The sequence below is a fragment of the Bacillus sp. NPDC093026 genome (assembly GCF_044754665.1).
Classification (GTDB): domain Bacteria; phylum Bacillota; class Bacilli; order Bacillales; family Bacillaceae; genus Bacillus; species Bacillus maqinnsis.
Genome location: NZ_JBIVPN010000001.1, coordinates 172,168 through 287,510, shown reverse-complemented (window position 1 = coordinate 287,510; position 115,343 = coordinate 172,168). Strand labels below are relative to the sequence as shown.

Sequence of the window (115,343 nt, the reverse complement as noted above, 5' to 3'; positions counted from 1 at the left end):
TGAAGGTGAGCTTACAAGCTTTGATGGTGAGATGGCAACAGTGACAGTGAAGATCAAGACAAGAAAGAAAGAGATCAATATTCCATACGAAAAAATTGCTAACGCGAGATTAGCAGTTTCGTTCAATTAACCTTTTAATTAATATAAGGGGGAAACCATAAAAATGAGTAGTGAGTTGTTAGATGCCCTGACTGTTCTAGAGAAAGAGAAGGGTATTAGTAAAGAAATTATTATTGAAGCGATTGAAGCTGCACTCATTTCTGCATACAAACGTAACTTTAATCAAGCGCAAAACGTTCGCGTTGATTTGAACCGTGAAACTGGAACAATCCGCGTATTTGCAAGAAAAGATGTTGTAGATGAAGTGTATGATTCTCGCCTTGAAATCTCTGTAGATGATGCAGTCAGCATCAATCCGAATTACATGGTGGGGGACGTCGTTGAAATTGAAGTCACGCCAAAAGATTTTGGGCGCATTGCAGCTCAGACAGCGAAGCAAGTTGTCACGCAGCGAGTAAGAGAAGCGGAGCGCGGTGTGATTTACACAGAGTTCATTGATCGTGAGGAAGACATTATGACGGGAATCGTTCAGCGAATTGACAGTAAATTTATTTACGTGTCACTTGGCAAAATCGAAGCCCTTCTTCCTGTCAATGAACAAATGCCAAATGAAGACTACAAACCACATGACCGCATCAAAGTGTTCATCACAAAAGTAGAGAAAACGACAAAAGGACCACAAATTTATGTGTCTAGAACACATCCAGGTCTGTTAAAGCGCTTATTTGAAATTGAAGTGCCAGAAATTTATGATGGTACTGTAGAACTTAAATCGGTGGCTAGAGAAGCTGGAGATCGTTCTAAAATCTCTGTTCGTACAGATGATCCTGATATCGATCCAGTCGGTTCTTGTGTTGGACCAAAAGGTCAGCGTGTACAAGCAATTGTCAATGAACTAAAAGGCGAAAAAATCGACATTGTTCATTGGTCAAATGATCCAGTTGAATTTGTTGCCAATGCCCTAAGTCCATCAAAAGTGCTTGATGTCATTGTCAATGAAGAAGATAAGTCCACTACAGTGATTGTACCAGACTATCAGCTATCATTAGCGATTGGAAAAAGAGGTCAGAATGCGCGTCTGGCAGCGAAGCTGACTAGCTGGAAGATTGATATTAAAAGCGAAACAGATGCAAGAGAACTCGGTATTTTTCCAAGAACTGAGGACTCTGAATCTCTTTTCTTAGAAGCTGAACCACAAGCTGAGGAATCTGACGAATAAGAGGTGATATAAAAGGTGAAAAGCCGAAAAAAAATCCCGCTTAGAAAATGCGTCGTGACGGGAGAAATGAAACCTAAGAAAGAGCTAATCCGCATTGTCCGTTCTAAAGAAGGAGAAGTGTCTGTCGACGAAACCGGAAAAAAGAACGGTCGCGGAGCTTACCTATCTCTCGATAAAGAAATTATTCTTGCGGCAAAGAATAAACGCAGTTTACAGCAGCAGTTTCAGACACAGATTGACGAACAAATATTTGAAGAATTACTAGAACTAGCTGAAAAGGGAAAAAATCCAAATGACAGAATCTAAATGGTATCCTTTGCTTGGTCTAGCAAATCGAGCTCGTAAAGTCGTGTCAGGAGAAGATCTAGTGATCAAAGAAATTAGACATGCGCGTGCAAAGCTGGTTCTTCTTGCAGCAGATGCCTCTCGTAATACAGAGAAAAAGGTATTTGACAAATGCAAATTTTATAATGTTCCGGTTAGAAAAGTTGAAGACCGTTCCGTACTTGGACGTTCTATTGGGAAGGAAGCTCGCGTAGTTGTCGCTGTCACTGACCAAGGCTTCGCAAAGAAGCTCATAAGCTTGCTCGATTAATTTATTTGGGGGTGAACAAATGGCTAAAGTAAGAGTATACGAATATGCAAAAGCCATAAATGTTTCAAGTAAAGATATTATAGCAGCGCTTAAAGATATGAACGTGGAAGTGAACAATCATATGGCGACGCTAGAAGAAGACACTGTGAAAAAGCTAGACGCCATATATAAAAAAGCCAAAGCAAAAGAGGCAGCTAACGAGAAACCAGCAGAACAAAAAAAACAATCATCTAACAAAAACAATGATAGAAAGAAGAATGACGTGCAGAATAATCAATTTAATAAAAACAAAAAAAACAACAATCAAAACAAAAATAAAAATAAACGCGGCGGTAACCACAAAGCGCAGCATCAGCAAGCTAAATCAGTGAAGCCTAAAAAAGAGCTTCCTGAAAAAATTGAATTTACAAATTCAATGACAGTTGGCCAGCTTGCAGACGAACTTGGAAAAGAATCAGCTGAAATCATAAAAAAACTCATGATGCTTGGCGTTATGGCGACAATAAACCAAGAGCTGGATAAAGATACAGTTGAATTAATCGCTTCTGAATATGGTGTTCCAGTTGAGGAAGTGATCATTTTAGAAGAAACTGAACTAGAAAAGTATGAAGTTGAAGATAAAGAAGAAGATATGCAAGTACGCCCTCCAGTTGTCACAATCATGGGTCACGTTGACCATGGGAAAACAACCCTTCTTGACAGTATTCGTAAAACGAAGGTTGTTGAAGGTGAAGCTGGTGGAATCACACAGCATATCGGTGCATACCAAATTGAAGAAAATGGCAAGAAAATCACGTTCCTTGATACACCTGGACACGCAGCATTCACAACAATGCGTGCACGTGGTGCTGAAGTAACAGATACGACAATTCTTGTTGTTGCAGCAGATGACGGTGTAATGCCACAAACAATTGAAGCCATTAACCATGCGAAAGCGGCTGAAGTTCCAATTATCGTCGCTGTCAATAAAATTGACAAACCAACAGCAAACCCTGACCGTGTGATGCAGGAACTGACTGAACATGGACTTGTACCAGAAGCATGGGGCGGGGAAACCATTTTCGTGCCGCTATCTGCTAAAACAGGTGAAGGAATCGACGAATTGATCGAAATGATCCTTCTTGTCAGCGAAGTAGCAGAGCTGAAAGCCAATCCAAATCGTCCGGCAAAAGGTACTGTGATCGAGGCAGAGCTTGATAAAGGTAGAGGATCTGTCGCCACCCTTCTTGTTCAAACAGGTACACTTCATGTAGGTGACCCAATTGTTGTCGGTAATACATTCGGCCGTGTCCGTGCAATGGTGAACGACGTTGGACGCCGCGTGAAATCAGCAGGACCATCAACTCCTGTTGAGATTACTGGCTTAAACGATGTACCAAATGCAGGGGATCAGTTCCTTGTATTTAAAGACGAAAAAACAGCTCGTCAAGTGGGAGAAGCGCGTGCATCAAAACAACTCGATGAACAGCGTTCAGACAAAGCGAAATTGTCTCTAGATGACCTATTTGAGCAAATCAAACAAGGTGAAGTAAAAGATATCAACTTAATCGTGAAAGCAGACGTACAAGGTTCTGCTGAAGCATTGACTGCGGCCCTTCAAAAAATTGAAGTAGAAGGCGTGAAAGTGAAAATCATCCATACGGGTGTTGGTGCAATTACAGAATCAGATATCATCTTAGCAAGTGCATCGAATGCGATTGTCATCGGATTTAATGTCCGTCCTGACGGAAACGCAAAGAGCACAGCTGAAGCAGAAAATGTGGATATCCGCTTGCACCGCATTATCTATAATGTCATCGACGAAATTGAAGCGGCCATGAAAGGAATGCTTGATCCTGAATATGAAGAAAAAGTCATCGGTCAAGTTGAAGTTCGTCAAATATTCAAAGTATCTAAAATTGGTACAATTGCCGGAGGTTATGTAACCGAGGGAACGATTACAAGAGATAGTGGTATCCGTTTAATCCGTGACGGCGTCGTGATCTTTGAAGGTGAAGTAGACGTATTAAAACGATTCAAAGACGATGTGAAAGAAGTTTCACAAGGGTATGAATGTGGTATTACTATTAAGAAATACAATGATATCCGTGAAGGCGATATTATGGAATCATTCGTTATGCAAGAAATTGAAAGAAAATGATCGGTTATACCGAATGTGAGTGCATGATCTATGATGCATCCTCACTGAAGGAAAAGCGTGCGGTTCTTCAGCGTATTTTGACAAGAACGCGCCATAAATTCAATGTGACCATTGCTGAAATGGACTATCAGGATACATGGCAGCGTACATCAATTGGAATCGCCGTTATTTCCTCATCTCGGGTTCAAGTGGAAAAAGAACTTCAACGTGTATTGAGTTTTATTGATTCTTTTCCTGAAATTGAACGAACGATCACGAAAATTGAGTGGTTTTAATTAGAGGTGATAAGATCATGAGTATGAGAGCAACCCGTGTAGGTGAACAGATGAAGAAGGAATTAGGAGACATCATCGGCAGAAAGCTAAAAGATCCGAGAATCGGCTTTTTGACCGTAACAGATGTTGAAGTATCCGGTGATTTACAAATTGCTAAAGTCTATATTTCTGTTCTTGGCGATGAGAAGAAAAGAGAGGAGACCTTAAAGGGTCTCGCAAAGGCTAAAGGCTATATCCGCTCTGAAATTGGTAATCGCATTAGACTTAGAAAAACTCCAGAACTTCACTTTGAGTTCGATGAATCGGTTGATTACGGTAATCGAATTGAAAGCCTCATTGCAGAACTAAACGCAAAAGATCACGAATAAGACGTTGAAATAAGGATAGACGAAGACCGTCTGTCCTTTTTCATCGTTTACGAAAGGAGAGAACGCAGATGTTAAATGGTGTTCTTTTATTACATAAAGAAAAAGGGATGACCTCTCATGATTGTGTGTTTAAAGTGAGGAAAATGTTAAACACAAAAAAAGTAGGGCATACAGGAACCCTTGACCCCGAAGTATCCGGTGTTTTGCCAATGTGTATTGGCAGAGCGACTAAAATTGTCGAATACTTAACCGATAAAACAAAAACGTATGATGCGGAAATCACCATTGGCTTTTCTACGACCACGGAAGATCAGACAGGGGAAGTAGTAGATAAAAAAGAGGTGCAAAAACCAATCTCAGAAGATGAAATTGATGCAGCCTTAAAACAGTTTGAAGGAACTATTGAACAGATTCCTCCCATGTTTTCCGCTGTGAAAATTGGCGGGAAAAAGCTATATGAATATGCGAGAGAAGGCATAGAAATTGAGCGCCCAAGCCGCAAGATTACCATCTATCGTATAAAACGGACAACACCAGTTACATTTGAAGAGGGCAAAGTCACTTTTAGATTCACGGTTCTTTGCTCAAAAGGGACTTACGTAAGAACGTTAGCAGTTGATATAGGGAAAAAGCTTGGCTATCCAGCCCATATGTCACAACTTATTCGTACAGGGGCAGGTGACTTTACACTAAATGAGTGCATGACCCTCGAGGAGCTGAGTGCTGTCAAGGAGCAAGGAAATGTAGAGGAGTATCTTGTTCCAATTGAACGTGCGCTCAATCATTTGCCGAAATGGGAGATAAGTGATACATTAGCAAGTAAAGTGGAAAACGGTGCAGTCCTGCCAATGCCTGATGAGTTTGCTCATTTTGCAGAGGAGGATCGTGTCGCTGTATTTACTTCTTCTGGTCGTTGTATCGCGATTTATATGAAGCATCCGACCAAACTGGAGCTGATGAAGCCGGCGAAAATCTTATCTCAGGACAAGCAATCTTAAAGAAAAGGTGACAATCTCTTGAAGACTATACATATTTCACATCCGCATACATTGAATCAAAAGGATCAAGTCCCATCTGTGATGGCTTTAGGGTATTTTGACGGCGTGCATCTCGGACATCAGAAAGTGATTGATGAGGCAAAGAAAATTGCTCATAAAGAAGGAATGGCTCTCGCAGTGATGACCTTTCATCCACATCCATCACATGTTCTGCAAAAAGCACGAGAACCAAAAGACTTAATTACACCGCTCGAGGACAAGATTGATTTCATTGAAAAGCTGGGTGCTGACTACTTATATATTGTGCAATTCAGTGAAAGATTTGCAGCGTTATCCCCGCAAGAGTTTGTGGATCAATATTTGGATGAACTGAATGTGAAGCATGCGGTTGCTGGGTTTGATTTTACATTTGGCCGATTTGGTGCAGGAACTATGGAAACGTTCGATGAATATGGAAAGGGACGTATTGCATCAACCATTGTCCCTAAGCTGTCCAACCAAGATCGCAAAGTCAGCTCAACACTGATTCGATCTGCTCTAAAAAATGGAGACGTCGAATATGTCAGTGAGCTGCTTGGAAAGCCTTATCAGCTTCGTGGTATCGTGATACATGGAGACAAGCGCGGGCGGACGATCGGTTTTCCAACAGCCAATGTTGGTCTATCAGCAGAATATATCATTCCTCCAACAGGCGTGTATGCAGTAAGAGCAGAAGTAAAAGGCAAAACGTATGACGGCGTTTGTAATGTAGGCTACAAACCGACCTTTTATGAAAAGCGTCCTGATCAGCCTGCCATTGAAGTGAATCTCTTTGATTTTAACGAAGAAATTTATGGCGAACCAATTAAATTACAATGGTATAAGCGTATCCGTAGCGAACAAAAGTTTAGCGGAATCCAAGAATTAACGGCTCAAATAGCCAAGGATAAAGAAGAAGCGATTCAGTTTTTTCAAGAACACCCGGATCAAACAAAAAAATCTTAGAAAAGCGTCTCTACCATTTGCATATTTAGCATTTTTTTAGTATGATAATTCCTGTAGCTTTAAAACCACTTACTTGGCAGGCCGACTTCACCGACGGTTGCGAGGTAGATGGGGCTAACATGATTTGGAGGTGAAACAGGATGGCTATTACTCAAGAACGTAAAACTCAATTAATCAATGAGTTCAAAACACACGAATCTGATACTGGATCTCCAGAAGTTCAGATCGCTGTCCTAACAGAATCAATTAACAACTTGAACGAGCATTTACGTACTCATAAGAAAGATCACCACTCACGTCGCGGTCTTTTGAAAATGGTAGGTAGACGTCGTAATCTTCTTACGTATCTGCGTAATAAAGACGTAACTCGTTACCGTGAGTTAATTAACAAACTAGGCTTACGTCGATAATCGTAAAAAGCGGGAGGATTCCCGCTTTTTTATCGTATAATCACTAATATTTTATGGTTAAAATGTTGAAAGAATGGCAAAAACCCTTCTACATACAGCTTTCATATTGATATGTGAAAATCATTTTGTTCATAATAAAAGCAACCTAAAAAATTCACGATAAGAGAGGAGTTTATCTCAGAATGGGACAAGAGAAACATGTCTTTACCATAGACTGGGCTGGACGTCAACTGACAGTTGAAACTGGCCAGCTTGCAAAGCAAGCAAACGGAGCGGTTCTCGTACGCTATGGAGATACAGCTGTGCTTAGCTCGGCAACAGCTTCTAAAGAACCAAAACCACTTGATTTTTTTCCGCTCACAGTAAACTACGAAGAAAGATTATATGCAGTAGGTAAAATTCCTGGTGGATTCATTAAAAGAGAAGGACGCCCAAGTGAAAAGGCGATCCTTGCTAGTCGCTTGATCGATAGACCGATTCGGCCACTGTTTGCTGACGGATTTAGAAATGAAGTTCAAGTCATTAGTATTGTCATGAGTGTGGATCAGGATTGTTCATCTGAAATGGCAGCAATGTTTGGCTCATCTTTAGCATTATGTGTGTCTGACATTCCATTTGAGGGACCAATTGCTGGTGTAACAGTTGGACGTGTTGATGGAAAGTTAATCATTAACCCAAATGTTGAGCAGCTTGAACAAAGCGACATTAACCTTATTGTGGCTGGTACAAAAGATGCGATCAACATGGTAGAAGCTGGTGCAGATGAAGTACCAGAAGAAACAATGCTTGAAGCGATTATGTATGGTCATCAAGAGATCAAACGCTTAATCGAATTTCAAGAGAAAATCGTGAAAGCAGTTGGCAAGGAAAAGATCGACATTCCTTTATACGAAATAGATCAAACATTAGTAGCTGAAGTAAAAGAACTCGCTGAAACAGATCTACTAAAAGCGATTCAAGTACATGAAAAGCACGCTCGGGAAGATGCGATCAGCGCTGTGAAAAAAGCTGTGATTGAGAAATTTGAACAAGAAGAGCGCGACGAAGCTACTATCAAACAAGCGAAAGACGTATTGAACAGGCTTGTAAAAAATGAAGTTCGTAGGCTCATTACAGAAGAAAAAATACGTCCAGACGGACGCGGTGTAGATCAAATCCGTCCACTTTCTTCAGAAGTAGGACTTCTGCCAAGAACACATGGTTCAGGGCTGTTTACGAGAGGGCAAACACAGGCGCTTAGTATTTGTACATTAGGTGCATTAGGTGATGTGCAGATTCTCGACGGTTTAGGAGTTGAAGAATCAAAACGTTTTATGCACCACTACAATTTCCCGCAATTCAGTGTGGGTGAAACCGGTCCAATGCGTGGTCCAGGTCGTCGTGAGATCGGACATGGTGCTTTAGGTGAACGTGCATTAGAACCTGTGATCCCATCTGAAAAAGATTTTCCTTACACCATTCGCCTCGTTTCAGAGGTATTAGAATCAAATGGATCTACTTCACAGGCAAGTATTTGCGCAAGTACACTTGCAATGATGGATGCTGGTGTACCGATTAAAGCACCAGTTGCAGGGATTGCAATGGGACTTGTTAAGTCTGGTGATTACTACACAGTGCTTACTGACATTCAAGGAATGGAAGATGCACTTGGAGATATGGACTTTAAAGTAGCTGGCACATCAAAAGGTGTAACGGCACTACAAATGGACATTAAAATTGATGGTCTATCTAAAGAGATTTTAGAAGAGGCACTTCAACAAGCGAAAAAAGGGAGAATGGAAATTTTAGACAGTATGTTGTCGACAATCCCTGAATCGAGAAAAGAATTGTCACGTTATGCACCAAAAATTTTAACAATGGCAATTAATCCTGATAAAATTCGCGATGTCATTGGACCAAGCGGTAAACAAATTAATAAAATCATTGAAGATACCGGTGTGAAAATCGATATCGAACAAGACGGTACCATCTTTATCTCTTCTACAGAAGAAGACATGAACCAAAAAGCGAAGAAAATCATTGAAGATCTTGTCAGAGAAGTGGAAGTTGGGCAACTTTACTTAGGTAAAGTCAAACGCATTGAAAAATTCGGTGCATTCCTAGAAATCTTCAGCGGAAAAGATGGACTTGTTCATATTTCTGAGCTTGCGCTTGATCGTGTTGGTAAAGTAGAAGATGTTGTGAAGATCGGTGACGAATTACTCGTTAAAGTCACTGAAATCGATAAACAAGGTCGGGTCAACCTATCTCGCAAAGCCGTTTTACGTGAAGAAAAGGAAAAAGAAGAAAAACAGTCATAAGCAGGCCAAATAAGATGTTGAGAAGCCAGGTATCCGTGCCAGGCTTCTTTCTTTTCTTGCGGGCAACAATAGTTCTAGCTTGTTTCTCTCTATCATATTTTGTGATAAAGGGAGGGACAGCCATTGAAAAAAAAGTTGCCGATCATTGTGTTTGTGTTCTTACTGCTCGTGTCATATCAAACGATGAAACAGCCAGCTGCTGTCACATATATCGAATCAATGAAAGAGCAAGCCGAGGTGGTATCTGTTTCAAAAGATACTCTTTATCAAGAGATTGAATCAAAGTCTTCTAACTATGAAGTGAAGGCGCAAAATGCTAAGATTGATAAGGTGTGGAAAAAGATGCCCGGCTTAAACGGACAAACAGTAGATATCAAATCTTCTTATGAACAAATGAGAAAAATTGGGAAATTCGATGAAAAACGACTTGTCTTCAAAGAAACAAAACCTGCCATTCATTTACATGAGCTTGGTGCTGAGCCTATTTATAGGGGTCATCCGGATAAGAAAATGAATGCTTTTTTAATCAATGTTGCTTGGGGTGACGAGCATTTAATAAACATGTTAGATACCCTGCGAAAGCATCAAGTCAAGGCCACCTTTTTCTTAGAAGGAAAATGGGTGAAAAAGAGTACAGAGCTTGCCAAAAAAATTGTGGCAGATGGTCATGAAATTGGAAATCATTCATACAATCACCCAGATATGCGCACACTGACAAGAGAACGAGCATTAGAGCAGATTATCAAAACGAATCGTCAAATTGAAGAATCCCTTGGAATAAAACCGAAATGGTTTGCACCTCCAAGCGGGAGCTTTAAACAAGAAACAATTAAGCTGGCCGCACAAGAAGGAATGGAAACCATCATGTGGACGGTAGATACCATTGACTGGCAAAAACCGTCACCAGAGGTTTTGCAAAAACGGGTGCTTGGGAAAATTCACAATGGGGCGATGATATTAATGCATCCAACAGATTCAACGGCGAAAAGTCTTGACGCACTCATTACTCAGATGAAAGAAAGAGGGTATAAATTAGGAACTGTTTCTGAACTCCTAAGTGAAAAAAGACAGTCGTGACGTGATCTGTTTGTTGAATAGGAGGAGCAAAATTTGATCAAAACGTATACATGCCAAAATGGAGTAAGAATTGTACTTGAAAACATTCCTACTGTGAGATCTGTAGCTATTGGTGTCTGGATTGGAACTGGTTCTAGACATGAATCACCTGAGATTAATGGAATCTCACACTTTTTAGAGCATATGTTCTTTAAAGGTACAAAAACGAGATCAGCTCGTGATATTGCAGAATCTTTTGATCGTATTGGCGGTCAAGTGAATGCATTTACATCCAAGGAATATACTTGCTATTATGCAAAAGTGCTTGATACGCATGCGGATTATGCGCTTGATGTACTAAGCGACATGTTTTTTCACTCAGCTTTTGATGAAGAAGAGCTAAAGAAAGAAAAAAATGTAGTCTACGAAGAGATTAAAATGTATGAGGATACACCAGATGATATCGTACATGATCTTCTTAGCAAAGCGATTTACGGTGAGCATTCATTAGGATATCCGATTCTAGGAACAGAACAAACACTTTCTACCTTTAATGGTGACACACTTAGAACATATATGGATGAATTCTATACGCCAGATCGTGTAGTGATCTCAGTTGCAGGGAATGTAGAAGACACCTTTATTACTGAAATTGAAAAACTATTTGGATCTTATGAAGGAAAAGGGAAAAAGCAGCCTGTAGTAGCTCCGCAATTTCATTATGACAAGCTTACGCGTAAGAAAGAAACAGAGCAGGCGCACCTATGCTTAGGTTTTAACGGTCTTCCTGCTGGAGATGAACGCATTTATGATTTAATTGTCTTAAATAATGTACTTGGCGGAAGTATGAGTAGCCGTCTGTTCCAAGATGTAAGAGAAGATAAAGGACTTGCTTACTCTGTGTTTAGCTATCACAGTTCATATGCAGATAACGGTATGCTGACGATCTATGGCGGGACTGGAGCGAAGCAATTAAACCTACTCTCTGAAACCATTTTACAAACAATAGACGTCTTAAAACGTGAGGGAATCACGCAAAAAGAACTTGAAAATTCTAAGGAGCAAATGAAAGGCAACCTCATGCTCAGTCTTGAAAGCACAAACAGCAAGATGAGCCGAAATGGTAAAAATGAATTGCTCCTTGGCAAACATCGTACGCTTGATGAAATGATTGATGAAATCAATCACGTCACATTAGAAGACGTGAATCACTTATCTAAAAGAATCTTTACAAAAGATTATGCACTCTCGCTTATTAGTCCGACGGGTGATCAGCCATCATAATGTAAAACAACACGGTAGGCTTCTATTGAGGTCTGCCGTTTATTGTTGAACAAGAAAGGAGTTGTTTACATGAAAAAAGAAGAGCTGAAACAGCTATCCCCACTGCTTAGTAATGCCATCTTCTTTCAGCAAATGAGTTCTGGGTTCTCAGGGGATCGTACGTATGTAGTTACCATTTTGAACGGTGAAAAGCTGGTGCTCAAGCTAACAGGTTCTCATCAGTATAACACCTTAAAAAGAAAAGCGAACATTCTCCGTATGTTCAAGAAACAAGGGATTCTTTGTTCAGAAGTGATGGATATGGGGGTTGTTCATGAACACAATCTATCCTATAGCATTCTGCCTTTTATTGAAGGAGAAAATGCTAGAGAATTCATACATAAACGAACACGTGAAGAGCAATATAAAATCGGTAGACGGGCTGGTTTGGAACTAAGGTCGATGCACGAATATGTTGCGCCATCTTCTATAGAGTCATGGGATCAGCGAGTAATGGCTAAACATGAACGATATGTACATGTATATCAATCTTGTGGTGTGAAATTTGAACATGATGAGATAGTTATAGACTTTATCAATTCACATTCAGATGCGGTAAAAAATCGACCTAATCGATTCCAGCATGATGATTTTCATTTAGGTAACTTGATTATACGAGACGCAAAGTATGCTGGAGCTATCGATTTTGATCATTATGATTGGGGAGATCCGATCCATGATTTTTATAAATTATCCTTATTTAGCACGGAGAAAAGCATACCTTTTTCTGTTGGACAAATTGATGGTTACTTTTGCAATCAACCTTCAAAAGAATTTTGGCTTCTTTTCTCCATATACACGGCGATGAGTTTGTTTTCTTCTATTGTCTGGACGTTGAAATTTGACCCACATCACGTAGATCAGATGGTAAAACGGGTGAACAGAATCCTTTCTGACCATCAACATTTCACGCAATTAGAACCGGATTGGTACACCAATAGAGATGTATGAAGGTCCTTTAAGAAAACAAGTTAGTCTAAATTATGTGCTTACGGCATATATCATAAGGAAGGGAAGTGATGCGATTTTGAGGCTAAGTGAGCTGTCAGGAAAAGAGATAGTCGATATGAAAAGAGCGGAGCGGCTTGGCGTGCTGGGACAAACCGACCTTGAAATTAATGAACAGGACGGTCAGATCACAGCACTCATCATACCTTCCGTCAAGTGGTTTGGCTTTCGAAAACAAGGAAATGACATCCGCGTTCCGTGGAAACACATTCAAAAAATAGGATCAGATATGATCATTCTCGATGTGCCTGAAGAACTTCAGCCGCATGGGGGAAAAGAGCACCCATCATAAAAGGGTGCTCTTTTTTTTCTCTCTCTGATTTGTTCACAGGCTGAATCCTCTTCTCATATGCTGAAAGGGAGATTCAGAAAATATTACAGACTTTTTTAAATAAAGAAGGTGAACGATCAGTATGTTGAGCGGTTTAACGGTTGCGGTGATCGGGGGAGATGCTAGGCAGCTTGAGATCATTCGAAAGCTGTCACAGCAACATGCCAAAGTGTTTTTGGTCGGATTTGATCAGCTTGATCATGGGTTTATCGGCGCTGAAAAACTGAAAATGTCTGAACTTGTATTTGAACAAGTCGATGGCATTATTTTGCCAGTATCAGGTGTCACAGATGAAGGAATCGTTGCCACAGTTTTTTCAAATGAGAAAGTTGTGCTAGACCCAAAATATTTAGAAAGAACACCAGCACATTGTACCTTGTACTCAGGTATTTCCAATACGTATTTAGACAATCTGGCAAAGCAGGTGAATCGAAAGCTTGTGAAGCTGTTTGAGCGAGATGATATTGCTATATATAACTCAATTCCAACAGTTGAAGGGATCATCATGATGGCCATTCAGCAGACGGACTATACCATTCATGGATCACGTGTAGCGGTTCTTGGGCTTGGGAGAACTGGACTGACAATTGCTCGAACATTTCATGCACTAGGTGCGGCGGTAAAAGTAGGGACTGCTGATACCGCACATTTGGCACGAGCCTTTGAAATGGGGCTAAATCCGTTTTCAATGGATCGTTTAAAAGAGGAAGTAGCAGATGTTGATATCATCATCAATACCATTCCAAGCTTAGTATTAGATTCATCTGTGATCGTCTGCATGACACCTAAGACATTGATTTTAGATATCGCCTCCCGTCCAGGCGGAACGGACTTTGACTTTGCGCAAAAGCATGGTGTGAAGGCACTTTTGGCGCCAGGTCTCCCGGGTATTGTTGCACCGAAGACAGCAGGGCAAATCCTTGCAAAAGTGCTTTCAGGACTCTTATGTGAGCTTGCGGAGGAAAAAAGGGGGATGGATTCATGACAATATTCAAAGGAAAAAGAATCGGCTTCGGTTTAACAGGTTCTCATTGTACGTACGAAGCAGTATTTCCACAAATTGAGGAACTTGTTAAGAAAGGAGCGGAGGTTCGTCCAGTTGTGTCGTATACAGTGCAGTCCACCAATACGAGATTTGGAGAAGGGGCAGAATGGATTGAGCGAATTGAAAAGCTGACAGGTTATCAAGCGATTGACTCGATTGTGAAAGCGGAGCCGCTTGGTCCTAAGCTTCCGCTTGATTGTATGGTCATTGCGCCTCTAACAGGCAACACGATGGCAAAATTCGCAAATGCCATGACGGACAGCCCTGTTTTAATGGCTGCAAAGGCGACCATTCGAAATCATCGTCCCGTTGTATTAGGCATCTCAACAAACGATGCACTTGGATTAAACGGTACCAATCTCATGAGGCTGATGTCGACAAAGAACATTTTCTTCATTCCGTTTGGTCAAGATGACCCATTTAAAAAGCCGACATCTATGGTAGCGAACATGGACCTTTTATCCAAAACAGTAGAAGAAGCCCTTCAGCATAGACAGATTCAACCTATTTTAATAGGACCAAACGAAAAATAGATTCACTAGAAAATCGAGAAAGATTCAAAAAAGATATCTCAAGCATTGCTTTTCTATGGTAAAATAAAATGTAAAAAGTCATAAGATGGCCATTCGAAGGAAAAGAAATATGGATGGGTCGGAAGGAGTTTTACTGATGGGAAGAGGATTACATGTAGCTGTAGTTGGAGCGACTGGAGCTGTCGGTCAACAAATGTTAAAAACACTAGCTGACAGAGATTTTGAAATGGATACACTTACTCTACTATCCTCAAAACGTTCTGCTGGAACAAAAGTAACATTCAGAGATCAAGAGTATACTGTTCAAGAAGCAACACCTGAAAGCTTTGAAGGGGTAAGTATTGCATTATTCAGTGCTGGAGGAAATGTTTCAAAAGCCCTAGCTCCTGAAGCAGTCAAACGAGGTGCAATTGTCGTTGACAATACAAGTGCATTCCGTATGGACAAAAACACCCCTCTTGTCGTACCAGAGGTAAACGAAAAAGATTTGCATGATCATCAAGGGATTATTGCAAACCCTAACTGTTCAACTATTCAAATGGTTGTTGCGTTAGAGCCGCTTCGCAAGGCTTACGGTTTAAATAAAGTGATTGTGTCCACATACCAAGCTGTATCAGGTGCAGGATATGAGGCAATTGACGAGCTTTACAGCCAAACAGCAGCCATTTTAAATAAAGAAGATGTTACACCAGAAGTGATGCCTTATCAAATCGCATTCAATGCGATCCCGCAAATTGATACATTCCAAGACAATGGCTATACATTTGAAGAAATGAAAATGATCAATGAAACGAAAAAAATTATGCATATGCCAGAGCTGGAAGTAGCGGCAACATGTGTAAGACTTCCGATTGAAACAGGTCATTCAGAATCTGTTTACATTGAACTTGATTCAAACGAGGCAACGGTTGATGACATTAAGTCTATCTTAAAAGATGCACCAGGCATTACTTTACAAGATGATCCGTCTCAACAAATTTATCCAATGCCTTTAGACGCTGTTGGGAAGAGTGACGTATTTGTCGGCCGCATTCGGAAAGATTTGGATCGCCCGAATGGGTTCCATTTGTGGATTGTATCTGATAATCTGCTCAAAGGCGCTGCATGGAATTCAGTTCAAATTGCAGAAAGCTTAAAAGCATTGAAATTAGTATAACATTTAACGAATGATAAGGACGAACAGAAGAGAGTTAGGCATCTTTCGCCTGCTCTCTTCTGTTACGTCAGAATGAACTTGGAGTGAAAACAGTGAAAATAATTGTCCAAAAATTCGGCGGTACTTCTGTCAAAGATGATCAAGGTAGAAAAAGAGCACTCGCACATATCCTATCTGCAAAAGAAAAAGGTTATAAATCGGTTGTAGTCGTCTCAGCAATGGGACGAAAAGGAGATCCTTACGCTACAGATACGCTGCTTGGACTTCTTTATGGCAGCGCTCAGCACATGACGAATCGAGAAAAAGATTTGCTTGTATCTTGTGGAGAAAATATTTCAGCCGTTGTGTTCTCAAGTATGCTCACTGAAAACGGTCTAAAATCAGTTGCCATGACCGGTGCACAGGCAGGCTTTGTGACAGACCAAGAGCATACAAATGCGAAAATTATTGACATGAAATGTGCCCGTCTTGAGGCAGCACTTTCTGAGCATGATGTCGTTGTGGTTGCTGGATTCCAAGGAGCGGCGAAGAATGGAGATGTAACAACCATCGGAAGAGGTGGAAGTGATACATCAGCAGCCGCTTTAGGAGCCGCATTACAAGCAGACTTTATTGATATCTTTACAGATGTTGAAGGTGTCATGACAGCTGATCCACGTATCGTAAAAAATGCTAAACCACTTCGAGTCGTCACCTATACTGAAATATGTAACCTTGCTTACCAAGGTGCAAAAGTGATTCATCCTCGGGCTGTCGAAATTGCCATGCAAGCAAAAGTACCAATAAGGGTCCGCTCAACATATTCTGATGATGAGGGTACACTCGTGACCTCCCATTACTCAGATAAAATGAGTCATGATGTGTATGACCGTCTCATTACTGGTATTGCACATGTCAATGATGTTACGCAAATCAAAGTGCCGGCGAAAGAAGGTCAATACAGTGTTCAAACAGAGGTCTTTAAAGCAATGGCAAATGCGCAAATCAGTGTCGATTTCTTTAACATTACACCGAGTGAAATTGTGTATACGGTAACAGGTGCGATGACAGAAAAGGCAACCACGATCCTTAAAAAACTTGGTTACACGCCGTTTGTTACAACAAACTGTGCAAAAGTTTCAGCTGTAGGAGCCGGCATTATGGGCGTTCCAGGTGTGACCTCCAAAATCGTATCGGCCCTTTCAGAGCAAAACATCCCGATTTTGCAATCGGCTGACAGTCATACGACCATTTGGGTTTTAGTGCATGAAGAAAATATGAAAGCGGCTGTAAATGCTCTGCATGAAGTGTTTGAACTTTCAAGATAAATGTGATTGAATCATGATGAGGTGAAAAAAATGAATTTCGGAAATATCATAACAGCTATGATTACACCTTTTGATAAAAAGGGCAACATTGATTTCCAAAAGCTATCAATTCTCATTGATTACTTATTGAAAAATGGCAGTGATTCTTTAGTTGTTGCAGGCACAACAGGCGAATCGCCAACCTTATCGACAGAAGAAAAAGTCGCTCTTTTTCAGCAATCGGTAAAATTATCAAATGGTCGTTGTAAAATCATTGCAGGAACAGGCAGTAACAATACAAATGCGTCTATCAAACTAACGAAAAAAGCAGAAGAAGCAGGCGTCGATGCAGTGATGCTTGTCGTACCTTACTACAACAAGCCGTCACAGGAAGGCATGTATGAACACTTTAAAGCCATTGCCGAGTCTACATCTCTTCCTGTTATGCTGTACAATGTACCAGGAAGAACGGCTGCATCTTTAGCACCAGAAACAACCATTAAGCTTGCGCAAATACCCAACATTGTGGCAGTGAAAGAAGCGAGCGGTGATCTAGATGCGATGACAAAAATCATTGCAGAAACACCAGAAGATTTTGATGTATACTCAGGTGATGACAGCTTAACACTTCCTGCTGTAGCAGTTGGTGCTAAAGGGGTAGTTTCTGTGGCCTCGCACATCGTTGGACTTGATATGCAGCAGATGATAAAAAGCTATGCTTCTGGGCAAACAGCTAATGCAGCACTCATTCACCAAAAGCTACTCCCAATCATGAAGCAGCTTTTCTCAGCGCCAAATCCGACACCTGTCAAAACCGCACTTCAGCTTAAAGGATTAGATGTCGGATCCGTCCGTCTCCCGCTTTTGCCTTTGTCAGAAGAAAAGAGACTTGATTTAAGCAGTGTGTTAAACAGCTAATCAAAACAAAAGATGTCGGAAGCGGTCATTCTCAGATGTCCCTGAGTATGACCGCTTTTTATACATAAACACTTTCTTAAAATGTGACTTCATCTTGTTTTCTAAAATTAGATTCAGTTATAATAGCAATAAGCGATGATGGACGGGCTTGAGACTAGGAGGATAAGAATTTTGAAAAAGATAAATACAGAAAACATAAGGATTATTGCACTGGGAGGCGTAGGAGAAATCGGGAAAAATTTATATGTCATTGAGATTGACTCTGACATATTTGTTGTTGATGCAGGTTTAATGCATCCAGAAAACGAAATGCTAGGCATTGATGTTGTCATTCCGGATATCTCCTATTTAACTGAACGAGCTGATCGGGTAAAAGCAATTTTTCTTACCCACGGACATGATGAGGCAATTGGAGGCGTATTCCATTGCTTAAGTAAATTGTCTGTACCAGTTTATGGAACGAAGCTGACCCTTGCTTTACTTCGAGAAAAGCTAAAACAATATGGCTTTAATCAAAAAGCTGATTTGCGTGAAGTTCATGCTAAATCAGTCATTCCATTTGAAACAACAAAGGTGTCATTTTTCAGAACCAACCATAGTATCCCTGATTCAGTGGGAATCAGCTTCAAAACCTCTCTTGGTTCAATTGTATGCACAGGTGATTTTAAATTTGATCAAACCCCAGCGCTTAACCAAGCCTGTGACATTGGAGAGATTGCAAAAATTGGAAACAGTGGTGTTCTAGCACTTCTTTCAGACAGTGCAAATGCTGAAAAACCAGGCTACACACCTTCTGAGGCGCTCGTCCAAGACGAAATCTCAAATGCGATGTACAATGCAGATAATCGTGTCATTGTAGCTGTCGCTTCTTCTAATATTAACCGTGTACAGCAGATCATCAATGCAACGATTCAAAATGGCCGTAAGCTTGCGGTTGCAGGAAAGAATATGATGACAACACTTCAGCTTGCGATTAAACTTGGTTACGTCACAGCGGATGACGAATTGTTTGTACCAGCTCAAGAAGTGAAAAAAATGGCGAAAAATGATGTGGTCATCTTGACCGCTGGAAGCCACGGAGAGCCGCTAGCTGCCTTAACAAAAATGGCAAAACAAAATCACAAACAGCTTCATATTGAAAAAGATGATACGGTTGTGATTGCGTCAACACCGCTCCCTGGACAAGAGCTTATCTATTCTAAAACAGTCGATTTTCTCACAAGAAGCGGAGCGCAAGTTATTTTTGCTCAAAAGCGTGTGCATGTATCTGGGCACGGCTGTCAAGAAGAACTAAAGCTTATGCTGAATCTATTGAAGCCGAAGTATTTAATCCCAGTCAATGGTGAATATCGCATGCAAAAAGCACATTCACGTATTGCAGAAGAAATTGGAATGAAACGCAGTGACATTTTCTTGATTGATAAAGGGGATGTTGTTGAATTCAGAGGACAGAACGTGAAGATCGGTGAAAAGGTTCACCAAGGTAACATTTTGATTGATGGTCTTGGCGTTGGTGATATTGGTAACATTGTTTTACGCGACAGACGTCTATTGTCTCAAGACGGGATTTTAATTGTGGTGATTACGCTTGATAAACAAAAGAAACAATTAATTTCTGGACCTGAAATCATCACAAGAGGATTTGTTTATGTAAGAGAATCCGAAGAGCTCATTGTGAAAGCAACAGAGCTAGTAAAAGGGATTGTCAAGGAGCAGACAGAAAACTCAGTCGTTGATTGGTCAACACTTAAACAATCCATGCGCGATGTGTTAAATCAATTCCTTTATGAAAAAACCAAACGTAAGCCAATGATCATTCCAATTATTATGGAAGTGTGATGATAAGCCCAAGGAGCACAAGCTCTTTGGGCTTTGTTTGTGTTGGATTGAATAAAGCCTTCTTGTTCATAATAGGAAAAGAGTGCTTAGGAAAGGATGAAGACATATGGATGAAAAAAATGAACAGCAGCTAGAGCGAAAGCCAGAAGAAAAAGAAAGCATTATGAGCAAAATACAACAGCTTGGCGAAACTGCTGTTCCACAATTGTCACAAGATACAAATATACATTGCCTAACCATTATTGGACAAATTGAAGGTCACATGCAGCTCCCGCCACAAAACAAAACGACCAAATATGAGCACGTTATCCCACAAATCGTTGCAGTTGAACAAAATCCAAAAATTGAAGGCCTTTTAATTATTTTAAATACAGTTGGCGGTGATGTTGAAGCTGGATTAGCCATTGCGGAAATGCTGGCTTCCTTATCAAAACCAACCGTGTCCATTGTGCTTGGCGGCGGACACTCAATAGGTGTACCAATCGCTGTATCATGTGATTATTCATACATTGCAGAAACCGCTACAATGACCATTCATCCTGTGCGTTTAACCGGTCTTGTGATTGGTGTCCCGCAAACCTTTGAATACTTAGATAAAATGCAGGAAAGGGTCATTAACTTTGTCACAAGCCACTCAGGTATTACAGAAGAGAAGTTTAAAGAGTTAATGTTCTCAAAGGGTAATTTAACTAGAGACATTGGAACAAATGTCGTTGGTCATGAGGCAGCAGAATATGGACTCATGAATGAAGTTGGCGGTGTAGGACAAGCGATTAAAAAGTTAAATGAACTCATAGAAGAACGATCGTCTCAAAACGAGGGGATGATCCAATGATTTTATATACACCAGTGCCGTATGAGATAATATACCCTCAGGAAAATGAGCAGCAGCGCCGGCTTAAGCAGATTCAGATTCAAGGCGTGCCTGTCATGGTTGAAATGAAAGAAGATGAAGCAGAAATCGTTCAAGTTCTTAGCACAAATCCAATGGACTTTTTAAATCAAGAGCTTGCACCAGGCAAGCGATTGAAGTTAAATTTAGGTGCCAATCAAACTAACGCATATGAATGATTCTATGCTATAATAAAGGGAAAACTTACAACAAGATGCAGCCAAAACCAGGCTGCTTTCTCATCTTTCAGTAGGTTATATTTTCTTTTGTAGTAAGGTGATGAGTATGGCAAAAAAAAGAAAACGTAAAACAAGAAAAAAACAAAATAAACAGCTAAAACTGAAATATGAATTAAACGGGCTGGTTTGTATTGCCATAGCGATCATTGCCATTTTGCAGTTAGGTGTTGTCGGACAAACCTTTGTATATTTATTCCGATTTTTTGCAGGTGAATGGTTCATTCTCTGTCTCATCGGGTTATTTCTTTTTGGCGTAACGATCTTTTGGAAAAAACAAATACCTGATATTTTAACGAGAAGGAAAGTAGGACTTTACTGCATCATCGCTAGTATCTTGCTGCTGTCACATGTCAAACTATTTCAGCACTTATCATCTGCAGGGGTCATAGGCTCTCAAAGTGTGATAAGAAATACGTTTGAGCTTTTCTTAATGGACATAAAGGGTGAGACAGGCTCTCCTGATTTAGGAGGCGGAATAATCGGTGCGATTTTGTTTGCAGCTTCCTACTTTTTATTTGCTCAAGCGGGTTCTCAAATCATGGCCATTGTACTGATGCTGATTGGGATTATCCTAATGACAAATCGATCGCTACAAGAAATGGTTAAAAAAGTGACGCTGCCTGTTTCACAATTTTTTATCAAACAGTGGAAGGCGTTTGTTGAGGATATGAAAGGGATGAGGCGGGCTAAAAAAAGCACTACCTCTCAGAAAGAAAAGAAGAAACGTTCACGTGTTCAAGAAGATGACGATGATGATCACATCTTGATCGAGGCGGAAACACCACTTGCTGATAATAGTCAGCCGATTATCTCCAGTTTTGCAGACAGGGATGAAATAATCACTCCTCCGGTTCAAAAGGAGCAGGTATTGACAGACACCGGACCCCATGTAAAAGAGCAGTCTGCGCAAAATGCATTATCGCATGATCGGGCAGATCAACCAAAAGAAGCACTGCCAATGACGTTTACTGAACTCGAAAATAAAGATTACGAATTGCCGTCTCTCGATATTTTGGCTGATCCACAGCATTCGGGACAGCAAACGGATAAGAAAAATATATACGAAAATGCAAGAAAGCTCGAGAAAACGTTTCAAAGCTTTGGTGTGAAGGCAAAGGTGACGCAGGTTCATTTAGGACCGGCAGTGACGAAATATGAAGTATACCCTGATGTCGGAGTCAAAGTAAGTAAAATTGTCAATTTAAGTGATGACCTAGCACTGGCTCTAGCAGCAAAGGATATTCGAATTGAGGCACCGATTCCAGGTAAATCGGCGATTGGGATAGAAGTGCCTAACGCCGAAATTGCCATGGTCTCTTTAAAAGAGGTCTTAGAATCGAAGCAAAACGATCGTCCAAATGCTAAACTGTTAATCGGGCTTGGCCGAAATATTTCTGGTGAAGCGGTGCTGGCTGAATTGAATAAAATGCCTCATTTGCTTGTAGCAGGATCAACCGGTAGCGGAAAAAGTGTATGTATCAATGGGATTATTACAAGTATTCTCATGAGAGCAAAACCGCATGAAGTGAAGATGATGATGATTGATCCTAAAATGGTGGAACTAAATGTCTACAATGGTATCCCGCATCTTTTAGCACCAGTTGTAACAGACCCGAAGAAAGCATCTCAGGCACTAAAAAAAGTGGTTAGTGAAATGGAACGCCGCTACGAACTGTTTTCTCATACTGGCACAAGGAATATTGAAGGGTACAATGATTATATTAAACGTATGAATCAAACCGAGGAAGCAAAACAACCAGAGCTCCCTTATATTGTGGTAATAGTGGATGAGCTGGCAGATTTAATGATGGTCGCATCTTCTGATGTTGAAGATTCAATTACGAGACTTTCTCAAATGGCACGTGCTGCGGGCATTCATTTAATTATCGCAACACAAAGACCTTCTGTAGATGTAATTACAGGGGTTATTAAGGCAAACATTCCATCAAGAATTGCTTTTAGTGTATCTTCACAAACGGATTCAAGAACGATTCTTGACATGGGGGGCGCAGAGAAGCTGCTAGGCAGGGGAGACATGCTGTTTTTACCTGTTGGTGCGAACAAGCCTGTCCGTGTGCAAGGAGCATTTTTATCAGATGAAGAAGTAGAACATGTTGTAGATCATGTCATCACGCAGCAAAAGGCTCAATATCAAGAAGAAATGATTCCAAGTGAAGAAACGAAGGATGAGCTTACGGCTGTTGAAGACGATTTATATGATGAAGCTGTAGAATTAATCATCGGTATGCAAACGGCTTCTGTTTCTATGTTGCAAAGAAGATTCCGCATTGGCTATACACGAGCGGCACGTCTGATTGATGCAATGGAAGAGCGGGGTGTTGTGGGGCCATATGAAGGAAGTAAACCGAGAGAAGTTCTCTTATCGAAAGAACAATATGACGAGCTCTCTTCATAAATGGAAGAGAGCTTAGCGTGTAGACAAACCCCTCGCATTCGTTGTCAGTTCTCTGTGCTGGTGCTCACAAATGTTTCATTCGCTCCACGGGAGTACTGGTTTTTCTGAAAAGATGACAAAGGGCTAAAATAAATAAAATCATGTTAGTCCTTTAGGTTAATCATATAATAATTATGTCAACTGGATGTCGGGCTATTTATTTATTTTTCAAAACATGATATAGTTATTTTCATCTTATCTCGGAACAGAGATTTCTCATCTTATCATTTGCGTTGATTAGACGGAGGGAAAACATGTCTACCAAAACAGACAATCGACATTTATATTTGAAAGTGATTGACCGTATTAAAGAAGATATCCAAACAGGTGTATATGCCGAAAAAGAAAAACTGCCCTCAGAGTTTGAGCTCTCAAAACTTTTAGGAGTGAGCAGAGCGACACTGCGTGAAGCCCTTCGTATATTAGAAGAAGAAAAGTATTTGATTAGAAGGCATGGAGTAGGGACTTTTGTCAATTCAAGACCCCTCTTTTCAACAGGCATTGAACAGCTCACCAGTGTCACGAAAATGATTGAGCAGGTGAATATGACACCTGGAACAATCTTCTTATCCTCGCAAGAAGGGGAGCCAACAGAGAATGACGTCATCCGTTTTCAGTGTGATGAATCTGATGAGATCTTTTCAATGGAGCGCGTTCGGACGGCAGATGGACAACCAGTCGTGTATTGTTTGGATAAAATTCCTGTCAAACATTTACCCGCTTCTTTTACTCATGAGGACAAATCACTTTTTGAGCTGTTTGGCAGAGAACCACATAGCGGGATTAAATATGCAGTTGCCGACATTGAACCGATTGGCTATCATGATCAGGTTTCTCCTATACTAGAATGTGATCCTGAAACTGCTCTTTTGTTACTGAAACAAATGCACTATGATCAAGATGATCAGCCGGTTTTATACTCGCTGAACTACTTTCGAGCGGATAAATTCAGTTTTCATGTCATTCGTAAACGATTTTAACAAAGCAGGCGCTTTCATAAGCGGTTGCCTTTTGTTTTTTTGCCCGTACATAATAACCATAAAACTTGCCACACTAAAAGGTAACAGTATATAGAATTGGGTGAATGATGTTGGGCGAGAAAACAGTCAGTAAAAAAAATATTATTGCATTATCATCAGTGCCTTTAATCATGACACTTGGGAACTCGATGTTAATACCAGTATTGCCAGAGATAGAAAAGAAACTTTCAATTACTTCCTTTCAGGTCTCACTCATTATTACGGTATATTCCGTTGTTGCGATCTTATGCATTCCAATTGCAGGGTATTTATCTGATCGTATTGGGAGGAAAAAGGTGCTACTTCCATGCCTTTTAATTGCTGGTCTTGGAGGAGCTGTTGCAGCCGTTGCTTCAACCATTATGAAAGAACCATACATGTGGATTTTATTCGGCAGGGTACTTCAAGGTGTTGGATCAGCAGGAGCGGCTCCTGTTGTCATGCCGTTTATAGGAGACTTATTTCATGATGATAAAGAGGTGAGTGCAGGGCTTGGTGCGATTGAAACATCCAATACTGCTGGAAAAGTACTAAGTCCAATTATCGGAGCACTGCTTGCTTCTTGGTTTTGGTTTATGCCGTTTTGGTTCATTCCGTTTTTCTCAATTACAAGCTTTCTCATGGTCTTGTTTATGGTTGAATCCGCTAAAAAAGAAGAGAATGCGCCTTCATTTAAAGAATTTTTGAAATCAACAAAGACCATTTTTAAACATGATGGACGCTGGCTTTATGCCATTTTTGCAATTGGCGGTTTTATTATGTTTCTTCTATTTGGTGTGCTCTTTTATTTATCTGACAACTTAGAGGCTGCTTATCAAATTAAAGGGGTCAAAAAAGGGCTCCTTCTTAGTATCCCGCTCCTTTTTTTGTCTATTAGTTCCTTCGTTGCTGGAAAGACCATCGGAAAAGAGAAGGGAAAAATGAGATTGTTTTTAATCGTGGGAATGGCCTTATTATCTCTTTCTTATCTCTTTTTGTGGTGGAATCACAGTTTCTACTTATTATTTATATGTTTGAGCATTGGCGGGGTTGGGATAGGCATTGTACTACCTGCACTTGATGCACTGATTACAGAAGGAATTGAAAAAGAGCAGTGCGGGACCATTACGTCATTTTACAGTAGTATGCGGTTTATCGGCGTAGCTTTGGGACCGCCGATTTTTGCGTATCTCATGGATAAAGGAGACTCCATCGTCTTTATTCTCTCAACCATCTGTAGTCTGATTTCGTTATTTTTGGTTCTCTTTTTCATCCAGCCTGATAAAAAGGATGAAAGTGAACAATTGAATACGGTTTAAACTTAGAAAAAAGACGGTATTTTGCCATCTTTTTTCTTTTTTATAAATTGACATGTAAATTTTTGATAGTTAAACTAATGTATAGTAATATCTATTAAATTATCCCAAATAGGAGGTGTTTAGAAGAATTCTTCTCTGTCTGTATATTGGCAGAAGTAGAGTCGTGGATGGATAATAAAGGGCTGCTTCTTCAACACGACAGGACAATTGAATCGGTCATCCTGCCATTAGCAAGTTGTAAGTCGCAGTCAGCACTTCAGACATATTTATAAAAACAGCAAATTGATTGATGAATTAGAAGGAGCTTGAAGCAGCTATGTTGCAAATCATTAAAGCAAGATGGATGATATTAGTGGTGTGGATGATAACAGCCGTTATTTTGTTTATTACTGCACCCGATTTAGAGGAATTAACGAGGGAAAAAGGGCAATTAAATGTTCCAGATGGGACACCTACAGCAGAAGCACTTCAATTATTGGATAAGCTATCAGATCATAAAGGAAAAAAAGACACTGGTGTGATTGTATTCTCCGAACAACATCTGTTCCCTGCAAAAGAGCAGGAATTAAAAAAGGCTTTAGCTGCACTCATCACGCATGCCCCAGAACTCCACATTGACGGAATTACTTCATATTTTCATGTAGATCCGGACATTCAAAAACAACTTTTATCAAAAGATAAAAGTACACTTCTTGTTCCATTCAAATTCGACCATTATGAAACAAAAGCTGTGAAGATTAAAGAACAAATTGAGGAAGTTTTAAAGCCCTACAACGTTTCATTTGAAATGACGGGTCAAAAATTTGTGGATTCAGATGTCATTAAAAGCTCTCAACAAGGTCTGAAGAAAACTGAACTTATAACGATGATCTTTATTTTTTTTATTTTAATTATTGTGTTCAGATCAATATTAGCACCTGTTGTTCCACTGATTACGATTGGAATTTCTTACGCGGTAAGTCGGTGTGTTGTGGCTTTTCTCGTGGAATATACGCAATTTCCTCTATCTAATTTCACTCAGATTTTTATGGTAGCGATTATGTTCGGTATAGGAACAGATTATTGTATCTTGCTTTTAAGCCGTTTTAAAGAGGAGATAGGGCAAGGACGTGATGTGCAAGAATCGATCATCATCACTTATAAATGTGCAGGCAAAACGGTGTTTTTCAGCGGGTTAGCCGTATTAGTCGGTTTCTCAAGCATTGGTTTTGCCAAATTTCAACTGTATCAATCCGCTGTCAGTGTTGCGGTGGGAGTTGGCATTTTGCTGATCGCCCTTGTCACGATTGTTCCTTTTTTTATGTCGGTATTCGGAAAATCTCTTTTTTGGCCATCTAAAAGAGAAAATATCCGTCATCCGCAAAGTAAAATATGGGAGCTTACTGGTCGCTTTTCATTTAAGAGACCGCTCATTAGCTTAGGTTTAGTTGCCCTTATCACAGTTCCGCCAATTCTCATGTATGATGGAACACTTTCTTATAACAGTTTAAATGAAATTGGGACAAAGTATGAATCAGTCCGTGCGTTTAATACAATTTCAGAGCAATTTGGATACGGAGAAGCATTGCCGCTGAATGTTCTTGTTGAAAGTGAGGACGAGCTAGATAATCAGAAAAAGATCGTCATTATTGAAAAGCTCACTCGTAAGTTAAATGACATTGAAGAAGTAAAAACAGTTCGAAGTGTCACAAGACCGGTTGGAGATGGTTTAAGTCAACTGTACGTCACTTCACAAGCGAAAGACCTAGGTGGAGAGCTTGGAAAAGGAAATGAAGGAATAGGGAATATCTCTGATGGATTGACAGAAACAAACTTAGCTCTTATCAAACAAAAGCCAAAGATTGAAGACTCCACTAAAGGAATTGACAAGTTGATTCATGGAACAAAAGCCATCAAAAATGGAATTGGAGAAGTAAGAGAATCACTGATTGCTTTAGAAGATGGGGTTAAGCGCAGCAAAGACGGTGTCGGTACCATCAGACAAAAAATCAAAGAAGCGAAAAAAGAACTAGAACAAGAATATCATAGCAGTGAAGCAATGATTAAAGAGCTTCAAACAATGGTCAACACGTTTGAACGCCATGAGAAATCAAATCAGGAACTTATGACTACGATCAAAAAAGTGAAAAAGTCTTATGAGAATCTATCATTTGAAACGCTTGAAAAGCGTGTTCCAAAACTCAAAGACATGGATGAATATAAGGACATTAAGAAGGTATTCAGGGAAACAAAAGGAATGCTAAAACAAGCAGAAGACCAAATGAGCTTATATGAAGATGAAGCATCAGCTTTTGAACAAAAGGTCAAAAAAGCAAATCAGGTCATTCAAGCATTGAAAAGTAAACAGAAAGAAGTGAAACGACAAGTACACGATTTAATGACAGGGCTTGATCAAATTTATGATGGTCTTGATCAAACGAACAAAGGACAAAAACAATTAATTAAAGAAATGCCTAAAATAGAAAATGGAGCAGACCAGTTAGCAGATGGTCAAAAATCATTAAAAAAAGGATTTAGCCAATTTTCATCTAAGCTCAATTTATTAACAGATGGTTTAGATGAAAGTATTGAAGGGTTAGAGCAAGTTAAAAACGGCTTCACAGAGGCCGATAGCTATTTAAAGCAGCTCCAACAGGCACCCGATGAAGAAGTAACCGGTTGGTTTATTCCTAAAGAAGTGTTAAAACGACATGATTTTAAGCAAATTTTTCATACCTATATGTCTCCAGATCGCAAATTAACGACATTTGAAGTCATTTTGAATGTCAATCCATATAGCAATGAAGCGATGGAAGGTGTGGCAAAAATTGAGAATACACTTGATCAATTTTTGCCAGAGAGCGGATTGAAAAACGCGAACTATGGTGTATCAGGTATATCAAGCTTAAATGTTGATTTAAAAGAAACATCCGACGGTGATTTTATTCGAACCGTTATATATATGTTAATGGGAATCTTCTTTATTTTAATTTTATTGTTACGTTCTATTGTCATGCCTATATACTTAACACTATCACTGATCTTAACGTATTTTACATCCATCGGTTTAACAGAATGGATATTTAAAACCTTCTTTGGCTATGATGGTGTAAGTTGGGCTGTGCCGTTTTTCAGCTTTGTCATTCTCGTCACGCTTGGGATTGATTATTCCATCTTTCTCATGGATCGTTTTAATGAATGGAAGGGAGAACATGTTCAGGTATCGATGATATCAGCAATGAGAAATATGGGCTCAGTCATTATTTCAGCAGTTGCCATTTTAGGTGGCACCTTTGCAGCTATGCTGCCATCAGGTGTTTTATCTCTTGTTGAGATAGCAACAGTTGTGCTCATTGGTCTTTTGTTATATGCTTTTGTTGTTCTGCCGCTATTTGTTCCGGTCATGGTCCATATTTTCGGTAAATGGAATTGGTGGCCGTTCAGGATGAAATCGTAGCCCGCGTCTCTGCTTATGCAGAGGCGTTTTTATTTCCTATCCTTTCCTCTGATTGATATAATGACTATTAAATGGCTGAGTTGCGTATAGATCAGCTATGTTCTAATACATAATAAATAGGATGAACAAAGGAGGTTTCTCATGACATATTTACAAGAGAACACATTCAAGACATCTGGTCTGAATACACATATTGTCAAAACAGAAAAATTTAAAACAGTGACTATTCTTTTTAAAATGCTTGCGCCTCTATCCAAAGATGACGTGACCATGCGTTCCCTTTTTCCCCATGTGCTTTTAAGGGGAACAGAAAAATGGCCGAAAACAGGAGAATTGCGGGCTTATTTTGACGAGCTTTATGGTGCGACGGTTTCGGCAGACATGGCGAAAAAAGGTGAGAATCATGTCATTACATTCCGTCTTGAAATGGCAAATGAAAAATATTTAAAAGATCAGACCCCTTTACTAGAAAAAGGGATATCATTATTGGCTGACCTTCTATTCCACCCATATCTTGAAGAAGGGGTGTTTAGCAAATTATATGTAGATCAAGAGAAACGAACATTAAAGCAACGCATTCAGGCTGTTTATGATGATAAGATGCGTTATTCAAATTTACGACTAGTTCAAGAGATGTGTAAAGGTGAGCCGTATGCTCTGCACGTTCATGGTGAAATGGACGACCTAGATGCGATCACTGAGAGCACTCTTTATGAAGCTTATAAGCATGCTCTTCATTCAGATCAGCTTGATCTCTATGTTGTGGGAGACGTTGACGAACAAGATATCAAGCGGATGGTCACTGAATATTTCAAAACAAATGACAGAGAGCCGGTTAAAAAAGATGCGGATTCATCAAGGTCACATGTAGAACCAAAAGAAGTCATTGATGAAGAAGATGTCAAACAAGGCAAGCTGAATATCGGCTTTCGCACACATACAACGATCGCCGATCAAGATTATCCAGCGCTGCACTTATTTAATGGTCTATTTGGCGGCTTCTCACATTCAAAACTTTTTATCAATGTTCGTGAAAAAGCAAGTCTTGCGTACTATGCTGTGTCAAGGCTTGAGAGCTTTAAAGGTTTGATGATGGTCATGTCTGGAATTGAAGTAGCGAACTATCACCAGGCTGTCGACATCATTAAAGAGCAATTTGAAGCTATGCAAAAAGGTGATTTTACAGATGAGGCCATTGAACAAACAAAGGCCGTCGTCAAAAATCAACTGCTAGAAACCATTGATACGCCTTATGGTACAGCGGAATATCTATATCAGCATGCGGTCATTCCAACAGGAGAGACCCTTGATTCCTTTTTAGAAGCGTTAGAGCGCGTGACAAAAGAGGATATGATCAAAGTGGGTCAGAAAATCGAATGGGATACGACCTATTTTCTGAAAGGAACGGAGGGTGCTTCATGACGGTGAAAACAATTCAATTCGATCAGCTACAAGAAACGATTTATCACGAAAAAATGGACAATGGATTAGACGTTTACGTGCTGCCAAAGCATGGGTTTAACAAAACATATGCAAGCTTTACAACCAAATATGGCTCAGTCGATAACGAATTTGTGCCTCTTGGTCAGGAGAAGATGATACGTGTTCCAGATGGCATTGCCCATTTCTTAGAGCATAAGCTGTTTGAAAAAGAAGATGGCGATGTATTCCATACTTTTAGTAAACAAGGTGCGTCTGCAAATGCTTTTACAACGTTTACGAGAACGACCTACTTATTTTCAAGTACCACAAATGTCAAGCAAAACCTTGAGACGCTCATTGACTTTGTTCAAGACCCCTATTTTACCGAAAAAACGGTTGAAAAAGAAAAAGGAATCATTGGTCAGGAAATCAACATGTATGACGATAACCCAGACTGGCGCTTATTTTTTGGGCTCATTGAAAATTTATATCAAGAGCATCCAGTCAGAATCGACATTGCTGGAACAGTAGAAAGCATTGCACCCATCACAAAGGATCATTTGTATGAATGTTATGAAACGTTCTATCATCCGAGCAATATGCTACTTTTCGTTGTCGGTCCTGTTGATCCTAAGCAAATATTAGATCAAGTAAGAGCGAATCAAGCGAAAAAACCTTTTACAGACCAGCTTGATATTAAGCGGAAAGAAATCAATGAACCTGAGAATGTATATCGTCAAGAATATGAGCTCAAAATGAACGTTCAAGGTTCTAAGTGTATGTTTGGTTTAAAAACAAAGAATCCACATAAAAAAGGCAAACAGCTTTTAAAGCATGAGCTTGGAATGAATATCATCTTAGAGACGTTATTTGGCAAAAGTTCGCTGCAATATGAGCGGATGTATGAAAAAGGCTTGATTGATGAGACATTCAGTTACGACTATACGGAAGAAGGCGGATTTGGCTTTACCTCAGTTGGCGGAGATACAAACGATCCCGATCAGCTCGCAGCTGAATTGAAACAAACTCTTCTTCAAGCAAAAAGCCTCATCACAGAAGATAAGATTGAGCTCGCCCGCAAGAAAAAAATTGGCAGCTTTTTAAAAGCCATGAACTCTCCAGAATACATTGCAAATCAATTCACAAGATATGCGTTTCTAGAGATGAGTTTATTCGATGTCGTTCCAGTATTAGAGCAATTGAATTTACAAGATATTCAGCAGATATTAGATGAAGAAATTGATGAAAAACGAATGTCAGTATTCAAAGTCGTCCCCAAAACACGTTAATTCATGAAAAGACAAACTCGCGTAAATAGGGTTTGTCTTTTTTGTGTTCATTGTGACAAAAGGTTGCCTATAGACTAAAGCAGTTGAACTTTTTGAAGATGATGATTGACAACTGTTTTACTTATTAGTTAAACTCTTTAATAGTTAAACACTTAAACTAAAAGGGGCAGCATATGGAACAACAAAAAATTGCACAGCTTATTCAAAGATATGCAGATGTATATCTCATGATGGAGAGAAAAGTATCAAGCTTGATCACCGAAAAGCTTGATAAAGAACTTACACTCGATCAGTATTTCTCGCTTCGATACATCAACTTACATCCTGGGTGCACATCAACAGAATTGGCCGCTGAATGTAATGTCAATAAAAGTGCTGTGACATCCATGACAAATCGTCTTTTTAATAAAAACTATATCATTCGTCAGCACGATCAAGTCGATAGAAGAAATGTTCATTTATATGTGACCCCAGAGGGGAAAGATGTCGTGGGACGTATGGAGAAGCAGCTTCAAGATCTTGTTCGATCTTATTTTGAAAAGTTTGAAGAAAAGGAAATAGAATTGTTTATCCATACATATGAAAAGCTTTATCAGATTATCATCGAAGAGGAGGCACAAAGCACTAATGAGAGCAATCATAAAGGGTAGATGGCTTATCACAATCCTTTGGGGCGCACTAGCGGCAGTATTATTGATCACCGCTCCTCATATGGCGCAATTAACAAAAGAAAAAGGGCAAATTTCCGTACCTGATGGTTATCCGTCCTCATATGCGAATCAATTAATAAAGAAAATGTCTGAAAACGGAGATACCGAAAAGTCACTCGTGATTGTTTTTCAAGAGAAGAATCTTGTCACAGAAAGAGAGCCTTCTTTAAAAAAGGCAATGCAGATGTTAGAAAAAGATGCAGACCTCCACGTAGAAGACATCACTTCTTATTTTGAAGCAAACAAAGATATCAAAAAGCAGCTACTCTCAAAAGATCAATCGACCTTGCTTGTTCCTGTTACATATGATTCAAACAAGATAAAGGCATCTGATTTTAAAGAGAAAGTGAATAAAAAGCTAAAGAGCCTGAATTTGAAGTATGAAATGACAGGACAGCCGTTAATTGATGATGAAGTCATCACAAGCTCTCAAGAAGGTTTGAAAAAGACTGAATTCATTACAATTGGATTTATTTTAGTCGTACTTGTGCTCGTCTTCAGATCAGCAGTAGCGCCTCTTGTTCCTTTAGTGACAGTGGCACTTTCTTATTTGGTCAGTCAATCGATTGTCGCTTACTTAGTCAAATATGCAGACTTTCCGCTCTCTACTTTTACCCAAATCTTTATGGTTGCCATCATGTTTGGGATTGGAACTGACTACTGCATCTTACTCTTAAGCCGATTTAAAGAAGAGATAGCGCATGGGAAAGACAAAATTGAGGCCATCCTTATCACGTATCAAACAGCAGGGAAGACGGTCTTGTTTAGCGGAATTGCTGTTCTTATCGGTTTTACATGTATTGGTCTAGCACAATTTCAGCTTTATAAATCAGCTGTTGCGGTCGCAGTTGGTGTCGCTGTGCTAATTGTGGCACTGCTCACCGTCGTTCCATTCTTTATGGCCGTTTTAGGAAAAGTTTTATTTTGGCCGATTAAAGGTGATATTGCCCATCCACAATCAAAAATGTGGGAAACAGCAGGTCGTTTCTCCTTCAAGAAACCACTTTTCAGCTTATTAATTGTAGGGATGATGACACTTCCTCCTATTCTCATGTATAAAGGAACACTTTCCTATAACAGCTTGGATGAAATCGGTAACAAGTATGAATCTGTCAATGCATTCAATACGATTTCTGACAAATTTGGACCAGGTGAAGCGCTCCCAGCAACTGTTGTTGTGAAATCATCTAATCTCCTTGACAATAACGAAGGGCTGATCGCTGTTGAAAAATTAAGTCGTGCCATTGAACAAACAGATGGCGTGAGTAAAGTCAGAAGTGCGACACGTCCAGTCGGTAAAGGACTGAGTGATCTGTACGTGAAGTCACAAGCCAAACAATTGAATAACGGACTTGAGTCCAGCAATGAAGGATTGAAAAAAATCAAAGACGGCCTTGCGAAGGCGAGTAAATCCATTGAAGACCAAACACCACAAATCAAATCATCAGGAAAAGGCATTAATCAATTAATTTCTGGTACAAAATCCGTGCAAACTGGCATTCAACATGTCGAAAAAACGTTAAGAAAACTAAAAGACGGAATCGACCAAAACAAACAAGGTGTAGCAACGATTAAAGAGGAAATAAAGGACGCTAAAAAAGAATTAACCGCTCAAGTTGCTCAAGTGAATCAGCAAGTCACTCTTTATAGGAGCATTTCCAAGGAATTAAAGGCGGTATTATCGCAGGTAGACACCACATCATCTGTAGCAAATGATGTGAAAGCACTGATCAGTCAAGCAAATAAACAATTCCGTACACTCGAAGAGCAAATTCCACAGGTAAAAGAAAATCAATCGTATCAAACCATCAAAGCTTCATACAAGGAACTATCTACTATCTTACAAGAAGGGTCCAAACAGGCAGACAGTTACGCAAAACAAGCAAAAGAAGCGAAAAAACAGCTTGAAACTGCTGATGCCTTTATCGCAAAAGCATCAGAGCAGCAAAAAGTCTATACGAATAAAATTGATCAGCTCATTGCAGGTTTAGACAAAATTGAAAATGGGCTTGATCAAACCGCTAAAGGACAAGAGCAGTTGGCAAACAGTTTACCACAGCTTGAAAATGGTGCAGGTAAAATCGTAGAAGGTCAAAAACAAATGAAAGAAAAGATTGCAGGTTTTGGTGAAGATCTCATCAAACTGACTGATGGTCTCAATGCAAGTGTAGAAGGACTTGAGAAGGTTTCAAGCGGTTTAATGGGTGCTGGTGACTACTTAGATGAATTGAACAATGCACCAGATCAAGACATGGCCGGCTGGTTTATTCCGAAAAAAATACTGAAAAATAAAGCATTCAAGCAAGTGTTTGATTCATACATGTCTGATGATCGAAAGATGACAAAGATTGATGTCATTTTAGAAAAAAATCCATATGGCAATGACGCCATGACGACGATTAAACAAGTAGAAGCTTCAGTAGAGCGTGTGCTCCCTGAAACAAATTTAAAAGATGCATCTTTTGGTGTTGCGGGTGTTTCAAGTATGAATGCTGATTTAAAACAGTTGTCAAATCAAGACTTTAATAAAACGGTACTTTATATGATGATCGGCATATTTCTCATATTGGTGATGCTGTTCCGTTCTCTTGTGATGCCGCTTTATTTGGTCGCATCCCTTATTTTGACTTACTTTACAGCGATAGGTGTGACCGAGTTTATTTTCACTCACTTCTTTGGATATCCGGGCATCAACTGGGCTGTTCCATTCTTCGGCTTTGTCATTCTGATGGCTCTTGGTGTTGACTATTCGATCTTCTTAATGGAGCGGTTTAACGAATACAAAACAAAAGATACACAACTGGCGATGACCGAATCCATGAAGAATATGGGTTCTGTAATCATATCAGCTGCTGTCATTTTAGCAGGTACATTTGCGGCTATGTTGCCGTCAGGTGTGTTGTCTCTTTTACAGATTGCAACACTTGTGTTAACGGGACTTTTACTGTATGCACTCATTGTGCTACCATTGTTCGTACCTGTGATGGTGCGAATGTTCGGATCAGCAAACTGGTTCCCATTTAAACGAAAAGAGTAAGGCAATTCATAAAGAAAGTAGGAACGTTCTATGAGCAGTTGGGCGCTTATAACTGGTGCCAGTGGTGGAATTGGGCAAGCGACAGCAAAAAGGCTTGCTCAAGAAGGCCACCATCTCATGTTGCATTATTATCAAAATGATCAGGCGGCCATACGTCTCGCCGCTCATCTGAAAGAGATGTACAACATTCAAACACATGTGGTTCAAGCTGATTTATCAACAACAAGCGGGGCAGATGAACTTGTCAGCTGTCTGCCGCATTCTCCTGATATTCTAATTTTCAATAGCGGCAAAAGTCATATTGGCTTAGTGACGGACACTTCAAAAGAGACACTTGCCGAAATGGTGCAGCTCCATGTAACAAGTCCTTATGAACTCACACAATTACTACTGCCAGCAATGATTCAAAAAAAAGCAGGTGTCATCATTGCGGTGAGCTCCATCTGGGGGGAAACTGGTGCATCGTGTGAAGTGCTATACAGCATGGTGAAAGGGGCGCAAAATGCCTTTATAAAAGGTTTGGCTAAAGAGCTTGCGCCAAGTGGAATTAGAGCGAATGCAGTCTCACCTGGAGCCGTTCATACAGACATGTTAAGCACTTTTTCAACAGAAGACTTAACAGTGCTCGAAGAAGAGATCCCGCTAGGCAGACTTGCAGCTCCTGAAGAAATTGCAGATGCTATTTGTTTTCTCACCTCAGAAAAGTCAAGTTATATTACAGGACAAATTTTATCAGTCAACGGCGGCTGGTACTGTTAAAAAACGTGTATAATTCATCTCTCCATGACAAAAGCTATGGCTGTAATTCATCTTTTCGAATGGAGGAATCGACATGTCTGTACTTGAGAACTGGGACCATTGGAAAAACTTTTTAGGTGACCGTTTAAACCATGCGCAGGATAAAGGTTTGTCAGATGATACAATCAATAACCTTGCGTATGAAATTGGCGGTTATCTTGCCAATGAAGTTGAGGCAAAGAACGAGCAGGAAAGAGTGCTTGCTGACCTTTGGAGCGTTGCATCAGAAGATGAGCAGCGTGCCATTGCAAACATGATGGTCAAGCTTGTTGAAAATAATAGCACGCACTAAGTCAAAAGAGGGGACGTTCGTGCCTCTCTTTTTATTTTAACCGTTTAGCAACATTGTGCTTTCTAAAAATGTGAAAATGCTTTATGATAAAGGAAGGTAAAAATTTGCCACAATGAAGGGGGTAATATCATTTGGCAAAGCTCGAATGGTATTTTGAATATGAGATACAAGTAAACCGTCCCGGTCTTTTAGGAGACATTTCTTCTTTAATGGGGATGCTTTCAATCAATATTGTGACAATAAATGGTGTTGATGTATCAAGACGCGGAATGCTTTTACGCTGTGATCATACTGACCAAATTAAGCGCCTTGAATCAATTTTAAATACAATGGAAACGATAAAAGTAACAAAATTAAGACAGCCAAAACTTCGTGACCGTTTGGCTGTTCGTCATGGAAGATACATACAGCGTGATGCTGATGATAAAAAGACGTTCCGTTTTGAAAGGGACGAGCTCGGTCTTCTGGTTGACTTCATGGCTGAGTTATTTAAAAAAGAAGGGCATAAATTGATTGGAATTCGTGGGATGCCGCGTGTTGGAAAAACAGAGTCGATTGTGGCTTCAAGTGTATGTGCGAGTAAAAGATGGCTGTTTGTGTCGTCTACCCTTTTAAAACAGACCATTCGCAGTCAGCTCATTGCAGACGAATATAGCCCAGATAACGTATTCATTATTGATGGGATTGTTTCAACAAGAAGAGGTTCAGAAAAGCATTTGCAACTATTAAGAGAAATCATGAGATTGCCGGCAACTAAAGTAGTTGAACATCCAGATATCTTTATTCAAAATTCAGAATATACAATGGATGATTTTGATTACATCATTGAACTGCGAAATAATGCAGATGAAGAAATTACATACGAGCATGCTGAAGAGCCACAAGTATTTGACCATTCTGGTTTTTCGGGCTTCGATTTTTAATATGGTAATGGTAGGTGTTTGTTTTGACTGAATTGGGAAAACGGCTCATTGAGGCCAGAGAGGAAAAAGGGATGTCGCTGGAGGATCTTCAGACGGCTACCAAAATCCAAAAGCGCTATTTACAAGCAATTGAACAAGGGAACTATGATATTATTCCAGGTAAATTTTACGTCAGAGCGTTTATTAAACAATATGCCGAAGCCGTTGGACTGAATCATGAACAATTGTTCGAAGAATTCCGTAAAGATGTGCCAAGCACATATAATGATGAAGTATCTGATAAATTATCGAATATTAAACCGCAAAGAGAGTTGCCAAAGCCTGCTTCAAAGGTGTTAGAGCTGTTGCCGACCATTTTGATTGTTGGAGGCATTCTCGTTGTCATAGCGATCATTTATGTCATCATTCAAGCGGTCAATCATGATAGCGGGCAGAAGAATCATCAGACGGATTTGCAACAATCAGAATCAAAATATGAAGTATCAGAAGATTCATCACTGGCGAAGGATCAAAAGAAAAAAGAAAAAGCATCTTCAGAGAATAAAAAAGAAACGTCCAAAAAAGACGATTCATCAAAAGACGATGAAGCTGTTTCCATCAAGGCGACAAATACAGAAGGTGCGACGACGACCTACGAAGTGTCCGGTTCAGATGAAATGGAGTTAACCATTTCTGCAACACAAACTTCATGGCTACGTGTAAGAGACCAGTCTGGAAAAGTGTTGAAGATGGGTGAACTTAAGGATGGAGATTCGTTTAAAACAGATTTATCTGAGCTATCGAAAGTAGATATTCGTCTTGGAAATGCGACTGGAATTGACATCAAGGTCAATGACGAGGCGCTCAAGTATGAATTAGATCCTAAGAACACAATGACACAAAACATTGTGATTGTGAATAAAGGAAAGGAAAAGTCATCTTAAGAAAGTAGATGACTTTTCTTTTGTTCCTACTACGATATACATAAAATGCATGATTGGAGGATTGGTTTTTATGTTTAACTTACCGAATAAAATTACACTTTCTAGGATCGCTTTGATCCCAGTTTTTATGATGATTATGCTCGCTCCTTTAGACTGGGGTGTTGCACGCTTTGGTGACGTGAGTATTGAAGTGACTCACCTTGTCGGGGCCATCTTGTTTATTGTTGCATCAACAACCGATTGGATTGATGGTTACTACGCACGCAAGCTAAATTTAGTAACGAATTTCGGTAAATTTTTAGATCCGCTTGCAGATAAATTGCTTGTTTCAGCTGCTTTAATTATACTGGTTCAATATCACCTTACGCCTGCATGGATGGCGATTGTCATCATTAGCCGTGAATTTGCTGTGACAGGTCTAAGGCTCGTATTAGCCGGAGACGGTGAAGTGGTAGCGGCCAATATGCTTGGAAAAGTGAAAACATGGGCGCAAATTATTGCGATTTCGGCACTTCTATTGCATAACCTGCCGTTTGAACTTGTATCATTCCCGTTCGGTCATCTTGCCATGTGGGTAGCAGTGTTCTTCACGGTTGTCTCAGGCTGGGATTACTTTGCGAAAAACTGGGAAGCTTTAAAGAATTCTAATTAAAAAGGACGTGTACGCTTTGAATTCAGAGAGAAAAGCAGAAATCATTGCAGTCGGTTCCGAACTTTTGCTAGGGCAAATTACGAATACGAATGCACAATATATCAGCAAACAACTAGCTGAAATTGGTGTAAATGTTTATTACCACACAGCAGTCGGTGACAACCCAGAGCGTTTAAAACAGGCCATTCGTGTGGCACAAGAAAGATCTAATTTGATTATTTTCTCAGGTGGTCTTGGACCGACAAAAGACGATTTAACAAAAGAAACAATTGCAAATATGCTCGGTAAAGAGCTTGTTTTAAATGAAGAAGCTTTTGAATCTATTCAAGACTACTTTCAAAAGACAGGACGTAACATGTCACCGAACAATCGCAAGCAGGCACTGGTTCTAGAGGGTTCTGAGGTACTTGTCAACCGGTTTGGGATGGCACCAGGTATGTTTATCCAAGAGGGAGATACTTTTTATATCCTGCTACCTGGTCCGCCTAGTGAACTGCACCCGATGTTTGAAAACGAAGCAAAGCCGCTTATTTCAGAGAAGCTTGGCTTAAAGGAAAAAATCGTGTCTGTTGTTCTGCGTTTCTTCGGAATTGGTGAATCACAGCTTGAAACAGATCTCGAAGATTTAATTGACGCTCAGACCAATCCAACAATTGCACCGCTAGCAGCCGATGGTGAAGTGACGCTGAGACTGACGGCAAAACATGAAGATGAAAAAGAAACAGAACGACTCTTAAAGGAAACAGAATCACAAATATTAGAGCGCGTAGGGGAATATTTCTACGGATATGGTGATACATCTCTTGTCCGTGAGGTATCAAAGGCTTTACATACACATGAGAAAACAGTGGCTGCAGCTGAAAGCTTCACAGGCGGAATGTTCTCTGAATGGCTCACAGATATCGAAGGAGCTTCGTCTATTTTTAATGGAAGTGTTGTTTGTTACACAAACCAAGTGAAACAGCATGTGGTAGGCTGCCGGGAGGAAACACTTTCTATCCATGGTGCTGTAAGCAAAGAGTGTGCCTTTGAACTCGCTGAGGGCGTAAGAAAGCTAACCGGAAGTGATATCGGAATTAGCTTTACTGGTGTTGCAGGGCCTGATATTCAGGAAGAACAGCCTGTAGGAAAAGTGTTTATCGGCCTTTCAACAAAAGATCAGACAGACGTCTTTGAATGGGTGTTTTCGGGCAGTCGATCAGGCATTCGGAAGCGCGCTGTGAAATATGGCTTGCACCACCTACTCACATTATTAAAAGAAAGTTAATTTCGATTTTTGCTAGGTTTACTCCTTTATAAAAGAACGTTTCTTCTAATAGAAATCAATCTTTTCTCAAATAATGTGCTAAGAAAAAAATCGAATATGTGTTCGTTTTTTTCTTGGCAAACGATGTGAAACAAGGTATAGTATAAATAGTGGAATTGATAAAGGAGGAAACAATAGAATGAGTGATCGTCAAGCAGCCTTAGATATGGCTCTTAAACAAATAGAAAAACAGTTTGGTAAAGGCTCTATTATGAAACTAGGAGAGAAAACAGATACACAAATTTCAACAGTGCCTAGTGGTTCATTAGCACTTGATACTGCGCTGGGGATAGGTGGATATCCTCGCGGTCGTATTATTGAAGTTTACGGTCCAGAGAGTTCTGGTAAAACAACAGTGGCTCTTCATGCGATTGCAGAGGTTCAGCAACAGGGAGGACAAGCCGCATTTATTGATGCAGAGCATGCACTTGATCCTGTTTATGCTCAAAAGGTAGGTGTCAATATCGATGAGCTTTTACTATCTCAGCCGGATACAGGAGAACAAGCACTTGAAATTGCAGAGGCACTTGTCCGCAGTGGTGCAGTTGATATTGTTGTCATTGACTCAGTTGCTGCTCTTGTACCAAAAGCAGAGATTGAAGGAGATATGGGTGATTCACACGTTGGTCTTCAAGCACGTTTGATGTCTCAAGCACTTCGTAAATTATCAGGTGCAATCAACAAATCGAAAACAATTGCGATCTTTATCAACCAAATTCGTGAAAAAGTAGGCGTCATGTTTGGGAACCCTGAAACAACTCCTGGCGGACGAGCATTGAAGTTTTATTCTTCTGTTCGTTTAGAAGTGCGTCGTGCTGAACAGCTGAAACAAGGCAATGACATTATGGGGAATAAAACAAGAATTAAAGTAGTGAAAAACAAAGTTGCACCACCATTTCGTGTTGCTGAAGTAGATATCATGTATGGTGAAGGGATCTCCAAAGAGGGAGAAATCATCGATCTTGGAAGCGAACTAGATATCGTACAAAAGAGCGGTGCTTGGTATTCTTACCAAGAGGAACGCCTTGGACAAGGCCGCGAAAATGCGAAACAGTTCCTGAAAGAAAACAAAGATATCCTTCTAATGATTCAAGAACAAATCAGGGAACACTACGGTTTAAATACAAACGGAGTGAAACCAATTGAAGAAGAACAAGAAGAATTGGAATTTAATGAGTAAAAAGATGCTAGACGCTGAAAAGCGTCTTTTTTTACAATAGCATGATAGTCAGTAGCATAAAAGTTCTGTCTTTGCTTGAAATAACGACTTGCACCTCAGTCTGACTAGCTTGACAAGTATTTCCGACACAATTACAATGGAAATGTATCACTTGTTTTTCTTAACATGATTGATAACTAATTTAAACTTGACAAGGGCAGTGAGAATCTCATTCCCTGTGAAGGTCCTGTATGTTGAGACACAAGACAATGTACACGCCGACACTTTATTTGTAAAACCAAGTTCATAGCAAGAGGAGGTGAAAAAATGTCGCCTACGATGATGTTTACGATCATCTCCATTTTGCTGAGCCTAATCTGTTTAGTTGTTGGCTACTTTGTTCGTAAAACCATTGCAGAAGCAAAAATATCCGGCGCAAGAAACTTGGCCGAACAAATTGTTGAGGATGCAAAGCGTGATGCGGAAGCATTGAAGAAAGAAGCGCTCTTGGAAGCGAAAGATGAAATTCATTCGTTTCGTGTAGAAGCGGAGCAAGAAGTTCGTGAAAGGCGTAATGAGCTTCAAAGACAAGAAAACCGTTTACTTCAAAAAGAGGAAAATCTTGATCGCAAAGACGAATCTTTAGATAAACGGGAGTCCCTGTTGGAGAAGAAAGATCATTCTCTGCATGAACGACAACAACATATTGAAGAGATGGAAAGCAAAGTGGATGATATGATTCGTTTGCAGAAAGCTGAGTTAGAACGTATTTCTAGTCTAACTCGAGATGAAGCGAAACAAATCATTCTGGATCAAGTTGAAAATGAGCTTTCCCACGACATTGCAGTCATGACGAAAGAATCCGAAAACCGAGCGAAAGAAGAAGCTGATAAAAAAGCGAAAAACATTCTTTCACTTGCGTTACAGCGTTGTGCGGCTGATCATGTAGCTGAAACAACGGTATCTGTCGTCAATCTTCCAAATGATGAGATGAAAGGTCGTATTATCGGACGTGAAGGACGAAATATCCGTACGTTAGAAACGTTAACAGGTATTGATCTGATCATTGATGATACACCTGAAGCTGTTATTTTATCGGGCTTTGATCCGATTAGACGTGAAACAGCAAGGATAGCTCTCGATAAGCTAGTCCAGGATGGCCGCATTCATCCTGCACGAATTGAAGAAATGGTAGAAAAATCTCGCCGCGAAGTCGATGATTATATTCGGGAAATGGGTGAACAAACGACATTTGAAGTCGGTGTTCATGGTTTGCATCCGGATCTTATCAAAATTCTCGGTCGCTTGAAATTCCGTACAAGCTATGGACAAAATGTCCTGAAGCATTCAATTGAGGTTGCACATTTAGCAGGTCTCATGGCTTCAGAGCTTGGAGAAGATGCGAAGCTTGCGAAACGAGCAGGTCTTCTGCATGACATCGGGAAAGCCATTGATCATGAAGTAGAAGGAAGCCACGTAGAAATTGGCGTTGAGCTTGCGACGAAATATAAAGAGCATCCTGTTGTCATCAACAGTATTGCCTCTCACCATGGTGACCAAGAACCGACATCGATTATCGCTGTTCTTGTTGCTGCAGCGGATGCTTTATCTGCAGCACGCCCTGGTGCAAGAAGTGAGACGCTTGAAAATTACATTCGGAGACTTGAAAAGCTAGAAGATATCTCTGAATCTTATGAAGGTGTCGAAAAATCGTTTGCGATACAGGCTGGACGTGAAGTACGTATAATGGTGAAGCCAGATTCAATTAATGATCTTGAAGCTCACCGTCTAGCAAGGGATATTCGTAAGCGAATTGAGGACGAGCTTGATTACCCTGGCCATATTAAGGTTACGGTCATTCGAGAAACTCGCGCAGTAGAGTATGCAAAATAGAGCGGTGCGCTTAGCGCCGCTTTATTTTTTTATGTAGATATGCAACACTTATAGAACGTCACTTTATCAGAGAAAGGGTTCAAAACGCATGAATATTTTATTTGTTGGAGATATAGTCGGTTCACCTGGAAGAGACATGTTAAAAGAATACTTGCCAAAGCTTAAGAGAAAATACCAGCCTCACTTTACAATTGTAAACGGAGAGAATGCTGCTCATGGAAAGGGTCTGACAGAAAAGATATATCACGAACTATTACAAGCAGGGGCTGACGTGCTTACGATGGGAAACCACACATGGGATAAAAAAGACATTTTCGACTTTATCGATGATGCAGCGAATATTGTCCGTCCAGCTAATTTCCCGGAAGGTACACCTGGAAAAGGGTTAACGTTTATTCAAAAACAAGGCAAAGAACTTGCTGTGATGAACTTGCAAGGACGCACATTTTTACCGCCAATTGATTGCCCATTTCAAAAAGTAGATGAACTTCTTGCGGAAGCTTCAAAACGGACACCTTTTATTTTTATTGATTTTCATGGTGAAGCGACTAGTGAAAAGCTAGCAATGGGCTGGTACACGGATGGTCGTGCATCTTGTGTCGTTGGAACGCATACACACGTTCAAACAGCTGATAATCGGGTGCTTCCAAAAGGAACTGCTTATATTTCAGATGTTGGCATGACGGGTCCTTATGATGGCATTTTAGGTGTAGACCGGGAAACCATCATTAAACGATTCAAAACAAGCTTGCCTGTACGATTTGAAATGGCAGAAGGCCGGACAACGTTAAGTGCTGTTATCGTAGAAATTGACGAACAGTCGAAAAAAGCTGTCAAAATTGATCGAATTTTGATAAATGATGACCATATGTTCTTTGAATAAACGTTCACTTATTTATTTCAGAAAAATATTAATCAGAAAGAAGGAATATGCGCCCTCTATCGTGAATATAGTAAAAATGGTAAGTACCCTGCTATTTTTGAAAAACATTTTGGGGATGGATTTTCAAAAAAATAGCACCATCTAACAAAGATTGTTCTAATGAACACTCACTTATCCATTGTAAATTTAAGGGGGAGCAGAAATGGAAATTTTAAAAGTTTCAGCAAAGTCAAATCCGAATTCAGTAGCAGGAGCATTAGCCGGCGTTTTACGTGAACGCGGTGCAGCAGAAATACAAGCAATAGGCGCTGGAGCTCTGAATCAGGCAGTCAAGGCTGTCGCCATTGCAAGGGGATTTGTTGCACCAAGCGGAGTGGATTTGATATGCATTCCAGCCTTTACTGACATTCTTATCGATGGAGAAGAAAGAACAGCGATCAAATTGATTGTTGAGCCACGATAATTCTAATTTTATTATTTTCAACCTGCTTACATCATGTAAGCAGGTTGTTTTTGTTTACCGCTATACATTTCTCATATAACATATTTGTTTCACAAAATGGTTCAAAAGACTACATATGAGAGCTTGCATTTTTTCACCAAGATGATAAATTAATAATGAGTTAAAAATAATTCATTAAAAATAAATATTTAAGTAGGTGAAATAATGATTGAAGCTTTTTTAAAAAGAGGAAAGCTTGTTTTTATTTTATTTTTTATCGTTCTCATTGTAGGCGGTTACTTGTTCACACAGCTTCCTAAACGAGAACTCCCTGAATTCCAAGCGAATATGGTCACCATTTCAACCGTTTTTCCTGGTGCAGATGCGAAAAAGGTGGAAACAGATGTAACTAATAAGCTTGAATCAGCTATATCTGATATCAATGGTGTGGAGAAAACGAGTTCTGTATCTGCAATTGGCTTTTCCAATATTGTGGTGAAAATTGATGATCAAGCAGATTTTCAAAAGGTTGCAAATCAAATTAAAAATGAAATCACAAATGTTTCTTTTCCTGACGGCGTCATGGAACCAGATGTGAAGGATGAATTTGGTCAGGTTCCAGTTGGTTCATATATGATTGTGGCAAGCAAAACATCCGACTTAATGAAAAGTCAGGAAGCACTGCGATCACTAAAGGAAAAAGTAGAAGACATCAAAGGTGTTGACGGTGTTGTTATCAAAGGTTTCAATGAAAAGCAAGCTATATTGAATGTAGACTCCAATAAGTTAGCAAATGAAGGTTTAAATGTTAACGATGTCATCAATGCCATCAATCAGGAATTTGTAACATCTCCTTTAGGTGACATTCGCACATCTGGAGAAAAGGTGAAGCTATCAATTGATGCCTATGATCGTTTAGATCAAGTGAAAAAGGTGAAGCTTTTCTCAAAAACGAATCGAGAGCCTGTGCCTATTAGCCAGCTTGGCACTTTAAAAGAAGTGGAGAAAGAGAAAAATGATATTGTTACTTATAATGGTAAACCAGCATATTCGTTTACTGTCAATATAAAACCAGGACTTGATATCCCTAAGATGTATGACAAAGTAAGTAATGTCATTGAAAAAGAGAAGCAGCTACCAAATGGCGTTGAGTGGGTGAACTACTATTCGCAAAAAAGCGAAGTAAATAAGATCTTTAACGATTTAATCAAAGAAGCCATCATTGCCGTCATTGCTGTTATCGTTGTGACGACACTTGGGCTGACAATTGGCGGTGCGTTTATCGTTTCTCTAGCCATCCCATTATCAATTACCATCGGAACGATTCCACTTCCATTTTTACAAGTTGACCTCAATCAAATTTCCATCATTGGCTTCATTATTGCATTAGGAATACTCGTTGATGATGCCATTGTCGTCAACGATAATATTTTGAGGCAGATGAAAAAATACGAGAGTCCGCTAAAGGGCACCATTGCGGGAGTAAAAGAGGTTGCTGGGTCCATTTTAACATCGACACTTGCCGTCGTATTTGCCTTCTTACCGCTCGTTTTCCTATCAGGTGCGAACGGTTCATTTATTCGTGCATTACCTTCCGTTCTTGTGACGACTGTGCTCGCATCTATGGTCATCTCGCTGACGCTTGTTCCAGTCTATCAATATACAGTCAACAGGAGAAGAAAGGACAAGACGATTCAAAAGGAACCAGGATTTTTAGGAAAACCACTCAAAAAACTAGCAGATTTTTATGCGGATCGCATGCTGACAAAGATCGTCAAACGGCCGCTTCTTATCGGATTAACGGGTCTATTCGTTGCGACATTTGCATTTTTACTGATATTCGTCACTCCATTTGAATTTTTCCCTGCTGCTCATAAAAAAGAAGTAGTCGTTACGGTCACACTTCCAAGTGAAACGACTTTAGAGAAAACAAATGAAACACTTGAGAAAATTGAACAAGAAATCAAACAGCAAAAAGGAATCGAAGAGACCGCAATATTTGCAGGTGGCGGACTGCCGAACTTATTTAATGAAAGCATCTCAAATGCGAGTGACCATACAGGTCAAGTTGTGGTGAGAGTAGACAATGATCAGATGACAAGTACAGCGCTGATCGACCGTATGACAGAGCCTTTACGAGAGAAATTTAAAGATGCTGAAATCTTTATGAAAACCATTGTTCAAGGACCACCAACAGGGGCGCCAGTGACCGTATCTATAGCGGGTGAGCAATTTTCAAAACTGATTGATGTGAAAGAAAAGCTGACAAAAGAAATGAAGGAAAATGGTGCTAGTCTGATCACTGACAATGTCAATCAACCAGTAAAAACCATATCATTTGAATTAAACCGTGACCGAATGGCAGAAGACGGTTTAAGCGCTCAGTTTGTGAGCAGACAGTTAGGTCTTGTGACCGAAGGAATCCCAATAGGTACCTTTAAACAAGGAACAGATGACATAGATCTATTGGTTAAACAGGAGATGAGCACCTATCAAAATGGTATGAAACTGAATGAAATGAAAGTACCTGTCAATGCAAATGGTGGCGCTGTGCCGTCTCTTGAACCACTAAGTCGTTATGTGAAAGAAAAAGAAACGGAGCAATACGAGAGCATTCCTCATGAGAATGGTATCCCAACGATTACGATAAAAGCGTACCCCGGAACGTCAGATACGTTTAAAGACGATATGAAAAATGCCGTGAGTAAAGTTGAAAAAAGTGATGCCTCACAAGGTATAACCATTTCTCAAGGAGGAGAAAACGAAGACCAGACGCAATTCTTCATTGAAATTAGCCTTTTATTTGGAGTGGTGCTACTTCTTATTTATGTGACCATTGCATTTCAATTCAATTCGCTAATACTCCCTCTTTTAGTACTAGGCACTGTTTACTTGGCCATCTCAGGTGCTATTATTGGGCTGTTTGTCACACAAACCCCATTCAGCTTTATGGCAACTATGGGTATCGTGTCATTAGCAGGCATTGTGGTGCGAAATGCTGTTGTTCTGTTCGAATTTATTGAGCAACGGCGTAAGCTTGGGCTTGATCAACATACAGCTGTAATTGAAGCAGGTAGAGCAAGAATGAGACCAATTTTGCTCACCGCATTTACAGCACTTGTAGCATTAATGCCTATAGCTTTAAGTGATGATCCACTCTTTAAGCCGCTTGCAATCTGTATTGTATCAGGCGTCTTTTTCTCTACGGTTCTCACACTGCTCATTGTACCAGCACTTTATGTCACCGTTTCAAAAAGAAGATAACAATCAGGCAAATCTCCTATCATTTGGAGATTTGCTTTTTTTTAGAAAAAATTTCTGAAAAAATCTCCAGGCGTGATCATTTGTCTTTTTCAAGAGGACAGTGGTATTTACGACTAAAATTAGACGTGTTAAAATCTTATTGGGAGAAGTTTTTTGCAAAGGGGATGTGCGTCATGTGTGGAACGATGAAAGCAATTGTTAAAAAAGAAAGCGCTTACGGAGCAGTGTTGGCTGAAATGCCTATTCCTGAAATCAATGAACATGAAGTGTTGATTCAAGTAAAAGCCACATCTATTTGCGGAACAGATGTGCATATTTATAATTGGGACGATTGGGCAAAGAAGAGAGTCAAAACACCGTATATTTTTGGACATGAATTTACAGGGGAAATTGTGAAGGTAGGACAGCAGGTAACACGTGCAAAAGTGGGGGATTTTGTGTCGGCTGAGACTCATATTGTTTGTAATCAATGCTATATGTGTTTAACAGGGCAGCAGCATTTGTGTCATGAAACGAAAATTTTAGGAGTAGACATTGACGGCTGTTTTGCTGAATATGTCAAAGTGCCTGAACAAAATGTGTGGCATCATCCAGTAGATATGCCAGAGGAGATTGCTTCCATTCAAGAACCGCTTGGGAATGCGGTTCATACGGTCTTACACACGTCTGTCTCAGGAAAATCAGTTGCGATTTTTGGCTGCGGACCCATTGGCTTAATGGCAATAGCGGTGGCAAAAGCCTCTGGAGCTATTCGAGTGTTTGCCATTGATAAAAATGAATACAGGTTGAAGCTCGCTGACAAAATGGGTGCAGATCATATCATTGATATTGGAAAAGATGATCCTGTCACGTTCATCAAACAGCATACGCGGATGGAAGGGGCAGACGTGATTTGTGAAATGTCCGGTCACCCTAGAGCCATTAACCAAGCACTTGAAGCTTGTGCAAACGGGGGCAAAATCAATATTTTAAGTCTTCCAGAGCGGCCGGTGACAATTGACATTACGAATCACATTGTATTCAGGGGACTGACGGTTCAAGGGATTACTGGCAGAAAAATGTTTGAAACATGGTACCAAGTATCTGAACTTTTAAAAACGAATACGATTGATGTTAAACCGGTTGTCACACATACTTTGCCATTTGAAGATTTCGAAAAGGGGTTTGAATTGATGAGAAATGGTACTTGTGGAAAGGTCGTACTCATGATGCCATCACATGAAAGGGGGAAGAAATGATGAAAGAATTCACATATTTACAAGATGAGCTAGAATCTATGAAGCACAAGGGAACCCATCAAACGTTAAAAGAGATCGACTCAAAACAATCATCTACAGTGACATTAAATGAACAATCCGTTATACAACTCTCCTCCAATAACTATTTAGGCCTGACCTCACATCCAAGGCTGATGAAAGCGGCGAAAGAAGCGATTGATGAATTTGGTGCTGGTACAGGGTCAGTACGGACAATTGCTGGAACAATGACTATACATGAACGACTTGAAAAAAAGCTTGCTGCGTTTAAAAAGACAGAGGCAGCACTCGTTTTTCAGTCAGGTTTTACAACAAACCAAGGGGTCTTATCAAGTATCTTAACAAAAGATGATATTGTCATTTCAGATGAGCTGAATCATGCTTCTATTATAGATGGAATCCGATTAACAAAAGCAGATAAAAAAGTATATGCGCATTCAAATATGAAGGAACTTGAGAAAATTTTAAAGAAATCCATGAATTATCGTGTTCGACTGATCGTGACAGATGGCGTTTTTTCTATGGATGGAGACATTGCGCCACTCCCTGAAATTGTGCGGCTAGCAGAAGCCTATGACGCATTTGTAATGGTTGATGATGCACATGCTTCAGGCGTACTTGGCGAAAATGGCCGCGGGACTGTCAACCATTTCAAGCTAGATGGCAGAGTGCATATTCAAGTTGGAACATTGAGCAAAGCTGTTGGCGTACTTGGCGGCTACGTTGCTGGTTCTGCGGTCTTAATTGATTACTTAAAGCATAAAGCAAGACCATTTTTATTCAGTACCTCTCATCCTCCTGCTGTCACTAGGGCATGTGAAGAAGCCATTGATGTGCTATTAGATGAACCGGAGCGAATTGATAAGCTTTGGGAAAACGCCACATATTTCAAAGAGAAGATAGTAGGACTCGGGTTTCTTATTGCGCCTACCGAGACACCAATCATTCCGATCATGGTGGGAGATGAGGCGCTTACGTTCCAATTTTCAAAGGCATTAATGGAGCGAGGCGTTTTTGCCCAAGGTATCGCCTACCCGACTGTGGCGAAAGGAAAAGCAAGAATAAGAGCGATCATTACAGCAGAGCACACAAAAGAAGAACTAGACCGTGCACTGACGATTATCGAAGCAGAAGCTAAAAAACTAAAGATATTAAATTAAAAGGGAGCGGTGCTCTCTTTTTCTTTTGAGAGTCGATCGTTTTACGAGATTGACCGATTGAGCAGAAGATTTATAATGAAGTACAGCACATGAATTTATTTTCAATTCATCAGAAAATAGTCTATACTGTAGGGTGGAGCTTGGTTTGAAAGGAGTACAAATTTATGAATGAAAAGCAGAGAAAAGCGAGCGGACAAGTGAGTTCATCGGACAAAAAATCCGAGAAGGACTACAGCCAATATTTTGAAGCTGTTTACATTCCGCCATCGTTAAAAGATGCAAAAAAACGGGGTAAAGAAGAAGTCAAATACAATCAATTTCAAATTGACGAGCGGTTTAAAGGTATAGGGGAAGGTCGTAAATTTTATATCCGCACATATGGCTGTCAAATGAATGAACACGATACAGAAGTGATGGCTGGTATTTTTATGGCGCTAGGGTATGAGCCGACAAGCTCTACTCAAGATGCAAATGTCATCTTACTGAACACTTGCGCCATTCGTGAGAATGCTGAAAACAAAGTGTTTGGAGAGCTTGGACACTTAAAAGCGTTAAAACGTGAGAAGCCAGACTTAATTTTAGGTGTTTGTGGATGTATGTCACAAGAAGAATCAGTTGTAAACCGCATTTTGAAAAAGCACCCATTTGTAGACCTGATTTTTGGCACGCACAACATTCACCGCCTGCCAGAGCTTCTATCTGAATGTTATTTATCGAAAGAGATGGTGGTCGAGGTTTGGTCGAAAGAAGGAGACGTCATTGAAAACCTTCCGAGAGCACGCCACGGTAAAATTAAAGGCTGGGTGAACATTATGTACGGTTGTGATAAGTTCTGTACATATTGTATCGTCCCTTACACTCGTGGCAAGGAAAGAAGCCGCCGGCCAGAAGAAATTATTCAAGAAGTCAGACGGTTAGCTGCAGAGGGGTATAAGGAAATTACGCTTCTTGGACAGAACGTGAATGCATACGGAAAAGATTTTGAAGACATGGAATACAGTCTTGGTCATCTCATGGATGAACTGCGTAAAATCGACATTCCACGTATTCGATTTACAACCAGTCATCCGCGTGATTTTGACGACCACTTAATTGAGGTGCTTGCCAAAGGCGGCAACTTGCTGGATCATATCCACTTGCCAGTACAATCAGGAAGTTCTTCTGTGCTGAAACTGATGGCAAGAAAATATGACCGTGAGCGTTACCTTGATCTTGTTCGTAAAATCAAAGAAGCAATGCCAAATGCATCCCTCACAACAGATATTATTGTTGGGTTTCCGAATGAAACAGAGGAGCAGTTTGAAGAAACGCTATCCCTCTATCGTGAGGTTGAATTTGATGCGGCTTATACGTTCATTTATTCTCCGAGAGAAGGAACACCTGCAGCAAAAATGAAGGATAATGTTCCAATGCGCGTGAAGAAAGATCGACTGCAGCGCCTGAATGCACTCGTAAATGAAATTTCTGCTAAGAAAATGAAGGAATATGAAGGGCAGACTGTCGAAGTATTAGTAGAGGGTGAAAGTAAAAACAATCCTGATATCCTAGCCGGATATACAAGTAAGAACAAGCTTGTGAATTTTAAAGCACCAAAAGAAGCGATTGGCAACATCGTCAAAGTGAAAATTACTCAAGCGAAAACTTGGTCTCTTGACGGAGAAATGGTTGAAGAAGCTATCGAGGTGAATTAAAATGGCGCTTTATTCAAAGAAAGAGATTGTCGAGCGTGCAAGAGAGCTCGCTAAAATGATTGCTGAAACAAAAGAAGTTGATTTTTTCAAAAAAGCGGAAGCGCAAATCAATGAAAATACAAAAATTTCTACAATTATTAATCAAATTAAGGCGCTTCAAAAACAAGCTGTGAATTTAAAACATTACGGCAAACATGAAGCCTTAAAGCAGGTCGAAGAAAAAATTGACTCACTGCAAGAGGAGCTGGATGACATTCCAGTGATTCAAGAATTCAAAGAATCACAAATGGAAGTCAATTCATTGCTACAATTAGTAGCGCACACAATTTCAAATCAAGTAACTGATGAAATTATTCTTTCAACCGGCGGTGACCTCTTATTAGGTGAAACCGGTTCAAAGGTGAAAAACTCATCACCAAGTTGCTCTATTAAATGAGAAAACCCCGCATCTGCGGGGTTTTTGTTGATTGTTCACATCACCTATGACATTCAAGGATATTCTCATACATTTCCTCTTTTTAAAAAATCTCATACACGTTAAGAATGGCTTCCTTTATTTAAAACACCAAACATCCGAAACCGATTTACTTTCCTCCAATTCTCTCACTTTCCAACTTTTCCAATTTTCAAGGCAAGTTTATGGGCAACCATGCATACACTGAAACAGAAATGAATTTAATTGAACATGAAGCTCAAAATCATGACACACTAGACGAATGCCCAGCATAAGATAAAACGATCAAGAACAAGGAGGCATGCCGGAATGTCTGAATACAGAGAGATTATTACAAAAGCGGTGGTTGCAAAAGGGAGAAAATTCACCCAAAGCACACACACCATTTCTCCATCGCAAAAACCAACCAGCATACTAGGCGGTTGGATCATTAATCATAAGTATGATGCTGAAAAAGTCGGTAAAACAGTCGAAATTGAAGGAACATTTGATATTAACGTATGGTATTCTTACGCTGACAACACAAAAACAGAAGTTGTGACCGAACGTGTGAAGTATGTAGATATCATCAAGCTGAGATACAAAGACAAAAATTTCCTTGATGATGAGCACGAAGTCATTGCCAAAGTGCTTCAACAGCCCAATTGCTTAGAAGTCACCATTTCTCCAAATGGTAATAAAATTGTTGTTCAGGCAGAGCGTGAATTTATCGCTGAGGTTGTGGGAGAAACAAAGGTTGTGGTAGAGGTCAACTCAAATTGGAAAGAAAAAGACGATGAAGAGTGGGAAGAGGAAGTAGATGAAGAGTTAGAGGATATTCATCCAGAATTTTTGGCAGGTGATCCAGAAGAATAGTTGATGACTAGGGCGCATGTATCCCTAGTTTTTTTGTGTTTAGATCAAGCAGAAACAAGGCGTTTTTTTATGATATAATATAAGATGGTATGAATGAGAAAGTAATATAGTGAGGGATTAAAAATATGGCAAGTTATACGCCCATGATACAGCAATATTTAAAGATAAAGGCTGATTACCAAGATGCCTTTTTATTTTTTCGCTTAGGCGATTTTTATGAAATGTTTTTTGATGATGCAAAAGAAGCGGCACAAGAATTAGAAATTACATTAACAAGCAGAGATGGTGGGACGATCCCCATGTGCGGCGTTCCTTATCATTCTGCTTCCACATACATAGAACAACTGATTTCCAAAGGCTATAAAGTCGCCATTTGTGAGCAAGTGGAAGACCCTAAAACTGCCAAAGGTGTGGTGAAAAGAGAAGTCGTTCAGCTCATCACACCTGGTACGGTAATGGACAGTAAAGGTTTAAGTGAAAATGAGAATAACTTCATTGCGTCTGTTTCCTATTTTCAAAATGGTTATGGTCTGGCGCTCTCTGATTTATCAACAGGTGAAAACATGGTCGCTTTCATCGAACGATTAGATGAGGTCGTGTCTGAAATTTATTCTGTCAGTGCAAAAGAAATTGTTGTATCGAAAGAGCTGGATGAGGAAACGGTGAAGACACTGAAAGAGCGATGTCAGGCTACTATTTCATACGAAGACAACGAAGGTGTGATGAATGAAGCAGAATCGCTCGTTTCCCACCTTGACCAACACTTAAAGTCTACCTTTCTCAGATTATATACTTATTTAAGAAGAACGCAAAAACGAAGTCTTGACCACTTGCAGAAGGTACAAGTGTTTGAACTTGAACAAACCATGAAAATTGACTTATATTCTAAGCGAAACCTTGAATTAACAGAAACCATTCGTTCAAAAAGCAAGAAGGGTTCCTTATTATGGCTGCTAGATGAAACAAAAACAGCCATGGGCGGAAGACTGCTGAAGCAATGGATTGATCGGCCGTTAATTCGACTTTCGCAAATTAAGGAACGCCAGGAAATGGTACAGATTCTCATGGATCATTTCTTTGAACGAGAGGACTTGCGTGAACGGTTAAAGCAAGTGTATGACCTTGAGCGTTTAGCTGGACGCGTTGCATTTGGGAATGTGAATGCTCGTGATCTCATTCAACTGAAGGAGTCCTTAAAACAAGTACCAGCCATAAAAGAACTTGTCCTTTCATTACCAGAAGAAATGGCAAAATCAAGAGCAAATGACATTGATCCTTGCGGTGATCTCTTGAAATTATTAGATGATGCCCTTTATGAGAATCCGCCAATGACTTTAAAGGAAGGCAATTTAATTAAAGACGGCTACAATGAGAAGTTAGATGAATATCGTGATGCCAGCCGGAATGGGAAGGACTGGATTGCACGGCTTGAACAGCAAGAAAGAGAGTATACTGGCATTCGTTCATTAAAAGTCGGTTTTAATAAAGTATTCGGCTATTATATCGAAGTGACCAGGGCGAATACGCATTTGCTAGAGGAAGGTCGTTATGAACGAAAACAAACGCTCGCCAATGCAGAGCGCTACATTACACCTGAATTGAAAGAAAAAGAAGCACTCATTCTTGAGGCAGAATCAAATATTAGCGAATTGGAATATGAATTGTTTACAGCTCTTCGAGAAGAAGTCAAGGGATATATTCCTAGATTACAATTACTCGCCAAACAAATGAGTGAGCTTGATGCGCTTCAATGCTTTGCCACTGTGAGTGAAAAACGTCGTTATGTCCGTCCTGAATTTTCAGATGATGAGGTTGATGTTGTAGATGGACGTCATCCAGTTGTTGAAAAGGTGATGGATCACCAAGAGTATGTCCCGAATAACTGCCAGATGGGGAAAGGCAGACAAATTTTACTCATTACAGGACCAAACATGTCGGGGAAAAGCACGTATATGAGACAGATGGCGCTCATCTCTATTCTTGCTCAAATCGGTTGTTTTGTACCTGCATCAAAGGCGACTCTGCCTATTTTTGATCAAATCTTTACACGAATTGGTGCAGCAGATGATTTGATTTCAGGACAGAGTACCTTTATGGTGGAAATGCTTGAAGCAAAAAATGCGATGGTGCATGCAACGAAAAATAGCTTGATTTTATTTGATGAAATCGGACGAGGAACAAGCACCTATGATGGAATGGCACTTGCGCAGGCAATCATTGAATTTGTTCATGACCATATTGGGGCAAAAACCCTTTTTTCCACGCATTATCATGAATTAACTGTACTAGAATCTCAATTAAATGAGTTGAAAAATGTTCATGTGCGTGCTGAAGAACATGAAGGGACTGTGGTTTTCTTACATCAGATCAAAGAAGGTGCGGCTGATAAAAGTTATGGAATACATGTAGCTCAGCTTGCTGAATTGCCTGATGCGATCATTGATAGAGCCCAGACTATTTTAACAGAGCTTGAGGGTGGGACACATGAGGTCATTCCTAAGGTTTCTGCATCACCAAAAACGGAGAAACAAGAGAAAAAACAGCTTTCCTTTTTTGAAATAGAAGAAAAACCACAAACCAAACAAGTCCTCAAGAACAAGGATCGAGCAGTTTTAGAAGAACTAAAATCATTTAATTTAATGGATATGACACCACTTGAAGCCATGACAAAGTTATATGAATTGCAAAAGAAATTATAATGTAAGGTGAGGTGAGCGGTAATGGCAAAGATTATTCAGTTATCTGATGACCTATCAAACAAAATTGCTGCTGGTGAAGTCGTCGAGCGTCCTGCTTCTGTTGTGAAAGAGCTTGTGGAAAATTCGATCGATGCAAAGAGCACGGTGATCGAGATTGATGTAGAAGAAGCAGGTCTTTCTTCTATCAGGGTGATAGATAATGGTGTAGGAATAGATGCTGAAGACTGTAAGCTCGCCTTCCAAAGACATGCAACGAGTAAAATCAAAGATGAAAATGATCTTTTTCGCGTCAGAACACTCGGATTTAGAGGAGAGGCACTCCCAAGTATCGCCTCTGTCTCTTATCTAGAAATGAAGACAAGCACAGGTGAGGGAGCTGGAACGCATTTAGCCCTCCAAGGCGGAAAGATCATTTCAGAGAAAAAGACATCTGGGAGACGCGGGACAGAAATTCTCGTAACAAATTTATTTTTTAATACGCCTGCTCGGTTAAAGTACATGAAAACCGTTCACACAGAGCTTGGTAATATTTCAGATGTTGTCAACCGGATTGCGCTGGCTCATCCAGAAGTATCGATTCGCTTGCGACATCAAGGAAAAGTCCTGCTTCAGACGAACGGAAACGGGGATGTTCGGCATGTATTGGCTGCCATTTATGGAACGGCTGTGGCGAAAAAAATGCTGCCACTTCACGTACAATCACTTGATTTTGAAGTGAAAGGGTATATTTCCTTACCAGAAGTGACGAGAGCATCGCGGAATTATATGTCTTCAGTTGTAAACGGCAGATATGTCAAGCATTTTCCGCTGGTGAAAGCCATCCATGAAGGGTATCACACGTTGCTACCAATCGGTCGCCATCCGATTACATTTATTGAAATGAAGATGGATCCGATTTTAGTGGATGTGAATGTGCATCCATCAAAACTTGAAGTAAGGCTTAGTAAAGAGCAGGAACTTCATGAACTGATTAAACAGGGAATTAAGGAAGTGTTTCAAAAGCAGCAGCTCATTCCAAGTGCTTCGTTACCAAAGAAAGCACCAATGCCAACTGTGAAAAACGAGCAGCAGTTTTTAACCTTCGATTCAAAACAAGCGAATGTAGAAAGTACACAAAAACCAATAGCCTATCAATTGTCCTCGCTTGAATCGACTGTCTATGAGACCAATCAGAAAGACACGTGCGACATGTCTGAAACCGAAGATATGCAATCAGCATTATCATCACCTTTTGAAGAACAGTCAGACGTAAACTACGTGTCTGGTGTCGATTTATATGAAACTGCTGCTTCACAAGAGGAATCTGTGATGCAAGAAGAGGCGGCTGAATCAGTTGACGACACCGAACGAGTTCCTATTATGTATCCAATAGGTCAAATGCACGGAACATATATTTTGGCACAAAATGAACGAGGACTTTATATTATTGATCAGCATGCGGCCCAAGAACGAATCAAATATGAATATTATCGTGAGAAGGTAGGCGAAATTGAACAAGAGGTTCAAGAAATGCTCGTCCCACTAACATTTCACTACTCTAAAAACGATATGCTGATTATTGAAGAGCATAAGGACGCTTTAGCGAAAGTTGGAGTGTTTTTAGAGCCTTTCGGATCAGGGAGCTATATCGTTCGTTCACATCCGCAATGGTTTCCAAAGGGGGAAGAAGCTGAACTGATAGAAGAAATTATTCAACAGGTGCTCGACGAAAAGCGAATTGATATTAAAAAACTAAGAGAAGACGCCGCTATTATGATGAGCTGTAAAGGCTCTATTAAAGCAAATCGCCATTTGCGTCATGATGAAATAAAGGCTCTCTTAGACGAGCTCCGTCAAACGACTGACCCTTTTACATGTCCGCACGGCCGGCCGATTATCATTCATTACTCTACATATGAGATGGAGAAGATGTTTAAACGGGTGATGTAAAGGACTCTTACCATAATAAAAAAGCGCTCAAAGTTCAAAGGAGCGCTTTTTTAATTTCAATTAGCATCCGCAAGGGTTTGTTGGTGGTGTGACCACAACGGGTCGCTTATTAATATCAATCGTATCCTCTGCATAAAATGTGGAACCGATGCTGATCGTACGGTTTTCTGCGCGGAACGTATATGTACCTGCGGCAGGGAGTACTTTATGTGAAAGCTGTAAAGTATATTGTGAACTTCCAAATAAATCGAATCTAGCTGGGATGCGGACAGTTTTTCCGCTGTTTAAAATGTGGCTGTCTTTTAATGCTTTTCCGTTGATGATATCTTTCGTTGTTGCTTGAAAGCCTGTAGGCAATGTGAACTCAACCGCACCGATACTTAGGACAGAATTTGGTCGGTATGTCAGCTCAATATCAGAAAACGACCATTCCTGCTTACTTATTCCTGTAATTTTTGCATATAGTGCTGCTGGTCTTGCATTGGTCGAAGCTTTGCCTTCCTCCGTTTTGACTCCTTCAGCGGATGCAGCAAGCGGTACAGATAGAGCCATGATGAGTGTAAGCAGCCCCATCGTAAGAATCATTAGTGTTTTTTTCATTTCTTCCTTCCCCCTTGTTTGATGACAGGTAAATAATGAATGAATTCATCCATTATTTACCTAAATTCTACCATATCTACATATGGGATTAAATGGTATGTTTTGCCCTTATTTTGTCTATTTGTTTAGTAATATCGGGGTAAGAAAGCATTAGGATGATTCATTCCGTTCACATGACCTGTCATTTGATAGTTGGGTGCCATCATCATATGGCCGCCATCATGATAACCGTAGGGATGATATGGAGGCATGCCGTATCCAACATATGAGCCTTGAAGATGATGATCATCATTCATTGGAAAGGCTGAATATGGATTATATTGATGGGCAAATGGAGAGTAGGCTACATGATGACTTGAGTAATGACTTCCATCAGAATCTTTTTTTCCAGTATGATAATGGTTTGGAATATTCATTGGGCCATGCGTATTTGGCGCGATCATATGCTCATGGTTGGCTGTATACACATTTTCAAATGTGTGATATGGATTTCCTTGATGGTAATGAGTATTCTGGCTATTCATGTTGTTCATTTGTATCGCATCCTTTTTTTCAGTTTGCCATATACTATGTTGATCGCAATGTTCATGAGCCTATCCATACGAAAGAAAAAAACCGGCTTTTCAGCCGGAAAAGCATAAAGCAATGGAAGCGTCAAACACTAAAATGAAAATCCATATTTCTTTTTACGACGCTTCTGACATTTGCAACAGACACTTTTAGGATAGTAATGGGGATCGTAGCTTCTTGAAGTATCCCAAAAATCACCCTCAAACCAATCATCTTTTTTATGATATGACTTCTTTTCTTTACACTGGTCAACATGCTTATCATTGTCATGTTTTTTATAGCAGTCTGAGTGGGAATGTTTGCACTTGCAGTTGCACATTGTCATCCCTCCTAAATGTGACTCAATGTTAGTTTATGCAAAGAGTGTCAAAGAGGACTGGATGATGCGGTTCTTTTACAAAAAAGGCTTTTTCTTTAAAATCTCAAATAAAAAGAATTGACTGGTTCTAAAATAACATGATAAAATAAATATTTTTATCATTTGATGAAATGTGTTATAATCATCATGTGAATACTTTCGGAGGTGGCGGATTTGTTTCAAATAGGTGATAAAATTGTTTATCCAATGCATGGAGCTGGTGTGATTGAAGGAATGGAAGAAAAAGAAATTTTAGGTAAGACGGAGGAATATTTTCTGATTCAAATGCCTCATATGCAAATGATGATCCCTCGGGGCAGAATCAATCAAATGGGCATACGACCAATTGCAGATCAAGCAACATTAAAGGTTGTGATGAACAATTTTGATGAAGAAACAAACGACGACACGCTAACTTGGAAGCAGAGATATGATGAGAATATGAAAAAGCTAAAAACAGGCGCGATTGAAGATGGTGCAAACGTTGTGAAAGATTTAATGAGAAGAAACCAAAAGAAGGCACTAAATTCCAGTGAAAAAAAGATGCTTGATGACGCAAGAGGGATTCTTGTGAGTGAAATATCACTTGCACAAGGGTTATCGCAAGATGAAGTACTAACGGTTTTAGAGAATGGATTAAAAATCTAATATTTGATATGAACAGATTGCTGCAAACAGGCGTGTGATAAACACTTTGTTTGCAGTTTTTTTGTATGAAGAAAGAGGAATTCGCCCATTTTTGTAGTGTTTTTTACAGCAGAAATAAGGGAATTATACATAAAAGGGGAAATGAAAAAAAGTCTTAAGTACCTAGTCAAAATAAAAAAGCAGGAAAGTTTTCCTGATTCATTTAAATGGGCAGAACAATCTTTGAATACCTTCAGCATTTGATAGTAAAATGATGCGGAAAGATGCACCTAAGAATGTAAAGGAGCTGTGAGATGAAAAGGCTACTAATAAGTGGATTCATATTTCTAATCGTATGTGTTTTTTTGATAGTGAAATGTAGTCATTCTATTGAGGATAAAAAAGAACGAGAAAAAGGTGATCAATACGAGAGCTTTAAACAGCTAATACGACATGAAAAAGATGGTTATGAGATAGAATTTCACGAAAAGGGCGGAAGCGATTTACTCGTTTTTTCACCCCATGGCGGTGAAATCGAACCAGGAACAAGTGAAATTGTAGAAGCATTTAATCAAAGTTATTCTACCTACTTATTTGAAGGAACGAAAAAGGACAACAACCGCGACTTGCATATTACAAGTACAAATTTTGATGAACCGATTTTGGTGCAAATGATTAAAACATATCCATTTTCTATTTCCATACACGGTTATAAAAGTGATAGGAGACATACGCTTGTTGGGGGAACGAACCGAAAGATGGCCAAAGCTATGGTGCGTGAATTACAAGATAGAGGTTTTTCTGCAGAAGTGGTGCAAAAAGGTGAGCGGCTTTCTGGAACAGATCCGAAAAACATTAATAATCAAAATGCAAGTGGTGAAAGTGTTCAACTTGAAATTAGTACTGGGCAGAGAGAAGCCTTTTTTGACAATTTTGACACAAGGAAGGGAAAGAAAAAAGCATTTAGGCGCTATATTTATGCAATAAAAGAAGTAATCAGAGAATTTGATACGTCGTCATAGAAAAAAGAGCAAAATAACCCGATTTCAACTTAGTAAAAAGGATAGAAATATGCTAGCTGAAGATAAAATATGTAATTCATGTCAATTTGCCTTAAAATCATAAATTATGTAAAATAATAGATATCAGTTTGAGATGATAGAATGGGGCTGAAGTGGATGGCACACAAAATACCATCTTCCGAAGTAGGTGTAAAGATCAATCAATGGTACACTCATATTTGCAAATTTGAAGTAAAAGAAGCTAAAGAAATGAAGCGCCTTGTTGAGCAAGAGATCCGTGATATGGAAGAAGATCAAGATTTATTACTTTATTATTCATTAATGGATTTCCGCCATCAAATGATGCTTCAGCACTTATCTCCAATCCATGCTGGAAGTGAGCCGCTTCACGCTGTATCCTTTCCAAAAGAAATAGAAGATGCAGAAGATGAAATGACAGGCTTACTGGCCTATTACTTTCATTTTTTCCATGGGATGTATGCATTTATCCAGCGGCGATATATTGAGGCCATTTCATACTACAAGCATGCGGAACATCAGCTCATTTTGGTGACAGATGAGATTGAAAAAGCAGAATTTTACTATAAAATCGCTGAAGTATACTATCATATGAAACAAACCTATTTCTCTATGCATTATGCAAAAAAGGCGAGAGACATTTATAAAAAGCACCAGCTTTATGGGAAAAGAAGTATTCAATGTGATTTCGTTATGGCTGGCAATTTGATTGATGTAAGTCAGTACCAAAAAGCGCTTCCTTATTTAGAAAAGGCTTTAAAGGTCTGTGAAGCATTGGAAATACAAGAGTGCATGTCCTATTTTAAAGCAATGGCACTCAACAACTTAGGAACTTGTCATTATAGTATGGGAACTTACCATACCGCTTCCGTCTTTTTTGAACAAGCCATTTCACTTTATCAAAAAGATCAGGCCTCGACGATGATGAAATCACTGTTCTCACTTGCCCTCACTCGTTTTAAACTTGGAGATATAGAGCAGGCGATTCAAGCAGTAACCGAAGGGATGAAACAGGCGTCTTTATTAGAAGATGAGATTTATCAGTTGAAATTCCAATTTTTACAGGCGCTCTATATGGAGAAAAACAACTGTGAAAAACTGATATCAGCCCTATTTGGTTTAAAAAGGAAAAAAATGTTCGCTGATTTAGAGGAATTAGCGCTTGATGCGGCAAATTATTATAAGGAACGCGACATGTACAAGGAGTCTTCCACTTTTTTTGAAATTGTGATTGAAGCGCGTACGCACATTCAAAAAGGAGATGAGATGTATGAAAATGAAGCGTAACCTGTCAACTACTCAATTAGAAGAAAGACTTCACACATAAAACAAAGAGGAAAAATGACCCTTTACGAAAAAACGTAAAGGGCTTTTTTATTTATTCTTAGAACGCTTTTTTATGTCAGTATCACCTGACCCAGAAATCATCGGATCTCTTCTCTAGACTACTTGTTTTGTAATTCTCTATTAATCATGTCTTGACATCATTATGTTCAATCTAGTGAATGCTCCAACACGAGTGAACCAATACGAGTACAGTTGGTTTTGCCATAGAGATGCCGGACAAATTCGTATCATCATCTCTCACGAAGCTGGACTTATCCAATTTAGTAAGAAATGAACTCGATAATCTTAGAGCGCGATATTAACCCTTATGCAAGGAAGTCCGGTTTCGTTACACCATAAACGGTTGGACCTTAGGCTTCACAGTGCTGATTTCTTAACGGCCTGCTGGGCTTGCAATCGTTTGGCTATTAGGCCCGTAAGTTGGCGGCTGTCTCATTGTTTAAATAAAACGCTTACATATCGTGGAATAATTGAAAAAGGTGGAAAAAATGGAGAATTAGCCGATGATAGGTAGGAGAGTTCTTCTTAGAGAACTAAAAAATGGATGAAGAAAAAAGGGGGATCATGACAGGGTCAATGCTCATACAAACCTTATTCGACACAGGCAAAAAAAATTGAAAACATGATGAAAAATGCTGAATTAAAGAAAACAGACTGGATATGACTAGGTCATTTTAAACAAAACTTCATTTGTTTGTCATACTATTCTAACTCTGTTTTCAAACAGCGGAGGCGTTTCTGTGTATATAAATGCAATTATCTTATTTTTGAGGAATCTCACGATCTAGAGTGTTATGATCAAATTCGGAGAGAAAATGTGGAAAAAATGAAAAAACATGATGATTCAATAAATTATAGAAACGGCTTAGAAATCTGTTAAAGGAGAACGGAAATGAAGAAGTTTTTTGCTTTGCTTCTCCTGCTTGCGATTGTTTGGGGCGTCTATTATACCATGCAAGCAAAGGAACATGATGAGCCATTGTCATTAGGTGGAGAAGACGAAAGCGGATCAACTGATATTTATCGCAATTTTAAAGAACTTGAAGAAAACGAAACAAGTGACAGTTATCAAATTACATCCAACCCAGCCCCTAATAGCCGTCTTCTTGTGATGTCACCCCATGGCGGGAGAATTGAAGGCGGGGTCAGTGAGATCGTCCATTTTTTTGATAACGAATTCTCTACGTATTTATTTGAAGGATTAAGAGAAAATGCTTCAGAACTTCATATTACAAGTACAAACTTTGATGAACCGACTGGGGTTGCGCAGGCAAAAGCACATGATTATGTGTTAGCAGTGCATGGATATAAAGGTGAGGAAGGAATAGATCATACACTTGTCGGCGGGACTGATTACGACCGAGCTGAGAAAATTGTGAACTCATTAGAGCGAAACGGTTTTTCTGCTGAACTTGCTGTTGCACACACGACTCTAAGCGGAACGAGCAATCATAATATTAATAATCTTACGAAAACAGGGCAGAGTGTGCAACTTGAGATTAGTAGAAGTCAACGTGAAGCTTTATTTGACAGTTTCGATTATCGAAGGCGGTCAAATACAAAAAATGAAACATTTTACCGTTATGTCAAAGCAATTAGAACGGTGCTGGATGAAGAATATACATAAGGACTGTGCACATCATAAGACAAGCAAGATGTTTTCTTGTTACACTATAAAAAGTGATAACAAAAGGAGAGACGGATATGGCACGTCATCATTTTCATCTTCAGGCAAGCTGGCCTGGTATGCGTAACGATGTTGGCACAATTGCATGTGAACAATTAAAAACAAAAATCTCGATTCCAAAAGAGATGGACGGACCAGGTATTGGAACAAATCCAGATGAGATGCTTTTAGGTGCAGCGGCAGCATGTTATATCATTACACTTGCGGCCATGATGGAGAGAAGCCATTTAGATAAAGAGGATTTATCCATGAGCTCTGAGGCTATAGTGGATGTGACAAATGGTGTTTTTACATATGAAAAGATTATCCATAGACCTGTCATGATTCTCAAAAAAACGGCTTCAACTCATGATATTGAACTGGCTCGCAAGCTTGCGCATAAAGCCGAAAGCTCATGCATGATCTCAAGGGCTGTGAAAGGGAATGTGGACATACTCTTAGAAGAAACCATTCAAATAGGTCGCTAAAATCAAAAAGTCATTTTCTCCATAAAGAAGAGAAAATGACTTTTTTTATAAGGTTCAATCGGTTTGATCGCTTCATTCTTTTTTTCTAGCTAGTTTTTCTTTGCCCCGCTTCATACAATCACTCGGCATATGAAGAGTGTCCTTAAAAATCTGTTCTTTTTTGTTTTGGATATAAAAAAACACCTACTTTACTGAACAGTCGGTAAAGTAAATGTTCACCCATAAAAAATTTGTGACATTCGATTGATTTTATATTTTGATGTTGTCACTGAAAAGTCATATTTAATAATAAGGATATGGTGGGTATGGTGGTGGATATGGGTATCCATAGCCGAATCCTGGAGTAAGAAGTGACCCAGCAAGCAGGCCGCCAGTAAAACCACCTAAAAACGGAGAACCGAAAAATCCAGGGCGTCCAAATCCAAAACCAGGTCCCCCAAATCCAAAGCCGGGTCTTCCAAAACCAGGGCGTCCAAATCCAAAGCCAAAAGGTCTTCTAACATCTTCTTGGATCAAATGCGGATCAAAATGATTCATAAAAAAAGGCTCCTTTCACATAAAATCACTGTAACTGAGATCAGTGTATTCTTTTTGCCTAAATGTGTTTGGGTGAACGCCTATCATAAGGAGGAATGTGGAAAATGGGCCTGTATCCGTCTGATTGGGCAAAATGTCCGCCGCACGCTCATATATATATAGCACGTACGGACGTTACTGAAGAACATTATCATTTAATAAAAGGCTTTTCTCAGCCTGTTAATGGAAGCAGCACTGATCAGCATACCCATTTCTATAGAGGGGTCACCTCATTTGAAAGGGGTCATTTTCACAGATACTATGGCATTACAGGACCTGCTATACCAAGAGTCGATGGTACACATTATCACGAAATTGAGGAAGTCACATATTCTGCCTATACAGATCCTGTTCCCATTCCATACGGAGGTGTCGTCTATAGTTCAGAAGAACGGCCAACGCATAAACATCGTTTGAAAGGGAAGACATACGAAGTGGTGGGAAATGAACCACTCGGCTGGTGATCAATGGAGCATATAGGAGAAGTTATGCTATACTGTAGGCAGTTTGTAAAAGAGAGTGATGTCATGTGAAAAAAGCGAAACAACCAGTGATTGTGTTAGTAGGTCCGACGGCTGTTGGCAAAACAAAGCTGAGCATTGATATAGCAAAAGCATTTAATGGTGAAATCATTAGCGGAGATTCTATGCAGATTTATAAAGGAATGGATATTGGTACAGCAAAGATCACCCCAGAAGAAATGGAAGGAGTGCCGCACCATCTGATTGATATGAAACAGCCGGAGGAATCATTTTCAGTAGCTGAATTTCAGCAGCTAGTCCGGTTGAAAATCAAAGAGATTGCAGGTAGAGGCAAAATTCCAATGATTGTTGGCGGCACGGGACTGTATATACAATCGGTTTTATATGATTACACATTTACTGATGAAAAAAGTGACCCGGCTTTTAAAAAGGAAATGACCCTTTTTGAGAAGCAATATGGTCCTTTGCAACTGCATGAGAAATTAAAGGCAGTTGACCCTGATGCGGCACAAATGATTCACCCGAATAACGTGCGCCGCGTCATTCGTGCGCTAGAAGTCATACATACAACAGGCAAGAAAATGTCTGACATGCAAAACGGACATCAAGAAATCCCGCTTTATGAAACAGCAATTATAGGATTGACGATGGAGCGAACGCTTTTATACGAGCGCATTCATCAAAGAATTGATATGATGTTAGATAATGGTTTAATCGACGAAGTGAGAGCGCTATATCAATCAGGATTGAAGGATTGTCAGTCCGTTCAAGCGATTGGCTATAAAGAATTGTACGCCTATTTTAAAGGCGACTGCTCACTTGATGAAGCCATTGACCAATTAAAGCAAAATTCCCGAAGATATGCGAAGCGTCAGTTCACGTGGTTTCGTAATAAAATGGATGTCATTTGGTTTGATATGACACCCCCTTGCCACTTTTCTGACAAAAAAGATGAAATTTTCGCATATATAGCAGGAAAGCTTGGACTTAAAGCGAAACTGTAGTTATCAGAATCAAGGAGGACGAAACATGAAACCGATTAATATTCAGGACCAATTTTTGAATCAGATCCGCAAAGACAATACATTTGTCACTGTATTTTTATTAAATGGCTTTCAGCTTCGAGGCCAAGTGAAAGGATTTGACAATTTCACGGTGTTGCTTGAGACAGAAGGAAAGCAGCAGCTTATCTATAAACATGCCATTTCTACATTTGCACCTCAGAAAAATGTAAATCTAGAACTAGAATAAGGTTATTGAGTATTCAATAGCCCCGTGCATCTGCCAATAAACCGGCTGAGACTCGCTACGTTTTTTGTCAGATCAGTGGGGCTATTTTGCATGCCGCGAAACTTTTCTGTCCATTTTAACGGAAAATGCAGAGCTTGAATTAAGAAGGATTAGAGTGTTACTCCTTTTGATCGGCATCGTTGTATGATTTGGTTCGTGCGCCATCTCGAACATAGAATTGAGACAAGAAAATTGGCAAAACGATCTCACGATGACGACGATGATGTAATGGTGTATCGGTTTGATGAAAAAGAAGGCACACTTTCCCTTGTTACAACGAAATATATAGATGAGTTGGACGAAGAATATGATGATGGACTTGATGAGGAGTAGGCATGTAAATTTACAAACGAATGCGAAGTCGCTACACTATAAACATGTATAAGACATCTAGACAGAAAAGGATGAGTTGATGAAGCCCAACATTAAAATCAATCACTGGGAACAAACTTGTGAAGATGACTCCTGTTTTGAATATGGAACGAGTGTTTCTGTAAATGGGAAAGAATTAGTGAGAGAAGCATCTATCGTCACTGCGCTTGAAGCTGTACTAAAAGAATTAGGTGTTGAAGCTGAAATCACAGAAGTGTCAGAAGATTTACAGTGCAATGCCTACAAAAAATAAAATAAAAAGTCTAGTCTACTAAGCGAATTTTTTTCATGTTATGATAGATTTCGGTTTAAGTTGAATAAGGAGTAGGGCAGTTCTTTTTTGGATGCTGCTCTGCTCTATTTATTTGAACGTACGAGTTCGGCTATGAATGTTCGGCCGGGTTGGTTGATTTTTTTCGTTTAGCATAACTATATATTGTGTTTTGAAAAAACATAGTATACTATATATAGTGAATAGCGAAATGATCAACAATACTAAAAACTAGGTCGTGATGGAATTGATTCAAATCGTATTTGATTCAAAAACAGGAAATGTTCAACGCTTTTTGGACAAGACCCCTTTTACAGACAAACGAAAATTGACTGGAGAAGAGTTTTTGGATTCGCCGTTTATCCTCGTCACATTTACGACAGGATTTGGACAAGTCCCTAGTACCACTCAGTCTTTTTTAGAAAAAAATGCTCACCTTTTACTAGGTGTAGCAGTGAGTGGAAACAAAGTGTGGGGAGATAATTTTGCCAAAAGCGCCGATACGATTTCTAAACAATATCAAGTTCCTATTTTGCACACCTTTGAATTAAGCGGAACAAAAAGGGATGTTGAATTGTTTACACAGGAGGTAGAAAGAATTGTCACAAAATCAGGTTCCGAAGTGGATTCAATTAAATAATGAGATTATGATTCAAAAGGAAGGAAAGTTTCAGTTCGATAAGGACAAAGAAGCTGTACATAGTTATTTCGTAGATTATATTAATCAAAATACGGTCTTCTTTCACAATTTGGAAGAAAAGATTCATTACTTAATAGAAAACGACTACTATGAAGAAGAATTTTTAAGACAATACAGCATGGATGATATTAAAGAAGTATTTGATGCTGCCTATGCCAAGAAATTTAGATTCCCATCATTTATGAGTGCGTTTAAGTTTTACAATGATTATGCACTCAAAACAAACGATAAAAAGAAAATTCTTGAGCGCTATGAAGACCGCATTTCAATTGTGGCTCTTTTCTTCGCAGGCGGCGACAAAGAGAAAGCACTTGAGTTTGTGGAATTGATGATCAATCAAGAATACCAGCCGAGTACACCGACATTTTTAAATGCCGGTCGTAAAAGACGTGGTGAGCTGGTGAGCTGTTTCTTACTCGAAGTGAATGACTCATTAAATGATATTTCAAGAGCGATTGATATCTCCATGCAGCTTTCAAAACTAGGTGGCGGTGTGAGTCTCAACCTTTCAAAGCTTCGTGCTAAAGGTGAAGCGATCAAAGATGTAGAAAATGCGACAAAAGGTGTCGTAGGTGTGATGAAGCTTCTCGATAATGCATTCAGGTATGCTGATCAAATGGGACAAAGACAAGGATCAGGTAGTGCTTACCTCAATATTTTCCACAGAGATATCAACGATTTCTTAGACACAAAGAAAATCTCTGCTGATGAAGATGTTCGTGTTAAAACACTTTCAATCGGTGTTGTGATCCCAGATAAATTTATAGAGCTGGCAAGAGAAGATAAAACAGCTTACACATTCTATCCACATACAGTTTATAAAGCATACGGACAGCATCTGGATGAGATGGACATGGAAGAGATGTACGATGAACTTGTCGATAATCCGAAAGTCAAAAAGGAAAAAGTCAATCCGAGAAAGCTTCTTGAAAAATTAGCTGTACTACGCTCGGAATCAGGCTATCCATATATCATGTTCCAAGACAATGTCAATAGAGAACATGCACTGAACCATATCTCACGTGTGAAATTCTCAAACCTTTGTTCAGAAGTGCTTCAGGCTTCAGAGGTGTCTTCTTACACTGACTACGATCAAGAAGATGAAATCGGTCTTGATATTTCTTGCAACCTTGGCTCATTAAATATCATGAATGTCATGAAAAACAAGTCTATTGAAAAAACAGTCAAACTTGCAACCGACTCATTAACGCTTGTCTCTGAAACAACGGATATTCGCAATGCGCCGGCAGTCAGAAAAGCCAACAAAGCGATGAAATCAATCGGACTAGGTGCTATGAACCTGCATGGCTACTTAGCTCAAAACCAAATTGCATACGAAAGTGAAGAAGCAAGAGATTTTGCGAATACGTTCTTTATGATGGTAAACTATTATTCTATTAAGCGCTCAAGTGAGCTGGCAAAAGAAAAAGGGGAAACGTTCTACCGTTATGAAGGCTCTAGCTATGCGACTGGCGAGTACTTCAATAAATACGTACAAAATGATTTCACACCAAAAACAGAAAAAGCAGCAGCACTATTTGAAGGAATGCACATTCCGACAAAAGAAGATTGGGTTGCTTTGAAAGAGTTTGTAGCAGAGAATGGGATGTACCATAGCTATAGATTATGTATTGCGCCAACAGGTTCAATTTCATACGTTCAATCAGCAACAGCGTCTGTCATGCCAATTATGGAACGTATTGAAGAAAGAACATACGGAAACAGCAAAACATACTACCCAATGCCAGGACTTTCAGCGCAAAACTGGTTCTTCTATAAAGAAGCATATGATATGGACATGTTTAAAGTGGTGGATATGATCGCAACCATTCAGCAGCACGTCGATCAAGGAATTAGTTTCACTCTATTCTTAAAAGACACGATGACAACGCGAGATTTAAACCGCATTGATCTTTATGCGCACCATAAAGGCATTAAAACGCTTTATTATGCAAGAACGAAGGATACAGGGCAGGAAGGCTGTCTTTCTTGTGTTGTTTGATTAAAGGAGAGTTTAAAGTGACAAAAATTTATGATGCAGCCAACTGGTCAATACACGAAGATGATTTTACACAAATGTTTTACAATCAAAACGTAAAGCAGTTCTGGCTTCCAGAAGAGATCTCGTTAAACGGTGATCTCTTGACATGGAAATATTTAAGTGAAGAAGAGCGAGATACGTACATGAAGGTACTTGCTGGACTGACTTTACTTGATACAGAACAAGGAAATACAGGTATGCCGATTGTGGCAGAACATGTGAACGGCCATCAGCGTAAAGCGGTTTTGAACTTTATGGCGATGATGGAGAATGCGGTTCATGCGAAATCATACTCAAATATCTTTATGACGCTTGCTCCGACAGAAACGATTACTGAAGTATTTGAATGGGTCAAGACAAATAAATACTTGCAAAATAAAGCAGATAGAATTGTTGGGCTTTACCGTTCAATTCAAAAGGACGACCCTCTTTCTTTATTTAAAGCAATGGTTGCTTCTGTTTATTTAGAGAGCTTTCTGTTTTATAGTGGCTTCTATTACCCGCTTTATTTTTATGGACAAGGAAAGCTGATGCAAAGTGGTGAAATCATTAACTTGATTTTGCGTGATGAAGCGATTCACGGGGTGTACGTTGGATTATTAGCGCAAGAAATTTACAACAAACAAACACCGGACGTACAAAAAGAGCTTTATGATTTCTCCATTGAGTTGCTAAAAGAGCTTTATGAAAATGAACTTCATTACACAGAAGATATTTATGACCAAGTCAATTTATCTCATGACGTGAAAAAGTTCATTCGTTACAATGCCAATAAAGCATTAATGAATCTTGGATTTGCCCCTTACTTTGAAGAAGAAGAGATTAATCCAATCGTATTGAACGGACTCAATACAAAAACAAAATCACATGACTTCTTTTCTATGAAAGGGAACGGCTATAAAAAAGCAACAGTTGAGCCGTTAAAAGATGAGGATTTCTTCTTTGGAGATGAATCATAAGCTAAACGAAAAAGTCAAAACGCATGACTCGTTTTGGCTTTTTCCCATTTCTTACAACTTGTTACATACTGGAGGTTACCCAACATGGGAAAAATGGATGAAATCATTTTAGTTGCACCGCGCAAATGTGTATTTCAAAATGAAACACTGACATTTAATGGTGTAAATAGTGAAGAGCAAACGATCAAAACCATTATGAAAGAAATCGAAGAACACTTTGAACAGATGCGAAGAGGCGATGCGGAAGAAAATCCAGACTTCAAGCAGCCAATCCCTTATGTCGTGATTAAGCGTGAAGATGAAGTATATGTATATGAAAGACTTCAAGGCGGCGGAGAAACAAGATTACATCATAAGTTATCTCTTGGTTTTGGAGGTCATATGAACTTTATCGAAGGCAAAAACTTTGCTGAGATCCTAAAGAAAAATACGGATCGTGAACTCGATGAGGAACTTTCCATTCAAGAGGAAGACAAACTCGAGATGCGAACTCTTGGGTTAATCAATGATGACGACAACAGTGTTGGTCGTGTGCACATTGGGCTTTTATCCGCACTTGAATTAGCACCTGGTGCTCACGTTGAAGTAAGAGAAACAGATCAAATCTCAGGAAAATGGATGAAAGTATCTGAATTGAAAAAGCCAGAATACTTCGATCGTCTTGAAACTTGGTCTCAATTTGTCGTGAACATTTTAGCGTAAATCCACTAATTAACAAACCGGCTCTCCTTTCTGATAGAGCCGGTTTGTTTAATATAACAATTATTGGAAAACAAATGCGTCATGACCAGCTTGCTTGATTTTTGCAGCGAGTTCATCCGCGTTTTGTTTTGAACGGAAAGCGCCGGCTTGAACTCTGAATAAGCCGCCTTCTAACAACACAAATGCATCAAATCCTTTTGATGTAAGCGAGTTTGCTAGTTCATCTGCATTGGCTTTGACTTTGAAGGCACCAACTTGCACTTTATAAAGTTTAGTTGCTTTTTTTTTCAATTGAAACGCCTTTTCTAATCCGGAAGCATGTGCGCGAGCGATACTTTGAAGGAAGGAAGCGTTACGGAGCTTATTTGCATCAGACGTCGTATCAATAAAACCGTTCTCTGTTAAGATAGCGGACATAGAAGTTTCACGAAGGACGTGGAAATTCGCATTTTTCTTGCCTCGGTCGGTGAGATCAACCGAGCGGGCAATTTCATCATGAAGAGCATTGCGATACGTGGTTGTCGGCGCAGAAACGCCAGGGTACACGTAGCTTTCAAAACCTGTGCCGCCGCCAGCATTGATATGGATCGATACGAAATAATCAGCTTTCCAGCTATTTGCAGCATTCGTTCGCTCGGATAAAGTGACGGTTTGGTCAGTTGAACGACTTAAGCGGACGGAAATCCCATCATATTCACTAATCAGGATATCTCTCAGAAAAAGCGCAATTTGAAGTGTCAAATTTTTCTCAAAAAGTCCATTAGCAACAGCTCCAGAATCTGTTCCTCCGTGGCCCGGATCAATAAAAATTTTTACCATCTATTCATCACCTCGTCTTTATTTTATGAGAAAATAGAAAAATTGCTTGTACAAAATGCGGAATTCATTGACACTCTTTTCTGCACAATTTGTGATCAAAAAGCTACATTTTTTCTAAGAAAAAGTAAATTGTTGGTTTGTCCGCACAAAATGGATGAATACAATAAAGACATCAGATCATTTCCTGGGAAACCGCAGAATTCCCTACAAAATCCGTTGTCTCGGGTCAATTTGACAACAAAGTAAGATGCATGTCATAGGGAAAAAGCGGGCGATTGTCACGATTACAGCTCCACCAGAATAGAATAAAGAGAGAAGAGCGAGAGGTGAATACATTGGAGCGAGCTGTCACATATAAAAACAACGGCCAAATCAATATTATACTTAATGGACAGAAGCAAGTATTGATTGATGCAGATTCAGAGGCAGAATACCTGGAAGCCTTACAGAAAAATGAGGCCAAACACAGCATCTTAAGAGAGATAGAGCGTGAAATGAATAGTCTTGTGGGAATGGATGAAATGAAACGCAATATAAAAGAAATTTATGCTTGGATTTTTGTGAACCAAAAAAGGCAGGAACAAGGACTGAAAGTGGGGAAACAGACGCTTCATATGATGTTTAAAGGCAACCCAGGTACAGGGAAAACGACTGTAGCCCGACTCGTCGGAAAGCTTTTCTTTGAGATGAATGTTTTATCAAAAGGTCATTTAATAGAAGCAGAACGTGGTGATCTTGTCGGAGAGTACATTGGGCATACAGCGCAGAAAACAAGGGATTTAATTAAAAAGTCACTTGGCGGTATTTTATTCATTGACGAAGCTTACTCTCTTGCGCGCGGAGGAGAGAAGGATTTTGGAAAAGAAGCCATTGACACACTGGTCAAACATATGGAAGATAAACAACATGAATTCATTTTGATCTTGGCGGGCTATTCTAAAGAAATGGATCATTTCTTATCATTAAACCCAGGACTTCAATCTAGATTTCCGATCAACATCAATTTTCCTGATTATACAGTTGATCAATTAATGGATATTGCCAAACGAATGATGGCAGACCGTGAGTATCAGTTTACACAAGAAGCAGAATGGAAATTAAGAGATTATTTAATGCAAATCAAAAGTACAACGAGCCCTGCAAAATTCAGTAATGGTCGTTTTGTACGGAATACGATAGAAAAAGCGATTCGTGCACAAGCAATGAGGCTTTTACTTGTAGATCATTATGATAAAAAAGACTTACTCACCATTAAAAGCCAAGATCTTCAAATGAAAGAGGATACGCCTTAACAATATGGCGTATCCTTTTCTTAAGCAGACATTGTAAAATAAACCTTCCGAATAAGTGGTATGCGTGGTTGCGGTTTGGTATGATGGTACTACTGAAAACTTAAGTACAGAAAGGAAACAATTTACGTTGAATGAACAAGAAAACAAAGAAAAGGCGATACTTGTCGGCTGTCAATTGCCGCATGTAACAGATGAACGCTTTCAATACTCGATGGAAGAATTAGCTTCCTTAACAAAAACAGCGGGCGGAGAAGCCGTTAGCTTCATAACGCAGAAAAGAAATAGACAAGACAGTGCAACATACATTGGAAAAGGGAAAGTAGAAGAGCTTGAAGTTCTTTGCGCAGAATTAGCATGTGATGTCATTATATTTAATGATGAGCTTTCTCCAAGCCAGTTAAAAGCTTTGGCGACTGCTTTAGACGTAAAGATTATTGACCGGACACAATTGATTTTAGATATCTTCGCCAAAAGAGCCCGTACAAGAGAGGGGAAGCTACAAATTGAGCTTGCTCAGCTTCAATATGCCTTACCACGACTAAGCGGACAAGGAATCAGCCTTTCAAGACAAGGAGGCGGTATTGGTGCAAGAGGTCCTGGTGAGACAAAGCTTGAAACAGACAGACGCCATATTCGTAGCCGAATTCATGAAATTCACGCAGGGCTGTCTGCAGTAAAAGAACACCGAACAAGATATCGTGAAAGACGCAAGAAAAATGGTGTTTTTCAAATTGCCATTGTTGGTTATACGAATGCCGGTAAATCCACTTTGTTTAACCAGTTAACAGATGCAGATAGTCATGAAGAAGATTTGCTTTTTGCAACGCTTGATCCAATGACACGTAAAATGACACTAGAATCTGGGTACAGTGTTCTTATTTCAGATACAGTTGGTTTTATTCAAGACCTTCCAACGACACTTATTGCGGCATTTCGCTCCACACTTGAGGAAGTGAAGGAAGCAGACTATTTGCTTCATGTGATCGATTCTTCTAATGAGGATTACGAAGGACACGAACGGACGGTTCATGAGCTTTTAGAGGAATTAGAAGCAGACCGTATTCCTATGCTGACCGTCTATAATAAAGAAGATCAAATCAGTCCGGATTTCATCCCTTCTTCAAAGCAGCGGCATATTTTGATAAGCGCTAGAGATGATGAAGACATCAAGCGGTTAAAGGCTACAATTATGGCAGAGCTGAAAAAAGACTTTTTAATGCCTTACCATGTGAACATTCCGGCATATGAAGGAAAGCTGATATCAGCATTAAAATCAGCAACACTTGTGGAATCGCTAGAGTTTCAAAAAGAAGCCGAACTTTACGAGGTCACCGGGTTTATCGGTGAAGACCAGACGATATTAGGTCACATTAAGAAGTATATGTTGTAGGAAAGGAATAGAATAACAATGTTTCACACATTAAAACATGGCAAAATGTTAGAAAAAGTAGCAGCAGAAACAGAACAAGAGATTTTACGCATACATCAGCAAATTGATCAAATTAGTGAACAAAACGAGTGGCGTGTACTCGAAAGTTACCGAAAGCATAAAGTTAGTGATTCACACTTTCATCCGACGACTGGATATGGCTATGATGATATGGGAAGAAACACGTTAGAAAACATTTATGCCGATGTATTTGGGGGAGAAAGCGGTCTTGTGCGTCCGCAAATTATTTCAGGCACACACGCAATTTCCATAGCGTTGTTTGGTGTATTAAGACCCGGCGATGAATTGATTTATATCACAGGAAAGCCATACGATACCCTAGAAGAAATAGTGGGTATCCGCGGAAAAGAAGGGACAGGCTCATTAAAAGACTTTCATATTGATTACAAGGTCGTTAATTTACTTCAAGATGGGTCAGTCGATTTTGAAAAAGTCAAAGAGACCATCTCTTCTAAAACAAAAGTGATTGGTATCCAACGCTCCAAAGGCTATGCTTCAAGACCGTCCTTTACTATAGAAGAAATCGAGCAAATGATTACATTCGTGAAGTCAATTAATGAAGAGATCATTGTCTTTGTAGACAACTGTTACGGTGAATTCACTGAATTACAAGAGCCTTGTCATGTTGGTGCAGATTTAATGGCTGGTTCTCTTATTAAAAATCCAGGAGGCGGTCTTGCCAAAACAGGCGGCTACATTGTTGGGAAAGAAAGATGGGTAGAAGCGTGCTCATATCGCATGACATCACCAGGCATCGGCAGTGAAGCGGGTGCATCGCTGTATGCGCTTCAAGAAATGTACCAAGGATTCTTCTTAGCGCCTCATGTCGTTGCGCAAAGTTTAAAGGGTGCAGTTTTTACAGCTCGTTTTCTTGAAAAGCTTGGATTTCAAACAAATCCAGCGTGGAATGCCAAAAGAACCGACTTAATTCAATCCGTTGAATTTGGAGATCCTAAAAAAATGATTGCTTTTTGCCAAGCGATTCAATATGCTTCCCCTGTCAACAGTCATGTGACGCCGCACGCAAGCTATATGCCGGGCTATGAAGATGATGTCATTATGGCAGCTGGTACTTTTGTGCAAGGAGCGAGTATCGAATTATCAGCTGATGGACCGATCAGACCGCCTTATACGGCATATGTTCAAGGCGGACTCACATATGCCCATGTGAAAAATGCCATTTGCAGCGCAGTAGATTCTTTAATGAATCAAGGTTTGATTGAAGTGACATCTAAATAAACATTACATGTTAATATTCCTAACATATTGTTGACACATAATATAACATGACATATAATGAATTTAAGCAAAGAGGAGGAGACAGTTGAGATGAGTGATAACATTCGCCGCTCAATGCCTTTATTCCCAATTGGGATTGTCATGCAGCTAACAGAATTGTCTGCAAGACAAATTCGCTATTATGAGGAAAATGGTTTAGTATTTCCAGCAAGAAGTGACGGGAATCGCCGATTATTTTCTTTTCATGATGTTGATAAATTACTAGAGATTAAAAACCTCATCGAACAAGGTGTAAACATGGCAGGAATTAAGAAACTGTTTGCCAAAGCTGAGGCAGAAAATCCAACGTCTGAAATACAGACAAAGGAGAAAACCCCAGCAAAGCACAACTTGACAGATGATGAACTCAGGAAGCTACTGAAAAAGGAACTCATTCAGGCTGGACGTTTCCAACAAGGAACGACCTTTAGGCAAGGGGATATGTCAAGGTTCTTCCGTTAACTGATTAGCAAAAGCATTGCTATAAACATTTTACCTTTTGTAGGGGAGGAGTTTTACGAAATGGCAAAATACACAAGAGAAGATATCATAAAATTAGTAAATGAGGAAAACGTAAAGTACATCCGTCTGCAATTTACAGACATTCTCGGAACGATTAAAAATGTTGAGATTCCTGTGAGCCAGCTTGAGAAAGCTCTCGATAACAAATGTATGTTTGATGGTTCATCTATTGAAGGATTCGTACGTATTGAAGAATCAGATATGTACCTATATCCAGATCTTAATACATTTGTTATTTTCCCTTGGACAGCAGAAAAAGGTAAAGTTGCACGCTTTATTTGTGACATTTATAAACCAGATGGTACACCGTTTGATGGTGACCCGCGCAACAACTTAAAGCGTATCTTGAAAGAAATGGAAGAGCTAGGATTTAGCGATTTCAACCTTGGACCCGAGCCAGAATTCTTCTTATTTAAACTTGATGAAAAAGGTGAACCGACCCTTGAATTAAACGATAAAGGCGGATACTTTGACCTTGCACCAACAGATCTAGGCGAAAACTGTCGCCGTGATATCGTACTTGAACTTGAAGAGATGGGCTTTGAAATTGAAGCATCTCACCATGAAGTAGCACCTGGGCAACATGAAATTGATTTCAAATATGCAGGCGCTATCCGCTCTTGTGATGACATTCAAACCTTTAAACTCGTTGTCAAAACGATTGCAAGAAAGCACGGTCTACATGCGACATTTATGCCAAAACCATTGTTTGGTGTAAACGGTTCTGGTATGCACTGTAACCTATCATTATTCAAAGATGGGAAAAATGCATTCTATGATGAAAAAGCAGATTTACAATTAAGCGAGACCGCTAGACACTTTATCGCTGGTATCGTGAAGCATGCAACAAGCTTTACAGCGGTCACAAACCCTACAGTCAACTCTTATAAGCGTCTTGTTCCAGGCTATGAAGCGCCTTGCTATGTAGCATGGAGTGCACAAAACCGCAGCCCGCTTATCCGTATTCCTGCATCACGCGGCATCAGCACACGTGTGGAAGTGCGAAGCGTTGACCCATCTGCAAACCCTTACCTTGCACTAAGCGTATTACTTGCAGCAGGTCTAGACGGAATCAAAAACAAACTAGCTGCACCTGCTCCCATCGACAGAAACATCTATGTCATGGACAAAGAAGAGCGCCTTGAAAACGGCATCGCCGATCTCCCTGCAACACTTGCAGAAGCTCTTGAGCATTTAAAATCAAACGAAGTCATGGTGAATGCACTAGGCGAGCACTTATTCGAGCACTTCATCGAAGCAAAAGAAATCGAATGGGATATGTTCCGCACCCAAGTTCACCCATGGGAACGCGATCAGTATATGTCTCAGTATTAATAGAGAAACCCCTTGGAGCCATTGGCTTCAGGGGGATTTTATTTTTGTGGGTTTTTCTAATATTTCAAAATGAAGAAGCCGCCACCCACAATTCACCCACAAAAAAATGATAAAAAAATCACTCCATTATCTTGGAGATATACTCTTCATATTTATTCATTGAATCCAGGTCAATTTTTTTGCTGATATGAGAATAAATATCAGATGTTACTCTAATGCTTTTGTGGCCCTCTTGAACATATTTCATAGATGCCCCAGATTCTAAAAGTAAGACGGTGTAGGTGTGTCGAAGGGCATGGATAGGCATTTTGGGTAGGCCTGCTTGTTTAAGTATACGTTCAAATGCATTGAATAAAGATGATTTCGGTAGGGGAGAACCATCTTTACGTGAAAATACTAAATTCAAGTCATGTAGATAAAACATTGATTACGGAACCATGGAACTCGAACAAAAAGCTGGAGAATCTTCTGTAATGGCTTATGCATGGGATCTTGAAACCAACACCCGCCAGACCAAAATATTTACGGTAAAGCATGAACGAAAAGCAAAAGGCGCCATTACGAAGCATAATGATCCAAGAGATATCTATGAACTGGTTGCAAACCAAGGTGTACGTCGAGTTCGTGCATGCATCCTGGGAGTTATACTAGGAGACATTGTTGATGCCGCAGTTGATATGTGTCAAAGAACGCTGATTGATGGATATAAAGAGTCTTTAGAAAAAGTTGAGAAAGCTTCAGAGGTTATTTACAAAAAATTGACATATTTGATATGGACAGTAAAGCGTGGAATAAAGAGGTTAATGGGGTTCTTGAAGATTTATTGAAACACATACTAGGTGAAGTAAAAAGATATGTTCTTCTTACCTTCAAAAATGAAAAGAATGAAATCGTTGATTTTTCAGCTCTAATCTTAACACCTTCATTAGGGATTGCGTATGAAGAAAGTTGGAATGAATTTATTCCTGCAGATTATGATCTTACAAATAGAGAGACAGAAGTCGCTGTTGATACTGAGGAAGAAGATATATTTAACTCTCAGAGAAAATGTAGAAAAAGATACTGGTGAAAACGACATACAACTAAGAAAAACAGAAAACGAGAAGGATTCAGATACTTAAGATTTAGACTTCTCATTAGTGGAGTGTATATATGAATAACTTAAAACAATTCAATGGAAATAAGCTTAAATCAGCGAGAGTCTATAGAGGTCTTACTATCGCTGGACTAGCCGAGAAAGCTGGTGTTTCTAAACAGGCTATATCTCAATATGAGAATAATAAAAATATGCCTAGTTTAGAAACACTCATGCATATTATTCATTGTCTAGGATTTCTAAGGGACTATTTTTATGAGCAGGATGAAAATAATATATCTATTGGTAATATTTACTTTAGATCGATGACAACGACAAATAAAAAAGAACATGCTGCTCAAATAGAAAAAACAAAAATACTTTCTTATATCTTTCGATACTTCCAGAGCTTAATCTCCCAGTCACAACAAATAATTCTGAGATTGAAGGTCTTACTCTTGAACTTAGAGATTATTGGAGTCTTGGACTTGAGCCTATACCCAATATGGTTAGGTTGCTGGAGAAGAATGGCTTTGTTGTAACATCTTTTGCTACAAATGAAGAGAAAATTGACGCTTTTAGTCAAAGTCAAAGATCTGATGGGAAATTGTATTATTTTATTGTTTTGGGGAATGAAAAAAATCAGTTAGTAGAAGGCAATTTGATGCTGCCCATGAACTTGGCCACATACTACTCCATGATTGGCAATGTGATTTAGATTTAATGTCTAGAGAAGAGTTTAAACAAATTGAACAAGAAGCTAATCAATTTGCAGCTGAATTTTTGTTGCCTAAACAGTCTTTTCTTAATGATTTAATTTACCCTAATAAATTAGATTATTATGTAGAGCTGAAAAAAAGTGGAAAGTTTCAATAGTTAAATGCTCTTTCGTACAATCAATATCAATATCTGATGAGGCAGTAACTAAAAAGGTTGGAGAAGAATAGAACCATTAGATAACATTATAAAGGTACCAAATCCAATCCTGCTTCAGAAAGCTATTGATATGATTTTAGCAAATGGTGTATTAACTGAAGATGAAATAGTAAAAGGAATATCTGAAAATCATCTAACATTGGATAGGAAAGAAATAGAGATACTTTTAGGATTAAAAGAAGGTACACTCACTCCCAGTCAACAAAGTACTCTAATTATTAGCTTAAAGCCAAGCAAAGATAGTGACTAATTTCTTTTATTTAGGGAGCGTGACCTCTTAGATGAAGCAACTAAGTATGTTTTCAGAAATTGATAAAAAACAAGTCCGCATTGCTTTGATCCAAGAGTTGAAATTGTATAAAGCCTTGAAAGTAAAAGTAGAAAACCTAAAGGAGCAAGAGGCACACGGTGCAACAGGTCTTTTTGCTTCTCTTAGAAACCAAGAAATTTTTAATGTACTAAAGGTGCGTCAGATAGAAAGAGCACTAGAGTACAGCCTAGACGAAATTGAACAAGACATTATTCGCATGAAGTACCTTACTTCACGAATCGTCAAAGAGCGCCAGTCGGCCCTGTGGCTCCCGTAGCGCCAGTCACCCCAGTAGCCCCTGTAGGACCAGTCACCCCAGTAGGCCCGGTATCTCCAGTAATGCCAGTAGCCCCGGTGGGCCCGGTATCTCCAGTAGGACCAGTAGCCCCGGTGGGTCCGATATCTCCAGTAATGCCAGTAGCCCCGGTGGGCCCGGTATCTCCAGTAGGACCAGTAACACCAGTCGGTCCGGTTGCACCAGGATCTCCGATACGACCAGTTCGTCCCAGACGCCCACGTCTTCCAGGAACGATGATGGTTTTTATACAGTAACAATATTCAAAACATTTCCCGCAGCGACAACAGTAATATTTATTTTTCATCATAACGCTTCCTTTAAAAAATGTAGTTATACATATCATATTGAGCATTCAAATATATGTAAGGGCTAAAGTGGAAGTGAATAAAATATAGTTTTTACTATGCAGTTCATCTTAATTGAGAGGTTGAAAGAGATTGAATAAATGTCGGAAATGGAGAAACAAGATCGCTGATCATCGAGCACAATAGATACTGTTTTTGTATCTTTATTCCTATTTAATGGCAAACTTCGTATTGGTAAAATTGACCTTGTCAATGAATATGAGGGAGTGACTTCTTCTGGGGAAGATACTTGATGCAAAAGCACTTACAAGTGCAATGGACGAAAGGGCAAAACACTATCGGGAACTCCGCGAACAAATGGTTGATTTAAAAAAGGCTCTACAAGGCGTGGCAAACCTTGGTGATGATTTCACTGGAAAAGGAGCCGATAACATTAAAAGTTTCTACAAAGAGCTCTCCGGAAATGTGGACATGTTTATCAGTTTCATTGATAAGCAAATAGCCTTTCATGAGGGTGTATCCGGTACGCTTGATGATACGAGCTTTGGTGGAGACACCTTTGTAGAAGAACACTTTTTAGACAATGCAGTACATATGGGCATCAAAAACGCCAAAAGCATTGTGAAGGATCAAAAAAATGCGCTCAAAACCATTTTTGAAGATATTGATGACCTTATTTCTCTAGAGGTATTTGATAGCCAAACCTTTGATGAAAAAATAGAAGATGCGGAAGACTAGCGAAAGAAAACGGTTAAAGATTTAATAGAACTTGATCAAAATTTAAAAGATGAATATTCTTTGTCAGAGACTGAGGAGAAGGCTACAATGGCATTGTATGCAGAAATGATGAATGCCACGAATGACGGGAAATCCATTTCGCCTATGAATTTTGACAAAAAAGCATTTCAAGATAGTGAAATCTATAAGGCAAAAAGCGATATTGAGAAGCAAACTGCTGAATATCTCAAAATCAAAAAAGAACAAGAAGAAGCCCGCGAGATTGCAAAGGAACAAGAAGCGCTCGCCAACCGTCCTTGGTATGAAAAAGCCCTCGATTATGGGGGAAACATTGTCAATGAGTTGACCGGAGTGAACGATGCAAAACGTGCAGCTACAGGCGTCGATCCAATTACAGGCGAAGAGCTTACCGCAGGCCAACGAGTCGCGGCAGGTGGCATGGCAGCAGCCGGCTACATTCCTATTGTCGGTTGGGCAGGGCGCATTTTCAAAGGCGGAAAGGCTGTCTATAAAACCACCCAAGCCACATCAGCCGCAGTACGAGCAGTCGACATTTACAAGACATCGCAAAAATCCTTTGACGCCTTAAAAACATCTCAAAAAGGGTTATATGGTCTCATTGCCACAAACGGCTTCAGCGAAGCAATTACAGGTAGAGACATGTTTGGGAATAAGATCTCGAAGGAACAGCAGCAAGCGAGTATGAATGCGGCGCTAGGAATGCTTTTGCCGATTGGGGCGAAAGGGATTCACGGTAAAATAGGGGTTAAGGCTACAAATAAAAACAAGTCATACGAGCAATCTAGAAATGAAGCACTGGCTTGGTTGGAGGAAAGAGGCTTTAAATCTGAAAAACAAACCTTTGGAAAGTTTGGATACACTAGAAATAAACCTATAGGTAGACAAACTGAGGACGGTAAAATAGGTTTCCGAATCGAGCATGATAGTAGGAGTGGTGCTCATATTAACGTTTGGGCTGGGAAAGAAAAGGGACCGCATTTTGAATTTGATGCATCCGAAAAAACAGTGAAAAAAATACAAAAACATTTCAGATAAAGGGGTTAATTTTATTGAATACTTATGATGAAGATCTAATAAAGGATTTGGAATTAAAAGACCTTCTTAATTGTGTCAAAGTAAATAAAGATCCAGAAATTTATTTAGATTTATTAGAACAAAAATTTGAATTTGATGGTTCGAAAATAGATTGGTTACAAACTAAAAATCATTATAGTATGAACTCAAATAATGAATCGTTACTTCCTGATGCTCTTCTATTTATAACTGAATTAAAAGAAAAATATTTAGATAATAACTTACAAGTAATTTACATAGGGGATAATCTTACAGAGTTTGGGTACCAGTTTGAATTAAAGCATATAGAAGAGTTACTAGTCTATTTTTTAGATGTCCCACAGCACCACTACTTTATATCATTAGAAGGTGATTGGTGTATGTGCATTTCTTATGAAAACTATTTGGATTTCGGTTTTAGTTTAAACAAGAAATAATTTCAAGTGTCACGTATAGTAAAAATAAAAGATTTATAGTAGGAAGTAAAAAAAACTTGATTGGCTTTGTGCCTTTCAAGGTTTTTTGAGGAAAGGACAAGGTTGTGGTTGTTGCGATTCAGAATCACAATGATTACATTTGTGGGCCAAACCTTATTCCTCAACGAAAAGTAGAAGGGAAATGGGTCACAATCAAGACGAATTCACCTAACCCGCTTAACCCAGGCGAAAAACTGTTTGATGAATTCAGTATCAAGGAGTCGCTTGGTAACAAAAAAGATACGTATCGATTCAAGATTGATGTAGAGCGATATGACAAGAATGGAAACCATGTTGAAACTGTTGGTAAGTTTTACACATCTGAATTTTACGTTAAATAAGTAGCTGCTGCCGCCTCGGGCGGCTAATATTGTAATTTCCTCAACTATTATAATTTCGTTTTTCGTTCGACAAAATTTGCGAAGGATAAAATTATTCAAATGGCACGTCGATAGGAAACTTGGAGAAGCTAAATATGTTAAAAGTTATTTAGAACGCCGATATGGTAAAATTTACAACACTACTTTCGACGACGATGTTGAGTTACAAAAAACAATTATCTTAGAGCATGATAAAGATCAGTTAAACAGGTTGTTAAAAAGAATTGATGCTTCAATAAGTATAGAGAAAGATACTCAAACTTTATTCAGTCAACCTTTTTCAATAATACTTGTTATGATGTCAGCAGGAATGGCAATGGTATCAAGCTTAATGTCATTTATGAGTAGCATCTTTGGTAAATATTTGGACAGTAAAGATGTTAAAGAGATTAATTTTGACGAGTTGTTCAATTCTCTAGCTGATTTTACTCCTGTAATTCGATATGCGTTATCAATTTCTTTTGTGCTTTTTTTGTTTTTAATTATTTTTTGGTATTTTTCTTATAAAAGACATAAGAAATTCGTTGGCAAGTTATATGTGATCTTGGTTTTATTGGAAGAGTGCATAGAGTACTATGATGAGGTGAAACAGCAAGTTAATTCTGAATTAATGAAAGAATCAAAAAATAAAATAACCACATAAGCATGTTGAGAATGATGAGAGATACATAATTAAGTTAACTGGCGGACTGTGTGGATAAATGTTTAGGCTAATTTATAATGTTCTTAAGAACAGATTAGAGATTTATGGTGAAAGATAAACAAATAACATCCACTATCGACGCAGCAGCAGGTCAACACTAAAAAAGTTTTCTTTAAGGAATACGGTGATCCCCGAGTCATGAATGCCGCTACGGGAGAATACAGCGAAGACACCCCTTCGAAGAGCATCCTTTTTTTATGTATGCATTGGATCACAATCTTGATGAAAAACAAGTGAAGATGGTTTGTAAAGTATTAAATGTATTTTCGCATAGACTAACGGATGACACTGATCAAAATTCAAATGAATATTTTCAACATGTTAGTGATGAAGATAAACAATTATATGAGAACTTTTCAATCTCGCCGGCAGACTTAATAAAAGATGAAAAACCAAGTATAAAGGAATTTGAATTACTAAAAGAAAAAATCTTTTCTGACAGCATTAATTCTAAATACCTTTTACTAAGTTTGAAGAGACAACATATTCAACCTAAAGTATGCGAATTTCTTCTTGAAGAATTAGAAGCCTCTCTTGATTAAGAGAGGATTTTTTGCGGTTTCTTTTCGGTGTGGAATATTTAAATAGATGATAATATATGTAATTATAGGGAAAATAAAGGAATGGATAGGGGGAGGTTTGTTTGGGAGAAAAAGTAGCAAGCCCATTTGTTGCTATGATGATCGGTGATTGGTACGGATATATCAAGAAACAGGACATATTAAAGGCTGAAAATAAGAGAAAAGAGATCGTAAAAGCCTTTGAAAATATGGAAGAAGATCAAAATGTCTTATTATACTTTAACTTGATTGATTCCAGATACAAAATGATGGTGCAGGAGTTTGAGGGATCAAAAGCTTTATTGAAGCAAATAGACATTGAAGAGAAGCAGAAAACGGATGACATGATTCAGTATTATTATTTCTTCTTCAATGGCATGTATGAGTTCTATAAAAATCGATTTTCAGACGCTATCAACTATTATCATATCGCAGAGACCCGCCTTAGAAATGTTCCTGACGAATTAGAACGTGCTGAATTTAACTATCACCTTGCGATTGCGTACTACAAAATCGCACAAAATCATTTCTCCATTAACCATGCCAAAAAAGCTTTAGAAAGCTTTAAATCAGCAGATTTACAAGAGAGTCGGGTAGCGATTACTCTAATGGTAATCGCATCAAATAAGATGGATTTAAACCAATTTGAACAAGCTGAATCCACCTTTAAGGATGCTATCAATTTAGCAGCAGAATCTAACATTGATTTGCCACAAGCGCTAGGGTATTTCAATCTTGGGATATGTTATGAGCGCCAAGGAAAGCTTCAGCAAGCTTTAGAATGTTTACAGAATGTCTTGTCGGTTGAGTTGAAAAAGCCACACAAAACACTGTATATGCGAACAAATTACATGTTAGCACGTGCACTCTTCCAGTTAGATAAAAAAGCTGAAGGGCTGGAGTCATACAATGAGTCACTCATGTTAGCGAATGAATTATCTGACAATGCGTATATTGCTAAGTTAAACATCATACATTCAATTTATATAACAGGTGATGAAGCTCAACTAGATGCAGCTCTAAATGTACTGAAAAATCAAAAACTTTGGAAAGATGCCGCAGAATTGTCAATTATGGCAGCAAGATTTTATAAAAAGCAGGATAATCACAAGCTGGCATCAAAATACTTTGATGAAGGTTTGGAATCACAAGCCAAAAAATTGTCATGGATGGAGGAAATTGAATGAAGCAACTGAAAGTAATAATCTTGAGCCTTACCTTATTAATGGGTATCACAACTACTGTACAGATAAATTCCTCGAATGATTTTCAAACCGCAGAAGACGGATACTTCGGTTAAGCATTAGGAGAAGTAGACTATTAATAAAAGAAAAAGCCCTTTTTGGGGCTTCTTTTTTATTTGAACCGCTATTCCTTCTTCTCCTTATCCCAAGGAAGCTCTTTTCGAGACATTAGATTATTGACGGCTTTTCTTATAGATGCTCCATCCTTACCCGTCTTCCTTTTAAGGTCATCCATTGTTGGATTCTTACGGAAGCGGCTTATATTATAAATAATTCTATAGATCTTTCTTTCGAGATCAGACATACAATCACCACCAAAAACAGTTCGTTAGAATATATGTTCGTAAGTGATTTTTTTAAAATGACACTAGGAGGAAAAAACTTTGAAATCTTTTTGGGAAATAGACGAGGAAGGTTACTATACGTTAAAAAAGATCAACGAAGCAGTAATATCTAAGGCTGAAAAGAAACTTGGAGTCACTTTACCAGATACATATAAAAAGCTCATTTTGGAACAGAATGGTGGTTATACCGTTCATAATGCTTTTCCAACGACTCACTCTAATTCATGGGCTGAGGATCACATTCAATTTAATCACCTGCTGGGAATTGCTGAAGATGAAGGGATTATGGATAGTGCCTATTTGATAAAAGAGTGGGAGCTGCCAGAAGGGCTTGTTTTGATTAACGGGGGGGGGATGGCCATACTTGGGTAGCGATGGATTATCGAAAAACGAAAGAGAATCCTGCAATTCATTATTTTGATGTTGAGATGGAAGAAGACTTTAAGTTAGCAGATTCCTTTGATGAATTCATTGAGGGGCTTTATACAGCTGAGTACGCTGTTGATGAGGAAGCAGCAAAGGCTGAATATGAGCTTTCTGAAGATCATTTAAGTAAAGAAGAACTTGAAGCCATATTTGAATTGGACGTCCTTGATGAAGATAATCTGTATAAAATTCAATATTACCCGATGGTTGATTTGAACGAAATTGAATGGTTTTTTAAAAAGATGCAATATCACATTGAAAAAACAAAAGCTGAAAAGGTGCCGACAATATTAAAAGTTTTTATCAGGAACTAGCTGGAAATGTGGACATGCTTACTAGCTTTATAGATAAACAAAAAGCCTTCCACGAAGGTGTTGCGGGTACACTTGAAGATGCCAATCTTGGCGGTGATACTTTTATTGATGAACACTTTCTAGAAAATCAGGTAGAGATGGGGTTAAAAAACGCCAAAAGTATTGTATCTGATCAAAAGAAGGCACTGGCAACCATTTTTCAGGACATAGATGATCTCATCTCTCTTGATGTGTTTGATGATTAAATCTTTGATGAAAAGATAACGGATGCCGAAGACGAACGGAAAAAGACCGTAAAAGATTTAAACGAATTAGACCAACATCTAAAAGATGAATATGCTTTGTCAGAGACTGAAGAGCAGGCTACAATGGCATTGTACGCCGAAATGATGAATGCGACAAATGACGGAAAAACCATTTCACCGATGAATTTTGATAAGAAAGCGTATCAAAATAGTGAAATCTACAAGGCAAAAAGCGATATTGAGAAGCAAACTTCTGAATATCTCAAAATCAAAAAAGAACAAGAAGAAGCCCGCAAGATTGCGAAAGAACAAGAAGCATTGGCGAACCGTCCTTGGTATGAAAAAGCACTTGATGATGGTGGTATGCTTCTGAATGAACTGACCGGAGTGAACGACGCCAAACGAGCCGCAACAGGTTTTGATCCTGTGACAGGCAAGCAGCTCACCGCAGGACAGCGAGTCGCGGCAGGCGGAATGGCAGCAGCAGGCTACATCCCAATCGTCGGCTGGGCAGGGCGCATTTTCAAAGGCGGAAAAGCGATTACAAAACCAACCAAGCACCACAGCCGCAATCAGGGCAGTTGACATTTACAAAACGTCACAAAAATCTTTTGACGTCCTAAAAACCTCGCAAAAAGGCTTTGGTTGCTTGATTATTTTCGCCAAAACGTTGTACAATCTGCTTCATCCTAGAGCTACTGTGTCTCGATCATATTATATGAAAAAGTTTAGCTCATGAAACGATTAGGATAGACGTCCCATGTTCCTTCATATAGTGTGTATATGGGACTGAATGATATTTGTATATGACTTTGAAAAAGCTGATATGGCTATTTTCTTAGCCAATTAGAAATGCAGCATGTGACCATCTTAAATAGAAACAACTGAAATAAGAACATGATCGTTCACTACTTTATGGGTTAAACAATACAGCGCCTTTACACTAGCATCATTGACAAAGAGAAAGAAACGCATTTTCAAAGAAAAACTGTTATTGAAGAATTAAGGCATTCATATTAAAATGATGTCAAATGGACAAATTAGCAATTGCTAATAGAAGTTCCATATATAGTTAAATGATGGCAATGTTGATCTGAAGGTGATTGGGGGTGTAGAATGAACAAAGTTCCTGTTGTGGAATTAGCATCATTATTAAATGACTGGAACATGGAAATCAAAAAAGATCATGCAGACGAGGCTGAAAGGTTATTTGCAAAAGCAAAAAAAGCAGTAGAGGAAATCGATGATGCTGATATACTCATGTACTATTCCTTGCTTGAGAAGAGACACCACATTCTCATGTACAATTTGAGAGGGCAAAAGGGTGATGTTTCGCCAAAAAGTATAGAAGGGCATTATCAAAATAAGGATGATGATTTGTCCAATCGCTTAGCCTACTATTTCGACTTTTATGAGGGTGTATATGAGCAACATCAGGGGAACTATGAGGTTGCATTACAAATGTATCAAAGTGCAGAAAAGCTGCTAGATAAAATACCAAGTGAAATTGAACGTGCTGATTTTGATTTTAAGGTGGCATGGCTTTACTATCGCCTAAGTCATATTATGCTCTCATTAAGTTATATCCGCAGAGCCCTTCAAATCTATAAACGTCACAAGCATTATGAAAGAAGAACAGCACTCTCTTATTCTCTGATCGCAGCAAATTTAACAGAGATCGGAAGGTATGAAGAGGCGCTTGAGAATTATCGTCTTGCTGAAAATATTCTTATGAATGAGCAGGATGACTTTATGATGGCTCAGCATCATCATAATGTTGCCATCTTATATTCATTTTGGAACAGGCCGAAAGAGTCTATATGTCATCTTGAAAAAGCATTATCTCATCAAGAGTATTATGATTCAGATTTCTTTTTCCATTCTACGTATCTGATCAGCAGGCAACTCTGTGTCATTGGTGAAAAACAGCGTGCATACCAATATATAGAAGCCGCTTATGCTAGAATCAAAGATGCTTCTCATGAAGTGTTTCAACTAAAAATAGGCATTGTACATGATCTATATTTAACGAATGCTCCACAAAGATTTCAGCAAATTGATGACAAATTAAGAAAGTTAGAAGAGAAGAATGAATATCATGAAGTGAAAGAGCTCTCACAATTTGTTGCAAAATATTGCGAAAAGCAAAATCTTTATAAGCAATCTGTGTTTTACTTGAATAAAAGTTTAGAAGCGGATTTAAATATGAAAAGAATGGGGATGATTTAAGATGAAAACAGGATTAAAAGTATTACTAGTTGTGGGTTTAGCAATTGCTGCGTCAGTTCTAGCAGAGAATGCCGTATTTTCATTTGATGTAGCTGAAAAAATTATTGGCGGGTAATAAACTATCTGAATATCGCCCTTGTTGATGAATCGAATCGTCAGCAAGGGTTTTTTGTATTAGTAGGCTCTTCTTATTAAACGTTGCAAGAACGTTTAATAAGAAGAATTTGCAACAAAGGGGGTGTGCAAATTTGTTACCTGCTCCATTATTCTAAATAAAAATAGGGCGGTACCACAAGTTAAAAAGGTCACCTTTATTTGCTTAATTTAGTTTTTTGCAGGACTTTTCATTCAAATGATATGATGTTGGGACATTGTTCATGGAAGGTACAATGAAAAACAGGGAACACCGCTCCATTTGTGCCGCATATGATGAAATAGAGTTCGGTTAGAAGGTAGGTGATTGTGTGTATCAACGGGCATATGGAGGGTTTCACGGTGCCGGTTTTAGCGGAGGAGCACCGCATATCGGATCGACAGGCACCCATATTGGCTTTGGTGGCTATTATGTTAGTCCTGCTGGGTTCTCTAGTTTAGGTGGTTACCCTGGGTATGGCGGATTTGGTCCATTTTCGGGATATCCGTACGGTTCTACGTTCATCATGGACAGTCCTCCTGGATTTTATGTGAGACCCTTTCAATGATTAAAACCAATGATTGAAATAGCCTTTCAGTGATAGGCTATTTCAATTGACTAAAGCGTTTTAATGTGGCTGTTATAACAATCACACTGAGTATACCAATAGGCAGCCAAATAATCTCAAATGGATCATATGTATCAGTAAATGCAGCGAAGGCAGCCCCTAAGCAGTAAAAGACTATAGAACCAATTTGCATTAAACTCACATGTTCACCTAGTGCTCGCCTTTTTTCTCGATCTGACAATCGCTGTGCCAAATTTTCAAACAGGTTAGCGAGTGTACTGGTCAGAACAGTTGTTGAGATGCCGGCCACATTTAATTTGCGGGCGGCAGTGGTCTGCATGCCCATTGCCATACTAAGCAGGATGATCAGCATAAAGTAAGCTCCCTGTATATAAGGGAACATGGTCATGAATGCAAATAGAAATAAAATCAGTACTTCAATGATTAAGATGCGTGTGACAGCTTGCGGCCAAAATACCTTCTTATATTTTCCACCAATGAAAACGGATAGTACAACACCTAAAACAAATCCACTTAGAGCCGTAATTGAATGAAGAGCTGTTAACTGCAAGGAGCTTCCTGCTGCAATGCCAAGCAGCACAATATTACCGGTCATATTCGCTGTAAAAACATGTCCTAGGCTTAAGTAGCCAATCACATCCACAATTCCTGAAGAAAGGCATAGTAAGATGAGTGCTATGTTTCGAAATGAATGTGCGGTCAAAATGGTCACCCCTTTCTTTCAAGAAGTTTAACACTTAGTGACAACCAAGGTCCATCATGTGGGCGGTAAGATGTCTTGAAGCTGATGTAATACTTGTCTAAACGTATCGTCATTGACGCGGTGTCTCATATGTCGAAATGGATCACCTATTTGCTTCAATCGTTCTATGATAACAGGCATGGTGAACATAGACGGATGAAGATTTTCGTTTTTTAGTTCCTCCCATTCGAGAGGTGCCGCAACAAGCCCCTGCTCATTTCCTCTAGGGGAATATGGAGCAATCATTGTTTTCCCTTTATCGTGCTGAAGATAATCCAAATACAATCGATTCCCTCGCTTTTTCTTTAGGCGTTCCAGTGTAAAAAGCTCAGGTGCTTGTTCACAAAGGAATTGACATATAAAAGATGTAAATACTCTTGTTTCTTCATATGTAAACGCATCTTTTTTTAAAGGAATATAGAGTTGAAGTCCTTTCCCGCCACTTGTTTTGACAAAAGATGTGAGCGACAGGTCATCAAGAAGTGCTTTGATTCGTTGGGCTGCTTCTATTGCTAGGTGAAACTCTTTGACAGATGGTGGGTCTAAATCAAATACAATTTCTGTAGGACGATCTGTGTCCCTTGTTTCAAAAGGGATATGGAACTCCATCGCAAGCTGATTGCCGAGCCAAAGTAAAGTGTTTGGATCATTACAGATAGTATAAGAGATATCTTGAACCTGATCTGTTATAACAAAGTCGGGTGCATAGTCGGGTGTCGATTTTTGATAAAAAGATTCACCTCCCACACCATGAGGGAACCGAATTAAGGTAAGCCGTCTTTCACGTAAAAAAGGCAATAGGTAAGGAGCAACTTGTCTCAAATAAAGTAAGTAATCCGCTTTGTTGATATATAGTGCCGGAACAATTGGTTTCTCTGGATGAGTGACATCAATCTTGACTGGAAGTGGGTATAGTTGCTTTTGCATTTGCTCAAATGTACACTCTGATGGATCGGTATCTAGTAAGAACGAAGAAAAACGAGGTTCTCTTAACTTTGTTCCGTCAAAGGATATACAAGCAATACTCACACATATAGATGGCGGGATTTCGTATTGCGATGCACGTACAAGGCGACCCTTTGTTTGAAAAAGAGTACGTAGTGTTTGTTCTTCCTCCTTAGACAAGCCATGCTTAAATTGTACGACCTCTAAGAGATCAGTAACTTGATAAATAGACCCTTGAAAATAGCCATTATCTTGATTGAACTGTGTCACGATAACGGAAACGTATCGCCAATTTTTGATTTTGAGCCAATCTTTTGAGCGTGTATTTTCTTTCCATTTGCTATTCATTTTTTTTGCAACTATTCCTTCTGCTAAGTACGTAAGCATGAGCTCTTTCATATATACTGGATTGCGATCGGTTTGGACGATCTGAAGAAGTGAAGGGTGATCTAGTTGAACAGATGGAGGAAGATGAACGTCATGGAACAATTGTTGTAACATTTTTTTTCTTTGAATAAGTGGTAAATCAATAATGGATTTTCCTTGCCGCTTCAATACATCAAACACAATCAAATGACATGGAAAACGTTCTGATTGCATGTGAATGCCCTCTTTGTTTTTTAGCTTTCCTCTTTGCTGAACCTTTGTAAAATCGCTTTCGTATTCACTCAGCAAATAGACCAATTCTCCGTCTAGAGTAATCGGTAAAAAAGGAGTGATGATATCATTTAATTGCTTACACTGGTCAATGATCTCAGGGAATTGTTCATTTAATGGTTTCCCTTGTCTACTCTCAAGACGAACTTCGCCTTTCTCCCAAATGAGCATTGCCCGAAATCCATCATACTTGAATTCATACAACCAGTCTTTCCCTAAGGGAATGTCGTTTGTAGACGTTAATCGCATAGGTTTCATTTTGTCCATCACTTCCTCCGTCATATGTTCTTAGAGTGAGAAGTATTTTTCATAATCATACATAAGTCTTGCGAAAAGATTACATAGTAAGGATAAAAGAACGGAGGCGACAGTATGCATACAGTATGGAAAGGCGGTATTAGCTTTGGTTTGGTCAATATTCCGGTTAAGCTGTTTACCGCTACAGAGAACAAAGATATTAAATTAAGACAACTGCATAAAGAGTGCCATACGCCCATTAATTATAAAAAGGTTTGTGCCAATTGCGGGGAAGAGGTAGCTCCAGATCAAATTGTGAAAGCATACGAGTATGCCAAGAATAAATTTATTGAATTGGATGAGGAAGAATTAGAGAAGTTGAGGAAAGAAAACGAAGAAAAAGCCGTCAAAATTATTGATTTTGTCAAATTAGAAGAAATTGACCCTATATATTATGAAAGAAGTTATTTTTTATCGCCAGATACAGGCGGGGCGAAGGCCTATTCATTACTGAGAAAAGCACTGCAAGAGTCCGGGAAAATCGGTGTTGCCAAAATCGTGATTCGCTCTAAGGAACAATTAGCGGTCGTTAGGTGCTATGAGCACATTTTGCTAATGGAAACGATTCATTTCCCTGACGAGATTAGACAAGTGTCAGATGTACCAAACATCCCGCAAGAGGAAAATATCGTGGAGAAGGAGTTAGATACAGCGCTTCTTTTAATAGATCAACTGACCACAACATTTGATCCTGCCGCTTATCAAGATGAGTATAGGGAACAGCTGATGAACCTGATTGGTGACAAAATATCTGGTGAGCATACGGTTCAGCCAAAAACCACTAGTAAAAAAGATACGTCAAATGTGACCGACTTGATGGCGGCTCTTCAGGCGTCTATTGATCGATCAACACCGAAAAGAGCAGCACCTAAGAAAAGAAAAACACCAGCGAAAAAAGAAAAGAAGGCATAAGGGAAAAGACCGCTCAGAGGGTGGTCTTATTTTTTACTTTGATCCGTCTTGAGTCTTCAATCGTCCCATCTCCTCTATGTCCGACAACGGATGTCTTTTTTTGACGAAATGTTTTTGCTCTGTCATTCTAGCCTGTTTTGTCTCTTTGACCCTACTTGCTTGTTTCGTTTTCTCTGCCTGAACCGCCCAGCTATAATTGCGGCGCATGGGCCATGAGGTCTAGTAGAGCGTCTCTAGTATAATCTTTGGTACAAGGTATTTACATATCGCTCCTTTCTATATTTGAACACCTTCAAATGGATGGAATAAAATACATCGTTTTGTTGAGGTATTTTCTCTTGATCTCCTGCAATATAGAAGAGAGAAAAGGAGTGATCTTGATGATCAAAGGATTGTATGAAGCACATTTGCCGGTAAGTGATTTAAAGGCTTCAATTGCATTTTATGAAAAATTAGAACTGACGCTTGCTTATGAAAATGAACGAGTGGCGTTTTTATGGATTGAAAAGGGGAAAAGTTGGCTTGGTCTTTGGAAGGCAGATGTCACAGCTATTCCTTATCATCCATCGACTCGTCATGTTGCCTTTCAAATAGAAACTTCCAGCATCAAACAGATCAAAGCATGGCTCATGCAAAAAGGGATAAACATTCATCCGATGTTTGGCTATACGAAAGAACAGCAGCCTTTAGTACTTGATAATCCGCCTCAATTCCATGCAGCCATTTACTTTTGTGATCTTGATGGAAACCTTTTGGAGTGTATTGCGCCAATTGGACTTGATACTGCAGATGATGATCAGATGATGACGTATGAGGATTGGGAGAAAAAGAAGAATCCGTTTTTTGCTTGACAATCCGCTTCATTGTAACTACATTGATTACAACGGTGGTGATTTGGATGAAATAAATGCGGAGAAGGTATACCATTGCTGTTCATATTTGTTCCAAAAGAGTGTACGGGTGATTTTATTGAAGAGAGCATCAATTCAAATCCGGTCATTGTTCGTTAGATGATGGCTATGCTCAAACGGGCAGGACTTCTTGAGATTCGGGGCAGAGTAGGCGGCGCTTATTTCATGCGGCCGGCAGAAGATATAACGCTTTTAGATGTGTATCAAGCTGTGGATGTGATAGAGAATGACCAGTTATTGCACTTTCATAATCGAGTCATTGTTTGTTCCATTGGTCAAGTGATGAATACGAGAATTCGCCATGAACTTCAAGAAGCTTAACCTCTCGTTGTAATCAATATGGTCATAATTGGTAGGAGCCTAGCAGTCATATATTTGTTCTTCGTTGTTTCATCAAAAAATCATCGTTTATTGACAAAATGAGGAGGTCAAACAGATGAAATTATTAGTGACAGGTGCAACAGGACAACTTGGATCGCTCGTCGTCAAACATTTGCTGACAAAAGTACCAGCTGAACAAATTGCGGTCAGTGTTCGTGATCCGCAAAAAGCAGCACATCTAAAAAAAGCTGGTGTGGATGTTCGTAAGGGAGATTTTACTCAGCCAGAAACCCTTGAATCAGCGTTTCAAGGAATTGATCGTCTCTTGTTGATTTCAACTGCTGACGGAGACCGAGTGAAGCAGCATACAGCAGCCGTTAATGCGGCGAAAGCAGCCAATGTTAAGTTTATTGCTTATACAAGTGTTGTGAATGCAAGAGAAAGTAAGCTTGTCCTTGCACATGATCATGCAAAAACAGAAGAAGCTATTTTGGCCTCTGGCATTCCACATGTGTTTTTAAGAAACAACTGGTATTTAGAAAATGAGGCAGATACCATCCAAGCCTCTTTAAACGGTGCTCCTTTTTTATCACCTATTGGAGAAGGAAAGGTCGGCTGGGCCACAAGAAATGACTACGCAGAAGCGGCTGCAAATGCGTTAACACTTCCGGCACATGACAAGGAAATATATGAATTGTCAGGACCACTTCGTACACACACTGAACTTGCACATATCGTTAGTCAAGTAAGTGGTCAAAAGATAAAAGTTGAGCAGGTAGATGTAGAGACATTTGGAGAATTTTTAGCATCAAGTGGTGTTCCAAAAGAAGCGGTTCCATTTGTCAAAGAGATTCAAAACGGCATTCGCGGTGGTGCATTGGCTATTGAAAGCCATGATTTTAAAGAGTTACTCGGTCGTTCTTTAACACCTGTTGAGGAAGGTATACGTCAAATGATTTCAAATTAATGAACCGAAAGCGCCCTTCTAAACAGGGCGCATTTTTAATGAAGCAGCAAAACCATATTTCCTAGTTTTTACAAATAGTTTCATTGAAATATCTGAATATGAGGATTAAAATGAATATATTAGGTTAACCGTTCGAAGTCGTCAGATGACCTGTTTTTATTCAAGTGAAGCAAAAGAAGGGAAGTTTGCCGATGAAAGTCAGTTTATTTGTGACCTGTTTAATTGACACAATACAACCAAATGTTGGGAAGTCGACAGTTGAAGTGTTAGAGCGTCTAGGTGTTGAGGTGGATTTTCCAGAAGCACAAGTTTGTTGCGGGCAACCAGCGTTTAACAGCGGTTACGCAAAAGAAGCAATCAAAGCAGCGAAAAACATGATCAAAGCATTTGAATCAGCAGAATATGTTGTGACTCCATCAGGCTCGTGCAAGGCGATGTTTCTAGAGTATCCTCAGCTTCTAAAGGAAGATCCTATATGGTCGCGGCAGGCTGAGGCACTTGTTGCAAAAACTTATGAATTAACAGAATTCATTGTTAATATCTTAAACGTAACAGATGTAGGAGCCAGTCTAAAAGGGAAAGCAACCTATCATACATCCTGTCATATGACAAGGCTTCTTAGAGTTAAGGATGCACCTTTTACACTATTATCAAATGTCAAAGACTTGATCATGGAACCACTGCCCCGCGCAGAGAATTGTTGCGGATTTGGGGGGACATTTTCAGTGAAAATGAAGCCGATTTCTAAGCAAATGGTAGATGAAAAAGTACAAAGCATAGAGGAGACAGAAGCGGAGTATTTGATTGGCGCTGACTGTGGATGTCTGCTTAATATTGGCGGAAGAATGGCCCGCCTTAAGAAACAAATAAAGGTGATGCATATTGCAGAAGTATTAAACAGTCGCTGATAGCAAAGAGGGGGAACGGCACATGAGTATGAAGATAGGGGAGAAAGGCTTTAAAGAACGAATCGGAGAAGGAATAGATGATGTGGTTATGAGAGGAGCGGTTTCCTCGGCACAGGAGCGTCTTTATGCAAGGCGAATGACAGCCAGCGAAGAGCTTGGCAACTGGGAGATGTGGCGTGAACTTGGCGAGGAAATCAGGCAGCATACGCTAGCACATCTCGATCAATATTTATACCAATTAAGTGAAAAAGTGAGCGAGCGTGGAGGGCATGTTTTTTTTGCCAAAACGAAGGAAGAGGCATCTGCATACATTCAAGATGTTGCGCAAAAAAAAGCAGCAAAAAAGATCGTTAAATCAAAATCAATGGTTACAGAAGAAATCGAAATGAATCAAGCACTTGAAGCGCTTGGGTGTGAGGTCCTTGAAAGTGATCTTGGTGAATATATACTGCAAGTAGATGACCATGAGCCGCCCTCACATATCGTGGCCCCTGCATTACATATGACGAAAGAACAAATACGTGATGTATTTCATGAAAAGCTTGGATATGAAATGTCAGAAACCCCTGAAGACATGACCCGTTTTGTGAGAACCTTATTAAGAAAATCATTCCTTGAAGCAGATATTGGAGTCACCGGTTGCAACTTTGCTGTTGCCAACACGGGCTCGATTTGTCTTGTGACAAACGAAGGAAATGCAGACCTTGTCACCGCTATACCGAAGACACACATTGCTGTTATGGGAATGGAGCGGCTCGTTCCATCGATGGAGGAACTTGATGTGCTCGTTGGTCTTTTGTGTCGAAGTGCAGTTGGTCAAAAATTAACCAGCTATATTTCTGTTGTTGGACCAAGAGGAGAAGGAGAAATCGATGGACCTGAAGAATTCCATTTGGTTATTGTCGATAACGGGAGATCAGATATTTTAGGTACAGCTTTTCAGTCTGTTCTGCAATGTATTCGGTGTGCAGCATGCATTAATGTGTGCCCTGTTTACCGGCATGTTGGCGGACATTCATACGGGTCTATTTATCCTGGTCCGATTGGTGCTGTACTGTCACCACTTCTTGGCGGATATGATGATTATCAAGAACTTCCTTTTGCATCAAGCTTGTGTGCCGCTTGTACGGACGCTTGTCCAGTTAAAATTCCACTACACGAACTGCTCATCAAGCATAGACAAGTGATTGTTGAAAAAGAGGGCAGAGCCCCTAAGGCGGAAATGATGGCGATGAAAATGTTTGGACTGGGGGCATCGACTCCGCAGATGTATCATTTTGGAACAAAAGTAGCCCGGGTGGTAATGAATCGAATGGCATCAAATGGCCAATTTTCAAAAGGAAAGGGTCCTTTAAAGAATTGGACAGATATTCGCGAGTTCCCAGCTCCGAGTAAAGAAAGATTTAGAGATTGGTTTAAAAAGAAACAAAAGGGGGAGCGGTGATGAAAGGAATCATTTCTCGTCGGGATTCTTTTTTAGCTCACATTCAGCATCAACTAGGGAGAAATCAGTCTGAAGCGCTTGAACGTCCAAAATGGAAGCATCAGATCAATTGGTATACAAACCAACATGCATCCAAAGAAGAAATGGTCGATCAATTGAAAGCGCAATGTAAACACATTCACACAAGAGTCATTGATACAACAGTGGAGAAAGCCCCATATGTACTTCTATCCATTATGGAAGAGTATGGAAAGGGTGCTGTGATAACCTCGCAGGACAGGCGATTTGATCAATATGGATTAACCTCAGTATTCAAAGAATTGAAAGAAGAAGGAATCGAAGTTTCTAGATGGGGGGCAGATCTATCCCGAAATGAAAATATAGCACATGCTGAAAAAGCAAGGTATGGGGTAGTGTTTAGTGATTATACGCTTGCAGAATCAGGAACAGTCGTACTTCAATCGCATGAAGGTCAGGGTAGAGCGCTACACTTTTTACCTTTGATTTATATCGTGTGTATAGAGAAAAGTACAATTGTACCTAGAATGATTCAAGCAGTTTCGGCTTTTCATCATTCAGTAGAAAAGGGTGAAAAGACAAAAGGTGCGATTCATTTTATATCAGGTCCGAGTAATTCTGCTGATATTGAAATGAATTTAGTGGTGGGCGTACATGGTCCAGTTCGGGCAATCTATTTGTTAATAGATGATGAATAAATGATTTTCGTAATGAAAGCTCTTTTTGACTTGTAAGATTTGAAAAAAGCATCTTGCCGGCTTGCTCATCTACATAGTAAGATGACGACATACAAGATGGGGAACCTCATCAACTGCTGATGTAAAGGACGCTGCTGATGGAAATAAATACAACTGCTCCAAAGAAATCAATTGTCGTGCCGCTTGTCATCTCAATTATTGCTATCTCGTTTTCTGCTATTATTGTCAAATGGTCAAATGCACCTGCTTCTATTTTAAGTATGTATCGCATGGTATTTGCGGCTGCATTGATGTTTCCATTTATTCTCTTGAGAAAAAAAGAGTTTCAGTCGATGAAACGGAAAGACTGGTTCTTTTTATGTTTGTCTGGCTTTTTTTTAGGGCTTCATTTCGTGTTATGGTTTGGTTCGCTGAAGCTCACCACAGTAGCAAGCTCGACTATTATTATTGCCCTTCAGCCAATGGTTTCACTGTTAGGCGGATACCTCATTTTTCGTGAACGAACAACGATGTCAACTGTTTTCACTATGTGTGTAGCAATTCTTGGTGCACTGATGATTGGATGGGGCGATATCGGGCATAGCCGCGAGGCGATTTTAGGTGATCTTTTGTCTTTTTTAAGTGTCATTGCGGTCGTGTGTTACTTATTAATTGGTCAGCAGGCTGTGAGAAAAATATCTCATTGGATATATAGTTTTTGTGTATTTGGTTTTGCCGGTCTTTTTTTGCTTTTCTTTAACGTACTTCAACACACTCGTTTTACAGGATATTCAGGGAAAGAATGGGGGATCTTTTTATTACTCGCCATTATCCCAACCATGTCTCATGTCATTAACAATTGGCTGCTAACATATGTCAATGCCACCACCATTTCGATGAGTATTCTTGGGGAACCAGTTGGGGCAACGATTCTTGCTGTACTGCTTCTCGGCGAAAAAGTGACATTCATGCAAATGTTAGGCGGTCTTCTTGTTCTTTTAGGTGTCTTCTTCTTCTTGATGCAGCAGCGTCAAGGAAGAGTAATGAAAACCAAAAAATCCGGCTAAATACCGGATTGTTTACTCTTTTAAGTTATTTTTGTCAATCACTTGGTTTAATCTTGCCTCGATTTTTTTCAATTCATCTCGTGTTACTCTCATCCAGAGAATCACTGTGAAGTGTGATGATAAATGCGATCATTAATAAAGAAAATACTTGAAATATAGTTTCCCCAATTCTCAATTAACAGATTGAGATTTATTTTTATTCAATATGAACATAAAAGCAAGGCTTAGAGCCGTTTCATGATCTACTGATCAAGATCTGGCTGTTGACGTAGCCGCCGCAGTGTCAAGGGAGTGGAGATCACAAACAAGCATGATCATAAAGTCTTCCTCGTAAAAACATATGCAGGCTTTGCAAACATTGGAGCAGCAAGATTTTTTGCAGAACTTCTTTGACAAAAGCCAAGGATTAGTCTAATTATCGAGGTGAGAACACAATTTGAGCAAAGTAAAGCTACACTGAATAATCATTAAATAAATGCACAGTCTAAAAAGAGCGTTTTTTTTAAAAAGAAAAGGCTCTTTTTCATGGAATTGAAAGGTGGATACACAAATGCCTGATCATATAGAAGTGATTCTTCGGACGATTTTTGCTTTTGGTATTTTATTCGGCGGCGCACGTCTTCTTGGAAAACAGACCATTGCACAAATGAACATTTTTGATTTTATTGCGGCGATCAGCTTAGGCTCGATTGCGGCGAACCTTGCGTTTAATACAACCCTTCCGCTTCATCATACAAGTGTTTCTTTTGTGACTCTTGTACTCATTATTTATATGATTTCTATAATTGCTTTAAGAAGCCGGAAAATTAGAGGGTTTATGGCTGGAAAGCCAACACTTGTTATTCAAAATGGCAAAATTCTTGAAGATAATATGAAAAGTATGAGGTATACGCTTGATTATTTAAATCAGCAACTTAGAGAAAAAGACGTATTTGATATAAGTGAAGTTGAATTTGCGATGATCGAAACAGATGGACATATGTCAGTGAAAAAGTATCCTTCACATGAAAACGTTGTAAGAAAAGACCTCAACTTGTTTATGAAGGCAGAGCAATATATGCCTATTGAGATCATTATGGATGGCAAGCTCATTTTGAAAAACATCTATGAAAATCAATTAACAGAAAACTGGGTTTATGATGAACTGAAAAAAAGGCAATTAACCTTGAAAGAAATCGTATATGCTGTCCGTGCAAGTAATGGGAGCTTATACATTGATACGTACAATGACAACATTCATTCCCCAATAGATCAGGAGTGAAAAGTCATATAGGGCTCAGGACACCGCATGTAACCATCATGTCAAGATTTATAAGTCCTTTGGATGCATCATGACTAGGCATCATTTCTCAATTATTATTATTTTCAGAAAATGTAGTGACGAAAAAAAATAAGTATGTTTAAGTATAAATAGAAGAATTTAAAATATTAATATAATATGTAACATTCGGAATGAACGTTCATTCCTAGAGACAAGAGGAGGATGAAATGACTACAGTTACGGATAAACAAGAGCAAATTATGAAGGCATCTCTTGAATTATTTATTGAACGGGGCTTTGATGGAACAACTATGCCGATGATTTCAAAAAAAGCAAACGTCGGTGCAGGAACCATTTATCGTTATTTTGATAGTAAAGAAGCACTCGTCAATATTTTGTATCAACGAAGTCTCTCCGCATTTATTGAAAAAATGAAAACAAACAGTCCAGATCCACAATCAAATATAAGAGGTTACTTTAAACATGTATTTTATTGTTTGGTTCGGTTTACGAAGGAGAATCCAAGTGGCCTTTATTTCTTAGAAATTGATAAACGGTCACATTTCTTAGATGAGAAAAGTAAAGAGAAAATGCAGAATTTGTTAAATGAACTATTTCTCATCTTCGAGGAAGGACGAAAGAATGGTATACATCCGAATCTTTCCGGTAGAACGATTTTATCCATTGTATTTGGCGCTTTTGTGCAACTGCATAAACAAATACTAGCTGAGGAAATAGAACCAACCATTGAATTTATAGAGGAAGTTGAGCAATGTTTATGGCGCGCAATCAGCGTTGAATCTTAAATCATGAAAGGGAGTGGGAGCATGCATCAAACATCAATCATTCCAAAACCAAAAACATACGGACCTTTAAAAAATATTCCTCTATTAAAAAAAGGAGAGCTTTCTCAAACCTTTTGGCGTTTGGCAGATGAATTAGGGCCGATCTTCCAATTTGAATTTACCGGACAAACAAGTATTTTTGTTTCAAACCATGAACTTGTCAGCGAAGTGTGTGATGAGAGCCGCTTCGATAAATACATCGGGATCAGTCTCAACAAAGCGCGAGCATTTGCAGGAGATGGATTGTTTACTAGCTGGACAGATGAGCCAAACTGGAAAAAAGCCCATCAAATCTTGATGCCAGCCTTTAGCCAGCAGGCCATGAAGGGCTATCATCATATGATGCTGGATATTGCCACTCAACTTGTGCAAAAATGGCAAAGATCAGGTCGTGATGAGGAAATTGAAGTAACAGAGGATATGACAAAGCTCACTCTTGATACAATTGGACTATGCGGCTTTGATTTTCGATTTAACAGCTTTTACAAAGAAAAGCAGCATCCATTTATAGAAAGTATGTTAACAGGCTTAAACGAAGCGATGGATCAGTCTAGCCGATTGCCAATTGTAGATAAGATGATGATCAAAAGAAAAAAAGAATTTGAGCAAAATGTCGATTTTATGAAGCAGCTAGTAGATGACATTATTCATGAACGGAAAAAGCAAGATGAAACTGGAGATGATTTGCTATCTCTCATGCTGCATGCAAAAGATCCTGAAACAGGTGAAAGACTGTCAGATGAAAATATCCGTTACCAGATCATTACATTCTTAATCGCTGGTCATGAAACAACAAGCGGCTTGTTATCTTTTGCGATTTATTTCTTATTAAAGAATCCAGAAAAATTAAAAAAAGCAGTTCAAGAAGCTGATGAAGTGCTACAAGGTGAATTGCCAACCTTCAAGCAGGTGCAAAAACTAAGCTATATCCGCATGGTTTTAAATGAGGCACTTCGCCTTTGGCCAACCGCGCCCTCCTTCTCGCTTTATGCAAAAGAGGACACAGTCATCGGAGGGAAATATCCGATTGAAAAAAATCAAAGTGTCACAGTATTGATTCCAAAATTGCATCGTGATCAAACGGTGTGGGGAGAGGATGCCGAAGAATTTAAACCAGAACGTTTTATGCATCCTGAAGAGATTCCACAGCATGCATATAAACCATTTGGGAACGGTCAGCGTGCATGTATTGGTATGCAATTTGCGCTTCATGAGGCCACCATCGTATTGGCAATGGTTCTGCATCATCTTGAGTTAATTGATCACACGTCATATGAGCTTAAAATAAAAGAATCGCTTACAATTAAACCAAATGATTTTAAAATCAAAGTGCGGCCAAGAAAGCAGCAGTTCTTTTTGACGCTTCCAAAAGAGGCACCGAAAAAAAGCTCTGCATCAGCTAAAGCGACAGTACCTAGTCACGGAACGCCTCTTTTGGTTTTATACGGATCGAATCTTGGTACAGCCCAGCAAATAGCCAATGAATTTGCTGATGATGGTAAAGCAAAAGGGTTTGATGTGACGATTGCCCCACTTGATGATTATGTAGGGCAATTACCAGAGGAAGGAGCAGTTCTAATCGTTACTGCTTCTTATAACGGGTTGCCACCTGACCATGCAAAGCAATTTGTAGAATGGGTCACGCAGGATCAAGAGCGAGATCTGTCAAAAGTGACATTTGCAGTCTTTGGATGTGGAGATCGAAATTGGGCGAGCACGTATCAGCGCATTCCTCGTCTTATTGATGAAGCACTGAATAGAAAGGGAGCTAAGCGCCTTGTTGACGTAGGAGAGGGCGATGCAGGCGGCGATATGGATGAGGATAAAGAAAAATTTCAACAAGTCGTATTTGAAGAGCTTGCTAGAGAATTTGCATTGACTTTGCAAGAGAAAAGCCAAGAAAAGCCAAATCTTTCATTTGCATATACGAATGAACTATTGGAACGCCCTGTAGCCAAATCGTATGGTGCTTTTTCAGCTGTTGTGTTAAAAAATGAAGAGTTGCAATCTGAAAAAAGCCCGCGTCAAACACGGCATATTGAACTGAAATTACCTCGAGGTAAACAATATAAGGAAGGGGATCACATCGGTATATTGCCTAAAAATAGTGATGCGCTAGTGCATCGTGTGATCAAACGATTTAAGTTAGAACCGGCACAGCACATTAAGCTGTCATCTGAAAAAGAGATGAGTCATTTACCACTAGATCAGGCGATTCAAATCAGTGATTTACTAGCATCACATGTAGAGCTTCAAGAGCCGGCGACACGTACGCAACTAAGAGAACTCGCAAAACATACGGTATGTCCACCTCATCGTATTGAGCTAGAGCAGATGGCTGGAGAATTTTATCAAGAAGAAGTTTTAAAGAAACGAGTGACAATGCTTGATTTATTAGAACAATATGAAGCATGTGAACTGCCATTTGTGCATTTCTTGTCACTTTTACCAGGGTTGAAACCTCGTTATTATTCAATTTCTAGCTCACCAAAGGTAGACGAACAATTAGTCAGTATCACAGTAGCAGTTGTTAAAGGTGATGCTTGGAGTGGCCGAGGGGAATTTGCTGGAGTGGCATCAAACTATTTATGTGGAGTAAAAGAAGGGGAAGAAGTAGCTTGCTTCCTGCATGCGGCGCAGGCAGGCTTCCATTTACCGCCTGCACCAGAAATTCCTATGATCATGATCGGACCAGGAACAGGAGTTGCGCCATTTAGAGGGTTTATTCAGGCAAGAGAACAATTGCTAAATGAAGGAAAACAACTAGGTGAAGCACATCTATACTTTGGCTGCCGCCACCCAAATGAAGATGCTCTGTATGATGAAGAACTGCAGCTCGCAGAACAAAAAGGAGCTGTCAGCATCCACCGGGCTTACTCTCGTTACGAGGACCATAAAGTGTATGTTCAGGATTTGATCAAAGAAGATGGAGAAATGCTCATTCATTTACTTGATCAAGGTGGATATATGTACATTTGCGGGGATGGAAAAGTCATGGCTCCTGATGTAGAAAACACGATTATAGAGATTTACCAAACTGTGAAGCAGTGTTCAAAAGAAGAAGCTGAAAATTGGCTGACATCTCTTACGAATGAATATAGATATGTAAAAGATGTATGGAGCTAACAAGAAGGGGAAAAACCGTCAATTGAGAAGTGTGACGGTTTTTTTGATGGTTTCATAGTGAAATAATTGACTGGTGAAAAGATGCAAAACACCTAATTTAAAAATGACATATTTTGTAATTCTCTCATTTCATTTGCACACGTCACATCTACGTCTGATTATGACAGGGTGACATCTGACGGAAAGGTGATATCTTCTACTCGTTTACTTGAAAGAACATCAAACTGGCGAGACGTAATTATTTGCGGCACTCACAGCAGTTACCGCAACTCCATACAGTGTGCACAAAAAGTAGCATTTAGACATTGATTTATTAGATTGCTCATCAAATCTTCGCTCTCATATCATCACATCATTTAATTGGTATTGAACGACGATTTCATGAATTAAAAGCGTTCAAATAACTGTTCAGTTTGAACATCCTTTTTATGAATTTCGTACTTTATCGCTCACCAATATAAAAAAAACAGACCTCTTAGAAGGTCTGCTTTTTATATCACAGCATCAATCTTTGTTACTTTCCAGTGTTTTTGTACTTTTTCATAAGTAACAGTGCGTTTTACTTTGCGTCCATCAAGAGTCGGTACTGTGAATTCATATGTGCGAATTGTGTTTTTCTTAGATACAAGTTTAGGAGTTGCTTTATCCCAGTTTAGCAAGTTGTCACCATCACCGACTGGAACAGCCATTTTACCTTGATGAACAATGAACTGATAGTCACTTAAACCGTGAGTGATGGCTTTTTTGGTGAAAACTTGTGATAAGTAGCTGTTTAGTTTTTTCTTTGTATCAAATGTTTTAGAAAGGTAGTTGTAAGTCATGCCTTTATAAGTAAATGTTTTTAATGTATAGTCCGGATGTTCAGTGATTTTGTAACCTGACATAGCACTCCAAAAGTGTTCCCTTGCATTAAGTGCAATATGTAACGCTTCTTTATTCGTCAAATCGGCTGGTTTTTTGGAAGCGGCCAGTGTAGTTGTTTGTAAAGAGATCATCAGCATAACAGCAGTTAAAAAGACAAATAATTTTTTCAAGGCGGTTGCCTCCTTTTCGAATGAAAACTTCTTATGTTACAAATGTTACAATAATTACAGTGATATGACAAGTATTAAATCTAAATGTTTTTTTCATTTTTCTTTCTATCTATATAACGTATAAGAAAGAGAGAAAGTTTTCATTTTTTATTCTTACTTCGTATTTAACCGTTCTAAAGTAGAATAAAACATCTTTTGAAAAGATTTTTGTTTTGACCATTAGCACGCTTTTGGTTTATCACATATACTGTCGTGATGAATGTCTAAGAAAGTGGTGTTAAGAATGTATAATCCGTATCACAGTTTATGGAATGGATACGCATCTGACAGACAGGTTCTTGGGTTGCCTTCGTTACCCATACCTCAAGTAGGAGGGTTTCCTGTCTTACCAATTGGAGGAGGAGGTATTGGTGCAGGGCAAGGTCTGGGAGGACAGTCACCTCCGCCAGCTCCCTCACAGAATATTCTTGCGCAGTATCAACAAGCGGTCTCACAGCCTCAAAGTATGCAGCCACTCATTTCACAACAAAGTGTAAGCGGTGGGCAGCAAACGGTTCAATTTGCTGCTGGATGTAATAGACGATGGACCATTGTGTTCCTTCGAAATGGTCAGGTGTTTTTAATGTATGTTCTTTCTTCACAGCCATTTGGTCGTACAACTGGTTTTATATGGCCGAACTTTACATTTGGTTCTTTCCCTAGCTCAAGTATTCTCGCTTATTCTTGTTCATAAAAAAAGAAAAAGCCAGTTCTCATCAACAGTTAATTAGACTGACCTACATTTATGAATCTCTATAAAACACCTTTGGCGAAGTGAATAAACGTGTAGACACGTTTAATGAGATATCACAATGAAGAACGGATCCAAACAAATGAGGCTACCATACACCGATAGAATTCGATGTTTTGGTAGCCTAAAAAGGTGTTTTATTCTTGTCTCAGATGACTAAGTCAGTTCAATGAAATGCCGGCTTTTTTTAATGAATATTTCTAAATACTCCAATTACTTTTCCTAGTATTCTGACATTCTGTAATATAATTGGTTCCATAGACGGGTTCTCTGGTTGTAATCTAAAGTGCGTGTCTTCTTTGTAAAAGCGTTTGACAGTTGCTTCATCTTCTTCTGTCATGGCTACTACAATGTCTCCATTATTGGCTGTACTTTGCTGGCGCACAATGACATAGTCCTTGTCTAAAATCCCAGCATCAATCATACTTTCTCCCATAATTTCAAGCATAAATACTTGTTCATCTGGAGCTGCAAATGTCTCAGGAAGAGGAAAGTATTCTTCTACATTCTCAACAGCAGTGATGGGCAGGCCCGCTGTTACTTTTCCGATAATAGGAACATTCATTACAGCACTCTTTGGAATATTCATTTCCTCTTCATCTAGTACTTCAATTGCTCTAGGTTTAGTAGGATCTCTTCTAATGAAACCTTTTGTTTCTAATCTAGCTAAATGTCCATGGACCGTTGAACTAGATGCTAGACCGACAGCTTCACCTATCTCGCGAACAGATGGAGGATAACCCTTGCTTTTTACTTCTTCTTTGATGAATTTCAGGATATCGAGTTGTCTTTTTGATAGCTTCGTCATCTTTTGCACCTCAAAACGTCAATTTTAAAGAAATTATAGCATGTTTTTCCTAACAGTACAAACATAGGTTCGAAAAAACGATTGACAGAAACGTTTGTTCGCATCTATAATAAGTGACAATCAGAGCGAACGCACATTCTGTTAGGAGAGATGAAATGATGAGTTTAAAAGAATCTATTATTTTTGTTGGGCTATTCTCGTTTATCGTGGGCATATTTCTCTCACTTATTGCAGTCACAAGCCATAATGATACAAATCAATATGTTAAAATAGAAGTTCAATCAGGTGATACTCTTTGGGGCATTGCCGATCAAGTAAACGACAGCAAATCAATCGATAAAAATGCGTTTATTGACTGGGTAACTGAACACAACAATCTTGCTTCAACTGACATTCAGCCAGGAGAAATCCTTGTGATACCTGTCAAAAAAGAGCATCCTGCCGTATACGAACTTGCAACAGTACAATAGAAAGGTCGATTGAAGACATGAACGCACTGATTTATGCGAGAGTGAGTACCGTTAAAGAAGAACAAGAAACCTCACTCATGAGACAAGAAGAAGAACTTCTAGCGTTAGCTGCTATGCATCAAATGAATGTCGTCAAAGTCATTAAAGAGAAAGCAAGCGGATATGATCTAGACCGTGATGGTGTTTTTGATATGCTTGCAACGATTAAAGAGCAGTCAATAGATGCCGTTTTAATTCAAGATGAGACACGCCTAGGAAGAGGACAAGCAAAAATTGCGCTTCTTCATTGTCTATTTAAAGAGAAAGTAAAGGTATATAGCGCCTTGCATAGAGGAGAACTTGAGCTTTCAGAAGCGGATGAAATGGTCATTGAAATTGTAGGAATTGTTGAAGAATATCAACGAAAAATTCATAACCTGAAAATTAAGCGGGGAATGAAAAGAGCTGTTGAACGCGGATACCAACCCGCGCTTAATTTGAAACACCGCGAACAAGCGCCTGGGCGTGAACGTATTGAAGTTCCGATATCAGAAATTGTTCGATTAAGAAAAAATAAAATGACTTTCGCCGAAATTGCCGCCACTCTTCAAGGGCTCGGTTTTGATATTTCAAAGGCAACGGTGCATCGAAGGTATCAAGAATATGAAAAGGGTCTTTCAACTTAAAGTGTGTTTTGTTGTAAAAAAGAAAGATATTTAGTAGTATGTAGAGAAAATGTTTTAAAGGAGTTTAATATGATTTCTAAAGAACAGCTTGCAAGGATTAATGAGCTTTCAAAAAAGTCGAAAGAGACCGGTTTATCAGAAGATGAAAAAACAGAACAAAAGCAATTAAGAGAAGAATATTTAAAAGCTTTTCGTTCTTCTATGAAAAATACACTCAAAACCGTGAAAATCGTTGACCCAGAAGGAAACGATGTCACACCTGAAAAATTAAAAAAAGAAAGAAATCAGAATCTCCATTAATAGGCAATGATTTCTTGTTTTTTGATAAGATGAGAAAAACATTCTCATCTTTTTATATTTGTATAAGTTTTTAAGTGATCGATAAACTAATTGTGACAATTTCCTTCATTTTTCAACGTGAAATAGTTGTGAAAAAAGGGCAGTAGATTTATGATAATGGTGTACACAAGATACGGAAGGGGATTTATATGGAAACGATTGAAATGAAATCTATTGCAACAATACGCACTCTCTCCATAGACGCAATTGAAAAAGCGAATTCTGGTCACCCTGGAATGCCGATGGGTGCTGCTCCTATGGCTTATGCTTTATGGACAAACCACTTAAACGTAAGTCCGCAAAACCCGAATTGGTTTAATAGAGACCGTTTTGTATTATCTGCTGGCCATGGTTCTATGCTGCTATATAGCATGCTTCATTTAAGCGGATACAACCTTAGCATTGATGATCTAAAACAATTCCGTCAATGGGGAAGCAAAACACCTGGTCATCCTGAATATGGACATACTGAAGGTGTAGATGCAACAACAGGCCCATTAGGACAAGGGATTGCAATGGCTGTCGGAATGGCACTTGCAGAAAGACACCTTGCTGAAACCTATAACAAAGATCACTTTAACGTTGTGGACCACTATACATACAGCATTTGTGGAGACGGTGACTTAATGGAGGGGATTTCCTCTGAAGCTGCTTCTCTTGCTGGTCATTTAGGCTTGGGTCGTTTGATTGTACTATATGATTCAAACGATATTTCCTTAGATGGGAATTTAGATCGTTCATTCTCTGAAAATGTGAAGAACCGATTTGAAGCAATGAATTGGGAAGTCCTCTACGTGAAAGATGGAAACAACATTGAAGAGATTACAGCAGCCATTGAAAAAGCAAAACAAAGTACGGACAAACCTACATTGATTGAAGTGAAAACGACAATCGGTTTCGGATCTCCAAACCGCGCTGGAACGTCAGGAGTTCATGGTGCACCGCTTGGTAGTGAGGAAGCGAAGCTAACGAAGGAAGCTTATTCTTGGACATTTGAAGAAGATTTCCATGTACCTTCTGAAGTGTACGAACATTTCCAGACAGTAGTAAAAGAAGCTGGTCAGAAAAAAGAAGCAGCGTGGAACGAATTATTTGAGGCATATGAAAAAGAATATCCAGAGCTAGCTGCTCAGCTAAAGCTTGCGATTGAAGGGAAATTGCCTGAAAACTGGGATCAAGAAATTCCTGTTTATGAAGCAGGTTCAAGCCTTGCCTCTCGTGCATCTTCTGGTGAAGTATTAAATGGCATTGCGAAGCAAGTACCTTTCTTTATTGGCGGTTCTGCTGATCTAGCTGGATCAAATAAGACAACCATTAAAAATACTGACGACTTCAGCAAAGATAACTATGCTGGAAGAAATATTTGGTTTGGTGTCAGAGAATTTGCAATGGGTGCAGCCTTAAACGGTATGGCACTTCACGGCGGACTTCGTGTATTCGGCGGTACGTTCTTTGTCTTCTCTGATTACTTAAGACCAGCTATTCGTCTAGCAGCATTAATGGGACTTCCTGTCACATATGTATTTACTCACGATAGTATTGCAGTCGGAGAAGATGGTCCAACGCATGAGCCCGTTGAGCAGCTTGCTTCACTTCGTGCGATGCCAAACCTTTCTGTGATTCGTCCTGCAGATGGAAATGAAACAGCTGCAGCGTGGAAACTTGCTGTATCATCAACGGATAAACCGACAGCTCTAGTACTTACGCGTCAAAATCTTCCAACGATTGATCAAGCACCAGAAAAAGCATACGAGGGTGTCAAAAAAGGTGGATACGTGGTGGTTGAAGCAGCTGATGCACAACCAGAAGCGCTTCTACTTGCTTCAGGATCTGAAGTAGGTTTAGCGATTGAAGCGCAAAAGGCGCTTGAAAAAGAGGGCATCCGCGTTTCAGTTGTCAGCCTTCCTTCATGGGATCGTTTCGATCAACAATCTGATGCGTATAAAGAGTCTGTTCTTCCTACAGCCGTTAGAGCAAGAATTGCCATTGAAATGGGTGCTTCACTAGGCTGGGAACGTTATACTGGTCTTGACGGTGATGTTATTGCGATTGACAAATTTGGCGCTTCTGCTCCAGGTGAAACGATTATGGAGAAATACGGATTTACTGTGAGCAATGTCGTGAGCCGTGTAAAAGCAAAGCTCAATAAATAATAGATATTCAAGTATCATGCTTTTTTGCCCTATGTTTGCAGAGTAATTTACATAAGCTCTGCAAACTTTTTTCTTTTTTCTTGCTTTTTTGACAAAACTAGTTTCTTCTTGCTTCATATATAGACAATTCTTTCTTTCACATTTTTGTATAATACAAGCAATAAACGAGATTGACGAAATGTGAAAGGAAGGGATAGACATGGAACGTCATTATTATATTTATTGGATTGAGGAGGAATTCGCCAATCATTATTTTGGTAGAGAGTCCATCCTGTTTCATTTGTTTGAGTCGTTGCACTGGACAAATCGCAGTGAAGACGAATTAGTGTTGCTTGTGAAGCAAGTGGATTATGTGACGAAACGAATCCCTGCTTTTCATATGCACCAACGATTGATGAATAATTTAACCGACATTCACTATACCCAAATTGGTTCTATTTACAGTGCCTCATTACCAGATGGGAAAGGAACAGCTGCTTTCATTTTAAAAGATCGTTATATACAAATGTCCGCTACAGGTAGTTATGAGGCGGAAACTGTGTTTTTTGAGGTACTAAGAAAAATTAGTCCATGCTTCCTAGCAATGGATTTTGGATCAAAGAAGCATGGGTGGCTGAATCCTGTAAAAGTGAGGAATTTTGTTTAAAAAAATAAATTTGAACGTGAAATGTTGTATAATAGCCTTTTGTTTAGTACACTTTATACGAGACAACATGAAGGAGGAAGAATTATGGATTTATGGGTTGTCATCCTTGTAGGCGTTGTTGCACTGCTTGCAGGAGTTGCACTCGGATTCTTTATTGCTCGTAAGTATATGATGAGCTACTTAAAAAAGAATCCACCAATTAATGAACAAATGCTTCGAATGATGATGATGCAAATGGGCATGAAACCGTCCCAAAAGAAAATCAATCAAATGATGAAAGCCATGAACAACCAAGCGAAATAATATGTACGATATTATGATCATAGATGGAACATGGTAATATTGGATGGACAAGCTTTGTCTGGACTTTATTTAAGTCACCTTCATCAGCAGCTTAAAACCACTGAACTTGCATGAATGAAAGCAGGGAAGGTGGTTTTTATTATGGAGATATATCTAGGCTCAAGATGAATAGAAGCGGTAAAACAAAAAACCCCGATTTAGGGGCTTTTGTTTCGTTTATTGTCATACATATCAATTTTTCTAAAAATCCATGCAAGGTTTATATCATAAGATATAATTAATTGGTTGAGTTTGAATGTAAGTGTCGTTGATATTGTAAAAGGAGATGATCTAGCTGCTGGCTATGTTCAATGGTCACTGTAGAGGTCATCCCATTATGCAAGACAACTTTTAACAGCTCTTCTCTTTTTTCTTCGATTTGAGTCAATAATGATGTTTTTACCAAAGTCATGTTCCTTTCATGCAAATCTTGATAAAAAGAATCGGTTCTATTATATCCATTATAAGGTTTATTTTCAAATTTAAAGGATTCATAATCTCGATGACAAATTAAATTATATAAGGTTTTAATAGAATAAACCATCTATATTGAGATGATGTAAAAAAAATGAAATGATTTTGTCATCTCTTATTGTATAGTGTAAGAAGGAGGGGGTTCTTTTGTCAGATCTTAATTATTTTTTAGCTTTTGGAGCAGGCTTTCTTTCTTTTATTTCACCGTGCTGCCTGCCGCTCTATCCAGCCTTTTTATCATATATCACTGGTGTGAGTATAGATGAATTGAAGTCAGAAAGGGTCATGTTGAGAAGAAGGAGTTTGCTTCATACACTTTTCTTTTTGATTGGTTTCTCTATTATTTTTATTGCAATTGGCTTTGGGACTTCGTTCGTCGGTTCGTTTTTTATTGAATATCATCAGGCGATTCGTCAAATTGGCGCCATTTTGATTATTTTCTTTGGTTTTATGATTCTTGGTGTGTTCCAGCCTTCTTTTCTTATGGGGGAGAAAAGGTTGCATTTCCAAAATCGTCCTGCCGGGTTTTTTGGTTCGATTCTCATAGGGATGGGATTTGCTGCTGGATGGACACCTTGCACAGGTCCCATTTTATCTGCGGTCATTACCCTTGCCAGTAACCATCCACAGTCTGCTGTTACGTATATGATCGCTTATGTATTAGGCTTTGCCATTCCGTTTTTTGTTCTATCATTTTTCATCACGAAGCTGGCTTGGATGAGAAAGCGTCAGCAGCTTATCATGAGAATTGGCGGTATGATGATGATTGTGGTGGGAATTTTACTGTTTTTTGACCTTCTTACATGGATCATCATTATGTTCTCGACTTTGTTTGGTGGATTTACAGGCTTTTGAGATCGTTTTCTGCAATGGCTGCGAATGGTTTTTTTTCATCAATTGGAGTATATTATACATAGGCTGACCTTAAAGAATAAAGGAATGATTAGATATGATGATCGTGATCTCTTCTATCATTGCGGTATGTATGGCTGTGGTTGTGATGTTTATTCGCATTAAATCATCTGCAAAACCTGCAACTGCGAAAAAAATTATATTACCTCCTATTTTTATGAGCACTGGCGCACTTATGTTTTTTGTTCCTATGTTTCGCGTGACTGGGGCTGAATTTCTTGAGGCGAT

General features: G+C 39.2%; 109 protein-coding genes and 6 pseudogenes (2 of these 115 only partly in view). 104 read left to right on the top strand and 11 right to left on the bottom strand.

Annotated features, from left to right (window positions below):
* The 49 genes from rimP to mutL form a co-directional block, all read left to right on the top strand.
* Positions 1–130 carry the end of a ribosome maturation factor RimP gene (gene rimP, locus ACIQCE_RS01450; RefSeq protein ID WP_353855721.1) on the top strand. The gene continues 344 nt to the left of window position 1, outside the view, so the window shows 130 of its 474 coding nt (coding positions 345–474); its start codon lies beyond the left edge, outside the window; its stop codon occupies positions 128–130.
* A 33-nt stretch (positions 131–163) separates the two neighbouring features.
* On the top strand, positions 164–1,279 hold the full coding sequence (gene nusA / locus ACIQCE_RS01445; protein WP_353855720.1) for a transcription termination factor NusA: 1,116 nt from the start codon (positions 164–166) through the stop codon (positions 1,277–1,279).
* 15 nt (positions 1,280–1,294) lie between these two features.
* Positions 1,295–1,585: an RNase P modulator RnpM gene (rnpM, locus tag ACIQCE_RS01440; protein WP_353855719.1), complete on the top strand. Its 291-nt coding sequence runs from the start codon at positions 1,295–1,297 to the stop codon at positions 1,583–1,585.
* Positions 1,572–1,874: a YlxQ family RNA-binding protein gene (locus ACIQCE_RS01435; protein ID WP_400493296.1), complete on the top strand. Its 303-nt coding sequence runs from the start codon at positions 1,572–1,574 to the stop codon at positions 1,872–1,874. Before rnpM ends, ACIQCE_RS01435 begins: the two co-directional genes overlap by 14 nt.
* A gap of 19 nt (positions 1,875–1,893) precedes the next feature.
* Positions 1,894–4,014: a translation initiation factor IF-2 gene (infB, locus tag ACIQCE_RS01430; protein ID WP_400493295.1), complete on the top strand. Its 2,121-nt coding sequence runs from the start codon at positions 1,894–1,896 to the stop codon at positions 4,012–4,014.
* Positions 4,011–4,289 carry a DUF503 domain-containing protein gene (locus tag ACIQCE_RS01425; RefSeq protein ID WP_008354445.1) on the top strand — a complete coding sequence of 93 codons (279 nt, stop codon included), beginning with the start codon at positions 4,011–4,013 and terminating at the stop codon, positions 4,287–4,289. Before infB ends, ACIQCE_RS01425 begins: the two co-directional genes overlap by 4 nt.
* 17 nt (positions 4,290–4,306) lie before the next feature.
* On the top strand, positions 4,307–4,657 hold the full coding sequence (gene rbfA, locus ACIQCE_RS01420) for a 30S ribosome-binding factor RbfA (protein WP_353855716.1): 351 nt from the start codon (positions 4,307–4,309) through the stop codon (positions 4,655–4,657).
* A gap of 68 nt (positions 4,658–4,725) precedes the next feature.
* On the top strand, positions 4,726–5,655 hold the full coding sequence (gene truB, locus ACIQCE_RS01415) for a tRNA pseudouridine(55) synthase TruB (protein WP_400493294.1): 930 nt from the start codon (positions 4,726–4,728) through the stop codon (positions 5,653–5,655).
* 18 nt (positions 5,656–5,673) lie between these two features.
* Positions 5,674–6,639 carry a bifunctional riboflavin kinase/FAD synthetase gene (ribF, locus tag ACIQCE_RS01410; protein ID WP_400493293.1) on the top strand — a complete coding sequence of 322 codons (966 nt, stop codon included), beginning with the start codon at positions 5,674–5,676 and terminating at the stop codon, positions 6,637–6,639.
* A 140-nt stretch (positions 6,640–6,779) separates the two neighbouring features.
* Positions 6,780–7,049 carry a 30S ribosomal protein S15 gene (gene rpsO / locus ACIQCE_RS01405; RefSeq protein ID WP_008354438.1) on the top strand — a complete coding sequence of 90 codons (270 nt, stop codon included), beginning with the start codon at positions 6,780–6,782 and terminating at the stop codon, positions 7,047–7,049.
* A 182-nt stretch (positions 7,050–7,231) separates the two neighbouring features.
* Positions 7,232–9,349 carry a polyribonucleotide nucleotidyltransferase gene (gene pnp, locus ACIQCE_RS01400; RefSeq protein WP_353855713.1) on the top strand — a complete coding sequence of 706 codons (2,118 nt, stop codon included), beginning with the start codon at positions 7,232–7,234 and terminating at the stop codon, positions 9,347–9,349.
* A gap of 183 nt (positions 9,350–9,532) precedes the next feature.
* Entirely contained in the window at positions 9,533–10,426 is an 894-nt protein-coding gene (locus ACIQCE_RS01395; protein WP_400493817.1) for a polysaccharide deacetylase family protein, read from the top strand.
* 33 nt (positions 10,427–10,459) lie between these two features.
* Positions 10,460–11,689, top strand: a complete 1,230-nt coding sequence (locus tag ACIQCE_RS01390; RefSeq protein WP_400493292.1) for a M16 family metallopeptidase — start codon at positions 10,460–10,462, stop codon at positions 11,687–11,689.
* Between the two features lie 69 nt (positions 11,690–11,758).
* Positions 11,759–12,679, top strand: coding sequence for an aminoglycoside phosphotransferase family protein (locus ACIQCE_RS01385; RefSeq protein WP_400493291.1), 921 nt, complete (start codon positions 11,759–11,761; stop codon positions 12,677–12,679).
* Between the two features lie 76 nt (positions 12,680–12,755).
* Positions 12,756–13,028 carry a YlmC/YmxH family sporulation protein gene (locus ACIQCE_RS01380; RefSeq protein WP_353855710.1) on the top strand — a complete coding sequence of 91 codons (273 nt, stop codon included), beginning with the start codon at positions 12,756–12,758 and terminating at the stop codon, positions 13,026–13,028.
* Positions 13,029–13,149: 121 nt separating this feature from the next.
* Positions 13,150–14,052 carry a dipicolinic acid synthetase subunit A gene (dpaA, locus tag ACIQCE_RS01375; protein WP_353855709.1) on the top strand — a complete coding sequence of 301 codons (903 nt, stop codon included), beginning with the start codon at positions 13,150–13,152 and terminating at the stop codon, positions 14,050–14,052.
* Positions 14,049–14,645 (top strand): dipicolinate synthase subunit B, encoded by a 597-nt coding sequence (gene dpaB / locus ACIQCE_RS01370; RefSeq protein ID WP_400493290.1) that lies wholly within the window; start codon positions 14,049–14,051, stop codon positions 14,643–14,645. Before dpaA ends, dpaB begins: the two co-directional genes overlap by 4 nt.
* A 136-nt stretch (positions 14,646–14,781) precedes the next feature.
* Positions 14,782–15,801 carry an aspartate-semialdehyde dehydrogenase gene (gene asd, locus ACIQCE_RS01365; RefSeq protein ID WP_400493289.1) on the top strand — a complete coding sequence of 340 codons (1,020 nt, stop codon included), beginning with the start codon at positions 14,782–14,784 and terminating at the stop codon, positions 15,799–15,801.
* A 92-nt stretch (positions 15,802–15,893) separates the two neighbouring features.
* Positions 15,894–17,108, top strand: a complete 1,215-nt coding sequence (gene dapG / locus ACIQCE_RS01360; protein ID WP_400493288.1) for an aspartate kinase — start codon at positions 15,894–15,896, stop codon at positions 17,106–17,108.
* 30 nt (positions 17,109–17,138) lie between these two features.
* Positions 17,139–18,005, top strand: a complete 867-nt coding sequence (gene dapA, locus ACIQCE_RS01355; protein ID WP_400493287.1) for a 4-hydroxy-tetrahydrodipicolinate synthase — start codon at positions 17,139–17,141, stop codon at positions 18,003–18,005.
* Between the two features lie 171 nt (positions 18,006–18,176).
* The gene (gene rnjB / locus ACIQCE_RS01350) at positions 18,177–19,844 is read left to right on the top strand and encodes a ribonuclease J2 (protein WP_400493286.1); all 1,668 of its coding nucleotides are present in this window, start codon (positions 18,177–18,179) and stop codon (positions 19,842–19,844) included.
* A gap of 106 nt (positions 19,845–19,950) precedes the next feature.
* The gene (locus ACIQCE_RS01345; protein WP_353855703.1) at positions 19,951–20,679 is read left to right on the top strand and encodes a ClpP family protease; all 729 of its coding nucleotides are present in this window, start codon (positions 19,951–19,953) and stop codon (positions 20,677–20,679) included.
* Positions 20,676–20,915 (top strand): YlzJ-like family protein, encoded by a 240-nt coding sequence (locus ACIQCE_RS01340; RefSeq protein WP_400493285.1) that lies wholly within the window; start codon positions 20,676–20,678, stop codon positions 20,913–20,915. Before ACIQCE_RS01345 ends, ACIQCE_RS01340 begins: the two co-directional genes overlap by 4 nt.
* A gap of 106 nt (positions 20,916–21,021) precedes the next feature.
* Complete coding sequence (locus tag ACIQCE_RS01335; protein ID WP_400493284.1) at positions 21,022–23,391, top strand: FtsK/SpoIIIE family DNA translocase; 2,370 nt, start codon at positions 21,022–21,024, stop codon at positions 23,389–23,391.
* A gap of 293 nt (positions 23,392–23,684) precedes the next feature.
* Positions 23,685–24,410 (top strand): GntR family transcriptional regulator, encoded by a 726-nt coding sequence (locus tag ACIQCE_RS01330; protein ID WP_353855700.1) that lies wholly within the window; start codon positions 23,685–23,687, stop codon positions 24,408–24,410.
* 107 nt (positions 24,411–24,517) lie between these two features.
* Positions 24,518–25,747, top strand: a complete 1,230-nt coding sequence (gene bcbE / locus ACIQCE_RS01325; RefSeq protein WP_400493816.1) for a bacillibactin exporter BcbE — start codon at positions 24,518–24,520, stop codon at positions 25,745–25,747.
* 316 nt (positions 25,748–26,063) lie between these two features.
* Entirely contained in the window at positions 26,064–29,183 is a 3,120-nt protein-coding gene (locus tag ACIQCE_RS01320) for an MMPL family transporter (protein WP_400493283.1), read from the top strand.
* Positions 29,184–29,324: 141 nt separating this feature from the next.
* On the top strand, positions 29,325–30,605 hold the full coding sequence (gene yfmF / locus ACIQCE_RS01315; protein WP_400493282.1) for an EF-P 5-aminopentanol modification-associated protein YfmF: 1,281 nt from the start codon (positions 29,325–29,327) through the stop codon (positions 30,603–30,605).
* Entirely contained in the window at positions 30,602–31,894 is a 1,293-nt protein-coding gene (yfmH, locus tag ACIQCE_RS01310; protein ID WP_400493281.1) for an EF-P 5-aminopentanol modification-associated protein YfmH, read from the top strand. The genes yfmF and yfmH overlap by 4 nt, the downstream gene beginning before the upstream one ends.
* Before the next feature lie 173 nt (positions 31,895–32,067).
* The gene (locus ACIQCE_RS01305) at positions 32,068–32,544 is read left to right on the top strand and encodes a MarR family winged helix-turn-helix transcriptional regulator (RefSeq protein WP_400493280.1); all 477 of its coding nucleotides are present in this window, start codon (positions 32,068–32,070) and stop codon (positions 32,542–32,544) included.
* Positions 32,522–35,641 carry an MMPL family transporter gene (locus ACIQCE_RS01300; protein ID WP_400493279.1) on the top strand — a complete coding sequence of 1,040 codons (3,120 nt, stop codon included), beginning with the start codon at positions 32,522–32,524 and terminating at the stop codon, positions 35,639–35,641. Before ACIQCE_RS01305 ends, ACIQCE_RS01300 begins: the two co-directional genes overlap by 23 nt.
* Before the next feature lie 30 nt (positions 35,642–35,671).
* Positions 35,672–36,400: an elongation factor P 5-aminopentanone reductase gene (gene ymfI / locus ACIQCE_RS01295; protein WP_400493278.1), complete on the top strand. Its 729-nt coding sequence runs from the start codon at positions 35,672–35,674 to the stop codon at positions 36,398–36,400.
* 73 nt (positions 36,401–36,473) lie between these two features.
* A complete protein-coding gene (locus tag ACIQCE_RS01290) occupies positions 36,474–36,731 on the top strand; it encodes a DUF3243 domain-containing protein (protein WP_353855692.1) in 258 nt (85 codons plus the stop codon).
* Positions 36,732–36,862: 131 nt separating this feature from the next.
* The gene (locus ACIQCE_RS01285) at positions 36,863–37,654 is read left to right on the top strand and encodes a DUF3388 domain-containing protein (RefSeq protein ID WP_353855691.1); all 792 of its coding nucleotides are present in this window, start codon (positions 36,863–36,865) and stop codon (positions 37,652–37,654) included.
* Between the two features lie 23 nt (positions 37,655–37,677).
* Positions 37,678–38,577: a helix-turn-helix domain-containing protein gene (locus ACIQCE_RS01280; RefSeq protein ID WP_400493277.1), complete on the top strand. Its 900-nt coding sequence runs from the start codon at positions 37,678–37,680 to the stop codon at positions 38,575–38,577.
* 70 nt (positions 38,578–38,647) lie between these two features.
* The gene (gene pgsA / locus ACIQCE_RS01275) at positions 38,648–39,229 is read left to right on the top strand and encodes a CDP-diacylglycerol--glycerol-3-phosphate 3-phosphatidyltransferase (protein WP_353855689.1); all 582 of its coding nucleotides are present in this window, start codon (positions 38,648–38,650) and stop codon (positions 39,227–39,229) included.
* A gap of 16 nt (positions 39,230–39,245) precedes the next feature.
* On the top strand, positions 39,246–40,496 hold the full coding sequence (locus ACIQCE_RS01270; protein WP_400493276.1) for a competence/damage-inducible protein A: 1,251 nt from the start codon (positions 39,246–39,248) through the stop codon (positions 40,494–40,496).
* 178 nt (positions 40,497–40,674) lie between these two features.
* Entirely contained in the window at positions 40,675–41,715 is a 1,041-nt protein-coding gene (gene recA / locus ACIQCE_RS01265; protein ID WP_353855687.1) for a recombinase RecA, read from the top strand.
* Between the two features lie 306 nt (positions 41,716–42,021).
* A complete protein-coding gene (gene rny, locus ACIQCE_RS01260) occupies positions 42,022–43,587 on the top strand; it encodes a ribonuclease Y (RefSeq protein WP_353855686.1) in 1,566 nt (521 codons plus the stop codon).
* 88 nt (positions 43,588–43,675) lie between these two features.
* Positions 43,676–44,470: a TIGR00282 family metallophosphoesterase gene (locus ACIQCE_RS01255; protein WP_400493275.1), complete on the top strand. Its 795-nt coding sequence runs from the start codon at positions 43,676–43,678 to the stop codon at positions 44,468–44,470.
* A gap of 202 nt (positions 44,471–44,672) precedes the next feature.
* Positions 44,673–44,933: a stage V sporulation protein SpoVS gene (gene spoVS / locus ACIQCE_RS01250; protein WP_003211281.1), complete on the top strand. Its 261-nt coding sequence runs from the start codon at positions 44,673–44,675 to the stop codon at positions 44,931–44,933.
* A gap of 204 nt (positions 44,934–45,137) precedes the next feature.
* Positions 45,138–48,176: an efflux RND transporter permease subunit gene (locus tag ACIQCE_RS01245; RefSeq protein ID WP_400493274.1), complete on the top strand. Its 3,039-nt coding sequence runs from the start codon at positions 45,138–45,140 to the stop codon at positions 48,174–48,176.
* Positions 48,177–48,349: 173 nt separating this feature from the next.
* The gene (tdh, locus tag ACIQCE_RS01240) at positions 48,350–49,414 is read left to right on the top strand and encodes an L-threonine 3-dehydrogenase (RefSeq protein WP_400493273.1); all 1,065 of its coding nucleotides are present in this window, start codon (positions 48,350–48,352) and stop codon (positions 49,412–49,414) included.
* Complete coding sequence (locus tag ACIQCE_RS01235) at positions 49,411–50,592, top strand: glycine C-acetyltransferase (protein WP_400493272.1); 1,182 nt, start codon at positions 49,411–49,413, stop codon at positions 50,590–50,592. Before tdh ends, ACIQCE_RS01235 begins: the two co-directional genes overlap by 4 nt.
* 164 nt (positions 50,593–50,756) lie before the next feature.
* On the top strand, positions 50,757–52,283 hold the full coding sequence (gene miaB / locus ACIQCE_RS01230) for a tRNA (N6-isopentenyl adenosine(37)-C2)-methylthiotransferase MiaB (protein ID WP_400493271.1): 1,527 nt from the start codon (positions 50,757–50,759) through the stop codon (positions 52,281–52,283).
* 1 nt (position 52,284) lies between these two features.
* Positions 52,285–52,719, top strand: coding sequence for a regulatory iron-sulfur-containing complex subunit RicA (gene ricA, locus ACIQCE_RS01225; RefSeq protein WP_400493270.1), 435 nt, complete (start codon positions 52,285–52,287; stop codon positions 52,717–52,719).
* A gap of 327 nt (positions 52,720–53,046) precedes the next feature.
* Positions 53,047–53,592, top strand: coding sequence for an outer spore coat protein CotE (gene cotE / locus ACIQCE_RS01220; RefSeq protein WP_353855680.1), 546 nt, complete (start codon positions 53,047–53,049; stop codon positions 53,590–53,592).
* Between the two features lie 125 nt (positions 53,593–53,717).
* Positions 53,718–56,291 (top strand): DNA mismatch repair protein MutS, encoded by a 2,574-nt coding sequence (mutS, locus tag ACIQCE_RS01215; protein ID WP_400493269.1) that lies wholly within the window; start codon positions 53,718–53,720, stop codon positions 56,289–56,291.
* 21 nt (positions 56,292–56,312) lie between these two features.
* The gene (gene mutL / locus ACIQCE_RS01210; RefSeq protein WP_400493268.1) at positions 56,313–58,220 is read left to right on the top strand and encodes a DNA mismatch repair endonuclease MutL; all 1,908 of its coding nucleotides are present in this window, start codon (positions 56,313–56,315) and stop codon (positions 58,218–58,220) included.
* A gap of 60 nt (positions 58,221–58,280) precedes the next feature.
* Here mutL and bslA read toward each other — a convergent pair whose 3' ends face one another.
* Entirely contained in the window at positions 58,281–58,820 is a 540-nt protein-coding gene (gene bslA, locus ACIQCE_RS01205; protein ID WP_400493267.1) for a biofilm surface layer hydrophobin BslA, read from the bottom strand.
* A gap of 125 nt (positions 58,821–58,945) precedes the next feature.
* Positions 58,946–59,353: a hypothetical protein gene (locus ACIQCE_RS01200; protein ID WP_400493266.1), complete on the bottom strand. Its 408-nt coding sequence runs from the start codon at positions 59,351–59,353 to the stop codon at positions 58,946–58,948.
* Between the two features lie 569 nt (positions 59,354–59,922).
* Between ACIQCE_RS01200 and ACIQCE_RS01195 the strand changes: the two genes are divergently transcribed.
* The 5 genes from ACIQCE_RS01195 to ACIQCE_RS01175 all read left to right on the top strand — a co-directional run bounded on the left by ACIQCE_RS01195 (position 59,923) and on the right by ACIQCE_RS01175 (position 64,916).
* The gene (locus tag ACIQCE_RS01195; protein ID WP_353855675.1) at positions 59,923–60,396 is read left to right on the top strand and encodes a CarD family transcriptional regulator; all 474 of its coding nucleotides are present in this window, start codon (positions 59,923–59,925) and stop codon (positions 60,394–60,396) included.
* 293 nt (positions 60,397–60,689) lie between these two features.
* Positions 60,690–61,397: a poly-gamma-glutamate hydrolase family protein gene (locus ACIQCE_RS01190; RefSeq protein WP_400493265.1), complete on the top strand. Its 708-nt coding sequence runs from the start codon at positions 60,690–60,692 to the stop codon at positions 61,395–61,397.
* Between the two features lie 156 nt (positions 61,398–61,553).
* Entirely contained in the window at positions 61,554–62,702 is a 1,149-nt protein-coding gene (locus ACIQCE_RS01185; protein WP_400493264.1) for a response regulator aspartate phosphatase, read from the top strand.
* A gap of 952 nt (positions 62,703–63,654) precedes the next feature.
* Positions 63,655–64,389, top strand: coding sequence for a poly-gamma-glutamate hydrolase family protein (locus ACIQCE_RS01180; protein ID WP_400493263.1), 735 nt, complete (start codon positions 63,655–63,657; stop codon positions 64,387–64,389).
* 77 nt (positions 64,390–64,466) lie between these two features.
* Positions 64,467–64,916: an OsmC family protein gene (locus tag ACIQCE_RS01175; protein ID WP_353855671.1), complete on the top strand. Its 450-nt coding sequence runs from the start codon at positions 64,467–64,469 to the stop codon at positions 64,914–64,916.
* A gap of 282 nt (positions 64,917–65,198) precedes the next feature.
* Here ACIQCE_RS01175 and ACIQCE_RS01170 read toward each other — a convergent pair whose 3' ends face one another.
* Entirely contained in the window at positions 65,199–65,453 is a 255-nt protein-coding gene (locus tag ACIQCE_RS01170) for a spore coat protein (protein WP_400493262.1), read from the bottom strand.
* A gap of 104 nt (positions 65,454–65,557) precedes the next feature.
* On the opposite strand from ACIQCE_RS01170, the gene ACIQCE_RS01165 reads away from it, so the two are divergent.
* The 9 genes from ACIQCE_RS01165 to ACIQCE_RS01125 all read left to right on the top strand — a co-directional run bounded on the left by ACIQCE_RS01165 (position 65,558) and on the right by ACIQCE_RS01125 (position 72,309).
* Positions 65,558–65,956 (top strand): YmaF family protein, encoded by a 399-nt coding sequence (locus ACIQCE_RS01165; RefSeq protein WP_400493261.1) that lies wholly within the window; start codon positions 65,558–65,560, stop codon positions 65,954–65,956.
* A gap of 65 nt (positions 65,957–66,021) precedes the next feature.
* A complete protein-coding gene (gene miaA / locus ACIQCE_RS01160) occupies positions 66,022–66,978 on the top strand; it encodes a tRNA (adenosine(37)-N6)-dimethylallyltransferase MiaA (protein ID WP_400493260.1) in 957 nt (318 codons plus the stop codon).
* A gap of 25 nt (positions 66,979–67,003) precedes the next feature.
* Positions 67,004–67,225, top strand: a complete 222-nt coding sequence (gene hfq / locus ACIQCE_RS01155) for an RNA chaperone Hfq (RefSeq protein ID WP_003211269.1) — start codon at positions 67,004–67,006, stop codon at positions 67,223–67,225.
* Positions 67,226–67,456: 231 nt separating this feature from the next.
* A complete protein-coding gene (locus ACIQCE_RS01150; protein WP_400493259.1) occupies positions 67,457–67,597 on the top strand; it encodes a hypothetical protein in 141 nt (46 codons plus the stop codon).
* A gap of 79 nt (positions 67,598–67,676) precedes the next feature.
* Positions 67,677–67,889: a hypothetical protein gene (locus ACIQCE_RS01145; RefSeq protein WP_353855666.1), complete on the top strand. Its 213-nt coding sequence runs from the start codon at positions 67,677–67,679 to the stop codon at positions 67,887–67,889.
* A gap of 265 nt (positions 67,890–68,154) precedes the next feature.
* Positions 68,155–68,547 carry a class Ib ribonucleoside-diphosphate reductase assembly flavoprotein NrdI gene (gene nrdI, locus ACIQCE_RS01140; RefSeq protein ID WP_353856548.1) on the top strand — a complete coding sequence of 131 codons (393 nt, stop codon included), beginning with the start codon at positions 68,155–68,157 and terminating at the stop codon, positions 68,545–68,547.
* A complete protein-coding gene (gene nrdE / locus ACIQCE_RS01135) occupies positions 68,507–70,609 on the top strand; it encodes a class 1b ribonucleoside-diphosphate reductase subunit alpha (RefSeq protein ID WP_400493258.1) in 2,103 nt (700 codons plus the stop codon). Before nrdI ends, nrdE begins: the two co-directional genes overlap by 41 nt.
* Positions 70,610–70,626: 17 nt before the next feature.
* Positions 70,627–71,607 (top strand): class 1b ribonucleoside-diphosphate reductase subunit beta, encoded by a 981-nt coding sequence (nrdF, locus tag ACIQCE_RS01130; RefSeq protein ID WP_400493257.1) that lies wholly within the window; start codon positions 70,627–70,629, stop codon positions 71,605–71,607.
* Positions 71,608–71,691: 84 nt separating this feature from the next.
* Positions 71,692–72,309: a hypothetical protein gene (locus ACIQCE_RS01125; protein ID WP_400493256.1), complete on the top strand. Its 618-nt coding sequence runs from the start codon at positions 71,692–71,694 to the stop codon at positions 72,307–72,309.
* 60 nt (positions 72,310–72,369) lie between these two features.
* On the opposite strand, the gene ACIQCE_RS01120 is transcribed toward ACIQCE_RS01125, so the two are convergent.
* Positions 72,370–73,128: an N-acetylmuramoyl-L-alanine amidase gene (locus tag ACIQCE_RS01120; RefSeq protein ID WP_400493255.1), complete on the bottom strand. Its 759-nt coding sequence runs from the start codon at positions 73,126–73,128 to the stop codon at positions 72,370–72,372.
* 335 nt (positions 73,129–73,463) lie between these two features.
* Between ACIQCE_RS01120 and spoVK the strand changes: the two genes are divergently transcribed.
* The 5 genes from spoVK (at position 73,464) to glnA (ending at position 79,005) form a co-directional block, all read left to right on the top strand.
* Positions 73,464–74,420, top strand: coding sequence for a stage V sporulation protein K (gene spoVK, locus ACIQCE_RS01115; RefSeq protein WP_353856547.1), 957 nt, complete (start codon positions 73,464–73,466; stop codon positions 74,418–74,420).
* A gap of 127 nt (positions 74,421–74,547) precedes the next feature.
* Positions 74,548–75,810 (top strand): GTPase HflX, encoded by a 1,263-nt coding sequence (gene hflX / locus ACIQCE_RS01110; protein ID WP_400493254.1) that lies wholly within the window; start codon positions 74,548–74,550, stop codon positions 75,808–75,810.
* 18 nt (positions 75,811–75,828) lie between these two features.
* On the top strand, positions 75,829–77,109 hold the full coding sequence (locus tag ACIQCE_RS01105; RefSeq protein ID WP_400493253.1) for a methionine gamma-lyase family protein: 1,281 nt from the start codon (positions 75,829–75,831) through the stop codon (positions 77,107–77,109).
* Positions 77,110–77,199: 90 nt separating this feature from the next.
* Positions 77,200–77,610 (top strand): MerR family transcriptional regulator, encoded by a 411-nt coding sequence (locus tag ACIQCE_RS01100; protein WP_400493252.1) that lies wholly within the window; start codon positions 77,200–77,202, stop codon positions 77,608–77,610.
* 60 nt (positions 77,611–77,670) lie between these two features.
* A complete protein-coding gene (gene glnA, locus ACIQCE_RS01095) occupies positions 77,671–79,005 on the top strand; it encodes a type I glutamate--ammonia ligase (protein ID WP_400493251.1) in 1,335 nt (444 codons plus the stop codon).
* Between the two features lie 118 nt (positions 79,006–79,123).
* Here the strand turns inward: glnA and ACIQCE_RS01090 are convergent.
* A pseudogene (locus tag ACIQCE_RS01090) lies at positions 79,124–79,423 on the bottom strand (tyrosine-type recombinase/integrase); the annotation flags it as partial.
* Between the two features lies 1 nt (position 79,424).
* Here ACIQCE_RS01090 and ACIQCE_RS01085 point away from each other — a divergent pair.
* The 12 genes and pseudogenes from ACIQCE_RS01085 to ACIQCE_RS01030 all read left to right on the top strand — a co-directional run.
* Positions 79,425–79,763 (top strand): annotated as a pseudogene (locus ACIQCE_RS01085) (hypothetical protein); the annotation flags it as partial.
* A 65-nt stretch (positions 79,764–79,828) separates the two neighbouring features.
* Positions 79,829–80,074: a DUF5986 family protein gene (locus ACIQCE_RS01080; protein ID WP_400493250.1), complete on the top strand. Its 246-nt coding sequence runs from the start codon at positions 79,829–79,831 to the stop codon at positions 80,072–80,074.
* Between the two features lie 83 nt (positions 80,075–80,157).
* A complete protein-coding gene (locus tag ACIQCE_RS01075) occupies positions 80,158–80,622 on the top strand; it encodes a helix-turn-helix domain-containing protein (RefSeq protein WP_400493249.1) in 465 nt (154 codons plus the stop codon).
* A 145-nt stretch (positions 80,623–80,767) separates the two neighbouring features.
* Positions 80,768–80,956: an ImmA/IrrE family metallo-endopeptidase gene (locus ACIQCE_RS01070; RefSeq protein ID WP_400493815.1), complete on the top strand. Its 189-nt coding sequence runs from the start codon at positions 80,768–80,770 to the stop codon at positions 80,954–80,956.
* Positions 80,957–81,086: 130 nt separating this feature from the next.
* A complete protein-coding gene (locus ACIQCE_RS01065) occupies positions 81,087–81,266 on the top strand; it encodes a hypothetical protein (protein WP_400493248.1) in 180 nt (59 codons plus the stop codon).
* A 31-nt stretch (positions 81,267–81,297) separates the two neighbouring features.
* Positions 81,298–81,603, top strand: a complete 306-nt coding sequence (locus tag ACIQCE_RS01060; RefSeq protein WP_400493247.1) for an ArpU family phage packaging/lysis transcriptional regulator — start codon at positions 81,298–81,300, stop codon at positions 81,601–81,603.
* 641 nt (positions 81,604–82,244) lie between these two features.
* A pseudogene (locus ACIQCE_RS01055) lies at positions 82,245–83,453 on the top strand (ribonuclease YeeF family protein); the annotation flags it as partial.
* Positions 83,454–83,737: 284 nt separating this feature from the next.
* Positions 83,738–84,178 carry a rhs-associated protein gene (locus ACIQCE_RS01050; protein ID WP_400493246.1) on the top strand — a complete coding sequence of 147 codons (441 nt, stop codon included), beginning with the start codon at positions 83,738–83,740 and terminating at the stop codon, positions 84,176–84,178.
* 104 nt (positions 84,179–84,282) lie between these two features.
* A complete protein-coding gene (locus ACIQCE_RS01045; protein ID WP_400493245.1) occupies positions 84,283–84,558 on the top strand; it encodes a structural protein in 276 nt (91 codons plus the stop codon).
* 250 nt (positions 84,559–84,808) lie between these two features.
* Positions 84,809–85,240 (top strand): hypothetical protein, encoded by a 432-nt coding sequence (locus ACIQCE_RS01040; protein ID WP_400493244.1) that lies wholly within the window; start codon positions 84,809–84,811, stop codon positions 85,238–85,240.
* Positions 85,241–85,497: 257 nt separating this feature from the next.
* Positions 85,498–85,842: a DUF1878 domain-containing protein gene (locus ACIQCE_RS01035; RefSeq protein ID WP_400493243.1), complete on the top strand. Its 345-nt coding sequence runs from the start codon at positions 85,498–85,500 to the stop codon at positions 85,840–85,842.
* Positions 85,843–85,943: 101 nt separating this feature from the next.
* A complete protein-coding gene (locus tag ACIQCE_RS01030; RefSeq protein WP_400493242.1) occupies positions 85,944–87,047 on the top strand; it encodes a response regulator aspartate phosphatase in 1,104 nt (367 codons plus the stop codon).
* 181 nt (positions 87,048–87,228) lie between these two features.
* Here ACIQCE_RS01030 and ACIQCE_RS01025 read toward each other — a convergent pair whose 3' ends face one another.
* On the bottom strand, positions 87,229–87,408 hold the full coding sequence (locus tag ACIQCE_RS01025) for a hypothetical protein (protein ID WP_400493241.1): 180 nt from the start codon (positions 87,406–87,408) through the stop codon (positions 87,229–87,231).
* A 79-nt stretch (positions 87,409–87,487) separates the two neighbouring features.
* Between ACIQCE_RS01025 and ACIQCE_RS01020 the strand changes: the two are divergent.
* The 4 genes and pseudogenes from ACIQCE_RS01020 to ACIQCE_RS01005 form a co-directional block, all read left to right on the top strand.
* Positions 87,488–88,155, top strand: a pseudogene (locus ACIQCE_RS01020) (SMI1/KNR4 family protein); the annotation flags it as partial.
* A pseudogene (locus ACIQCE_RS01015) lies at positions 88,149–89,073 on the top strand (T7SS effector LXG polymorphic toxin); the annotation flags it as partial. The pseudogenes ACIQCE_RS01020 and ACIQCE_RS01015, both read left to right, overlap by 7 nt.
* Positions 89,074–89,549: 476 nt before the next feature.
* A complete protein-coding gene (locus tag ACIQCE_RS01010) occupies positions 89,550–90,662 on the top strand; it encodes a tetratricopeptide repeat protein (protein ID WP_400493240.1) in 1,113 nt (370 codons plus the stop codon).
* Positions 90,663–91,126: 464 nt separating this feature from the next.
* Positions 91,127–91,363 carry a hypothetical protein gene (locus ACIQCE_RS01005; protein WP_400493239.1) on the top strand — a complete coding sequence of 79 codons (237 nt, stop codon included), beginning with the start codon at positions 91,127–91,129 and terminating at the stop codon, positions 91,361–91,363.
* 37 nt (positions 91,364–91,400) lie between these two features.
* Here ACIQCE_RS01005 and ACIQCE_RS01000 read toward each other — a convergent pair whose 3' ends face one another.
* Entirely contained in the window at positions 91,401–92,096 is a 696-nt protein-coding gene (locus ACIQCE_RS01000) for a YoaK family protein (RefSeq protein WP_400493238.1), read from the bottom strand.
* Between the two features lie 25 nt (positions 92,097–92,121).
* Positions 92,122–93,986 (bottom strand): annotated as a pseudogene (locus ACIQCE_RS00995) (DNA ligase D).
* 114 nt (positions 93,987–94,100) lie between these two features.
* Here ACIQCE_RS00995 and ku point away from each other — a divergent pair.
* From ku to ACIQCE_RS00940, 11 genes are all read left to right on the top strand, one after another.
* Complete coding sequence (ku, locus tag ACIQCE_RS00990; protein WP_400493237.1) at positions 94,101–94,937, top strand: non-homologous end joining protein Ku; 837 nt, start codon at positions 94,101–94,103, stop codon at positions 94,935–94,937.
* A 380-nt stretch (positions 94,938–95,317) separates the two neighbouring features.
* Positions 95,318–95,788 (top strand): VOC family protein, encoded by a 471-nt coding sequence (locus ACIQCE_RS00985; protein WP_400493236.1) that lies wholly within the window; start codon positions 95,318–95,320, stop codon positions 95,786–95,788.
* A gap of 168 nt (positions 95,789–95,956) precedes the next feature.
* A complete protein-coding gene (locus ACIQCE_RS00980; protein WP_400493235.1) occupies positions 95,957–96,169 on the top strand; it encodes an Rrf2 family transcriptional regulator in 213 nt (70 codons plus the stop codon).
* A gap of 115 nt (positions 96,170–96,284) precedes the next feature.
* A complete protein-coding gene (locus tag ACIQCE_RS00975) occupies positions 96,285–97,136 on the top strand; it encodes an SDR family oxidoreductase (protein WP_400493234.1) in 852 nt (283 codons plus the stop codon).
* 191 nt (positions 97,137–97,327) lie between these two features.
* Entirely contained in the window at positions 97,328–98,044 is a 717-nt protein-coding gene (locus ACIQCE_RS00970; RefSeq protein ID WP_400493233.1) for a (Fe-S)-binding protein, read from the top strand.
* 22 nt (positions 98,045–98,066) lie between these two features.
* Positions 98,067–99,488, top strand: coding sequence for a LutB/LldF family L-lactate oxidation iron-sulfur protein (locus ACIQCE_RS00965; RefSeq protein ID WP_400493232.1), 1,422 nt, complete (start codon positions 98,067–98,069; stop codon positions 99,486–99,488).
* The gene (locus tag ACIQCE_RS00960; protein WP_400493231.1) at positions 99,488–100,204 is read left to right on the top strand and encodes a LutC/YkgG family protein; all 717 of its coding nucleotides are present in this window, start codon (positions 99,488–99,490) and stop codon (positions 100,202–100,204) included. The genes ACIQCE_RS00965 and ACIQCE_RS00960 overlap by 1 nt, the downstream gene beginning before the upstream one ends.
* A gap of 137 nt (positions 100,205–100,341) precedes the next feature.
* On the top strand, positions 100,342–101,250 hold the full coding sequence (locus ACIQCE_RS00955) for a DMT family transporter (protein WP_400493230.1): 909 nt from the start codon (positions 100,342–100,344) through the stop codon (positions 101,248–101,250).
* A gap of 550 nt (positions 101,251–101,800) precedes the next feature.
* Positions 101,801–102,511 carry a DUF421 domain-containing protein gene (locus ACIQCE_RS00950; protein WP_400493229.1) on the top strand — a complete coding sequence of 237 codons (711 nt, stop codon included), beginning with the start codon at positions 101,801–101,803 and terminating at the stop codon, positions 102,509–102,511.
* Positions 102,512–102,738: 227 nt separating this feature from the next.
* Positions 102,739–103,317 carry a TetR/AcrR family transcriptional regulator gene (locus tag ACIQCE_RS00945; RefSeq protein ID WP_353855640.1) on the top strand — a complete coding sequence of 193 codons (579 nt, stop codon included), beginning with the start codon at positions 102,739–102,741 and terminating at the stop codon, positions 103,315–103,317.
* Between the two features lie 21 nt (positions 103,318–103,338).
* Positions 103,339–106,482 (top strand): bifunctional cytochrome P450/NADPH--P450 reductase, encoded by a 3,144-nt coding sequence (locus ACIQCE_RS00940; RefSeq protein ID WP_400493228.1) that lies wholly within the window; start codon positions 103,339–103,341, stop codon positions 106,480–106,482.
* 491 nt (positions 106,483–106,973) lie between these two features.
* On the opposite strand, the gene ACIQCE_RS00935 is transcribed toward ACIQCE_RS00940, so the two are convergent.
* Positions 106,974–107,516, bottom strand: coding sequence for an IseA DL-endopeptidase inhibitor family protein (locus tag ACIQCE_RS00935; RefSeq protein WP_400493227.1), 543 nt, complete (start codon positions 107,514–107,516; stop codon positions 106,974–106,976).
* A 283-nt stretch (positions 107,517–107,799) separates the two neighbouring features.
* Here ACIQCE_RS00935 and ACIQCE_RS00930 point away from each other — a divergent pair, with 283 nt between their 5' ends.
* Positions 107,800–108,249 carry a hypothetical protein gene (locus ACIQCE_RS00930; protein WP_400493226.1) on the top strand — a complete coding sequence of 150 codons (450 nt, stop codon included), beginning with the start codon at positions 107,800–107,802 and terminating at the stop codon, positions 108,247–108,249.
* Between the two features lie 244 nt (positions 108,250–108,493).
* Here the strand turns inward: ACIQCE_RS00930 and lexA are convergent, their stop codons facing one another.
* Positions 108,494–109,114, bottom strand: a complete 621-nt coding sequence (lexA, locus tag ACIQCE_RS00925) for a transcriptional repressor LexA (protein WP_353855635.1) — start codon at positions 109,112–109,114, stop codon at positions 108,494–108,496.
* 158 nt (positions 109,115–109,272) lie between these two features.
* On the opposite strand from lexA, the gene yneA reads away from it, so the two are divergent.
* From yneA to ACIQCE_RS00895, 6 genes are all read left to right on the top strand, one after another.
* Positions 109,273–109,584, top strand: a complete 312-nt coding sequence (gene yneA, locus ACIQCE_RS00920; RefSeq protein WP_400493814.1) for a cell division suppressor protein YneA — start codon at positions 109,273–109,275, stop codon at positions 109,582–109,584.
* A gap of 17 nt (positions 109,585–109,601) precedes the next feature.
* A complete protein-coding gene (locus ACIQCE_RS00915; RefSeq protein ID WP_400493225.1) occupies positions 109,602–110,249 on the top strand; it encodes a YneB family resolvase-like protein in 648 nt (215 codons plus the stop codon).
* 69 nt (positions 110,250–110,318) lie between these two features.
* Positions 110,319–110,549 carry a DUF896 domain-containing protein gene (locus ACIQCE_RS00910; protein WP_400493224.1) on the top strand — a complete coding sequence of 77 codons (231 nt, stop codon included), beginning with the start codon at positions 110,319–110,321 and terminating at the stop codon, positions 110,547–110,549.
* 188 nt (positions 110,550–110,737) lie between these two features.
* Positions 110,738–112,741 carry a transketolase gene (gene tkt, locus ACIQCE_RS00905; RefSeq protein ID WP_400493223.1) on the top strand — a complete coding sequence of 668 codons (2,004 nt, stop codon included), beginning with the start codon at positions 110,738–110,740 and terminating at the stop codon, positions 112,739–112,741.
* 199 nt (positions 112,742–112,940) lie between these two features.
* Positions 112,941–113,387: a sporulation inhibitor of replication protein SirA gene (gene sirA, locus ACIQCE_RS00900; protein WP_353855631.1), complete on the top strand. Its 447-nt coding sequence runs from the start codon at positions 112,941–112,943 to the stop codon at positions 113,385–113,387.
* Positions 113,388–113,471: 84 nt separating this feature from the next.
* Positions 113,472–113,690 (top strand): YneF family protein, encoded by a 219-nt coding sequence (locus ACIQCE_RS00895; RefSeq protein ID WP_003212379.1) that lies wholly within the window; start codon positions 113,472–113,474, stop codon positions 113,688–113,690.
* 277 nt (positions 113,691–113,967) lie between these two features.
* On the opposite strand, the gene ACIQCE_RS00890 is transcribed toward ACIQCE_RS00895, so the two are convergent.
* Positions 113,968–114,141 carry a Spo0E family sporulation regulatory protein-aspartic acid phosphatase gene (locus tag ACIQCE_RS00890; RefSeq protein ID WP_400493222.1) on the bottom strand — a complete coding sequence of 58 codons (174 nt, stop codon included), beginning with the start codon at positions 114,139–114,141 and terminating at the stop codon, positions 113,968–113,970.
* Between the two features lie 209 nt (positions 114,142–114,350).
* On the opposite strand from ACIQCE_RS00890, the gene ACIQCE_RS00885 reads away from it, so the two are divergent.
* Complete coding sequence (locus ACIQCE_RS00885; protein ID WP_400493221.1) at positions 114,351–115,058, top strand: cytochrome c biogenesis protein CcdA; 708 nt, start codon at positions 114,351–114,353, stop codon at positions 115,056–115,058.
* A 94-nt stretch (positions 115,059–115,152) separates the two neighbouring features.
* Positions 115,153–115,343, top strand: partial view of a CcdC family protein gene (locus tag ACIQCE_RS00880; protein WP_353855629.1) — the start only. The gene runs 292 nt beyond the window's last position; only the first 191 of its 483 coding nucleotides appear in the window; its start codon is at positions 115,153–115,155; its stop codon lies beyond the right edge, outside the window.

Coding starts and splice junctions, on each gene's coding strand:
- ACIQCE_RS01340 (WP_400493285.1), top strand. CDS start 20,676: ATGATTTTATATACACCAGTGCCGTATGAGATAATATACCCTCAGGAA.
- dapA (WP_400493287.1), top strand. CDS start 17,139: ATGAATTTCGGAAATATCATAACAGCTATGATTACACCTTTTGATAAA.
- ACIQCE_RS01125 (WP_400493256.1), top strand. CDS start 71,692: ATGGGAAAAATGGATGAAATCATTTTAGTTGCACCGCGCAAATGTGTA.
- pnp (WP_353855713.1), top strand. CDS start 7,232: ATGGGACAAGAGAAACATGTCTTTACCATAGACTGGGCTGGACGTCAA.
- yfmH (WP_400493281.1), top strand. CDS start 30,602: ATGACGGTGAAAACAATTCAATTCGATCAGCTACAAGAAACGATTTAT.
- ACIQCE_RS01145 (WP_353855666.1), top strand. CDS start 67,677: ATGAAGCCCAACATTAAAATCAATCACTGGGAACAAACTTGTGAAGAT.
- ACIQCE_RS01200 (WP_400493266.1), bottom strand. CDS start 59,353: ATGAACAACATGAATAGCCAGAATACTCATTACCATCAAGGAAATCCA.
- ACIQCE_RS00890 (WP_400493222.1), bottom strand. CDS start 114,141: ATGACTTTGGTAAAAACATCATTATTGACTCAAATCGAAGAAAAAAGA.
- spoVS (WP_003211281.1), top strand. CDS start 44,673: ATGGAAATTTTAAAAGTTTCAGCAAAGTCAAATCCGAATTCAGTAGCA.
- hfq (WP_003211269.1), top strand. CDS start 67,004: ATGAAACCGATTAATATTCAGGACCAATTTTTGAATCAGATCCGCAAA.
- sirA (WP_353855631.1), top strand. CDS start 112,941: ATGGAACGTCATTATTATATTTATTGGATTGAGGAGGAATTCGCCAAT.
- ACIQCE_RS01175 (WP_353855671.1), top strand. CDS start 64,467: ATGGCACGTCATCATTTTCATCTTCAGGCAAGCTGGCCTGGTATGCGT.
- ACIQCE_RS01025 (WP_400493241.1), bottom strand. CDS start 87,408: ATGTCTGATCTCGAAAGAAAGATCTATAGAATTATTTATAATATAAGC.
- ACIQCE_RS01035 (WP_400493243.1), top strand. CDS start 85,498: ATGTATGCATTGGATCACAATCTTGATGAAAAACAAGTGAAGATGGTT.
- miaB (WP_400493271.1), top strand. CDS start 50,757: ATGAATGAAAAGCAGAGAAAAGCGAGCGGACAAGTGAGTTCATCGGAC.
- ACIQCE_RS01100 (WP_400493252.1), top strand. CDS start 77,200: ATGAGTGATAACATTCGCCGCTCAATGCCTTTATTCCCAATTGGGATT.
- dpaB (WP_400493290.1), top strand. CDS start 14,049: ATGACAATATTCAAAGGAAAAAGAATCGGCTTCGGTTTAACAGGTTCT.
- ACIQCE_RS01075 (WP_400493249.1), top strand. CDS start 80,158: ATGAATAACTTAAAACAATTCAATGGAAATAAGCTTAAATCAGCGAGA.
- yfmF (WP_400493282.1), top strand. CDS start 29,325: ATGACATATTTACAAGAGAACACATTCAAGACATCTGGTCTGAATACA.
- ACIQCE_RS01435 (WP_400493296.1), top strand. CDS start 1,572: ATGACAGAATCTAAATGGTATCCTTTGCTTGGTCTAGCAAATCGAGCT.
- ACIQCE_RS01120 (WP_400493255.1), bottom strand. CDS start 73,128: ATGGTAAAAATTTTTATTGATCCGGGCCACGGAGGAACAGATTCTGGA.
- ACIQCE_RS00970 (WP_400493233.1), top strand. CDS start 97,328: ATGAAAGTCAGTTTATTTGTGACCTGTTTAATTGACACAATACAACCA.
- ACIQCE_RS00910 (WP_400493224.1), top strand. CDS start 110,319: ATGATTTCTAAAGAACAGCTTGCAAGGATTAATGAGCTTTCAAAAAAG.
- ACIQCE_RS01305 (WP_400493280.1), top strand. CDS start 32,068: ATGGAACAACAAAAAATTGCACAGCTTATTCAAAGATATGCAGATGTA.
- tkt (WP_400493223.1), top strand. CDS start 110,738: ATGGAAACGATTGAAATGAAATCTATTGCAACAATACGCACTCTCTCC.
- ACIQCE_RS00955 (WP_400493230.1), top strand. CDS start 100,342: ATGGAAATAAATACAACTGCTCCAAAGAAATCAATTGTCGTGCCGCTT.
- rbfA (WP_353855716.1), top strand. CDS start 4,307: ATGAGTATGAGAGCAACCCGTGTAGGTGAACAGATGAAGAAGGAATTA.
- lexA (WP_353855635.1), bottom strand. CDS start 109,114: ATGACGAAGCTATCAAAAAGACAACTCGATATCCTGAAATTCATCAAA.
- ACIQCE_RS01385 (WP_400493291.1), top strand. CDS start 11,759: ATGAAAAAAGAAGAGCTGAAACAGCTATCCCCACTGCTTAGTAATGCC.
- ricA (WP_400493270.1), top strand. CDS start 52,285: ATGGCGCTTTATTCAAAGAAAGAGATTGTCGAGCGTGCAAGAGAGCTC.
- ACIQCE_RS00965 (WP_400493232.1), top strand. CDS start 98,067: ATGAGTATGAAGATAGGGGAGAAAGGCTTTAAAGAACGAATCGGAGAA.
- ACIQCE_RS01170 (WP_400493262.1), bottom strand. CDS start 65,453: ATGAATCATTTTGATCCGCATTTGATCCAAGAAGATGTTAGAAGACCT.
- ACIQCE_RS01235 (WP_400493272.1), top strand. CDS start 49,411: ATGATGAAAGAATTCACATATTTACAAGATGAGCTAGAATCTATGAAG.
- ACIQCE_RS00980 (WP_400493235.1), top strand. CDS start 95,957: ATGCTCAAACGGGCAGGACTTCTTGAGATTCGGGGCAGAGTAGGCGGC.
- bslA (WP_400493267.1), bottom strand. CDS start 58,820: ATGAAAAAAACACTAATGATTCTTACGATGGGGCTGCTTACACTCATC.
- ACIQCE_RS01345 (WP_353855703.1), top strand. CDS start 19,951: ATGGATGAAAAAAATGAACAGCAGCTAGAGCGAAAGCCAGAAGAAAAA.
- bcbE (WP_400493816.1), top strand. CDS start 24,518: ATGTTGGGCGAGAAAACAGTCAGTAAAAAAAATATTATTGCATTATCA.
- ACIQCE_RS00985 (WP_400493236.1), top strand. CDS start 95,318: ATGATCAAAGGATTGTATGAAGCACATTTGCCGGTAAGTGATTTAAAG.
- ACIQCE_RS01335 (WP_400493284.1), top strand. CDS start 21,022: ATGGCAAAAAAAAGAAAACGTAAAACAAGAAAAAAACAAAATAAACAG.
- ACIQCE_RS01245 (WP_400493274.1), top strand. CDS start 45,138: ATGATTGAAGCTTTTTTAAAAAGAGGAAAGCTTGTTTTTATTTTATTT.
- ACIQCE_RS00975 (WP_400493234.1), top strand. CDS start 96,285: ATGAAATTATTAGTGACAGGTGCAACAGGACAACTTGGATCGCTCGTC.
- ACIQCE_RS01395 (WP_400493817.1), top strand. CDS start 9,533: ATGAAACAGCCAGCTGCTGTCACATATATCGAATCAATGAAAGAGCAA.
- asd (WP_400493289.1), top strand. CDS start 14,782: ATGGGAAGAGGATTACATGTAGCTGTAGTTGGAGCGACTGGAGCTGTC.
- yneA (WP_400493814.1), top strand. CDS start 109,273: ATGAGTTTAAAAGAATCTATTATTTTTGTTGGGCTATTCTCGTTTATC.
- ku (WP_400493237.1), top strand. CDS start 94,101: ATGCATACAGTATGGAAAGGCGGTATTAGCTTTGGTTTGGTCAATATT.
- ACIQCE_RS00895 (WP_003212379.1), top strand. CDS start 113,472: ATGGATTTATGGGTTGTCATCCTTGTAGGCGTTGTTGCACTGCTTGCA.
- ACIQCE_RS00930 (WP_400493226.1), top strand. CDS start 107,800: ATGTATAATCCGTATCACAGTTTATGGAATGGATACGCATCTGACAGA.
- infB (WP_400493295.1), top strand. CDS start 1,894: ATGGCTAAAGTAAGAGTATACGAATATGCAAAAGCCATAAATGTTTCA.
- nusA (WP_353855720.1), top strand. CDS start 164: ATGAGTAGTGAGTTGTTAGATGCCCTGACTGTTCTAGAGAAAGAGAAG.
- ACIQCE_RS00950 (WP_400493229.1), top strand. CDS start 101,801: ATGCCTGATCATATAGAAGTGATTCTTCGGACGATTTTTGCTTTTGGT.
- ACIQCE_RS00915 (WP_400493225.1), top strand. CDS start 109,602: ATGAACGCACTGATTTATGCGAGAGTGAGTACCGTTAAAGAAGAACAA.
- ACIQCE_RS01290 (WP_353855692.1), top strand. CDS start 36,474: ATGTCTGTACTTGAGAACTGGGACCATTGGAAAAACTTTTTAGGTGAC.
- ACIQCE_RS00960 (WP_400493231.1), top strand. CDS start 99,488: ATGAAAGGAATCATTTCTCGTCGGGATTCTTTTTTAGCTCACATTCAG.
- ymfI (WP_400493278.1), top strand. CDS start 35,672: ATGAGCAGTTGGGCGCTTATAACTGGTGCCAGTGGTGGAATTGGGCAA.
- ACIQCE_RS01185 (WP_400493264.1), top strand. CDS start 61,554: ATGGCACACAAAATACCATCTTCCGAAGTAGGTGTAAAGATCAATCAA.
- recA (WP_353855687.1), top strand. CDS start 40,675: ATGAGTGATCGTCAAGCAGCCTTAGATATGGCTCTTAAACAAATAGAA.
- mutL (WP_400493268.1), top strand. CDS start 56,313: ATGGCAAAGATTATTCAGTTATCTGATGACCTATCAAACAAAATTGCT.
- ACIQCE_RS01165 (WP_400493261.1), top strand. CDS start 65,558: ATGGGCCTGTATCCGTCTGATTGGGCAAAATGTCCGCCGCACGCTCAT.
- rny (WP_353855686.1), top strand. CDS start 42,022: ATGTCGCCTACGATGATGTTTACGATCATCTCCATTTTGCTGAGCCTA.
- ACIQCE_RS01190 (WP_400493265.1), top strand. CDS start 60,690: ATGAAAAGGCTACTAATAAGTGGATTCATATTTCTAATCGTATGTGTT.
- ACIQCE_RS01320 (WP_400493283.1), top strand. CDS start 26,064: ATGTTGCAAATCATTAAAGCAAGATGGATGATATTAGTGGTGTGGATG.
- ACIQCE_RS01180 (WP_400493263.1), top strand. CDS start 63,655: ATGAAGAAGTTTTTTGCTTTGCTTCTCCTGCTTGCGATTGTTTGGGGC.
- ACIQCE_RS01065 (WP_400493248.1), top strand. CDS start 81,087: ATGATTTTAGCAAATGGTGTATTAACTGAAGATGAAATAGTAAAAGGA.
- ACIQCE_RS00940 (WP_400493228.1), top strand. CDS start 103,339: ATGCATCAAACATCAATCATTCCAAAACCAAAAACATACGGACCTTTA.
- glnA (WP_400493251.1), top strand. CDS start 77,671: ATGGCAAAATACACAAGAGAAGATATCATAAAATTAGTAAATGAGGAA.
- mutS (WP_400493269.1), top strand. CDS start 53,718: ATGGCAAGTTATACGCCCATGATACAGCAATATTTAAAGATAAAGGCT.
- ACIQCE_RS01060 (WP_400493247.1), top strand. CDS start 81,298: ATGAAGCAACTAAGTATGTTTTCAGAAATTGATAAAAAACAAGTCCGC.
- ACIQCE_RS01105 (WP_400493253.1), top strand. CDS start 75,829: ATGTTTCACACATTAAAACATGGCAAAATGTTAGAAAAAGTAGCAGCA.
- dpaA (WP_353855709.1), top strand. CDS start 13,150: ATGTTGAGCGGTTTAACGGTTGCGGTGATCGGGGGAGATGCTAGGCAG.
- pgsA (WP_353855689.1), top strand. CDS start 38,648: ATGTTTAACTTACCGAATAAAATTACACTTTCTAGGATCGCTTTGATC.
- ACIQCE_RS01010 (WP_400493240.1), top strand. CDS start 89,550: ATGAACAAAGTTCCTGTTGTGGAATTAGCATCATTATTAAATGACTGG.
- ACIQCE_RS01425 (WP_008354445.1), top strand. CDS start 4,011: ATGATCGGTTATACCGAATGTGAGTGCATGATCTATGATGCATCCTCA.
- rpsO (WP_008354438.1), top strand. CDS start 6,780: ATGGCTATTACTCAAGAACGTAAAACTCAATTAATCAATGAGTTCAAA.
- ACIQCE_RS01255 (WP_400493275.1), top strand. CDS start 43,676: ATGAATATTTTATTTGTTGGAGATATAGTCGGTTCACCTGGAAGAGAC.
- ACIQCE_RS01330 (WP_353855700.1), top strand. CDS start 23,685: ATGTCTACCAAAACAGACAATCGACATTTATATTTGAAAGTGATTGAC.
- tdh (WP_400493273.1), top strand. CDS start 48,350: ATGTGTGGAACGATGAAAGCAATTGTTAAAAAAGAAAGCGCTTACGGA.
- cotE (WP_353855680.1), top strand. CDS start 53,047: ATGTCTGAATACAGAGAGATTATTACAAAAGCGGTGGTTGCAAAAGGG.
- ACIQCE_RS00945 (WP_353855640.1), top strand. CDS start 102,739: ATGACTACAGTTACGGATAAACAAGAGCAAATTATGAAGGCATCTCTT.
- ACIQCE_RS01300 (WP_400493279.1), top strand. CDS start 32,522: ATGAGAGCAATCATAAAGGGTAGATGGCTTATCACAATCCTTTGGGGC.
- truB (WP_400493294.1), top strand. CDS start 4,726: ATGTTAAATGGTGTTCTTTTATTACATAAAGAAAAAGGGATGACCTCT.